The 115343-nt window shown below is 65.3% G+C and carries 103 protein-coding genes (2 of these 103 cut by a window edge); 62 read left to right on the top strand and 41 right to left on the bottom strand.

Translation table 11 applies throughout. From position 1 onward, the window contains the following. The 4 genes in view from RND78_RS01990 to RND78_RS01975 are tightly spaced (at most 55 nt apart) and all read right to left on the bottom strand, a layout consistent with a single transcriptional unit that may run on beyond the window. Positions 1–204: the 5' end (the start) of a gamma-glutamyl-gamma-aminobutyrate hydrolase family protein gene (locus RND78_RS01990; RefSeq protein ID WP_312725600.1), read on the bottom strand. Its footprint begins 543 nt before the window's first position; only the first 204 of its 747 coding nucleotides appear in the window; the start codon lies at positions 202–204; the stop codon falls past the left edge of the window. A 45-nt stretch (positions 205–249) separates the two neighbouring features. Further along, positions 250–1527, bottom strand: a complete 1278-nt coding sequence (locus RND78_RS01985; protein WP_312725599.1) for an FAD-binding oxidoreductase — start codon at positions 1525–1527, stop codon at positions 250–252. A 55-nt stretch (positions 1528–1582) separates the two neighbouring features. Next, positions 1583–3076, bottom strand: a complete 1494-nt coding sequence (locus tag RND78_RS01980; protein WP_312725598.1) for an aldehyde dehydrogenase — start codon at positions 3074–3076, stop codon at positions 1583–1585. An 11-nt stretch (positions 3077–3087) separates the two neighbouring features. Further along, positions 3088–4470: a glutamine synthetase family protein gene (locus tag RND78_RS01975; protein WP_312725597.1), complete on the bottom strand. Its 1383-nt coding sequence runs from the start codon at positions 4468–4470 to the stop codon at positions 3088–3090. Between the two features lie 203 nt (positions 4471–4673). Here RND78_RS01975 and RND78_RS01970 point away from each other — a divergent pair, with 203 nt between their 5' ends. The 7 genes from RND78_RS01970 to RND78_RS01940 all read left to right on the top strand — a co-directional run bounded on the left by RND78_RS01970 (position 4674) and on the right by RND78_RS01940 (position 10643). After that, on the top strand, positions 4674–5561 hold the full coding sequence (locus tag RND78_RS01970; protein WP_312725596.1) for a LysR family transcriptional regulator: 888 nt from the start codon (positions 4674–4676) through the stop codon (positions 5559–5561). A gap of 142 nt (positions 5562–5703) precedes the next feature. Beyond that, on the top strand, positions 5704–6966 hold the full coding sequence (locus tag RND78_RS01965) for a serine hydrolase (protein ID WP_312725595.1): 1263 nt from the start codon (positions 5704–5706) through the stop codon (positions 6964–6966). A 216-nt stretch (positions 6967–7182) separates the two neighbouring features. Continuing rightward, the gene (locus RND78_RS01960; RefSeq protein WP_312725593.1) at positions 7183–7350 is read left to right on the top strand and encodes a hypothetical protein; all 168 of its coding nucleotides are present in this window, start codon (positions 7183–7185) and stop codon (positions 7348–7350) included. Positions 7351–7473: 123 nt separating this feature from the next. Beyond that, on the top strand, positions 7474–8655 hold the full coding sequence (locus RND78_RS01955; RefSeq protein ID WP_312725592.1) for an MFS transporter: 1182 nt from the start codon (positions 7474–7476) through the stop codon (positions 8653–8655). Between the two features lie 168 nt (positions 8656–8823). Further along, positions 8824–9108, top strand: a complete 285-nt coding sequence (locus RND78_RS01950) for a hypothetical protein (protein ID WP_312725590.1) — start codon at positions 8824–8826, stop codon at positions 9106–9108. Positions 9109–9449: 341 nt separating this feature from the next. Further along, entirely contained in the window at positions 9450–9743 is a 294-nt protein-coding gene (locus tag RND78_RS01945) for a hypothetical protein (RefSeq protein WP_312725589.1), read from the top strand. 156 nt (positions 9744–9899) lie between these two features. Next, positions 9900–10643, top strand: a complete 744-nt coding sequence (locus tag RND78_RS01940) for a BPL-N domain-containing protein (protein WP_312725588.1) — start codon at positions 9900–9902, stop codon at positions 10641–10643. A 296-nt stretch (positions 10644–10939) separates the two neighbouring features. Here RND78_RS01940 and RND78_RS01935 read toward each other — a convergent pair whose 3' ends face one another. Beyond that, entirely contained in the window at positions 10940–13984 is a 3045-nt protein-coding gene (locus RND78_RS01935; RefSeq protein ID WP_409457008.1) for an autotransporter domain-containing protein, read from the bottom strand. A 325-nt stretch (positions 13985–14309) separates the two neighbouring features. On the opposite strand from RND78_RS01935, the gene RND78_RS01930 reads away from it, so the two are divergent. From RND78_RS01930 to RND78_RS01920, 3 genes are all read left to right on the top strand, one after another. Then, a complete protein-coding gene (locus tag RND78_RS01930) occupies positions 14310–14726 on the top strand; it encodes an NUDIX domain-containing protein (RefSeq protein ID WP_312725585.1) in 417 nt (138 codons plus the stop codon). A gap of 199 nt (positions 14727–14925) precedes the next feature. Beyond that, a complete protein-coding gene (locus RND78_RS01925) occupies positions 14926–15735 on the top strand; it encodes a restriction endonuclease (protein ID WP_312725584.1) in 810 nt (269 codons plus the stop codon). Between the two features lie 309 nt (positions 15736–16044). Continuing rightward, positions 16045–18060 (top strand): U32 family peptidase, encoded by a 2016-nt coding sequence (locus RND78_RS01920; protein WP_312725583.1) that lies wholly within the window; start codon positions 16045–16047, stop codon positions 18058–18060. Between the two features lie 49 nt (positions 18061–18109). Here RND78_RS01920 and RND78_RS01915 read toward each other — a convergent pair whose 3' ends face one another. From RND78_RS01915 to RND78_RS01900, 4 genes are all read right to left on the bottom strand, one after another. Then, positions 18110–18907 carry a LuxR C-terminal-related transcriptional regulator gene (locus RND78_RS01915; RefSeq protein WP_312725581.1) on the bottom strand — a complete coding sequence of 266 codons (798 nt, stop codon included), beginning with the start codon at positions 18905–18907 and terminating at the stop codon, positions 18110–18112. A 223-nt stretch (positions 18908–19130) separates the two neighbouring features. After that, complete coding sequence (locus tag RND78_RS01910) at positions 19131–20378, bottom strand: D-arabinono-1,4-lactone oxidase (protein ID WP_312725579.1); 1248 nt, start codon at positions 20376–20378, stop codon at positions 19131–19133. Positions 20379–20480: 102 nt separating this feature from the next. After that, on the bottom strand, positions 20481–21887 hold the full coding sequence (locus RND78_RS01905) for a cytosine permease (RefSeq protein ID WP_312725577.1): 1407 nt from the start codon (positions 21885–21887) through the stop codon (positions 20481–20483). 121 nt (positions 21888–22008) lie between these two features. Next, positions 22009–22773: an SDR family NAD(P)-dependent oxidoreductase gene (locus RND78_RS01900; RefSeq protein WP_312725576.1), complete on the bottom strand. Its 765-nt coding sequence runs from the start codon at positions 22771–22773 to the stop codon at positions 22009–22011. A gap of 442 nt (positions 22774–23215) precedes the next feature. On the opposite strand from RND78_RS01900, the gene RND78_RS01895 reads away from it, so the two are divergent. Both RND78_RS01895 and RND78_RS01890 read left to right on the top strand, forming a co-directional pair. After that, positions 23216–23848, top strand: coding sequence for a pyridoxamine 5'-phosphate oxidase family protein (locus RND78_RS01895; protein ID WP_312725574.1), 633 nt, complete (start codon positions 23216–23218; stop codon positions 23846–23848). A gap of 64 nt (positions 23849–23912) precedes the next feature. Beyond that, positions 23913–24476 carry a DUF1993 domain-containing protein gene (locus RND78_RS01890; RefSeq protein ID WP_312725572.1) on the top strand — a complete coding sequence of 188 codons (564 nt, stop codon included), beginning with the start codon at positions 23913–23915 and terminating at the stop codon, positions 24474–24476. A 147-nt stretch (positions 24477–24623) separates the two neighbouring features. Here RND78_RS01890 and RND78_RS01885 read toward each other — a convergent pair whose 3' ends face one another. Continuing rightward, the gene (locus RND78_RS01885) at positions 24624–25220 is read right to left on the bottom strand and encodes an NUDIX domain-containing protein (protein ID WP_312725571.1); all 597 of its coding nucleotides are present in this window, start codon (positions 25218–25220) and stop codon (positions 24624–24626) included. A gap of 106 nt (positions 25221–25326) precedes the next feature. Here RND78_RS01885 and RND78_RS01880 point away from each other — a divergent pair, with 106 nt between their 5' ends. Together RND78_RS01880 and RND78_RS01875 are read left to right on the top strand one after the other, a co-directional pair. Further along, the gene (locus RND78_RS01880) at positions 25327–26079 is read left to right on the top strand and encodes a DeoR/GlpR family DNA-binding transcription regulator (RefSeq protein ID WP_312725570.1); all 753 of its coding nucleotides are present in this window, start codon (positions 25327–25329) and stop codon (positions 26077–26079) included. 169 nt (positions 26080–26248) lie between these two features. Beyond that, the gene (locus tag RND78_RS01875; protein WP_312725569.1) at positions 26249–26731 is read left to right on the top strand and encodes a hypothetical protein; all 483 of its coding nucleotides are present in this window, start codon (positions 26249–26251) and stop codon (positions 26729–26731) included. A gap of 24 nt (positions 26732–26755) precedes the next feature. Here the strand turns inward: RND78_RS01875 and RND78_RS01870 are convergent, their stop codons facing one another. Together RND78_RS01870 and RND78_RS01865 are read right to left on the bottom strand one after the other, a co-directional pair. Beyond that, positions 26756–27367: an NIPSNAP family protein gene (locus RND78_RS01870; RefSeq protein ID WP_312725567.1), complete on the bottom strand. Its 612-nt coding sequence runs from the start codon at positions 27365–27367 to the stop codon at positions 26756–26758. Positions 27368–27438: 71 nt separating this feature from the next. Further along, positions 27439–28800 (bottom strand): MmgE/PrpD family protein, encoded by a 1362-nt coding sequence (locus RND78_RS01865; protein ID WP_312725565.1) that lies wholly within the window; start codon positions 28798–28800, stop codon positions 27439–27441. A gap of 216 nt (positions 28801–29016) precedes the next feature. Here RND78_RS01865 and RND78_RS01860 point away from each other — a divergent pair, with 216 nt between their 5' ends. The 16 genes from RND78_RS01860 (at position 29017) to RND78_RS01785 (ending at position 46523) form a co-directional block, all read left to right on the top strand. Continuing rightward, positions 29017–29937: a LysR family transcriptional regulator gene (locus RND78_RS01860; protein WP_312725563.1), complete on the top strand. Its 921-nt coding sequence runs from the start codon at positions 29017–29019 to the stop codon at positions 29935–29937. 653 nt (positions 29938–30590) lie between these two features. Continuing rightward, the gene (locus RND78_RS01855; protein ID WP_312725561.1) at positions 30591–32249 is read left to right on the top strand and encodes a methyl-accepting chemotaxis protein; all 1659 of its coding nucleotides are present in this window, start codon (positions 30591–30593) and stop codon (positions 32247–32249) included. Then, a complete protein-coding gene (locus RND78_RS01850) occupies positions 32249–32719 on the top strand; it encodes a chemotaxis protein CheW (RefSeq protein WP_312725559.1) in 471 nt (156 codons plus the stop codon). Before RND78_RS01855 ends, RND78_RS01850 begins: the two co-directional genes overlap by 1 nt. A 209-nt stretch (positions 32720–32928) precedes the next feature. Continuing rightward, positions 32929–33870, top strand: a complete 942-nt coding sequence (locus RND78_RS01845; RefSeq protein WP_312725557.1) for a LysR family transcriptional regulator — start codon at positions 32929–32931, stop codon at positions 33868–33870. Positions 33871–33975: 105 nt separating this feature from the next. Next, positions 33976–35430, top strand: coding sequence for an FAD-dependent tricarballylate dehydrogenase TcuA (gene tcuA, locus RND78_RS01840; RefSeq protein WP_312725555.1), 1455 nt, complete (start codon positions 33976–33978; stop codon positions 35428–35430). Beyond that, positions 35417–36592: a tricarballylate utilization 4Fe-4S protein TcuB gene (gene tcuB / locus RND78_RS01835; RefSeq protein ID WP_312725553.1), complete on the top strand. Its 1176-nt coding sequence runs from the start codon at positions 35417–35419 to the stop codon at positions 36590–36592. The genes tcuA and tcuB overlap by 14 nt, the downstream gene beginning before the upstream one ends. A 42-nt stretch (positions 36593–36634) precedes the next feature. Continuing rightward, complete coding sequence (locus RND78_RS01830) at positions 36635–37939, top strand: MFS transporter (RefSeq protein WP_312725552.1); 1305 nt, start codon at positions 36635–36637, stop codon at positions 37937–37939. A 149-nt stretch (positions 37940–38088) separates the two neighbouring features. Next, on the top strand, positions 38089–38973 hold the full coding sequence (locus RND78_RS01825; protein WP_312725549.1) for a MurR/RpiR family transcriptional regulator: 885 nt from the start codon (positions 38089–38091) through the stop codon (positions 38971–38973). 201 nt (positions 38974–39174) lie between these two features. Continuing rightward, positions 39175–40023: a transporter substrate-binding domain-containing protein gene (locus tag RND78_RS01820; RefSeq protein ID WP_312725547.1), complete on the top strand. Its 849-nt coding sequence runs from the start codon at positions 39175–39177 to the stop codon at positions 40021–40023. Between the two features lie 8 nt (positions 40024–40031). Next, positions 40032–40649, top strand: coding sequence for an urea carboxylase-associated family protein (locus RND78_RS01815; RefSeq protein WP_312725546.1), 618 nt, complete (start codon positions 40032–40034; stop codon positions 40647–40649). 9 nt (positions 40650–40658) lie between these two features. Continuing rightward, positions 40659–41300, top strand: a complete 642-nt coding sequence (locus RND78_RS01810) for an urea carboxylase-associated family protein (RefSeq protein ID WP_312725545.1) — start codon at positions 40659–40661, stop codon at positions 41298–41300. Positions 41301–41303: 3 nt separating this feature from the next. Beyond that, positions 41304–41957 (top strand): amino acid ABC transporter permease, encoded by a 654-nt coding sequence (locus tag RND78_RS01805; protein WP_312725544.1) that lies wholly within the window; start codon positions 41304–41306, stop codon positions 41955–41957. 1 nt (position 41958) lies between these two features. Continuing rightward, the gene (locus RND78_RS01800; RefSeq protein WP_312725542.1) at positions 41959–42618 is read left to right on the top strand and encodes an amino acid ABC transporter permease; all 660 of its coding nucleotides are present in this window, start codon (positions 41959–41961) and stop codon (positions 42616–42618) included. 19 nt (positions 42619–42637) lie between these two features. After that, complete coding sequence (locus RND78_RS01795) at positions 42638–43321, top strand: urea carboxylase-associated family protein (protein ID WP_312725539.1); 684 nt, start codon at positions 42638–42640, stop codon at positions 43319–43321. 311 nt (positions 43322–43632) lie between these two features. Beyond that, the gene (locus RND78_RS01790; RefSeq protein ID WP_312725537.1) at positions 43633–44871 is read left to right on the top strand and encodes an OprD family porin; all 1239 of its coding nucleotides are present in this window, start codon (positions 43633–43635) and stop codon (positions 44869–44871) included. Positions 44872–44930: 59 nt separating this feature from the next. Further along, positions 44931–46523, top strand: coding sequence for an argininosuccinate lyase (locus RND78_RS01785; RefSeq protein WP_312725535.1), 1593 nt, complete (start codon positions 44931–44933; stop codon positions 46521–46523). 14 nt (positions 46524–46537) lie between these two features. On the opposite strand, the gene RND78_RS01780 is transcribed toward RND78_RS01785, so the two are convergent. Beyond that, positions 46538–47779, bottom strand: a complete 1242-nt coding sequence (locus RND78_RS01780; protein ID WP_312725533.1) for a cation:dicarboxylate symporter family transporter — start codon at positions 47777–47779, stop codon at positions 46538–46540. 110 nt (positions 47780–47889) lie between these two features. Between RND78_RS01780 and RND78_RS01775 the strand changes: the two genes are divergently transcribed. Then, positions 47890–48840 carry a LysR family transcriptional regulator gene (locus RND78_RS01775; RefSeq protein ID WP_312725530.1) on the top strand — a complete coding sequence of 317 codons (951 nt, stop codon included), beginning with the start codon at positions 47890–47892 and terminating at the stop codon, positions 48838–48840. Positions 48841–48872: 32 nt separating this feature from the next. Here RND78_RS01775 and RND78_RS01770 read toward each other — a convergent pair whose 3' ends face one another. Together RND78_RS01770 and rlmE are read right to left on the bottom strand one after the other, a co-directional pair. After that, positions 48873–50492, bottom strand: coding sequence for a methyl-accepting chemotaxis protein (locus RND78_RS01770; RefSeq protein ID WP_312725528.1), 1620 nt, complete (start codon positions 50490–50492; stop codon positions 48873–48875). A gap of 684 nt (positions 50493–51176) precedes the next feature. Further along, complete coding sequence (gene rlmE, locus RND78_RS01765; protein WP_059227726.1) at positions 51177–51797, bottom strand: 23S rRNA (uridine(2552)-2'-O)-methyltransferase RlmE; 621 nt, start codon at positions 51795–51797, stop codon at positions 51177–51179. 245 nt (positions 51798–52042) lie between these two features. On the opposite strand from rlmE, the gene RND78_RS01760 reads away from it, so the two are divergent. Next, positions 52043–53692, top strand: coding sequence for an NAD(P)/FAD-dependent oxidoreductase (locus RND78_RS01760; RefSeq protein WP_312725521.1), 1650 nt, complete (start codon positions 52043–52045; stop codon positions 53690–53692). Next, complete coding sequence (locus tag RND78_RS01755) at positions 53692–54420, top strand: RNA methyltransferase (RefSeq protein WP_312725519.1); 729 nt, start codon at positions 53692–53694, stop codon at positions 54418–54420. Before RND78_RS01760 ends, RND78_RS01755 begins: the two co-directional genes overlap by 1 nt. 492 nt (positions 54421–54912) lie before the next feature. Here RND78_RS01755 and RND78_RS01750 read toward each other — a convergent pair whose 3' ends face one another. Next, on the bottom strand, positions 54913–55812 hold the full coding sequence (locus tag RND78_RS01750) for a LysR family transcriptional regulator (protein WP_312725517.1): 900 nt from the start codon (positions 55810–55812) through the stop codon (positions 54913–54915). Positions 55813–55931: 119 nt separating this feature from the next. Here RND78_RS01750 and RND78_RS01745 point away from each other — a divergent pair, with 119 nt between their 5' ends. The 7 genes from RND78_RS01745 (at position 55932) to RND78_RS01715 (ending at position 61967) form a co-directional block, all read left to right on the top strand. Continuing rightward, positions 55932–57137, top strand: a complete 1206-nt coding sequence (locus RND78_RS01745) for an aminotransferase class I/II-fold pyridoxal phosphate-dependent enzyme (RefSeq protein ID WP_312725516.1) — start codon at positions 55932–55934, stop codon at positions 57135–57137. Positions 57138–57208: 71 nt separating this feature from the next. Then, positions 57209–58009, top strand: a complete 801-nt coding sequence (locus tag RND78_RS01740; RefSeq protein ID WP_312725515.1) for a transporter substrate-binding domain-containing protein — start codon at positions 57209–57211, stop codon at positions 58007–58009. 42 nt (positions 58010–58051) lie between these two features. After that, positions 58052–58753, top strand: a complete 702-nt coding sequence (locus tag RND78_RS01735) for an amino acid ABC transporter permease (protein ID WP_312725514.1) — start codon at positions 58052–58054, stop codon at positions 58751–58753. Positions 58754–58756: 3 nt separating this feature from the next. Beyond that, entirely contained in the window at positions 58757–59503 is a 747-nt protein-coding gene (locus RND78_RS01730) for an amino acid ABC transporter permease (RefSeq protein WP_312725512.1), read from the top strand. Further along, positions 59500–60228: an amino acid ABC transporter ATP-binding protein gene (locus RND78_RS01725; protein WP_312725509.1), complete on the top strand. Its 729-nt coding sequence runs from the start codon at positions 59500–59502 to the stop codon at positions 60226–60228. Before RND78_RS01730 ends, RND78_RS01725 begins: the two co-directional genes overlap by 4 nt. Continuing rightward, entirely contained in the window at positions 60228–61271 is a 1044-nt protein-coding gene (locus RND78_RS01720) for an amidohydrolase family protein (RefSeq protein WP_312725506.1), read from the top strand. The genes RND78_RS01725 and RND78_RS01720 overlap by 1 nt, the downstream gene beginning before the upstream one ends. Before the next feature lie 15 nt (positions 61272–61286). Beyond that, the gene (locus RND78_RS01715) at positions 61287–61967 is read left to right on the top strand and encodes an RraA family protein (protein ID WP_312725504.1); all 681 of its coding nucleotides are present in this window, start codon (positions 61287–61289) and stop codon (positions 61965–61967) included. Positions 61968–62154: 187 nt separating this feature from the next. On the opposite strand, the gene RND78_RS01710 is transcribed toward RND78_RS01715, so the two are convergent. Genes RND78_RS01710 through RND78_RS01700 form a run of 3 tightly spaced genes read right to left on the bottom strand, consistent with a single transcriptional unit; the run spans position 62155 to position 64233 of the window. Then, a complete protein-coding gene (locus RND78_RS01710) occupies positions 62155–62607 on the bottom strand; it encodes a DNA-binding protein (RefSeq protein WP_312725503.1) in 453 nt (150 codons plus the stop codon). A 16-nt stretch (positions 62608–62623) separates the two neighbouring features. Next, positions 62624–63397, bottom strand: coding sequence for an SDR family oxidoreductase (locus RND78_RS01705; RefSeq protein ID WP_312725501.1), 774 nt, complete (start codon positions 63395–63397; stop codon positions 62624–62626). Between the two features lie 11 nt (positions 63398–63408). Further along, complete coding sequence (locus tag RND78_RS01700; RefSeq protein WP_312725499.1) at positions 63409–64233, bottom strand: aldo/keto reductase; 825 nt, start codon at positions 64231–64233, stop codon at positions 63409–63411. A gap of 140 nt (positions 64234–64373) precedes the next feature. On the opposite strand from RND78_RS01700, the gene RND78_RS01695 reads away from it, so the two are divergent. Beyond that, positions 64374–65258, top strand: coding sequence for a LysR family transcriptional regulator (locus tag RND78_RS01695; protein ID WP_312725498.1), 885 nt, complete (start codon positions 64374–64376; stop codon positions 65256–65258). A gap of 582 nt (positions 65259–65840) precedes the next feature. Here RND78_RS01695 and RND78_RS01690 read toward each other — a convergent pair. Both RND78_RS01690 and RND78_RS01685 read right to left on the bottom strand, forming a co-directional pair. After that, a complete protein-coding gene (locus RND78_RS01690) occupies positions 65841–66059 on the bottom strand; it encodes a hypothetical protein (protein WP_312725496.1) in 219 nt (72 codons plus the stop codon). A gap of 281 nt (positions 66060–66340) precedes the next feature. Further along, on the bottom strand, positions 66341–66733 hold the full coding sequence (locus RND78_RS01685; protein ID WP_312725495.1) for a helix-turn-helix domain-containing protein: 393 nt from the start codon (positions 66731–66733) through the stop codon (positions 66341–66343). 103 nt (positions 66734–66836) lie between these two features. Between RND78_RS01685 and RND78_RS01680 the strand changes: the two genes are divergently transcribed. Together RND78_RS01680 and RND78_RS01675 are read left to right on the top strand one after the other, a co-directional pair. Beyond that, positions 66837–67562 (top strand): SDR family oxidoreductase, encoded by a 726-nt coding sequence (locus tag RND78_RS01680; protein ID WP_312725493.1) that lies wholly within the window; start codon positions 66837–66839, stop codon positions 67560–67562. Between the two features lie 240 nt (positions 67563–67802). After that, positions 67803–68057: a DUF2790 domain-containing protein gene (locus RND78_RS01675; protein WP_312725490.1), complete on the top strand. Its 255-nt coding sequence runs from the start codon at positions 67803–67805 to the stop codon at positions 68055–68057. A gap of 126 nt (positions 68058–68183) precedes the next feature. Here the strand turns inward: RND78_RS01675 and RND78_RS01670 are convergent, their stop codons facing one another. Further along, positions 68184–69602, bottom strand: a complete 1419-nt coding sequence (locus RND78_RS01670; RefSeq protein WP_312725487.1) for an amidase — start codon at positions 69600–69602, stop codon at positions 68184–68186. Positions 69603–69708: 106 nt separating this feature from the next. On the opposite strand from RND78_RS01670, the gene RND78_RS01665 reads away from it, so the two are divergent. From RND78_RS01665 to RND78_RS01655, 3 genes are all read left to right on the top strand, one after another. Further along, on the top strand, positions 69709–70281 hold the full coding sequence (locus RND78_RS01665; protein ID WP_312725486.1) for a TetR/AcrR family transcriptional regulator: 573 nt from the start codon (positions 69709–69711) through the stop codon (positions 70279–70281). Positions 70282–70434: 153 nt separating this feature from the next. Beyond that, positions 70435–71349, top strand: coding sequence for an EthD domain-containing protein (locus tag RND78_RS01660; protein ID WP_312725483.1), 915 nt, complete (start codon positions 70435–70437; stop codon positions 71347–71349). Between the two features lie 484 nt (positions 71350–71833). Beyond that, positions 71834–73057 (top strand): MFS transporter, encoded by a 1224-nt coding sequence (locus RND78_RS01655; protein ID WP_312725481.1) that lies wholly within the window; start codon positions 71834–71836, stop codon positions 73055–73057. A gap of 243 nt (positions 73058–73300) precedes the next feature. Here RND78_RS01655 and RND78_RS01650 read toward each other — a convergent pair whose 3' ends face one another. Continuing rightward, entirely contained in the window at positions 73301–73975 is a 675-nt protein-coding gene (locus tag RND78_RS01650) for an RraA family protein (RefSeq protein WP_312725478.1), read from the bottom strand. Positions 73976–74055: 80 nt separating this feature from the next. Then, entirely contained in the window at positions 74056–76134 is a 2079-nt protein-coding gene (locus tag RND78_RS01645) for an enolase C-terminal domain-like protein (protein ID WP_312725476.1), read from the bottom strand. Positions 76135–76236: 102 nt separating this feature from the next. Here RND78_RS01645 and RND78_RS01640 point away from each other — a divergent pair, with 102 nt between their 5' ends. Together RND78_RS01640 and RND78_RS01635 are read left to right on the top strand one after the other, a co-directional pair. Further along, complete coding sequence (locus tag RND78_RS01640) at positions 76237–77103, top strand: LysR family transcriptional regulator (RefSeq protein WP_312725474.1); 867 nt, start codon at positions 76237–76239, stop codon at positions 77101–77103. Between the two features lie 378 nt (positions 77104–77481). After that, positions 77482–78453, top strand: coding sequence for an endonuclease (locus RND78_RS01635; RefSeq protein WP_312725473.1), 972 nt, complete (start codon positions 77482–77484; stop codon positions 78451–78453). Between the two features lie 146 nt (positions 78454–78599). Here the strand turns inward: RND78_RS01635 and RND78_RS01630 are convergent, their stop codons facing one another. Beyond that, on the bottom strand, positions 78600–79832 hold the full coding sequence (locus RND78_RS01630) for a glutamate carboxypeptidase (RefSeq protein WP_312725471.1): 1233 nt from the start codon (positions 79830–79832) through the stop codon (positions 78600–78602). A gap of 179 nt (positions 79833–80011) precedes the next feature. Next, positions 80012–80461, bottom strand: coding sequence for a DMT family transporter (locus tag RND78_RS01625; RefSeq protein ID WP_312725469.1), 450 nt, complete (start codon positions 80459–80461; stop codon positions 80012–80014). Between the two features lie 512 nt (positions 80462–80973). Between RND78_RS01625 and RND78_RS01620 the strand changes: the two genes are divergently transcribed. After that, positions 80974–83442 carry a PAS domain S-box protein gene (locus RND78_RS01620; RefSeq protein WP_312725466.1) on the top strand — a complete coding sequence of 823 codons (2469 nt, stop codon included), beginning with the start codon at positions 80974–80976 and terminating at the stop codon, positions 83440–83442. Between the two features lie 24 nt (positions 83443–83466). On the opposite strand, the gene RND78_RS01615 is transcribed toward RND78_RS01620, so the two are convergent. Genes RND78_RS01615 through RND78_RS01585 form a run of 7 tightly spaced genes read right to left on the bottom strand, consistent with a single transcriptional unit; the run spans position 83467 to position 90902 of the window. Then, positions 83467–84870: an LLM class flavin-dependent oxidoreductase gene (locus RND78_RS01615; protein WP_312725464.1), complete on the bottom strand. Its 1404-nt coding sequence runs from the start codon at positions 84868–84870 to the stop codon at positions 83467–83469. Between the two features lie 8 nt (positions 84871–84878). Then, positions 84879–85832 (bottom strand): ABC transporter permease subunit, encoded by a 954-nt coding sequence (locus tag RND78_RS01610; protein ID WP_312725463.1) that lies wholly within the window; start codon positions 85830–85832, stop codon positions 84879–84881. Beyond that, positions 85829–86818, bottom strand: coding sequence for an ABC transporter permease (locus RND78_RS01605; RefSeq protein WP_312725461.1), 990 nt, complete (start codon positions 86816–86818; stop codon positions 85829–85831). Before RND78_RS01605 ends, RND78_RS01610 begins: the two co-directional genes overlap by 4 nt. Further along, entirely contained in the window at positions 86802–88340 is a 1539-nt protein-coding gene (locus tag RND78_RS01600; RefSeq protein WP_312725460.1) for a sugar ABC transporter ATP-binding protein, read from the bottom strand. The genes RND78_RS01605 and RND78_RS01600 overlap by 17 nt, the downstream gene beginning before the upstream one ends. Further along, positions 88337–89302, bottom strand: a complete 966-nt coding sequence (locus RND78_RS01595; protein WP_312725458.1) for a sugar ABC transporter substrate-binding protein — start codon at positions 89300–89302, stop codon at positions 88337–88339. Before RND78_RS01595 ends, RND78_RS01600 begins: the two co-directional genes overlap by 4 nt. 12 nt (positions 89303–89314) lie before the next feature. After that, entirely contained in the window at positions 89315–89671 is a 357-nt protein-coding gene (locus tag RND78_RS01590; protein ID WP_312725456.1) for a hypothetical protein, read from the bottom strand. A 4-nt stretch (positions 89672–89675) separates the two neighbouring features. Then, the gene (locus RND78_RS01585; RefSeq protein ID WP_312725455.1) at positions 89676–90902 is read right to left on the bottom strand and encodes an SfnB family sulfur acquisition oxidoreductase; all 1227 of its coding nucleotides are present in this window, start codon (positions 90900–90902) and stop codon (positions 89676–89678) included. Positions 90903–91302: 400 nt separating this feature from the next. Between RND78_RS01585 and RND78_RS01580 the strand changes: the two genes are divergently transcribed. Beyond that, positions 91303–92487, top strand: a complete 1185-nt coding sequence (locus RND78_RS01580; RefSeq protein ID WP_312725454.1) for an NAD(P)/FAD-dependent oxidoreductase — start codon at positions 91303–91305, stop codon at positions 92485–92487. 35 nt (positions 92488–92522) lie between these two features. On the opposite strand, the gene RND78_RS01575 is transcribed toward RND78_RS01580, so the two are convergent. Then, positions 92523–93524, bottom strand: a complete 1002-nt coding sequence (locus RND78_RS01575) for a membrane dipeptidase (RefSeq protein ID WP_312725788.1) — start codon at positions 93522–93524, stop codon at positions 92523–92525. 109 nt (positions 93525–93633) lie between these two features. Continuing rightward, entirely contained in the window at positions 93634–93894 is a 261-nt protein-coding gene (locus RND78_RS01570; RefSeq protein WP_312725453.1) for a hypothetical protein, read from the bottom strand. A gap of 260 nt (positions 93895–94154) precedes the next feature. Here RND78_RS01570 and cydP point away from each other — a divergent pair, with 260 nt between their 5' ends. The 9 genes from cydP to RND78_RS01525 all read left to right on the top strand — a co-directional run bounded on the left by cydP (position 94155) and on the right by RND78_RS01525 (position 102723). Continuing rightward, on the top strand, positions 94155–94298 hold the full coding sequence (gene cydP, locus RND78_RS01565) for a cytochrome oxidase putative small subunit CydP (protein WP_017641416.1): 144 nt from the start codon (positions 94155–94157) through the stop codon (positions 94296–94298). Between the two features lie 33 nt (positions 94299–94331). Then, positions 94332–95945, top strand: a complete 1614-nt coding sequence (locus RND78_RS01560; protein ID WP_312725452.1) for a cytochrome ubiquinol oxidase subunit I — start codon at positions 94332–94334, stop codon at positions 95943–95945. 10 nt (positions 95946–95955) lie between these two features. After that, on the top strand, positions 95956–97095 hold the full coding sequence (cydB, locus tag RND78_RS01555; protein WP_312725451.1) for a cytochrome d ubiquinol oxidase subunit II: 1140 nt from the start codon (positions 95956–95958) through the stop codon (positions 97093–97095). 25 nt (positions 97096–97120) lie between these two features. Further along, positions 97121–97237, top strand: a complete 117-nt coding sequence (gene cydX, locus RND78_RS01550) for a cytochrome bd-I oxidase subunit CydX (RefSeq protein ID WP_007158843.1) — start codon at positions 97121–97123, stop codon at positions 97235–97237. Further along, positions 97224–97520: a cyd operon YbgE family protein gene (locus RND78_RS01545; RefSeq protein ID WP_059226260.1), complete on the top strand. Its 297-nt coding sequence runs from the start codon at positions 97224–97226 to the stop codon at positions 97518–97520. The genes cydX and RND78_RS01545 overlap by 14 nt, the downstream gene beginning before the upstream one ends. 215 nt (positions 97521–97735) lie before the next feature. Then, a complete protein-coding gene (locus RND78_RS01540; protein ID WP_312725449.1) occupies positions 97736–99697 on the top strand; it encodes a methyl-accepting chemotaxis protein in 1962 nt (653 codons plus the stop codon). Between the two features lie 103 nt (positions 99698–99800). Then, on the top strand, positions 99801–100493 hold the full coding sequence (locus RND78_RS01535) for an NYN domain-containing protein (RefSeq protein ID WP_312725448.1): 693 nt from the start codon (positions 99801–99803) through the stop codon (positions 100491–100493). A gap of 275 nt (positions 100494–100768) precedes the next feature. Continuing rightward, positions 100769–101068 (top strand): hypothetical protein, encoded by a 300-nt coding sequence (locus RND78_RS01530; RefSeq protein ID WP_312725446.1) that lies wholly within the window; start codon positions 100769–100771, stop codon positions 101066–101068. Positions 101069–101277: 209 nt separating this feature from the next. Then, positions 101278–102723 carry an aldehyde dehydrogenase family protein gene (locus RND78_RS01525; RefSeq protein ID WP_312725444.1) on the top strand — a complete coding sequence of 482 codons (1446 nt, stop codon included), beginning with the start codon at positions 101278–101280 and terminating at the stop codon, positions 102721–102723. 48 nt (positions 102724–102771) lie between these two features. Here the strand turns inward: RND78_RS01525 and RND78_RS01520 are convergent, their stop codons facing one another. Next, on the bottom strand, positions 102772–104757 hold the full coding sequence (locus RND78_RS01520; protein ID WP_312725443.1) for a sigma 54-interacting transcriptional regulator: 1986 nt from the start codon (positions 104755–104757) through the stop codon (positions 102772–102774). A 181-nt stretch (positions 104758–104938) separates the two neighbouring features. Here RND78_RS01520 and RND78_RS01515 point away from each other — a divergent pair, with 181 nt between their 5' ends. The 3 genes from RND78_RS01515 to RND78_RS01505 are packed head-to-tail and all read left to right on the top strand — an operon-like array spanning position 104939 to position 107722. Further along, positions 104939–105955 (top strand): Gfo/Idh/MocA family oxidoreductase, encoded by a 1017-nt coding sequence (locus RND78_RS01515; RefSeq protein ID WP_312725442.1) that lies wholly within the window; start codon positions 104939–104941, stop codon positions 105953–105955. Positions 105956–105960: 5 nt separating this feature from the next. Next, positions 105961–106749: a TIM barrel protein gene (locus RND78_RS01510; protein WP_312725441.1), complete on the top strand. Its 789-nt coding sequence runs from the start codon at positions 105961–105963 to the stop codon at positions 106747–106749. Between the two features lie 46 nt (positions 106750–106795). Beyond that, complete coding sequence (locus tag RND78_RS01505; protein WP_312725439.1) at positions 106796–107722, top strand: sugar ABC transporter substrate-binding protein; 927 nt, start codon at positions 106796–106798, stop codon at positions 107720–107722. Between the two features lie 195 nt (positions 107723–107917). On the opposite strand, the gene RND78_RS01500 is transcribed toward RND78_RS01505, so the two are convergent. The 5 genes from RND78_RS01500 to RND78_RS01480 all read right to left on the bottom strand — a co-directional run. After that, positions 107918–108532 carry a TetR family transcriptional regulator gene (locus RND78_RS01500; protein WP_312725437.1) on the bottom strand — a complete coding sequence of 205 codons (615 nt, stop codon included), beginning with the start codon at positions 108530–108532 and terminating at the stop codon, positions 107918–107920. Between the two features lie 339 nt (positions 108533–108871). Further along, the gene (gene fabF / locus RND78_RS01495) at positions 108872–110158 is read right to left on the bottom strand and encodes a beta-ketoacyl-ACP synthase II (protein WP_312725436.1); all 1287 of its coding nucleotides are present in this window, start codon (positions 110156–110158) and stop codon (positions 108872–108874) included. Positions 110159–110335: 177 nt separating this feature from the next. After that, complete coding sequence (locus RND78_RS01490) at positions 110336–111796, bottom strand: DHA2 family efflux MFS transporter permease subunit (RefSeq protein WP_312725435.1); 1461 nt, start codon at positions 111794–111796, stop codon at positions 110336–110338. A 73-nt stretch (positions 111797–111869) separates the two neighbouring features. Then, positions 111870–112676: an oxidoreductase gene (locus RND78_RS01485; RefSeq protein ID WP_312725434.1), complete on the bottom strand. Its 807-nt coding sequence runs from the start codon at positions 112674–112676 to the stop codon at positions 111870–111872. A gap of 39 nt (positions 112677–112715) precedes the next feature. Further along, positions 112716–115343 carry the 3' portion of an efflux RND transporter permease subunit gene (locus RND78_RS01480; protein WP_312725432.1) on the bottom strand. 441 nt of this gene lie beyond the right edge of the window, so the window shows 2628 of its 3069 coding nt (coding positions 442–3069); its start codon lies beyond the right edge, outside the window — the gene reads right to left on this strand; its stop codon occupies positions 112716–112718.

Raw genomic sequence — 115343 nt, 5'->3', positions numbered from 1 at the left:
ATTGGACGGCGAGCCGGTGAACAGCAGGCCATCGAGGTGCTCCAGCAACGCCTGCGGATCGCTCGGCACGCTGCGCGCCGGCAGCACCACGGGCAAGCCGGCATGGGCGGCGGCCTCGACGTACTTGTCGCCGACGGTATGGGAATCGTATTTGCCGAGCATCTGCCGGCAAGCGGTCACGCCGATCAGGGGCTTAGGGGACATGGTCTTCCTCCAGAGGGTCGGCCCACACGCGGCGGGCGGACGCGGTCAGATACCCAGGCGATCACGCAACTGGTAGTAGGTCGCGCCGAGCGCGGTGAGGGGGACGCGCAGCAGCCGCCCGCCCGGGAAGGGATAGTGCGGCAGGCTGGCGAAGGCATCGAAGCGCTCGGCCTGGCCACGCAGGGCCTCGGCCAGCACCTTGCCCGCCAGGTGGGTGTAGGTGATGCCGTGGCCGCTGCAGCCCTGGGAGTAGTAGATGTTGTCGCCCAGGCGACCGACCTGCGGCAGGCGCGACAGGGTCAGCAGGAAGTTGCCGGTCCAGGAGAAGTCGATCTTCACGTCCTTGAGCTGCGGGAAGGTCTGCAGCATCTTCGGCCGGATGATGGCCTCGATGTCCGCCGGGTCGCGGGCACCGTAGACCACCCCACCGCCGTAGATCAGCCGCCGATCGGCGCTGAGGCGGAAGTAGTCGAGCAGGTAGTTGCAGTCCTCCACGCAGTAGTCCTGGGGCAGCAGGCTGCGCGCCAGCTCCTCCGACAACGGCTCGGTGGTGAGCACCTGGCTGCCGCAGGGCATGGACTTGGCCGCCAGTTCCGGCACCAGGCCACCCAGGTAGGCGTTGCCGGCGACCACGACGAAGCGCGCCTTCACCCGGCCATTGGCCGTGTGCACCACGGGATGCGCCCCGCGCTCGATACGAATCGCCGCACTCTGCTCGTGGATGCGACCGCCGAGGGAAGCGACCGCCGCCGCTTCGCCCAGGGCCAGGTTGAGCGAGTGGAAGTGCCCCCCGCTCAGGTCCAGCAGGCCACCGATGTAGCGCTCGCTGCCCACCACCGCGCGGATACCGCGCTCGTCGAGCAATTGCAGCTGGGTATGGCCGTAGCGCTCCCAGAGCCGTTGCTGGGCCTCCAGATGGCCCATCTGCTTGCCGGTCAAGGCCGCGAAGACGCCGCCATCCTTGAGGTCGCACTGGATGCTGTAGCGGGCGATGCAGTCACGGATGATGCGACCGCCCTCGAAGGCCATCTCGCCCAGCAACTGCGCCTGCCTGGCCGGCAGTTGCCGCTCGATGACGTCGATGTCGCGACTGTAGCTGTTGACGATCTGGCCACCGTTGCGCCCCGAGGCGCCGAAACCGATCCGCGCCGCTTCCAGCACCGTCACGCTGAAGCCGTGCTCCAGCAGGAACAACGCGGTGGACAGCCCGGTGTAGCCGGCACCGATGACGCAGACGTCACTCTCGACGCTACCTTGCAGCGCCGGGTATGAGGTGTGGAGATTGCGCGAGGCCGCGTAGTAGCTGCCGACATGTTGCTGCATGATGAAATTCCTCTACCTGCGATCCCGGCACTGGCGCCGGCAACGCTGCCCCGGATCAGAGCTTGATCCAGGTCGCCTTGAGTTCGGTGTACTTGTCGAAGGCATGAAGCGACTTGTCGCGCCCGTTGCCGGACTGCTTGAAGCCGCCGAAGGGCGCCGTCATGTCGCCGCCATCGTACTGGTTGACCCAGACGCTGCCGGCGCGCAAGGCCCGGGCCACGCGATGGGCACGGGACAGATCGCGGGTCCAGACCGCCGCCGCCAAGCCATAGGGCGTATCGTTGGCGATGCGCACGGCCTCCTCCTCGCTGTCGAATTCGATCACCGCCAATACCGGCCCGAAGATCTCCTCCCGGGCGATGCGCATGGCGTTGTCCACGCCGGCGAAGACAGTCGGGGTGACGTAGCTGCCACCGGTCTCGGCCAGGGCCCGTTCGCCCCCGCTCACCAGGCGCGCGCCCTCGGCGCGGCCCGCCTCGATGTAGCCGAGCACGGTACGCAGATGGCCTTCGTCCACCAGGGCGCCGACCCGGGTCGCGGGGTCCAGCGCATGGCCGGGCGTCCAGCCGCGCAGGGCCGCCACTACCAGCTCGAGAAAGCGTTCCTTGATCGAGTGCTCGACCAGCAACCGCGAGCCGGCGACGCAGACCTCACCCTGGTTGAAGGCGATGGCCGCCGCGGCCGCTTCGGCGGCGGCCGCCAGGTCCGGGGCGTCGGCGAAGACGATGTTGGGGCTCTTGCCGCCCGCCTCCAGCCAGACCCGCTTCATGTTGGATTCGCCGGCATGGATCAGCAGTTGCTTGGCGATGCGGGTGGAGCCGGTGAACACCAGGGTATCGACGTCCGGATGCAGCGCCAGCGCCTGGCCGACGGTATGGCCGTAACCGGGCAGCACGTTGAACACCCCGGCGGGAATGCCGGCCTGCAGCGCCAGGCCGGCGATGCGGATGGCGGTCAGCGGCGACTTCTCAGACGGCTTGAGGATCACCGAGTTGCCGGTGGCCAGAGCCGGACCGAGCTTCCAGCAGGCCATCAACAGCGGGAAATTCCAGGGCACGATGGCGGCCACCACGCCCACGGGTTCGCGCGTCACCAGGCCGAGCTGGTCGCGCGGCGTGGGGGCCACCTCGTCGTAGACCTTGTCGATGGCCTCGGCGCTCCAGCGGATGGCATTGGCCGCCCCGGGGACATCGATGCCCAGCGAGTCGCTGATCGGCTTGCCCATGTCCAGGGTTTCCAGCAAGGCCAGCTCTTCGGCGTTGGCCAGCAGCAAGTCGGCGAAGGCGATGAGCACCCGCTTGCGCTGCGCCGGCGCCAGGTGCGCCCAGTCGCCCCGCACGAAGCTGGCACGCGCGGCCTGTACCGCCACCTCGGCATCAGCAGCCATGCAACTGACCACCTTGGCCAGGTACCGGCCATCCACCGGACTCAGGTCGTCGAAGGTCTCGCCGTCCAGGGCGTCACGATAGCTACCGTCGATGAAGGCGCGGGCCTCCAGGGTCAAGCTCTGGTAGCGCTGCTCCCAGTCCTGTCGCGTCAACTGCTTCATGGACACACTCCTTAGACGGTATGCAGGTACCAGTTGTATTCGAGATCGGAGATGGTGGTTTCGAACTCCTCCAGCTCGGCTTCCTTGCAGGCGACGAAGATGTCGATGTATTCCGGACTGATGTACTGGTTCATCACCGGGCTATCGTCCAGCTCGCGCAGGGCGTCGCGCAGGTTGTTCGGCAGGCTCTGTTCCAGCTGTTCGTAGGAGTTGCCGCTGACCGGCGCACCGGGGTCCAGCTGCTGGGTCAGGCCGTGGTGGATGCCCGCGAGGATCGAGGCCAGCATCAGATAGGGATTGGCGTCGGCGCCGGCCACCCGGTGCTCGATGCGAATGGCCTCGCTGTTACCGGTCGGCACGCGCACCGCCACCGTGCGGTTGTCCAGGCCCCAGCTCGGCGCGTTCGGCACATAGAACTGGGCGCCGAAACGCCGGTAGGAGTTGACGTTCGGACAGAGGAAGGCCATCGACGCCGGCAGGGTTTCGAGGATACCCGCGATGGCGTGGCGCAGCGGCGCGTGCTGCTCCGGATCGTCGGTGGCGAAGATGTTCTGCCCGGTCTGTTTGTCCAGCAGCGAGATGTGCACGTGCAGGCCATTGCCGGCCTGACCGGGATAGGGCTTGGCCATGAAGGTGGAATCCATCTCATGGTCGTAGGCGATGTTCTTGATCAGCCGCTTGAGCAGCACCGCATAGTCGCAGGCCTTGATGGCGTCCTCGACGTGGTGCAGGTTGACCTCGAACTGCGCCGGCGCGCTCTCCTTGACGATGGCGTCGGCGGGCAACCCCTGCTCCTTGGCGCCTTCGAGCATGTCCTGCAGGCAGTCCACGTACTCGTCCAGGTCGTCGATCAGATAGACCTGGGTGGACACCGGGCGCTTGCCGGAGATGGGCGAACGCGGCGGCTGCGGGCGGCCGTTCACGTTCTCCTGGTCGATCAGATAGAACTCCAGTTCGAAGGCGGCGCAGATGGTCAGGCCCAGGTCGTCGAACTTCTTCACCACCCGCCGCAGCACCTCGCGCGGATCGGCGAAGAACGGCGAGCCGTCCAGCTCGTGCATGGTCATCAGCAGTTGCGCGGTCGGGCGCTTCTGCCACGGTTCGGGACTCAGGGTGCCGGGGATGGGAAAGCAGGTGCGGTCGGCATCGCCGATGTGTAGCCCCAGGCCGGTGCTCTCCACCGTGGAGCCGTTGATGTCCAGGGCGAACAGCGAGGCCGGCAGGTTGATACCGCGCTCGTAGACCTTGGACAGGCTGGCCCGCTCGACGCGCTTGCCCCGGACCACGCCGTTCATGTCGGTGATCAACAGATCGACGTACTGGATATCGGGGTGCTCCTTGAGAAAGCCGTTGGCTTCGGTGAGCTGGACGACACGGGGGGATAGCGAATTCATGGAGAGGCATCCTTGACGCTGCTCCGCTGTATCGGCGGGGCCGGGGCGGGTCGGCAGCGTTGCTGTGAGTGGTGGTTCCTAAGGACGCCGACCTCGCCTGGCGAAGCCCGCCCTTCCACCTGATTGCCTTGGATAGGCCTGCCCAGTATAAGTTGGCATACGCGCAACCAATATTGGCAAAACAGCAAAGAAAGAATGCACGAATGCAATATCAGATCAGCCACGCCGACCTCAAGCTGGTCCTGGCCCTGGTGCGTGGCAGGACCCTGGCCAGGGCCGCCGAGCAGTTGCAGGTGGATGTCTCCACGGTCTTTCGCGCCATCCGCAAGCTCGAAGCCAACCTGCACGTGGCTCTCTTCGACAAGAATCGCCGCGGCTATACCCCGACCCAGAGCGCCAAGGCCCTGGCCGAACAGGCCGAGCGTGCCGAACAGGCGCTGGAAGCGGCGCGGATCGCCCTCGCCCATGGCGAGAACGTCATCAGCGGCACCGTCCGCCTGACCTGTACCGATGCGGTCCTGCGCAGCCTGCTGCTGCCCGGTCTCGCCGAACTCATGCCGCGCTATCCCGCGGTAGCCCTGGAAGTCGCCACCTCCAACACCTTCGCCAGCCTGAGCCGGCGGGATGCGGACATCGCCATACGATTGTCGAATGCCCCGCCCGAGCACCTGGTCGGGCGCCGGCTCGGCCGCAGTTCCTATTTCGTCTGTGGCCAGGAGCGCTATCGCCCCGGCTACGCGCAAGCGGCCACCGAGTTGCCCTGGATCGCCCCCGATGACTCCCTGGCGGATCACGTCTCCGTCACCTGGCTCAGGCAGGCCTACCCCAGCCTCACCCCTCGCTACCGCTGCAGCAGCATGTCCTCGGTGGGCGGACTGGTGGGCGCCGGTCTCGGCGTGGCGGCGCTGCCCGACTTCATGATCAGCAGCCTGGAGGGCGTCGAGCGCCTGAGCGCGGCGCTGGATGGCTGCGAAACCGACATCTGGCTACTGACCCGCCCGGACAACCTGTCGCTGCGTTCCGTGCAGATCCTCTTCGACCAGCTGGCGGAGCTGCTCAGGGCGCGCATAGCGGATGTCGGTCAGGCGTGAGCCGTCCCTGCTGAGTCCTCGACGAGTCGCAGCGGTGCCGGCGGGTATTCTTATCGATAAAATATTTTATTGACTAAAATTTTTTACAGAGTTAAAAATTTCCCGTGCCTGTTGCTGCAGGTCCCTTTCCAGGAAAAAGCAAATGACCCAGATTCTCGACCGTTCCCTGGCTTCCCGATCCCTGGAAGTCAGAGAGCTGTACGACCAGCAAGAGCAAGAGCCCAGACTGATGCAGGGCTTTCCTGCGGAGCCGGAACGACGTGTGACCTGGGCCAACTGGATGTCGCCCCCCTTCAATCGCTGGGGTTTCCGCAACCTGGCACGCCTGCGTCCCACCATCGAGGTCGCCGCCGGGTCGCGGCCCGGCTTGGTGCTGGAACAGGCGCCGGTAGCGCTCGAAGAGCTGAGATTCGAGAGCATCTGTGGCCGTACCGTCAGCGCCCTCGACCACCTGCGCGCCAGCAAGACCGACGGCTTCCTGGTGTTGCACAGGGGGCACGTGGTGTACGAGCGCTACTTCAATGGCCAGGTCGCCAGTGACCGCCACATCATGTTCTCGGTCACCAAGTCCTTGATCGGCGTGCTCGGCGAGCAGCTGGTCCAGCAGGGCGTGCTCGATCCCCGGGCACAGACCCAGCACTACGTGCCGGAACTGGCCGGCAGCGCCTTTGGCGACGCCACCGTGCGCCAGCTGTTCGACATGGCCGTCGGCGTTCACTACAGCGAGGTCTACGACGACCCCACCTCGGAAAGCTCTCAGTACGGCTATGCCTGCGGATTCAAGCCGGCACCGACCGACTACGCCCAGTATGAATCGCTGTACCAGTACCTGCCGTCGCTGCGCAAACGCTGCGCGCACGGCGACCTGTTCCACTACGTGACGGCCACCACCGAGGTACTGGCCTGGGTGATGGAGCGCGCCAGCGGCGAGTCCTGCGCCGAGCGCTTGCAGGCGGTGTGGCAGCAATTGGGTTGCGAGCGCGACGGCTACTTCATGGCCGATCCCTGGGGCCGCAGTGTCGCCGGTGCGGGGTTCAACGCCACGCTGCGCGACATGGGTCGCTTCGGCCTGATGCTGGCCCATGGCGGTCAGGTCGAGGGCCGCCAGGTCATCGACAAGGCGGCGATCGAAGCCATCGCGGCCGGCGCGGACCCGGCCATCTACGGCGTCTGCAAGGACTTCTCCGAGTGGACGCCGGGCGCCTCCTACCGCAGCCAGTGGTACGTCTTCAACGATCACCGCCCGGCCATCATGGCCAGCGGCATCCATGGCCAGTACCTGTTCGTCGATGCCAAGGCCGACGTGGTGATCGTCAAGCAATCCTCACTGCCCACGGCGGTTACCGAGCTGGATATAGACACCGTGCGCCTGTTGCGGGCCATCACCGCCCACCTGCACGGCTGATCCGATAACTACAAGATTCAAGAGCGTCGGTGCGCCGGCGCTCCTGCCTGCTATGTCAGGTATTTCGGTAGGCGCTTTAGCCACCGTTCACTGCCCTGTAATAAAAAAAGCAAACAGGAGCTGCATATGTACATGTCCACGCGCGTTCCCGACGCGCTGCCCGCACCCGGGTGCCCGCTGGCGGGTCTTGGATTCGGGCGCGCGCGCCTCACAGGCATGTCCCGCCTGACGTTCGGCGCCGCCCGCCACGGCGAGAGCGCCGGCATCCGGCGTGGCCACCAGGCGTTGCCCCCCACGCTCGGCTTTTCCGTCGAGTCCCCGCCCAACGTGACCACCAGTCTGCTCGCCGGCGATTCGCCGGTCGGCCATCACCCGAGCAGGTGATCCCTGCCGTCGATCAGGCCGTCCCTCCTGGCTACGCATTCGCCTGATCGGCAGCCGTTTGTCGCCACTCATGAACCTCACTGAAGCGGTAGGCCCCCGTGGCCGAGCCGGCGGGTAACGACCATGAACATCGCCAATCAGAACCTAGTACGAGCCGCGTGCATCCTCATCGCCGCGGCCTCGATCCTCGTCATCGGCGTGCAACCGATCTTCATCGGACTGCTGACCGATCGCCTGGGCCTGACCCTGGCCCAGCAGAGCTGGACCATGTCCGCCGAAATGTGTGGCTCCATCGTCGGCATCCTGTTGTACCTGCCGATGATCCGCTATCTCGGTCCACGCGCCATTACCCTGAGCAGCGCCCTGTTACTGCTGTTCGCCAACGCCGCGACCGCCAGCGTCACCCAGCTCGGCCCGCTGCTGGTGCTGCGCGGCCTCTCCGGCCTCAGCTCGGGCATACTCTATTCCTACGCCATCTATTGGCTGGGCCGCATGAGCGGGCAGGATCGCTCCTTCGGCATCCTGTTGCTCGTGCAAAATGCCCTGTTCTCCAGTAACGCGGTGATTCTGCCGATGATGGCGGAGTGGCAGGGCTTCTCGGGGGCGATCTACTACCTGACGGCCTGGTTCGTGCTGGTGTGCTGCCTGTGCTTCTGCCTACCGGTCAAGCACCGCGAGGAACGCCAGCCCGTCGCCAACGAACCGCAGCCATCCGGGCTTTCCGGGCTCTCACTGGTCGGCGTCGGCTCGCTGCTCGGCATGCTGTTCATGCAACTGTCGATCTACTCGCTGTGGGGCTTCGTCGAAGGCATCGGCAGCGACGCGGGCGTGACACCGGTGAACATCGGCTGGGCGATCAGCATCGGGCTGCTCGGCGGGCTGCCCGGGGCAGCCCTACCCAGCGTGGCGGGTCGGCATCTGGGCCGCGCGCCGATGATCCTCACCGGTTCGCTGGCGGTGCTCGGTGCCATCTATATGCTGGCTACGCGCATCCACTCGGCCTCGGACCTGATGATCGCGGTATTCCTGATGAACTTCGGCTGGAACCTGGCCTTGTCCTACTACATGTCCGCGGTGGTGGCGAACGATCCAACCGGGCGCCTGACCAAGCTGGTCGGCATGGTGCAGGTCGCCTCGGCGGCCGCGGCCCCGACCTTGCTGAGCCTGCTCATCGAAGGCAACGACCGCCACAGCCTCTTCGTCCTATCCTCGGGCGCCATCCTGGTGGGCTGCGGACTGGTGCTCAGCATGCTGGCCTTCGAGCGACGCAAGCTGCCCGGCAAGCCCTTGGACTGTACGGCCTGAGCACGCAGGTCGCACCAGTAAGCCCGCGCAAGGACGACAGGCCTACCCTGCCCTCAGCCAAACCACTCGCTGCACATCGGCTCGCCATGACTGGCGGCCCGCTCCCGGTCTTGGCCGTCCTGCCCGCGGGCTGCTCCCCGGCCCCGCCCCAGGGGGCTACCCGCACCTGTGCCGGAGCGCTACCCCGTCGCTACGACCAGCCGATCTCAGCGCCGCGGCCAGCCGCGTCCGCGAGCGGACGCAGGGTGGCGCGGGCGCCTCGCCAACGGCCGGGAACAGTCCGGCCTGCAGCTCACTAACCGCTACGGCGTCGAACTCGGCGCCAGTGTCCAGCTGGATCTCCTTGGCCGCCTGCGTGATGCCGCCGCTCGCAGCCTCGAGCGGGCCAAGGGGCGCTACCTGCGGGGGCTGGACAACTACCTATCCCTGCTGGACAGCCAGCGCAGTCCCTAGGCAGCGGACAATGCCTTGATCGAAACCCGCCTGCTACTGATGGACTCCCGGGTGGAAGTGTCTCGAGACCTCGGCGGCGAGTGGCGTCCTGCATCTCAACAGGACGTTTCAGCTGCGACCTGGACATCCCGGAAGTCGTGAGGTGAATGGCTGCCGACGCTCGCTGATGGCGGCTCCCTCATCTGCGAGGAGCGGCCATCGAGAAGTCGATACCTGGCGCCGCTGATATCAGGGGTTTGAATTGCACTATTCGCACATAACAACTTTCAGCAATAAAAAGTCATATCAATAAAAAGCAGCGACTTCTTAACAAACATTTACACGTACTCATAGAGTTTTACATGCACAGCATCCTGAACGAATACCCTAGGAAGCTCAGACCGACTACGTCTGATTGCTCACCCAAAGAGGAGCTTGCCTTGAGGCTCGCCATCAAGCGCATCGGTCTTATCGTCATGTTATTAGGGATAGCGGCTTTATTCATCGGCTGGTTCATCGACCCCACCCTCTCCTTGAATGATGGCGTACGACTGATCTCGATACAGCAAGAGCTTCTGCAAACGGACCTCTTTCTGTGGGGCACCATATTGTTCGGCCTGGGATTGAATGGCTACTTGCTCCATACCGACCTTTAACACCGGGTAGTAAATCATCAGCGTTATCGCCTTAGCAGAAAACGGCATGCCAGGCTTCAGACACGCCGGCAAGGACGGGAAAGTCCGACCGCGCCCAATAGCAAGATAATTATCCCTCTCAATTCACTCGACATCTGCCTGTCACGGTATTCGTCCATGCGTTTTCCTGGAATCGCGCTGATCTTGATCGTTTCCCTGGCTGTGACGGTGATCCTCTCACTCGACATCGATAGGCCCGACATCATCCGTATCGCCGTCTATCGCGGCCCTGCCGCCTGTGAGGGCTGCGCCGAAGCGGTGAAAGAGGCCATAGAGCGCCTCGACCCTGCCTACCGGGTCGACTTCCTCGGCCCCCATGAACATCGCGATGTCTCCAGCTCGGCCCTTGCGCAGTACGACGCCTATGTCCAGCCCGGCGGCGGACAGGATATCCCGGCGGCGCTGAACAGCCTGGGCGAACAGAGAAGCGCGGCGATACGCGCCTACGTTGCCAAGGGCGGTCAGTATCTCGGCATTTGCATGGGCGCCTACCTGGCCGATGCGGCCAATCTCGGCCTGATCGATACGGAACTGGACTCCGAGGTAGGCCGCCCCGGCTTTCCCGTCACCACCATCGAGGACAGCTCGGTACCGGTGCGGTGGGGAGGCCTGGCGGACCGGGTGTTCTTTCAAGACGGCCCCTACTTTCCGCGCAGTACGGGCAATGGCTTTCGTCTGATAGCCAGCTATGGCAACGGTGACATCGCCGCTGCGCGCTATCGTTTCGGCGCTGGCGTCGTGGTCCTGAGCGGCCCCCATCCCGAAGCGGACGCCTCCTGGTTCCAGGACGCTGGAATCCCCGAGAACCTGCAACCGCGGCATGACCTGTTCAGGATCGTCTTCGAAGCCCTCGATTCCTAATCGGCCAGACCATCAGTGCCCGCCCCTGGCTCCGCCACGACAGCGGAGCCAGGAACGAACCGCCTTAGAGCCTGTTCATAATCTCGCGAGCTAGAGCCAAACGAGGCGCAACGACCATCGGGAGTAACAGCCAACGGCTGGCCCGAAGGGTGAGCGCTGGCGAATCAAATGGCTGAGGAAGCGGATCGGACCCGCGCTCGGGTTTACGAGTGGTAAATGAGCATTCCGACGGGGCTGGCCTTCCAGGCCATTCTCAACGCGGTTTGGCCGACGCGCAGCAGATTTTGAACAGGCTCTTAGAAACGCCAGCTCAGGCGGGCGTTAAGGTCCTGGTCCTTGCTGCGACCGCTCAGTTGGCCGTCGTAGCCCAGACCCAGCGACACCGTATCGGTCAGCGCCATGTCCAGCGCGCCCTGTACTACCGCCGCTTCCCGCGCGATGGGCGCGCCCACCAGCTTGAAGTCCGGTCCGCCGGCGAAGGCCGCCTGGTGCTCGGGGGTGGTGTCGCCGAAGGCATGCCGCCAGCCCAGGGTGGCACTGGGGATCACCTTCCAGTCACCCAGCGGCTTGCTCGCCAGGCGCAGGCCGAGGGTGCTGAAGGCCACGTCGGTGTTCTGCCGGGGATTGTCCAGGTCCAACGCCCCGCTACGCTCGTGGAAGCCATCGGTCTGCAGGTGCACATGGGCCAGGTTGGCGAAGGGCTCAAGGTTCAGGCTGCCCGCGTCGATCCGATAGGCCAGTTCGCCGAAGGCCTGGGTGGTGCCGGCGTCGTAGTCGGGCGCCAGGTGCTGATTGCTGCCGAGGATCGTGAGATCGCGGCGCGCCTCCACCGAATGCCAGCTATGGGCCAGGCCGAACTTGAGGCTCAGCGCATCCCATTGATTGCCGGCGTAGAGACCCAGGTGGTAGTCGGTGCTGGTGGCCGAGCCCGACTCGTCACGCAGGTCGAGATCGCTGTGGCCGAAGCCCACCAGGCCACCGACGCGCCAGCCGCTGTCCAGCGGGAGGTCGGCGCCGATCAGCAAGCCATGGCTGTGGCTGTCCAGGCTGCTGGCGTCATGGCTGCCATCGTTGCGGCCCCAGGCGCCGAGGGCCTGGGTCCAGACCAGGCCGCGCTCGGGGCTGCCAGCCAGGCCCTGGATGCCGGAACTGGACGGTGCTTCGTCCTGGGCGTCGTGCAGGCGCTCGGCCATGGCGTTGCGCACCAGGCGGCTGTCTTCCACCAGCGCGGTCTTGGTCGAGGCATGCAGTTCGTTGCCCAGGCTCTGGAAGGTGCTGCGGGCACCGGCGGCGTTGGTCGCGGCCACCTGGTTCCACAGCGCATTGCCGGCACCGGCGCTATCCAGACCTGCCGCGGCGGCGCGAGCGTTGCGGCCGTCGGCCAGGTCGGCGAAGGCCACGCCATTGCGCGGCAGGCTCAGGGTCGCCTGGTTGGCGCCGTAGCTCAGGGTCGGCGTGAGGAAGGCGAAGTCGGACTGGACCTGCCCGAAGCTGCCGCTCAGGCCGTTGCCCGCGCTCAGCAGTTGATAGCTGCCCAGCGGCTGCCAGTAGGGACTGGATACCAGCGCCAGGGTGGCGCCATTGACCGCGATGTTGCCGGTGGCGACCAGGCGGTCGGCACGGCCGGTGGCATCGGTCTCGACCTGATAGATCGAGCCCTGGTCGAGGATCGCGTTACCGTTGACGTTGAGCTGGCCCACCGAGTTGCCGGGCGCGAGGATACCGCCCTGGGCCACGCGCAGGCTGCCGAGGCTGCCGTTGCCGCCGAGGGTGGCACCCGAGTTGATGGTGACCGCCGAGTTGCCCAGGTTGCCGTTGATGGCCAGGCGGCCTTGGTCGACGCTGGTGCTGCCGGAGAAATCGCTGTTGCCGGTCAGACTCAGGGAGCCGACCCCGGCCTTAACCAGGCTGCCGCTGCCGTGCAGGTTGTTGGCCAGGCTGTCGTTGACCGACTGGTCCAGCACCAGGGTGGCGTTGTCGGTGATGTCGCCGCTGCCGAAGGCCTGGGCATAGCCGCGCAGGGTACCGCCGTTGATCACCGTCCCGCCGCTGTAGGTGTTGAAGCCGCTGAGGATGAGTTCGCCACTGCCGTTCTTGGTCAGGCTGCCGCTGCCACCGATGTCGTTGCGCCAGGCGTCACGCGCGTTGAAGCCACCTTGACTGGCATCCATGGTGACGCTGACGCTGCCGTTGAAGGCCGCGTAGCCATCGGCCGCGGCCATCAGGTTGAGGCGACCATAGCCGTTGGATTCGTCGATGACCACATAGCCGGAGGACAGCTCGGTACTGGCCAGCACATCGCGACGCTGGCTGGCGCTCAGGTAGGGGAAGCGCGTCTCCAGCAACACCTCGGCATTGACCGGCACCACCGGTGCCAGGTTGGTCGGACCGACGGGGGCGAAGCCGTAGGTCATGCGGGCGGTATACAGCGCCTTGTCCTGGGCGTGCTGGGACTGCCGGTCGGTGGCCGGATCGATCTTGTCCATGCAGTTGTTGATGTCGCCGCCGCACTGCTGGGCGAAATAGGCCTGGGCCTGGGCGAAGGCATCGCGGCGCAGCTGGGCATTGTTGACCAGGTTGTCGATGGCGAAATAGGTAGCGGTGATGCGGCCGCCGATCACGTCCAGCGGCGAATGCATGCCGGCGACGATACGGTTGTTGCCCAGCTCGGAGGCGCGGAAGAGTTCCTCGCCCAGGCGCTGGGGCACGGCGTAGCCGAAGCCCATGGCGGCCAGGTAGGCGGCGTTGGTGTGGCCGCTGGGAAAGCCACCGTCGCTCTGCGGCGTGGTGCTGAGCGCTGGACGCAACGACAGCGGCACGATGTCCACGCTGGCCTGCCGCCAGGGCCGCGGATACTGGTAGGCGTTCTTGGCCGGGGTGGTGGAGGCGTCGTTGCGGATCGCCTGGACCAACTGCACCACCTTGCCCAGCTGCGAGTTGGCGTCGCCGGCACCGTTGCCGTTGTCGTTGTACTTGGTGGTCTGGGTGGAGGCGTCGAACACCGGGATGGTGGTGAAGGCACCCGAGCCGGCCAGGTAGGCATTGGCCAGGGAGCCCAGGCCGCTGATCAGGCTGTAGCTCTGGTCGCGGCGATCGTCGTAATAGGCCGCTATTTCCTGGGCCTGGGTGCGGGTCTTCGACAGGTCGACCACGTACTGGATATTGCGCTGCAGGATGGGCGCCCCCAGCGCGGTAGGCGTGCCGGTGTTCCAGGTCGCGCCTGGCGTCCAGAGCTTGTTGTAGCCGGACAGTAGATCGACGCCATTGATGGCGTTGTTGCCCGAGCGGCTGGCGGCCTGCACCGACAACGCCAACAGCGATGCCGTGAACACGGCCGTGATTACCGCGGGTTTATTGCCTGAACGTTTCACCGACGCTTCCCCTTAGCTAGGTAGATACAACTTGTTACACGTTGCTACAGGGCGGCGAAGCTAGAGCGGTTGTGTGACGTTATGAGGTCGGTTGGATTGCACTTTCCGTAGCGCGAGGACTGGCTGCGGATGCGGGCACTGCTGGCGGCCCCAGGGCGACCAAATTCGCGGCACCGGAAACGCCCCCGCAGCAACCTTGCACCGGAAGGGAAGGTACACTGGCGATCCGCGTTGCCGGTCCCTCGCCCCCGTGACGCTGCGCCCCAAGCCCGCTATCCGACCCAAGAGTGCCAAAGTGACGACCGTCATCCACATCGCCGCCGCCCTCCTCCTGAATGAGCACCGGCAATTGCTGCTGGTGCGCAAGCGCGGCACCACCGCCTTCATGCAACCGGGAGGGAAGATAGATCGTGGTGAGCAACCGTTGGATGCCCTGGTACGGGAGCTGCACGAAGAATTGGGGCTGGTCGTGGCACAGGAGGCGGCGACCTTCCTAGGCCACTACCAGGCGCCGGCCGCCAACGAGCCGGGCTGCACCGTCGATTGCGCGCTCTATCGGGTCGAGATGCAGCCAGGAGATCGGGCAATTGTGGCGGCTGAGATCGAAGAGGCGTTGTGGGTTTCGGTCGCTGAGGCGGGCGCCATGGAGTTGGCGCCGCTGACGCGGGAGGTGGTATTGCCGTTGGTAGAGGAGTACTTCCTCTATAAATAGTTCTGTGGCCTGACAAGCGTCCAATGTGGTAAAGATCAAAGACCCACCACTCCGACACTCCAGTATGCAGTGCCAGAATTGTCTCTTGCAGCCACCAAATAAAGAGCTAGCAAGTCAACCAAAACTTTTCACCTCTCGCCTGGCTTAATTTTCAGCACACCGGCATCATTAAAAAATCCCTCAAACAGAATCGAAACGCATGAAAAAAAGTTTAGCTTGGTACAAATTCCAAGAAGAAATAAAAGAACATTTTATATCTATTGGAGCCGACGCCAAAACCAACATCACAATCCAAGGAATCAGAACATCTCATGACATTGATGTTTATGTTAAGAACAAATTCCTTGGGGAAAACATGATCTGGCTAGTCGAGGCAAAATACTGGAAGAGCAAAGTAAGCAAATCTCATGTCCTCGCATTTAGATCTATTATAGAAGACATTGGAGCAGACCGGGGATTTTTGGTTTCAAGCTCTGGATTCCAACGAGGAGCCATAGAAGCAGCTAAAAATACAAATGTAAAGCTGAAGAGCCTCTCAGAGATGAAAGCAGAAACAAGAGAATTCGTTGAAATCGAGGTAATAAAGACATACAAAAAAAGACTAAGACTAATTGAAGAGCGCTACTGGTCACACTCGAAAAGCACTCGGATTAAATATGGCCTACGCACTGACATACTGGACTATTCGCTAAGCTTTATTGGACAGCAAATGCTAGTAATAGCTCGGGACGCTTTAATGTCTGCAGAGCATCGAGAGTATCCGATAGACCTTGAAACCCATCTGAAAGAGCAGCAAGGAGATTCAAAAGCACATAACTTTCAACAGCTATGCAACTGGCTCAACTTAAACCTGAATCACTTTGAAGAAAAACTACTTACCGCCGAGTGGGAGATGTACAAAAATGGCGAATATCAACCTGACACCATCAGGACGCCTGACAGCGAACAGACTACCACTGAGAGGATGGCAAATATGTTCCGCCTTGGCCGTAAAAACTTAATAGATTAGCATGCCCCATAAAACCACTACCCTTCCAGCATGACCAAGCCATCAAATCCCCATACAAAATGAGAAACATATAATCCACCCAAGAAAAGCCGTAAAAAACAATAACCCGCATTCACAGGAGCATCGTCATGAACTGCAGCCCTAATAAAACCCTGCATAACAATACTTTTATGTACCCTATTGTATACCTAGACAACATCTAGCCCCTATCCGCAGCGTTTAACCACCCAGCCCCCACACGTGCCCTCCTCCCCCTCCCCCGCTACAATACCCATCTTGCCGTACCACGCCTGATCGAGAAGAACCGCCATGTCCCTGCCTAAGCACCATCTGGAATTGCTCAGCCCTGCCCGCGATGTCGGGATCGCGCGGGAAGCCATCCTGCATGGGGCGGATGCCGTCTACATCGGCGGGCCGAGCTTCGGGGCGCGGCATAACGCCTGCAACGAGGTCAGCGAGATCGCCGAGCTGGTAACCTTCGCTCGCCGCTACCATGCGCGGGTGTTCACCACGCTCAACACCATCCTGCATGACGACGAGCTGGAGCCGGCGCGCAGGCTGATCCATCAGCTGTACGACGCCGGCGTGGATGCGCTGATCGTGCAGGACCTGGGCGTGCTGGAGCTGGATATCCCGCCGATCGAGCTGCACGCCAGTACCCAGACCGACATCCGTACCCTGGGCCGGGCCAAGTTTCTCGACCAGGCCGGCTTTTCCCAGCTGGTGCTGGCCCGCGAGCTGAACCTCAAGGAGATCGCGGCCATTGCCGCGGAAACCGAGGCGGCCATCGAATTCTTCATCCATGGCGCCCTCTGCGTGGCCTTCTCCGGCCAGTGCAACATCTCCCATGCCCAGACCGGTCGTAGCGCCAACCGTGGCGACTGCTCCCAGGCCTGCCGCCTGCCCTACACCCTCAAGGACGAAAAAGGCGGGGTGATCGCCTACGAGAAGCACCTGCTGTCGATGAAGGACAACAACCAGAGCGCCAACCTGCGCGCCCTGGTCGAGGCTGGGGTGCGCTCCTTCAAGATCGAGGGGCGCTACAAGGACATGGGGTATGTGAAGAACATCACCGCCTACTACCGCCAGCTGCTCGACGAGATCCTTGAAGACCGCACCGACCTGGCCCGCGCGTCCAGCGGGCGCACCGCGCATTTCTTCGTGCCCGATCCGGACAAGACCTTTCACCGCGGCAGCACCGACTACTTCGTCACCGAGCGCAAGGTGGACATCGGCGCCTTCGACTCGCCGACCTTCACCGGGTTGCCGGTGGGTCAGGTGGAGAAGGTCAACAAGCGCGACTTCATCGCCGTCACCGAGGAACCGCTGTCCAACGGCGACGGCCTCAATGTGCTGGTCAAGCGCGAGGTGGTGGGCTTCCGCGCCAATGTCGCCGAGCTCAAAGGTGAATTCGAGGAAGACGGCGCGAAGCGCTACCGCTATCGCGTCGAGCCCAACGAGATGCCCGAGGGGCTGTTCCGCCTGCGGCCGAACCATCCGCTGTCGCGCAACCTAGACCACAACTGGCAGCAGGCCCTGCTCAAGACCAGCGCCGAGCGGCGTATCGGGGTGCGCTGGCAGGCCGAGCTGCGCGAAGAGCGCCTGCGACTGACCGCCATCAGCGAGGAAGGCGTGAGCGTCGCCGTTGCCCTGGACGGTCCCTTCGGTGTGGCCAACAAGCCGGAGCAGGCCCTGGAAGGTCTGCGCGATCTGCTGACCCAGCTGGGCACCACCGAATACCACGCCCTGGACGTGACCCTGGACGCACCCCAGGCCTTCTTCGTGCCCAATTCGCAACTCAAGGCGCTGCGTCGCGAGGCCATCGAACAGCTGACCGCCGCCCGCGTCGCTGCTCATCCGCGTGGCCGCCGCAAGGCCGAGACCAATCCGCCGCCGGTGTATCCCGAGTCGCACATGTCGTTCCTCTACAACGTCTACAACCAGAAGGCGCGTGACTTCTACCATCGCCACGGCGTGCAATTGATCGACGCCGCCTACGAAGCCCACGAAGAACTGGGCGAGGTGCCGGTGATGATCACCAAGCACTGCCTGCGCTTCTCCTTCAACCTCTGCCCCAAGCAGGCCAAGGGCGTCACCGGCGTGCGCACCAAGGTCGCACCCATGCAGCTGGTGCATGGCGACGAGGTGCTGACCCTGAAGTTCGACTGCAAGCCCTGCGAGATGCACGTGGTGGGCAAGATGAAGGGCCATATCCTCGACCTGCCGCTACCGGGCAGCCAGGCTGCGGCCAAGGCGCTCGCCAGCATCAGCCCGGAAGACCTGCTCAAGACCATCCGCAACAAGCCGACCGGCTATAGCCACTGACAGCCGGAGTGCCTTCGTCTGTCTATCGCGGAGGCGATGACAGGCGGGCCTAGCGCCCGGCCTGGGCGATGTAGCCGATGAACAGCCGGAACAGCTCGGCATGGCTGGAAATCTCCAGCCGCTGGTAGAGGTTGTGCTTGTGCACCTTCACCGTGCCTTCGGAGATGCCGAGCCGGCGCGCGATGGAAGCGTTGCTGTGGCCTTGCAGCAGCAACTTGGCGATATAGCGCTGGGCCTCGGTCAGCTGTCCCAAGGCGCCAACGAAGGCGCTTTCCAGCTGGCTGTCCACGCCTGCGGACTCCAGCTGGCGCGGCAAGTGGCGACCGTGCTGCTCCAGGGCGGCGCTGACCAGGGGCGTCAACCGGTCCAGGTAGGCGACCTCGTGTTCGTCGAAGGCCCCATGCTCCTGCGCCTTCATCAGGCTGAACACCAGGGCGGTGCGCGCCTGCAGATGGACGATGTAGCCGATCTCGTCGATCTGGGTGCCATGGGTGGACGAGACGCAGGGGTGCAGGTCGGGTGAGATGGCGAAGCCGGACGAGAAGAAACTGTCCGGGGCCAGCTCGCTCATGCGCCACAGGCCGCCGGGATGGCGGTTCATGCTGGCGACGTAGAAGGGATCGAGCAGGTAGCCGCCGCGGCTGTAGGCGTCCAGGGTGCGGGCAGCGACCTGCCCCCGATAGCCATCGTGCAGCAGCTCGGCGGGCTGATCGAAGCGGAAGAGGTAAAGGCAGCTCATGTCGAAGCTGACCTGATCGCTCAGCAGGCTACACAGGGACGGCCCCAGGGCGGCGCTGCCGACGGCGGCGATCAGCCGGGCCACGGCATCGACGTCTTGCGTATTCATCACGGCACTCCATGTGCGAGAGCGCCTGGGGGAAGTGCGCTCTCGTGCCGCTCACGGGGACTCGCGCAGAGTCGAGTCCTGGCGAGCAGGCTTGGCTAGAGCCCTGCAACATACCAAAAGCATGCAAGCCCAGCCGTCTCTGAACATGGCCTCCACCGATCCTCCTGCGTACTGGAAACGGCAGGGCCCCTCCTCCTGGTGCGGCTGGAGAGGCACGAGTTCGTCAGTCGAACAGGGCCCGCAGGTGGTCGTTCAGGAAGTAGCCGTGCGGGTCTATCTCACGACGCAGTTGGCGAAAGGCCTCGGCCTTGGGAAACCAACGATCCACGTCGTCGCGCTGGGTGAAATGCAGCTTGCCCCAGTGCGGACGCGAGCCGTACTGCCGCAGGATGGCATCGACGTCCTTGAGGAACGGCCAGTAGTCCACGCCATTAGGGCCGCCGGAACAGGAGATGGTGACGCTGTCCTGCTCGTGGAAGGGGCTGATCCAGGCGGGATCACCCCGGGTGAAGCGATACTCGACGGGATAGAGGCAGTCGGGATGCTTGGTGAGCACCAGGTCGCGGATCTCCCGTAGCGCCTGTTTGCCGAATTGCGCCGGGACGGCATATTCGAGTTCATGGAAGTTGGCCACGTAGTGGATGGCGAACACGTCCGAGCTGTAGGCGATCTTCTCGTGCTCGCCTTCGTAGCAGGTGCGCTCGTCGGTCATGTCCATGACCTTGACTTCACAGACGTCGAAATCCTTGCGGCTGCGCGAGACCTTCGTGGTATCCGGCAGGCAGTACAGGTGGCGACTTGCCGCGGTGGGACACCAGAAGAAGCTGAAATGGCGATGGGTGGCCGCCAGTTCGTCATGACGCTCCATCAGCGACTCGAAGTCCTCGCGCCACACCCGATCATGCAGCCAGTAGGCGTCGCTCACCTGCAGCGTCATCTCCGAGATGACCCCGAACAGCCCGATGTTCACCTGGGTCGCATGGAGCAGATCCCGGTTCTCCGTATCGGACACCTCCATCACCGAGCCATCGGAGCGCACGATCTTCATGCCGACCACCTGCGACGAGAGATTGCCCAGTGTCGTACCCGTGCCATGGGTGCCGGTGGCGAGCGCTCCGGCGATGGCCTGGGAGTCGATGTCGCCCTGGTTGGTCAGCGAATAGCCCGCTTCCTTCAGGAAGCGCGTGAGGGCATTGAGCGTGGTGCCAGCCTTGACCGAGACCCGCTTGCGTCGCTCGTCGACGCCGGTGATCCCCTGGTAGTCCTGCAAAGACAGCAGCAGGCCGCTGGTCGCCACCACCGGGGTGAAGGAATGCCCCGATCCGGCGCAGCGGACGGACTTGCCCTGGCGGGTCGCCGCCTGGACCAGTGCCGAGATTTCCTCTGCGCTCCTGGGCGAGGCCAGGTGGGCCGCCATGAACGACTGATTGCCCACCCAGTTGCGCCAGTGCCCGCCGCGTGGAAGCTCCATCTGTGTTCTCCTCGACTCGCAGAACGGAATGACCGTTATCGACTATCCACCGAAGGCAATCCAGCGTGCGCCGAGAGCTGGCGCGCGCTGGCTTCGACGTGTTCAGGCACGTTCGAGATGAGTGACGGAATTGGCGAGTGGCTGGACGCTTTCGAAGGGCGTCAGGTGCAGTTGCTTGTGCCGATTGGCGAGGTAGTACAGCACTCCGGGCACGACCAGGGCGGGTAGCCAGGAGATATCCGTGCCGACCAGGGCGGCGATCGGTCCCTTGTAGAACGACAGCTCCATGAAGGGAATCTGCACCACCACGGCGAAGGCGTAGATCGACAGGGTGTTCCAGTTCACCTTGCCGTAGATGCCGTTGACGTCGTACATGGCCGCCACGCTGTAGCGCCCCTTGCGAATCCAGTAGTAGTCCGCGAGGTTGATGGCGCTCCAGGGCACCAGCACATAGACCTGGCCGATCAGGATGTCGCTGAAGTAGGCGCTGAAGTTGTATTGGGCGGCGATGGCGATCCAGGTCACGATGGCGGCGACGATGGCCATGATGACGAACTTGGTCGGCAGGCTGATCCGCACCTTGCCGTTGAAGCCGGTGAAGATAGTGGTGGTGGACATGTAGGAGCTGTACAGATTCATCACGTTCCATTCCAGCACCCCGACGATGATCACGCCGTACACCAGCGTCTCGTAGCCCGGGAAGAGCCTGGCGATGGCGCTGCCGGGATCGGTGGTCACGTCCATGGCGGAAGCCGCCATGAGGGCGCCGAGCAGCATCAGCAGCGTCGAGCCGACCACGATGCCCAGGTAGCTGTACCAGAAGGTCGAGCGCGTGGAGATGCTGCTGGGCAGATAGCGTGAGTAGTCGGCGACGTAGGGGCCGAAGCCCAGCGTCCAGGAGGCGGCCTGGGTCACCACCAGGCAGAAGACGGCGAACTTGAAGGTGCTCGCCGAGACGTCCCAGGCTCCGGCCGGCAAGCCGTGCTGCAGGACGGCATAGGCCGCCAGCGCGAAGACGAGGCTGGAGAGCGCACTCATCCAGGCGCCGATGCGATGGATCAGCTCGTAGCCCACGAAACCGACGACCAGGGTGAGCACGCCGAACAGAATGATGGCGTGGTTATCCGAAACCGGCACCACCGCCTTGATCGAATCGCGCATCACCACGCCGTTGGCCGCGGTGAAGAGGATGTAGGCCAGCACCACGATGGCCAGCGGCACGCCGGCGCCGATCACCCCGAACTGCGCCCGGCTCTGGATCATCTGCGGAATGCCCAGGTGCGGCCCCTGGGCGGAATGCGCCGCCATGAACACGGAGCCGATCAGGTTGCCCAGGATCAGCCCGATGAAGGTCCAGCCCAGGTTCAGCCCGGCCACCACCCCCAAGGCCCCGATGACCAGGGTGGTGACCTGCATGTTGGCGCTGCACCAGATGGTGAAGAGCCGTTTGGGCGATCCATAACGCTCGTGCTCGGGAATGAACTCGACGCTGCGATTCTCGATTTCCATGTGTTGCTCCTTCTCGCCAAGGTGTTCTAGGTTTTTTGGTTGGCAGTGTCAGGTGCTGGGGAGCCGCGCCTTGTTATGAGCGGGTGCGCGGGCTCGCTGCGGTCGGCGTCCGAACGGATGCTCAGGCCGCGGTATAGGCGTTATCGACGAACAGATGGGTACCGTTGACGAAGCTGGAATCGTCGCTGGCCAGGAACAGCGCGGCCGCCGCCACTTCCGCTGGATCGCACAGGCGCCCCTGCATCCCCGCCAGGGTCGCGTCGGACACCTCGGTACCATGCTCGCGCAACAGGTCGAGTTCACGGCGACCATGGGCGGTACCGATGAAGCCGGGACAGATGGCGTTGCTGCGGATGTTGCGGTCACGAAACTCCACCGACAGGGCCCGGGCGAACATGTGGCAGGCCCCCTTGGTGGTGCAATAGAGCACCTCCATCGGCGTGCCGACCACCCCGGAGATCGAAGAGGTGCAGATCACACTGCCACCGCCGGCAGCGATCATGCCCGGCAGGACCGCACGCGACACCAGGAACATGCTCTTGACGTTGATCGCCATCAAGCGGTCCCAGTCGTCCTCCCCCGTTTCCAGGAAGGGGCCCACATGGATGGTGCCGGCATGGTTCATCAGCACGGTGATCGCACCGAAGCGCTGCTCCACCTGGGTGACGGCGACCTGTACCTGGTCGGCCTTGGAAACGTCGGCGGCGATGAAACAGGCGCTGCCCCCTGCGCTGCGGATACGCTCGGCCACAGCCGCGCCGTCGCTACTCGGCAGATCGAGAATGGCGACCTTGGCACCTTCGCGAGCGAACAGTTCGGACGTGGAGAGGCCGCAGCCTCCTGCGCCACCCGTGATCAAAGCGACTTTTCCTGCAAGACGTCCCATGAGTGCTTTCCCGCTAGTCCAAGGCTGAGCCAATGCAGCAGACGCTAGGGGCAGTCATCGGGAGCGTCCATATGCCGGGGGATATACGCCCGACCAACCTGCTGATCCAAAAGGAAATATTTATGAAATCGGACGTTGGGCAGGGATGGCTGGTGATCGATCCGAGCGACGGATCTTGGCCTTCTTGCTGCTCGCGACCCTCAAGGCGGCGCTCTCTGGACTACTGGCGCCCCTGGCTCGTCATTCCATCCGTCGGCCAGCTGTCCAGCGCGCAATGAACCGGGTCGGGGGTTCGCTGATGATAGGGTCGGGCGTCTTGGCTGCGGGTCGGCGCCGCTCCGCCTGAGGTAACCTTTTGGGCTGCGTGCCACGCGGGACCCAGGTCTTCGCCGGCCAAGGCAGGCCCTGACGCGCAGCCCTTCCATCGGTCACGGAGAAACACATGGAGCAGGACCACGACAAGCAGGACTACCTCACCACGCCCGAGGCGCTGGAAAGCCTGTATGGGTCGGTCGCCACGCCCTCGGTGCTCAAGGAAGTCGATCACATCCATCCGGTCTACCGACCCTTCATCGAGGCTGCGTCCTTCGTGATCCTGGCCTCCGCGGGGCCGCAAGGGCTGGATGCGTCGCCGCGCGGCGACGCGCCGGGCTTCGTCCAGGTCCACGACAGCAAGACGCTGCACCTGCCCGACCGCCGCGGCAACAACCGCCTGGATACGCTCCGCAATGTCCTTCAGGACCCGCGGGTGGCCCTGCTCTTCATCATTCCCGGTATCGGCGAGACATTGCGCATCTCGGGTACTGCCCGGATCTCGGTCGATCCGGCTCTGCTGGCCCGGTTCGAAGTCGCCGGGCAGCGTCCAAGGACCGTGCTGGAGGTCACCGTCAGCCGCGTTTACTTCCAGTGCAGCCGGGCGGTCATCCGGGCGGGACTGTGGGATGCCTCGAGGCACCTGGCGCGTAGCGCGCTCCCGACTCCCGGCCAGATCTTCAAGCATCTCTGTCCGGCAGCGGTAGATGGCGAGGCGTACGACCAGGCCTTGCCGCAACGTCTCGCCAATACGCTTTACTAGCGGGGCCTGCCCATTCAAATCCACCTGCAGACGCCCCTAGGCCTCCGCCAGCAAGGACCTCACCATGACCCTCACGGATATCCTCGTCCCTACCTACACGAACATGCTGGGAGCCTTGTCGGCCTGGCTCACCAAGGCCGAGACCCAGCGTACCGACGGCGCGGCCGAGGCGCTGCTGGTGGCGCGCCTGGCACCCGACATGTTCCCCCTCGCTACCCAGGTCCGCTTTGCCTGCGTCCAGGCCCAGGAAGGGGTGTTCCGTCTGCAGGGCCAGGCCTTTCCCGCCGCCTTGACCACGCTGCTCAACGAGGGCCGCCATGCCGCCGAGCAGCCCGGCACGCTCGCCCAGGCCCAGGCCAGGATCGGCGAAACGCTCGAAGTGGTACGGACCCTGGCGGCCGCAGGATCGCCTGTCGCGGAAGGAACACCCCTTACCCATGAGCTGCCGCAGGGTATGGTGTTCGACTTCTCGGCGGAGCAGTACGTGCGCGACTGGGCGCTGCCGCAGTTCTACTTCCACCTGATGACGGCCTACTCCATCCTGCGAGCGCAAGGCGTGGAGCTGGGCAAGGCCGACTATGTCGCCCAGGTGCTGCCTTTCCTGCGCAAGGGTGGGACAGCCGAATAGGGACAGGTCGGTTTCGAACCAGTTGGTGTGTTCACTACCCTGCGAGCAGCATGAACGACCGGCACCCCCGCGCTGCGATCGCGCACCTCCGACTGAGCGCCGAATCCACGCAGACCAGGCGTCAAGTAAGGCGCCGAGTGTCGTGGATCAGCGCGCAGCGAAGCGCGGCAGCAGCTTCAAGGCCGCGTACTGCAACAGCATGATGGTCTTGCCGTCGCGAATAGCTCCGGATTCGATCATGGCGAGAGCCTCATCCACATCGAGTTCGAGTACGGCGATGTCTTCGCCTTCCTCGATGTTGCCACCCCCGGCGGCTTTCCGATCTGCCGGCGCATATTCACCGACGAAGAAGTGCAATCGCTCCGTCACCGAGCCAGGACTCATGAAGGCGTCGAACACCTGCCGGACCTCGCGCACCTGGAAACCCGTTTCTTCCTCGACCTCGGCACGGATGCGCGCCTCCGGCTCGGCCGCATCCAACAGGCCCGCCGGAGCCTCTATCAGCAGGTCGTCGTGACCGTTGACGAAGGCGGGATAGCGCAGTTGCCGGGTGAGGACCACCGTGCGCCGCTGGGGATCGTAGAGCAGGATGGTGGCGCCATTGCCGCGGTCGTAGGTCTCCCTCGACTGCCGCTGCCAGCTGCCGTCGCTGCGCAGGAAGGCGAAGGTGGTCTTCTTCAGGACGAACCAGTCGTCCGAGAGAATGGTTACCTCTTCGACACGGATGCGGGGGGCAATGCTCATGCTGGGTCCTCGTGAGCGAGCGGCGACGTTTACCGCCTTCTGGGTTCAGGCGTAGAATTCGTGCAATTTCATGCAACGTCAAGAATTTTCGTGCAAGGACTCCAGCATGCTCACACGTGAACGCAAGGCACTCATCCTGCAGGTGCTGCGCCAGGAAGGACGGCTGGTTGCCAAGACGTTCAGTCAGCGCCTGGGGCTATCGGAGGACACGATCCGCCGCGATCTGCGCGAGCTGGCGGCCGAAGGGCTGTTGCAACGCGTCCATGGCGGGGCCTTGCCGGCTTCCGCCGCGGTGGCGGATTTCGCCAAGCGCGAAGAGGCCTCCGCGGCCAGCAAGGTGCTGCTCGGTCGTGCCGGTGCCCGGCTGATCCAGCCAGGGCAGATCGTCTTTATCGATGGCGGCACGACCAATGTCCAACTCGCCCGGCAGCTGCCGCAGGATCTCGCGATCACCGTCGTGACCCATAGTCCGAGCATCGCCGTGGAACTGGTACGCCATCCGCTGATCAGCGTCGAAATCATCGGAGGCAGGTTGTTCAAGCATTCCATCGTCGCCCTGGGCGCAGCCTGTGCCGAGGCCATTGCCCGGGTGAGCGTCGATAGCTATTTCATGGGCGTGACCGGCCTACATCCGGATACCGGAGCGACCACCGGCAACGCCGAAGAGGCCGCGATCAAGCGAATCATCAGTCGCCAGGCGGCAGAGACCATCGTCCTGGCTACCCGCGAGAAGATCGGCGCCGCCTCACCCTATGGGATCATTCCGCTCGCCGACATCGGCACCCTGGTGACAGACGCGGCGCCCGGCGATGAGTTACTCGAACCGCTGCGTGCTGAGCGTTCCGTGATCCACGCCTGATGCCTGCGCTTTACCCCAGCTCACGAACATGGCGACTGGCCGGCGCCGAAACAGCCTCCCGCGACCGGCCCGGCCGGTTGCGGTGACTGCTCCGAAAAGCTTCGCACAGCGGATCGACCACCTGGCCCCCCCGCTACCCTGCGCCGTCATGCGCTCTGGGTGCAGCCCGGTGGCAGCCAGGACGTCCCCGCCGCACGGGCGCCCGGGCGCGGTCCGGAGCACCGCCCTGCGCGACTACGTCGCCCAAGGCGGTCGCTATCTGGAACTGGGCCTGGGCGCCTACCTGGCCGATGCGGACAACCTCGGTTTGATCCCCGAGGAGCTGGACTTGGAAGGGGGCCGACCCGGCTTTCCCGTCACCACCATCGACGACAGTGTGGTCGCCGTTCGCTGGACAGGTCGCCACGACCACGTCTTCTACCCTGGCGGTCCCCATCCGCCGCCCGGTCGCGCGCCTGGCTTTCACGCGCTGGCGACCTACGCCAATGGCGACATCGCCGCGGCACGCTACGCCTTCGGCCTGGGGATGGTGGCCCTCAGCGGACCGCACCCGGAAGCCGATACGACGTGGTTCGAACAGGCCGGTATCCCGCCGGAAAGACGGCCCCAGACCGCCCTCTTCCGCACCCTCATCGATGCGACCCTGCGCTGAGACCGGCCACGTCGCGGCTCTTGGTCAACGCATGGGCGACTGCTCACCGGCCAGGGCGATCATGGACATCGCCCGGTCGATCTGCTCGGGAGCGCCCTTGGGCGGCCACAGCCCTGCCGCATAGTGCTCCGCCCGCAAATCGAAGCGCTGCTGAATGGACTCGAACCCCCAGATGTGGGTGATGCGCGGCGGTCCGTCGAGGGCGATCATATTGATCACCAGATGCTCGGTGTAGGCCTTGGCCGGCGCCAACGCAGCCCGCCACGCGGCGAGCGTGGGCGGCAGGCCACCGGGTTTCAGCCAGTAGGTGCGGAATTCGTAGAGACCGCCATAGGCACGGGGTTCGATGTCCGGCAGGAAGTCGAACCCCTGGTAGCTCTCCTGTTGCACGGACCGCACCAGGCCAGCGCCGTTGAAGGGATTGGCGCTCTGGTTGTAGCGTTGGCGCTCCGCGGCCAACGCCTCGTAAGAGGCGAAGCTCCGCAGGATCAGGACGGCACCGAGTTCACCGATTTCGGAATGCCAGAGGCCCAGGATGCGCCCGCCGCTCGCGCCCGCCATCCAGGTCGTGGCGGCGGCCGAGATCCTGGACAGCTCCAGCAGTGGACCGGACAGTTTGGTCAGCTCATAGAGCATGGCGATGTCTCCTCGTACGAACCAGGGCTCGACCCTGGCATGGCGTCATGGCGTAACCTAGCGGTACTCCTTTAGACGGGACTGCGCCTGGCGGCCCGGGCGATCTGGCTCGCATCCGCCAGTTGCTCCACCTTCCAACAGGCGTCCATGAGCGCCTGGGTCTGCGGCCTGGGCAGGATGCCGTCGGCCAGATCGCTGAACTTGGCCTCCAGTTGCTCGTCGGTCATGGGTACTTCGACGCTGCCGATGGCGTGTTGGATGTACTGGTGAAGCTGGCGACCGTCGTTCAATACGATGGTCATGTCCACCTGCTGTGGCTTGATCTCAGGGTCGACGGTGGCTATTACCCTAGACCTCAGGGCAACCACCGCAGGATCCTGGACGGCCTGATCGCTGTATTGGCGCTCTCCCGCCGCGCCCTGGATCAGGGCGATGGCGACGGAATGGTAGATGCTGAACTTGCCCTCCAGCCCGGTCTGCGGGGTCTGCTTGCCGGTCAGCTCCAGCACCAGTGGATGGACGCGCAAGCGGACTTCCGCGATCTGCTCGGGTGTGAGCTGATACCTGTTGCGCAACTGGATGGCCGCATCCAACGCCGGATGGATGACGATGCCGCAGGCGAACGGCTTGTAGGTATTGAGTGCCGCTTCGTAGCGAGTGCCCAGGCCCTCGGTGATCTCGGCGAAGTCCTGCTTGGTGCTGATGGTATGCGCCCAACCGCGCTTCGCTTCGAGCATTCCCGGCGAACTGGTGAAGTCCTGGGCGGCCAATAGCGCGGCGAAGAGGCCGTTGCTGGCGGCCCGGCCAGGATTGAAGCTCTTGTTCATGGAGCCGAAGGATTCGCGCAGGCCAACCGGCTGCGACGCGGCCAAGCCCAACGCCCAGACCATCTGCTGCTCGCTCAGGCCCAGCAACTTACCCGCGGCAGCCGCCGCACCGAAGACGCCGGCCGTACCGGTGATGTGCCAACCCACGTCGTAGTGATTCGGATAGACCGCATTGCCGATGCGGCACTCGGTCTCGACACCCAGTACCAGCGCATTCAGAAACTCCCGCCCTGCCACCGGCCGGTACTCGGACAGCGCCAGAATGGCCGATACCACCGGCCCGGCAGGATGGATGATGGTCTTCAGGTGGGTGTCGTCATAATCGAAGATATGGCTGGCCACCCCATTGAGAAAGGCGGCATTCATGATGTCCAGCCGCTCGGTCCGCCCCAGCAGGCTGGCCTGTTCGGGGCCCGAGAAGGGCTCGAGTGCGCGGAGCGCACGCGTGACCGTCTCATGCTGCGAGCCACCGACGGCGACGCCCACCCAGTTGAGCAGGGTGCGTACGCCTTCCTTGCGCACGGCCGGCGGCAGATCCTCGTAGCGTGCCTCGACGAGATAGCTGGCCAGGATGCGGGTGGTGCCTTTGCTCTCTGCCGACGTCATGGTTGCCTTACCTGCGGCGCTGACCGCGGTTGCCCCTACCCAGCGCGGTGATGCGGCAGCTGCCGAAGCGAGAGCGCCAATTTTCAGCAGACTGCGGCGGTTCATGGGAATCATGCAAAGCTCCGAATTGTTGATCTTGAAGGGAGAAATGCGCGCCCATGGAGCATGGACCACTAGACGGCTAAACTTAACTGCATTTATCGGATGGCCTCATGCATGAAAAACATGAATGTCGAGATGGGCGATCTACGCGCCTTCGTTGCAGTGGCCGATCTCGGTAGCTTCGCTGCCGCCGCCCGGGAGTTGTACCTGTCTCAGCCGGCCCTTTCCCGACGCATCCTCAAGCTGGAAAACAGCCTCGGCGTGCGGCTACTCAACCGGACCACGAGGCGCATCGAACTCAGTGCCCCCGGTCGCGCCTTTCTGGGGCGCGCGCGCCAGGTACTGAACGACTTCGACGAATCCCTGCTCGACGTGACCGACGCCGTCAATCGGCTGACCGGAGAGGTCACCCTCGCCTGCGTACCCACGGTGATCAACCACCTGCCAGAGGTGCTCAAGCAGTATCAGCGGCAGTATCCAGGCATCCTGGTGCGCGTGCTGGACGAAGGGGCCAGCGATGTACTGACTCGGGTGACCCGTGGCGAAGCGGATTTCGGGATCAACTACCTGGGGGCGCAGGAAGGCAATCTCGTGTTCGAGCCCCTGCACGAGGATGACTTCGTGCTGGTCTGTCTCAAGAGTCACCCCTTGGCCACCCGCGCATCGGTGCGCTGGGCGGAATTGGGTAGCCATGACTACATCGCGGTCAACAAGGCCAGCGGTAATCGCATGCTGCTGGATCTGGCCCTGGCCAGGATTCCTGATCTACCCAAGCCGGTCCTGGAAGCGCGGCATGTAAGGACCGTCATCGATCTGGTGGCAGCCGGCCTGGGTGTCGCCACGGTGCCGCGTCTGGCCATTCCGGCCAGCGCGCTCGATGCCTACCTCGTGGCCGTGCCTTTGCGCGAGCCTGCGATCACCCGCTCGCTAGGCCTTATCACTCGGCATGGCCAGCTCCTCAGCCCTGCCGCGCAGCGCCTGTGCGACCTGCTCAGGCAACGGGGTTTGGATACCGAGCGCCTTTCCGCCCAATGAGGTAGCGATCATAGGCGTCGAGATCGAAGTAACGGCGCTGATGTTTCAACGATGCTCATCGAACGTGTGCAGACACCGCTAGCGAGAAGATCCTAATTATTCAATCAGCAGCAACTTTCCGGATGTAATTGGCAGCGAATTCGTCTCTGTCACTTCGGTCTTTCGTATCGGATCTAGCCAGGATAGAGCGCTCTAGCACGGCCATTCAGCGCCGGTTCGTCGCGGCATCAACGGATCTGCCCTCCAGGGAACTTCATCCGCAACTCGGTCGAAGCCTAGCTATAGCGACAGCCGTCCCTGCTTCATGCGCTGTTCAGTAGCGCTCAATATCACAGGATATGAATCGACAGCTTCCCCTGGGCGATCAAGCCGACTTCCCCGCCTGAAGGCCCCGCCCTCCCTGACTTTCAGGGATGAGGCCAGCGCACACCCGGCAAGCCTTCTCGCGTCTCTGGCGGGTCTTCGCCGTACGCGCAAAAATATTTATTGGAATAATCCAGCGCAACTTCGATAAGTATCTGCCATTCATCCCCATGGCCTAAGGCCACTATAAATTTGAGAGACCGCGATCCGAAAGACTGACTATTGACGCCACTATCCCGTCGTCGACCTTGGCTCGCCGTTGTCGCCAGCCATTTCAGCAGGAGCTCAAGATGTTCAAGAATTTCCGGATCGGCACTCGCCTCATCGTCTCTTTCATCGCTGTCGCGGCCATCAGCCTGGTCGTCGGGGTGGTTGGCCTGAACAACAGCGGCCAGATCAACGACCTGGCGACCCAGCTCTATGAGCGCGAGTTGCTTGGGCTGTCCTATATCAAGGAGGCCAACCTCAACCTCGTCTTCATCGGCCGCGCCCGCAGCAACTACCTGCTGGCGACCTCCGAGGAAGATCGCAGCCACGCCCAGGCGGAAGTCAAGCTGGGCCTCGCCAACGTCCGGGAAAACCTGGCCAAGGCTCGCCCGCTGTTCGCCAGCGAAGCCTCGGCGACCAGTTTCCGCCAGATCGACGAGCTGCTCACCAGCTATACCTCCCAATTGGACAAGGCCATGGCGATCGCCCATGACAGAGCCCTGCGCGAGGCCGATCCCGAGCTGGACAGCCAGCTGGTCAGCGTTCGCCGCTATGGTGACCAGGTGGGTACGCTGATGACCGAGCTGTCCAAGCGCAAGGAACAGAACGCCAGCGACGCCAACGATCTCACCGATCAGCTCTATGCGCGCAGCCGGGTGATGCTGATCGGCATCATCGCCATCGGCGTGGCGTTCGGTGTGCTGCTCGGCTTCCTGATGAGTCGCAGCATCACCCGGCCGCTGCGCGCTGCCGTTGATGTTGCCGATCGCCTCGCCGCCGGTGACCTGACCCAGCGTATCCAGGCCGAAGGCCGCGACGAGACCGCCGCGCTGCTGCGCGCCATGGATGGCATGAGCCAACGCCTGGCGCAGATCATCAGTGACGTGCGCAGCGCCTCCGATGGCCTGGCCAGCGCGTCCGAAGAAATCTCGGCCACTGCCCAGAGCATCAGCCAGGCGAGCACCGAGCAGGCGGCCTCCGTGGAAGAGACCAGCGCCAGCGTCGAGCAGATGTCGGCCTCCATCGCCCAGAACACCGAGAACGCCAAGGTCACCGACGGCATGGCCGGCAAGGCCAACCGCGAGGCGAACGAGGGTGGCCAGGCGGTACGCGACACCCTGGTCGCCATGAAGACCATCGCCGCCAAGATCGGCATCATCGATGACATCGCCTACCAGACCAACCTGCTGGCCCTCAATGCCGCCATCGAGGCCGCCCGCGCGGGCGAACACGGCAAGGGCTTCGCCGTGGTGGCATCCGAGGTCCGCAAGCTGGCCGAGCGCAGCCAGGTGGCCGCCCAGGAAATCAGCAATGTGGCCCAGGGCAGCGTGGCCCTGGCCGAGCGGGCCGGATCGCTGCTGGATGCGATGGTGCCCTCCATCAGCAAGACGTCCGATCTGGTGCAGGAAATCACCTCCGCGTCGGAAGAGCAGAGCTCCGGCGTGGAGCAGATCAACAGCGCCATGCTGCAGCTCAGCCAGGTGACCCAGCAGAACGCCTCGGCCTCCGAGGAGCTGGCTGGTACCGCCGAAGAGATGAGCAGCCAGGCCGAGCAGCTCCAGCAACTGATGGAGTTCTTCACGCTCAGCAGCGCCCCGGCCGCACCGCGGACGGCAACGCCCGCGGCCGGTCGGTCGGGCTCCGGGCTGGCCGAGCGCGCCTCGGCGCTGATCGACGGCACCCGCCGCGCGCCCCTGGGTGGCGTACCCGCCGGCTTCGCTCGCTTCGAGGAGCACGCCTGATGCTGGCCCGCCAGTTCCTCACCGTTCAGCTCGCCGGCGAACGCTATGGCATGCCAACCTGTGGCGTGCGGGAGATCATCGAGTACGGCGCGGTGACCAGCGTGCCCCTGCTGCCACCGGCGTTGCGTGGCGTCATCAATCTGCGTGGCGCCGCCGTGCCGGTGCTGGACCTGGGCGTCCAGCTGCGCAACCAGCTGACCCAGACCTGTCGCCGCAGCTGCATCGTGGTGCTGGAAAGCCGGATCGAAGGCGTCACCGAGGTGTTCGGGGTGGTGGTGGATGCGGTGTGCGAGGTGCTGGAGATCGCCGACGAGGACATCGAGCCAGCGCCGCGCTTCGGTGCCTCGATCCGTACCGACTTCATCCACGGCATGGCCAGGCAGGGGCCGACGTTCGTCATCCTGCTCGACATGGATCGGGTCCTTGGCGAGGACGATCGCGCCTTGCTCGCCGCTGCGAACGCTGCCTGAGCGCCAGCGCTCCGCCCCTCAATCTGGCCATCCGGTGCTCACCCGACCTGACACGGGGGGCACCTGGGTGAAACCGCGGCAACGTAAAAACTTCCGTATCCTTGGGTCGGCATCTGCGATCCTTACGGGCCTGCCACCATCCTTTTCCAGCCAGTGGTCAGGGCTTGCGGCGGGCAGGCTTCAACGGCCGAGAGGGTTGTGAACCTTTTATGGAACTACGTCAGCTGCGCTACTTCGCCAAGGTCGTCGAGATGGGGAGTCTTGGGCGTGCCGCACTCGAACTAGGGATCGGTGCTTCGGCACTGAGTCAACAGCTCACGCGGCTCGAGCAGGAGCTCAGCATCCGATTGCTCAACCGGACCTCGCTGGGCGCCTCGCCCACACCGGCCGGCATGGCCTTTCTGCATCATGCTCAACTCACCCTGCGTCAGGCCGACTACGCCGTGCAAGCCGCCCAGCGCGACCGCCTGAGAGGTTATGTCAGCGTCGGCCTTCCGCCGACCGTGGCCAGCGTTCTGGCACTGCCCTTGATCGAGGCCCTGCGGAGACGCTATCCGGACATACAGCTGCATTTGGTGGAGATGCTGTCTGGCTATCTGGGTGCCCAGCTCAATGCCCGCCAGCTGGATCTCGCCGTGGTGTTCCAGCCGGATCCTGGCCGCCGCTGGACACTGCACCCGCTGCTCGACGAAGCCCTCATCCTGCTGCATGCGCCAGGACTGACCGGGGTGCCGGCGGGCGACAGCCTATCGCTGGCCGCCCTGGGGCGGCTGCCCCTGGTACTGCCCAGCATGCAACACGGCCTGCGCAGCGGCCTGGCGGCGGCCATCGACACCCTTGGACTGGATATCAACGTGGTCATGGAAGTCGATGGTCTAGCGACCCTGATGAAAGTGGTTCGCCAGGGACTCGCCGCGACCATCCAGCCGGGTTCCGCAGCGGCCCACGCCTACGCCGAGGGCTTGGGCGCCATCCCCCTGCTCGATCATCCGCTGCAGCGTCGCAACCTGCTCGCCAGTCTGGCGGACGACGAGCTTTCCCCGGCCGCCCTGGCAACGCGGGTGGTGATCCTGGAGGTGGTACGCCGGCTGGTCGGCGAAGGCCGCTGGCCGGGCGCCACCCTGCTGGATGCCGGCGCTCCTCCCCTTTAGCAAAACTAAAGCCCTCCCCCCGGGCGGCCCCTGTCGGTCGTGCGCTGCTCTTGGCTAAGGTCCGTGGCAAACAAGGCCACCTTGGCCAGCCAATGAGGATTCACGATGATCGACGTTCTGGTGGTCGGGGGTGGCAACGCCGCCCTTTGCGCTGCGCTGATGGCACGGGAGGCGGGGGCGAGCGTCCTGGTACTGGAGGGCTCGCCCCAGGTCTGGCGCGGCGGCAACTCCCAGCACACCCGCAATCTACGCTGCATGCACGAGGCACCGCAGGACGTACTGGTAGAGGCCTATCCAGAGGAGGAGTTCTGGCAGGACCTGCTCAAGGTCACCGGCGGCCTCACCAACGAAGACCTGGCCAGGCTGGTGATCCGTGCCTCCGCCACCTGCCGCGACTGGATGCGCAGCCACGGCGTGTACTTCCAGCCACCGCTCTCCGGCGCCCTCCACGTCGCGCGCACCAATGCCTTTTTCATGGGCGGCGGCAAGGCGTTGATGAACGCCTACTACCGCAGCGCCGCCCGAATCGGGGTCGGCATCCGCTACGATGCGCCGGTCTCCCATGTCGAATTGCAGGACGGCCGTTTCGTCGCCGCCCATCTGCCGGCGCGCGACGTGGATGGGGTGGCCCTGCCCGCCGAGCGCATCGAGGCACGCACCTGCGTGCTGGCCGCTGGCGGTTTCGAATCCAACCGCGACTGGCTGCGGGAAGCCTGGGGCCAGAACGAGCGCGGCGAATGGCCGGCCGATAACTTCCTGATCCGCGGCACGCGCTTCAACCAGGGCGTGCTACTCAAGCAGTTGCTGGCCGAGGGTGCCGACGCCATCGGCGATCCCACCCAGGCGCACATGGTCGCCATCGATGCCCGCGCGCCGCTGTATGACGGTGGTATCTGCACCCGCATCGACTGCGTATCCCTCGGGGTCGTGGTGAATCGCGATGGCGAGCGCTTCTATGACGAGGGCGAGGACTTCTGGCCCAAGCGCTATGCCATCTGGGGCCGCCTGGTGGCGGGCCAGCCGGGACAGATCGCCTACTCCATCATCGATCGCAAGGCCATCGGCCGCTTCATGCCGCCCGTCTTTCCCGGCACCTTGGCCGGCACCCTGGAGGAGCTCGCCGCGAAACTCGAGGTACCGGTCGAGCGCTTTCTCGCCACCGTCTCCGCCTATAACGACGCCTGCCAGCCGGGCAGCTTCGACCATACCCAGCTGGACGACTGCCATACCCAGGGCATCAGCCCCGCCAAGACCCACTGGGCCCGCCCTTTGGACACGCCGCCCTATTACGCCTATGCCCTGCGCCCGGGCGTGACCTTCACCTATCTGGGGCTCAGGACCGATGCCACCGCCGCGGTGCATTTCGGCGGCAGGCCAAGCCCCAATCTTTTCGTGGCCGGCGAGATGATGGCCGGCAACGTGTTGGGCAAGGGCTACACCGCAGGTGTCGGCATGAGCATCGGCACGGCCTTCGGTCGCATCGCGGGCGCGCGGGCAGCCGCGGCCGCGGGCCACCTTTGTGCCTTCGTAGCACGGGGATACGACCATGCAGCCGCTTGATACCCGCCCCCTGCAAGAGCAGGCACCCCGGCTCATCGAGCTGCTCACGCTCGAAGAAAGCGAAGTCGATCGTCAGCTGCGCATCTGCAACGCCTGCCGCTACTGCGAAGGCTTCTGCGCGGTCTTTCCCGCCATGACGCGGCGCCTGGAATTCGCTCCCGCCGACGTCCACTACCTGGCCAATCTTTGCCACAACTGCGGCGCCTGCCTGCACGCCTGCCAGTACGCGCCCCCGCACGAATTCGCCGTGAACATTCCCCAGGCCATGGCCAAGGTTCGCGGCCAGACGTACGCGCAATATGCCTGGCCAGCCGCCTTCGGCCGGCTCTACCAACGCAACGGCCTGACCCTGGCCCTGGCGACTACCGGCGGGCTGGCCCTCTTTCTCCTGCTTGCCCTGGCAGTGCGGGGCACCCTGTTTCCCGGGCCTCTCGCGGGCAACTTCTATGCGATCTTCCCGCACAATCTGCTGGCCTCGATGTTCGGCGGGGTATTCGCGCTGGTGGTGCTGGCCCTGGCCATCGGCGTTGGACGCTTCTGGCGCGGTATCAGTCCGCCTGCGACCACCGCCGACCCGGTGTCTCCCCTGGCGGCCGGTGCCGAGGCAGCCGATGCCGTGCTACGGCTGAAGTACCTTGATGGTGGCCACGGCGAGGGCTGCAACAACGAAAGCGACCGCTTCACCCTGTGGCGGCGGCGCTTCCACCACTTGACGTTCTATGGCTTCCTGCTGTGCTTCGCCGCCACCTCGGTAGCCACCCTCTACCACTACCTGCTGGCCTGGGAAGCGCCCTATCCGCTGCTCAGCGCGCCCGTCCTGCTCGGTACCGCCGGAGGCGTCGGTCTCGTCGTGGGTCCGGCGGGTTTGCTATGGCTCGGTCTGCGTCGGGACCCACGGCAGGGCGATGTCACCCAACGACCGATGGATCGCGCCTTCATCCTGCTGCTCCTGCTGGTCAGCCTGACCGGTCTGGCCCTGCTGGCGGGACGGGACACCGGCGCCATGGCCGCCCTGCTGGCCATCCACCTCGGCGCCGTCATGGCGTTCTTCCTCACCATGCCCTACGGCAAGTTCGCCCACGGCATCTTCCGCAGCGCGGCATTGCTCAAGCATGCCATCGAAAGACGTCAGCCCGACCGCCTGCGCCTCGGTGCCGACTGAATCGCTCGCCCTCACCACAAGAACAATGATGGAGCACGAAAGATGTCCTCAGACAGTACCCGCACCCCCTCGAAGATAGGCGCCATCCTGCGCGTCACCAGCGGTAATTTCCTGGAGCAGTTCGACTTCTTCCTCTTCGGCTTCTATGCCACCTACATCGCCCGGGTGTTCTTCCCGTCCGACAGCGAGTTCGCCTCGCTGATGATGACCTTCGCCGTGTTCGGCTCGGGTTTCCTGATGCGCCCGCTGGGCGCCATCGTGCTGGGCGCCTACATCGACCAGGTCGGCCGACGGCGTGGGCTGATCGTGACCCTGGCCATCATGGCCAGCGGTACGGTACTCATCGCCCTGGTCCCGGGTTATGCCCAGATCGGCTTGTGGGCACCGGCCCTGGTGCTGCTCGGCCGGCTCCTGCAGGGCTTCTCGGCCGGCGCCGAGCTCGGCGGCGTCTCGGTCTACCTCTCGGAGATCGCCACGCCTGGGCGGCGAGGCTTCTATACCAGTTGGCAATCCGCCAGCCAGCAAGTCGCCATCGTGGTCGCCGCCGGGCTGGGCTATGCACTCAATGCGACCCTCAGCGCCGAGCAACTGACCGATTGGGGCTGGCGCCTGCCCTTCGTGGTCGGCTGCCTGATCGTCCCCTTCATCTTCTTCATTCGTCGCTCGCTGGCGGAAACCGAGGAATTCAAGAAACGTCGCCATCACCCCAGCGCCGCCGAGGTGTTTCGCTCGATGAAACAGAACTGGGTCCTGGTCGTGGCTGGCGGCCTGCTGGCCTCCATGACCACCACCACCTTCTATCTCATCACCGTCTACACCCCCACCTTCGGTCGCACCGTGCTGCACCTGAGCGCCAGCGACAGCCTGATCGTCACCCTGCTGGTCGGGGTCTCCAACTTCATCTGGCTGCCCATCGGTGGCAGCGTTTCCGATCGCATCGGTCGTCGGCCACTGCTGCTGGGTATCGCCAGCCTGGCGCTGCTCACGGCCTACCCGGCGATGGCCTGGCTAGCCGCCGCGCCCAGCTTCGAGCGGATGCTGGCGGTACTGCTCTACTTCTCCCTGTTCTTCGGCTGCTACAACGGCGCCATGGTGGCGGCCCTCACCGAAGTCATGCCGGCCGAGGTGCGCGTCGCCGGCTTCTCGCTGTCCTTCAGCCTCGCCACGGCGCTGTTCGGGGGCTTCACCCCGGCGGTCTCGACCTTCCTGGTCAACGCCACCGGCGACAAGGCCTCGCCGGCCTTCTGGCTGATGTTCGCCGCCCTGTGCGGGCTGGGCGCTACGCTGGTGCTCTACCGGCGACGCCACCCCCGGGAAGCGCTCGAAGAGACCCCGGCGCTACGCTGAGCCTCGTCACCGCCCCGGTGCGCCCGCGGTCCGGCTCCGCTCCGTGCCAGGTCAACGCCTGGCCGTCATGCCCTTGACCCGGGAGGGCTACGCTCACCGCGGGCTTCCCGCTAGACTGCCGGGAACGCCCCGCGGACCCGAACTCTTCGATGCCTCTCTCCGACACGCCCCAGCCAATGACCTCGACTTCGCTGGAAAGTCGGATCAAGGCACGCTACGACCAGATGTCCGCCGTCGAGCGGAAGCTGTCCGACGTGATCCTCGCCGCTCCCGGGCATCTCGCCATGCAGACCGCGACGGAACTGGCGACCAGCGCCGGGGTGTCCAAGGCCACCGCCACCCGCTTCTTCCGCTCCCTGGGCTACGTCTCCTACGAGGAGGCACGCCGCCAGGTCCGGGAGCTGCGCGGCGGCGGCTCGCCGCTGTATCTGCAGGACCGCGGCGCGGCAGCGAACACGGCGGCCGACCTGCTCGCGCAGCACCTCGAACGCGAGGTCGCCAATATCCGCCAGACCTACCAGTCGCTGCACCAGGCCGAAGTCTTCGAGGCGGTGAAGGCCATCGCCGGGGCACGCCGGGTGGTGGTCATCGGTTTTCGCCACGGCCAGACCATCGCCCAGATGTTTCGAACCCATCTGATCCAGGTACGGGGGGACGTCGTCCTGCTGCCCTCGCCGGGCGACAGCCTGGCGGAATACCTCGCCGCGCTCGGCAAGGACGATGTCGCCATCTGCATCGGCATCCGGCGGCGGATGCCCTCGCTCGAGAAGGCTATGGGCGTCATGAGCGAAAGCGGGGTACGCCTGCTCTACCTCGCCGACGTCCTGGCGGGCAGTCCGGCCCGGCTGGCCACCTGGGTGATCCGCTGCCACACCGAAAGCACCCTGATGTTCGATAGCAATGCCAGCGTCTCCGCCGTCACCAATCTTCTCTGCTCCTTGGTCGGCAGGGAGTTGTCAGGTGGCAAGGCGTCACACCTCGAACGGGTCGAGCGCCTGCACCAGGCGCTGGATGAGCTGGATGTCGGTCACTGATGCACCAACGGGATACAGCCTGCACCAGGGTGAAGCAGCCGTAGTGAAAGGCGTCGAAGCCAAAGAAACTTATGTTTCAGAAAAACTAATAAAGAAACACTTGTTTCTTCAATGACTTGCCTCGGTCTGCCGCTCCGGCGACCTGGAATGGCATGCTTTCTGCGATGGCAGCCTGGTCCTTCCCCACGACCCAGGCGCCCCATGAAAACCTTTCGCTGCCCTTCCGCTCTGACCTTCTCGGCCCTGCTGCTCGGGCTCGGCCTGCTGGGTTCCGCCAGTGCCGACACCCTCGACGACGTGAAGGCCAAGGGCAAACTGGTGGTGGCCATCGACCCCACCTTCGCCCCCTACGAATACACCGACGAAAGCGGTGCGATCGTGGGCTACACCCCGGAAATCATGAAACGGGTGGCAGCCAAGCTCGGCGTCGAGCTCGACTACCAGAAGATGGCCTTCAGCGGCATCATCCCTTCGCTGATCGCCGGCTCGGTGGATGCCGAAGGCTCCTCGCTGAACGTCACGGCGGAGCGGGCCGCCAAGGTGCTCTTCACCGTGCCCTTCGGCAAGAGCGTCAACGCCGTGCTGACCCGAGCCGATGACACCCGGCTCAAGGGCGGCCCGCTCACCGTCGAGTCGCTGGCCGGCCTGACCGGAGCCGTCAAGTCCACCACCGCCCCCGAACAGTTGCTCAAGCAGTTCAACAGCGAATTGAAGGCGAAGAATCTCGCGCCGATCAAGCTGGTCAGCGTCGACAGCGTGGACCAGACCCTGGCGGCGCTCATGACGCGCCGCGCCGACTTCGTCTTCGACGACATCACCGTCCTGGGCGGGCTCGCCAGGCAGCTGCCGGGCAAGGTGAAGCAGGCCGGCGAGCTGGGCGACAGCCAGTGGATCGCCTGGGCCACGCGCAAGAACGACGAGCGCCTGAACCAGGTGATCAGCGACGAGATCCTCGCCCTCAAGCAATCCGGCGAACTGAAGACCCTGCAGCAACGCTATCTCGGGGTGAGCTTCGACCTGCCTTCCCGCGACTTCATCCCCAGCAAGTGAGTCTCTCCATGTCTTGCAACGTCCATCAGGTGCACGTGCCGGCCGGACACGGCCGGACCTTCGAAGTCCGTGCCGGCCAATACCTCACCATCATCGACACTGAAGGCCAGCAGGCGGCGGATTTCGTCGCCGTGGTCCTGGGTGACACCCGGGAACAGCTGTCGCCGGTCCACACTCGCCGGGCGCTGAACTCGCTGTTCTTCACGGTCGGCGACCATCTCTACGCCAACACTGGCGAGCCCCTGCTCGAAGTCATCGCCGACAGCATCGGCGTCCACGATGCCAACGTGCCCGCCTGCGATCCGACGCGCTTCAGCATCGATTTCGGCGTGGACGGCCATCGCAACTGCCTGGACAACCTGCACGAAGGCCTGGCGGAGTACGGCGTCCTGGCCGTGAACGTGCCGGAACCCTTCAACCTGTTCCAGAACGGCCCGGTGACCGCGGACGGCCGCATGCAGGTGACCGACCCGCAAAGCCAGGCCGGTGATCATGTGGTGTTCAAGGTGCTCAAGGACCTGGTGTGCGCCGTTTCGTCCTGCCCGCAGGACATCATCCCCGGCAATGGCCTGCACGTGACCCCCATCGATATCCGGGTCACCGACACCCTTCCCACGCCAGTCTGAGGACCGACCATGCTGCTGATGAAAGAACCCCAGGGCGATCGTGCGCCCCTCCCACCCCAGCGCGTCGACGTCGCGGCCGGCAGCGCAGGCTCCATCGCCGTGAAGCGCGGCCAGCTGCTGCGGATCGAGGCGCTGGAAGACGGCGCCGTCGCCAGCCTGTTCGGCTTCAGCGAAGCGGACCCGCAGGTGCATCTCTCTGTCCATCACACCCGGGTGTTCAGCAATTCCTATGTACTCGGCTCGGGCATGCGCCTGGTGAACAACCGACGCCGGCCCGTGATGGTGCTCGGCAAGGACAGCCTGGGCACCCACGATCTCCTGCTGCCGGCGTCCACCAGCGCCTTCCTGAGTAGCAAGGGCTACACGGGGACCGGCTGCGTCGAGGCGCTGCAGGCCGAGTTGGAGCGCCTGGGTCGGCAGCAGCCCAAGCTACCGGATCCGATCAACCTGTTCATGCACGTAGTGCTGGAGCGTGACGGCAGCATCCGTCCGCAACCGAACAGGACCAAGGCCGGCGACCGGATCACCTGCCGGGTGGTACAGGACATGCTATTCGTGGTCTCCACCTGCTGCACGGGCATTCCCGGCAACGATCAGGTCGCCGCCGTCGCCCTGTCGGTCGCGGAAAGCCTGAGCGATTTTCCGGAATAGCCCGTGCTGGAACAGCTGCTCAAGACCCTGCCGGAGCTTGGCCCGGGACTCCTGGTCACGCTGGAATTGACGCTCGCGGCCGCGGTGCTGAGCTTCGTCATGGGCCATGTCATCTGGTGGCTGCGGCAGCGCCGCGCCTGGCTGCCCAGTCGCCTGGGGCACCTGTACGTCAGCCTGATGCGCGGTACGCCCTCCATCGTCCAGCTGTTCCTGGTGTTCTTCTCGCTGCCGCTGCTGGGGCTGGGTGGCAAGCCGCTGCTGGCCGCGATCCTGGCGATCGGGTTGAACAGCGCGGCCTATACCGCGGAAATCCTACGGGCCAGCTATCGCACCCTCTCCAAGGGGCAGAGCGAAGCCTCCCTGGCGCTGGGCATGTCCCGCTTCCAATGCTGGCGCCATGTGCTGGCCCCCCAGGCCTTGCGCGCCAGCCTGCCCGCGCTGGTCAACGAATTCACGCTGATCGTCAAGACGACGCCGCTGGCCTCCGTCATCGCGGTCACGGAGCTGACCTATGCCGGACAGCTCATCATCGCCCGTACCTACGAAGCCACGCCGGTGATGCTGCCGATCGTCGCCGGCTACCTGCTGATCTGCTGGCCGATCCTGCTGCTGGCACGGCGCCTGGAGCTGCGCTTCAACCCGGCGAGGAGTCACTGAGATGGATCTGGGCATTCTCGCGAGGTACCTGCCCCAACTGCTCGAGGGGCTGCTCTACACCCTACAGCTGTCACTGATCAGCGCCCTACCCGCACTGGCCTTCGCGTCCCTGCTGGCCTGGATCGGCTTGCGCAGCCGCAGCCCGCTGCTCAGGGTCCTGGCGCGCGGCTACACCAACTTCATCCTTGGGCTACCCCTGCTGGTGCTGATCTACGTGCTGTTCTTCATCCTGCCGGAATACGGGCTCACGCTGTCGTCGCCGGTGGTAGGCGTCACGGCCCTGACCCTCTACTACGGCCCCTATCTGGCGCAGGTGCTGCGCGCCGCCTTCGCGGCCATTCCCGGAGGCCAGTTCGAAGCCTGCAGCGCCCTGGGGATGTCGCCCTGGCAGAGCTTTCGCCATGTGGCCCTGCGTCAGGCCCTGCCGGTCGCCATTCCACCCGCGACGGGACTCTTCATCGGCCTGCTGAAGGATTCCGCGCTGCTCTCGGTGGTGTCCGTGGAGGAGTTCATGTACGCGGCCAAGCAGGCCATTTCGGAAAGCTACGCTCCGCTGGAAATCTACCTGGCGGTAGCCCTGAGCTACTGGCTGGTCACGCTCGTCATCGATGCCGCTGCGGGCGCCTGGGAGCGCCGCCTCACTCGCCATCGCCATCTCTAGTCATTCTCGAGGATCGTCCATGTCTCATCCGTCCAGTTCCATCGTCGTTCCCGCCGGTCACGGCAAGGCGGTCCGGCTCCGCGCCGGCCAGAGCGTCCAGGTCATCAACACCCACGGCACCCAGGTGGTCGACTGCTGGGCCTGGAATGCCTACGACCTCAATGAATACATGTGCATGGAGGCCACGCGGGTCTACACCCAGCACCTCAATCCGGTAGTGGGCGACAGCTTCGTCACCAGTGAGCGCCATCCGATCCTGACCCTGGTCGAAGACACCTCCCCAGGGGTTCACGACACCTTCATGGCGGCCTGCGACCGGCGGCGCTACGAGTTGCTCGGCTGTACCCACTACCACAGGAACTGCGCCGATAATCTGTTCGAGGGCATGCTGGAACTGGGCGTCACCCCGCCACGACGCAACCTGGCCTCGTTCAATATCTTCATGAACATCAGGGTGCGGCCGGACAATATCCACCTGGATACCCTGCCCACCGTCACCCGGCCGGGTGATTTCATCACCCTGCGCGCGGAAATGGATTGCTTCGTCGCCTTCTCGGCCTGCCCGCAGGACATCGTTAGCATCCAGGGGGACGGCGACAACACGCCCAAGGACGCCGAACTGCGCATCCGCGACGAGGCCTATGACCAGGTCCCGGTTCGCGGGCCGTGGATTCCTGCGCACCTGGTGAAGACGGCGCCCTGACGCCGCGGCCCGCCGGAAAGCACCTCGCCACCCGTCGGCGGCGAGGTACAGCGCTTGAGCTGCATAGGCCTCAGCACGCCGCCCAGCGATGCCAAACCCGCTCGGCTGCATGACCCTTCATGAAAAGCTAAATTTCCTGATCCCTAAGCCTTCAGCCAGGAACAGGGATATCCTGATACCTAAAATGTATCGAATACGAACTTTACATATATTTTTAATCTTTCGATAAAGCTCTTAAGGTTCCTCCCGTGAACTCGCAAGGCTTCACGCAGACACGCGACCAATAACAATAACGCGTCAAGGAACCTCCCATGCGCCCAGCTCCCCTCGCCTTCGGGGTCGGCACCGCCGCCCTCGCCTCCTTCCTTCCCATCGACGCCTTCGCCGACTTTCTCGCGGACAGCAAGGCCGAACTGGAACTCCGCAACTTCTATTTCAACAGTGACTATCGCCAGTCCGGCGCCCGGCAGTCCAAGCGCGAGGAATGGGCCCAGGGCTTCATTCTCGATTACCAGTCCGGCTTCAGCGAAGGACCGGTCGGCTTCGGGGTCGATGCCCTCGGCATGCTGGGCCTGAAGCTGGACTCCGGACCGGACCGCCAGAACACCGGCCTGCTCCCGGTCGGCGACGATCGAGCGCCCGATGAGTACAGCAAGCTCGGCCTGACCGGAAAGGTTCGGGTATCCAAGAGCACGCTCAAGGTGGGCACCCTTATCCCGCGGATGCAGACGGTCCGCAGTAGCGACTCCCGCCTGCTGCCGCAGACCTTCCAGGGTGTCCAGTTGCTGTCCAAGGAAATCGAGGGGCTGACCTTCAACGCCGGACGCCTCGCCCAGAATCGCGTCCGTAACGACAGCGCGAACGAGGACATGACGGCAACCGGCAGCGGGCTTACCGGTGGCCGCACCAGCGACAGGTTCGACTTCGCCGGGGCGAGCTACCGCTGGAGCAAGGCGCTCACTACCCTCTACGACTACGGCCGCCTCGACCAGAACTACGAACAGCATATGTTCAACGTCCTGCACGTCCTGCCGGTCGGCAAGCACCAGTCGCTGGAAACCGATCTGCGCTACGCACGCTCGCGCAAGGCTGGTTCCAGCAACGTCGACAACGATGCCTACGGCGCCAAGTTCACCTACAACCTCGGCCACCACGCCTTCGGCGTGGCTTACCAGCAGATGGACGGCGAGACCGGCTTTCCCCATCTCAACGGCACGGATTCGTACCTGGTCAACTACGTGATGCTGTCGCCGGACTTCGCCAATCCCGGCGAGCGCTCCTGGCAGGTGCGCTACGACTACGATTTCGCCGCCCTCGGCCTGCCGGGACTCGCCTTCATGACGCGCTATCTGAAGGGCGACCACTTCGAGGGGCCGGGCGGTGTCGCGGGCCGGGAGTGGGAGCGGGACACGGAACTGGAATACAGCTTCCAGACCGGCGCGCTGAAGAACTTCAAGGTGCGCTGGCGCAACGGCACCTACCGCAGCCGCAATGACACGGCCCTCGATCAGAACCGGCTGATCCTCAGCTACACCCTGCTCCTGCTCTGAACCTGTCGCCGGTGCACCTCCGCGCCGGCCCCGATGCAGCCTCGAAAGGACCTTCATCCATGCCCGCTACCCTGCGTTTACTGCCGCTCGCCCTGCTGATCGGCCTGGCCACCGGCGACCTGGCCATGGCTGCCAACACCGCCGACGCCCCCTGCAAGACCACCGCCGAATGCCAGGCACAGGTCGCCAAGATCGGCGGCACCGTCGAGCACAGCGGTGCCCGCGCCGGCGGTGTCGAAGACCAGTTCGACTGGTTGAATCGCATCAACAAGGCATCCATCGTGATGCTCACCGAGGAAGGCATCGTCGCCCCGGACATGGGGCGCAAGATCGCCGGCGGTGTCGAGTACGCCATCGACCAGGGCCGCCAGCCGGACGGCAAGCGGCCCAGCGACATCCTCCAGGTGGAACGCATCATGACCGACAAGATCGGCCCGGAGGCCTCGCTGATCCACTCGGGCCGCAGTCGCCAGGACATCTACGCCACCTATCGACTGGCATCCCTGCGCGGCCAGGTGCTGGCCTATGCCGACGCCATGGACGCCACCCGTCAGCGACTCCTGAAGCTGGCAGCCGCCAATGTGGATACCCTGGTGCCCGCCTATACCAACGGCGTCCAGGCGATGCCGATCTCCTACGCCCACTACCTGCTCGCCTACGCCGACTCCTTCGCCCGTGACGCCCAGCGCATCGCCCAGCTCTATCAGCGTCTCAACCTCAGCCCCATGGGGACTGCGGTGCTGGCCAATTCCGCCTATCCGCTCAACCGCGAACGCCTCGCCACGCTGCTCGGCTTCGATGGCGTGCGCCAGAATTCGCTGGATTCCAGCCAGGTCTCCACCTACGACATCCCCATCGAGGCCGCCGACATCGCCGCCTCCTCGGCGATCAGGCTCGGCGCGATGATTGGCGACATCCATACCCAGTACCACCAGATCCGCCCCTGGCTGCTGCTGGACGTAGGCTCCACCTACACCAGCAGCGCCATGCCGCAGAAGCGCAACCCCGGACTGCTGATGCGCACCCGCGAAGCCGCCTCCGATACCATCGGCCTGGCGCAGACCATCACCCTGCGCGCGCACAACGTGACCACCGGCATGACGGACTACAAGTTCGCCTTCGACGACCTCGACTTCTACGGTTCGGCCATCGACATGTTCACCAGCATGGACCGTGTCCTCGATGCCCTGACGGTCAACCCGCAGCGCGCCCTGGAAGAGCTGGAGAACGAATGGACCACCTCGATGGAGCTGGCCGACACCCTGGAGCGTGCCCATCACGTGCCCTTCCGCATCGGTCACAGCTTCGCCTCGCTGATCGTCACCGAGGCCCGCAACGAAGGCTTCACGCCCAAGACCTTTCCCTTCGCCAAGGCCCAGCAGCTCTACACCCAGGCCGCCGAGAAGTACCAGTGGAAGGAGACCAGGTTGCCGCTGCAGGAAGGTGAGTTCCGCACCGCCCTCTCGCCGACCAACATGGTCAAGACCCGGGTCGGCACCGGCGGCCCGCAACCCGCCGAGGTACAGCGCCTGCTCGGCGAGGCCAAGCAGGCGCTGCAGGCCGACGTGGACTGGACCAAGGCAAGGCGCCAGCGCCTGGCCGAAGCCGATACCGCGCTCGACCAGGCCTTCGGCAAGCTGCTGAAGAACTGAGCGGCCAGCGCCGCTCAGGAGGCGAGCGCCGCCGCCAGGCGCGGTCGGTCCAGCGTCCCCTGCCAGCGCGCCAGCGCCAGGCAGGCGACGCTATTGCCCAGCACATTGGTCAGCGAGCGGCACTTCATCAGTCGCTCGACGCCCAGCAACAGGCCGACCGCCTCCACGGGAACGAAGGGCAGGATCGACAGGGTCGCTGCCAGGGTCAGGAACGCCGAGCCGGCGATACTGGTGGAGCCCAGGGTGGTGATCAGGGCAACCACGACGAAGACCGCCAGTTGCTCTGCCGTGAGCTCGACGCCGGCGAACTGCGTCAGGAACAGCATCGCTACCGCGACGTACAGATTCGAGCCGGCCAGGTTGAAGGTGTAGCCGGTGGTAAGCGATAGCCGTACCAGCTCCGTCGGGCAGCCGCCCTGCTCGAGACGGCCGATCAGCGCCGGCAGGGCGGCGACCGAGGACCCGGTGACCGCCACCAGCAACAGCTCGCGCCTCAGCCAGACGATCAGCCGCAGCAGGGAAAAGCCGCAGAGACGCGTGACCAGCGCCAGCACGCAGGAGACGAAGCAGAGCGCCGCCAGATAGACCGCGACCAGGAACTTCAGCAGCGGCCATAAGGAAGCGCCGCCGTAGCGGGAGACGGTGAATGCCATGGCGCCGAAGGCCGCGATGGGTGCCAGGCGGATGAACAGCCGCAGCAGCCGCAGCAGCAGTGCCAACCCCCGCTCGATACCGGCGAGGCACGGCGCTCCGCGCTCGCCCGACGCGCGCAAGGCGAGCCCCAGTAGGATGGCCAGGCAAAGCGTTGGCAGCACGGCGCTTCGGGTGAAGGCGTCCACCAGGGTGTCGGGAAGGGTGTCGATCAGCGCGAGCAGCGGCGTCGGCGCGGGCAGCAGAGGATCCACCGGCTCGGCGCCAGTCCAGTCAACCCGTACGGGCCCAGGCCAGGCAGAGGTGCCCGGGTGCATCACCAGACCGACGACCAGCCCAACCAGCAGGGACAGCAACGACATGAGCTGGAAATAGAGGATCATGCGTTTGACGATGGCACCGGCGCCGGTCCCCAACCGGGCGACAGCCGAGACGATGAGGGCGAACATGAGCCAGGGAATCACCCAACCGAGGGTGCGCAGAAACAGATCGCTCAGGGGCTTCATGGCACTCGCCAGCTCGGGGCGCCAGAGTCCGAGTAGCAGGCCGCACACCAGGGCCACGCCTATCTGAACACTGCCATTGCGAGCGAGCCGCGCGATCATCCGGACTCCTGCCGATTATTGTTATCGTGTGGGTGGCGATCCCGGCACGGCGTCAGCCCATCCTAACCGACCAGCTCCTCCCGCTGGCAGCCAAGAAATCGAGCGAGCGAATGGAACTGCGGCATCTGCGTTACTTCGTCACGGTAGCCGAAGAGCAGCACTTCACCCGGGCCGCTGCGCGCCTGAACATGCAGCAGCCGCCGCTCAGTCAGCAGATCCGCGCCCTGGAGGACGAACTGGGCTTCGCCCTCTTCCTCCGTCATCCCAAGGGCGTCGCCCTGACCGCCGGGGGCGCCGCCTTCCTGCTCGAGGCCCGGGACATCCTGGCACGGGTCGGCCAGGGCGCGCATCGGGCCGCCCGCGTCGCCCGGGGCATCGACGGTACGCTGGCGCTCGGCTTCACCAGCTCGGCAGCCGCCCACACTCTGATACCCGGCATCATCCGCGCCTACCGGGACAGCTATCCCGACGTGGAAATCGCCATCGCCGAAGACCATGCCCAAGGCCTCACCCAGCGGGTCGCCGAGGGGCGGCTGGACGTCGGTATCCTGCGTGCCCCGGTCGGCGCACCCGAAGGTGTCGCCTATCATCGGCTGCTCAACGAACCCATGGTGCTGGCCTTGCCGAGCAACCATCCGCTGATCGCCGACGCCAGCGATGAGGCGCTGGAACAGCTGAGGCAACGGGGACTGCCGCTGGCCGCCCTGGCCAGCGACAATTTCATCCTGGTGCGCAAACCAGGCGCGCCGGGCATGTACGCCAAGCTGCTGGACGCCTGTCGCCATGCCGGCTTCGAGCCAAGGGTAGCCTTCGAGGTCGACCGCATGCTCACCAACCTGAGCTTGGTAGCCGCCGGTGCAGGCCTCTCCGCGGTACCCGCCTCCATGGCCGAGATCCACCGAGCCAGTATCTTCTACTGCCCCATACGCGGGGCCCGTCCACGCCTGGCAGCCCCGATCACCCTGGCCTGCCGTGCCTTCAATCCCTCGCCCGCCCTGCAGAATTTCATCGCCCTGGCCAGGGAGCGGGCGGGCCGGCCTCGGCGCTCGAGCCGGCGATAGGCTCTCCAATTCTCCTTTTGATCGCTGCAGAGCTAAAGGCTGAAGCGCGCCACCTGGCGCTCCAGCCCACGCGCCAGATCGGCGAGGGACTCGCTGGTGTGCAGGATGCTCTGCACCTCTGCCCGGTCGCGCTCTGACATCTGGGCGGTTTTTTCTACACTTCGCGCCACGTCCTGGCTGGCGGCATTCTGCTCACGCAGGGCGAACGAAATCTGGTCCACCACCTGGACGACCTTGGTAGATCCGTCCCGAATGCCGATGATGGCGTCCCCTGCCTGAGCGGCTTGGTCGACCCCACGCTCCACCTCGCTGACCCCTACCTGCATGTTGCTCACGGTCTGGCGGACGCCCTCCTGAATCTTTTCGATCATCCCCGCAATTTCCTGAGTGGAATTAGCGGTACGTTGGGCAAGCAGGCGGACCTCATCGGCCACCACGGCGAAGCCGCGGCCTTGCTCTCCAGCCCGGGCCGCTTCGATGGCAGCATTGAGTGCGAGCAGATTCGTCTGGTCCGCAATCCCTTGGATCACGCTGACGATCGAGGAAATATGATCGGAGTGCTGCCCCAATTCGCTTATCTGTTCCGCGGACTTCTGTACGGTCTGGGCAATGCTGTTCATGCTGTATACCGTCGCCTGTATGACCTCTCCGCCTTCACTGGACTGTTGGCCCGACTGAGCACTGAGGCGATGGGCTTCCTCGGCGCTTTCCGTGACGTGACTGATGCTGACCGACAGTTCCTCGATGGTGGCGGCCATGGAGGACGCGGAGCTCGACTGCTCGGTCGCTGCCCCCGCAAGTTGCTGGGACGCCCCATTGATCTGGGTAACGGCCTGCCCCAACTGGTGTGCGGCCACCCCTATCTGTTGCACCATGTCCCTCAGGCTGCCCTGCATACGAGCCAATGCCCTAGGCAGCTCGTCATTGCTATTGGTGTCTATCGCCGTGTTGAGTCGGCCCTCGGCCACCGCGTTAGCGGCGTCGATGGCCACTTGCAAGCGGCCACGGGTCCCGCGCCCCAGCGAAAGCGAGATGATCAGCGCCAAGATGGCCGCTACGACACCACCCCCGCAGAGGATCTGCACCAGGTGCCTGTTGGCGGCCTCCAGGGCTTGATCGCGGACTCCCAGCAAGGTGGTTTCAGTATCAGCCATCTGCGCGACCAGCTTACGCAGCCCATCCATCTTGACCTTGTCCCGTGCTTCGGCAACGCGGGCGACCAGGGAGAGATCCGGTGCACCCTGCGCCTGTGCCTGGCGTTGGGCGAGGATCGGCTGGATGTCCTCTTGCTCCCAACGGGCTTCCAGCGCCCTTAGCTCAGCGATGCGCTGCTGCTGCTCCCGGTTATCCGCCGTCAGGTCGGCGAGGCGTTGTACATGCGCACCGAAGTCCCGGACGCCATTCTTGAGAGGCTCGAGAAATTCCTCGCGACCGGTTATGACATAGCCGCGCATGCCGGTCTCGATATCCACCAGTTTCTGGAGGGTGAGATCCAACTCTCGCAGCACGTCGTAGGTATGGACGTTCCAGCGCGTGGACTCCTGCATCCGGGCGAAGCCCACATAGCTGATTCCTATGAGAGCGGTAATGATGACGACCATGGCCAGAAAGCCACCATGGATCCTTTGCGAAATACTCAAGCGAGCGAACATGGCAGCACCCGGACGGTTATTGTCACAATATTTGTTACGATTTATACGTCATCGTATCGCCTGACCAAAACTTGAATCGCCTGGCGTGAATCGTTCTTCCAGGTCGTTTTTTGGCAGGGGTTGGTAATGCCACCTGGGATGCAGCGTGTGACGGCTTTCGCGTTGGCGACGAAGACGAAGCGTTAGGTATGCCTCTGGCGCCATGGAATATTCGGAGTTGAGAGTGCCGGCCTCTCGGGTAGGCGGCAGCTGCACTGCCCTACCATGACTCGCCGAGGGGTGGACGGGCACTCGTATCCGGCGTTCCCGTTAGCCGCTGTCGTCGTCCCGTTCAGGTCGCCGCTCTGCGATCAGGTCACACGGCCTGCGCGCGCTCTACCAGGCGGAAACAGTGGCAGGACACGCTGCTTCAGCCTGCGCACGAATAACCGCCTTCGCCTTATCGACAAAGCCAACGCGCGGCCCGTGGTAGTGGGCGTCGCGCGCGGTGATGCGTCCGCTTTCGACTTTCAACTCAGCGAAGAAACGACAGGTTCAAACGATATCCCTGTCGGCCCAACGGGCATGAGATTCGACCGCGAGGCGATCTCCCCCAGATTACCTCTGGCCAGACCAATGCTCAGCCGGTACAGGAAGATCTGCCCTGTCCCAGCTCTGTCGACGCCCCCCGACGATGGAGGCTGCTCAGCCCTTGAAACCCTTGCCCACCAGATAGACTTCACGCGAGCGGGGGCGCGAGGCTTCGGGCTTGCGGATCGAGACCTTCTCGAAGGAGGTACGCACGTCTTTCAGGAAGACATCGGAGCCTTCGCCCTGGAACACCTTGACCACGTAGTTGCCGCCGGGCTTGAGCACCTGGCGCACCATGTCGAGGGTCAGTTCCACCAGGTACATGGCGGCGGCCTGGTCGGCGGCCGCGACACCGCTGATGTTGGGGGCGATGTCGGAGACGATCAGATCGGGCTTGCGGCCATCGAGTACGCCGAGGATCTTCTGGAAGACGGCATCGTCGGTGAAGTCGCCCTGGACGAAGTCGACGTTGTCCAGCGCGCCCATGGGCAGGATGTCGGTCGCCACCACGCGCCCCTGCTCGCCGACGATGCCGCCGGCCACCTGCGACCAGCCACCGGGGGCCGAGCCCAGGTCCATGACCAGCATGCCGGGGCGGATCAGCTTGTCCTTTTCGTTGAGCTCGATCAACTTGTAGCTGGAGCGCGAGCGCAGGCCGTCTTTCTGAGCGCGTTTGACGAAGGGATCGTTGACGTGTTCATCCAGCCAGCGACGGCTGCTTTTGGATCTTTTCATGTTGGAGCTACCACGGGAAAGCGGGTGAGGAGCGGACGCACGCCAAGCCTGGCCGGCCGCGAAGTGGCGGCGATTATAAGCCGATAACGTCGCGGGACGAATCAGGGATCGCCAGGCCGACCGCTGGCCGGCCCGCCCGAGCATCCATCGTCCCGGCCTGACAGCGCCGGGACCGGCGGGTACAATCGCCGCCCTACCCCTCCTCGTCCCTTCCTTTGCCGGAGTCACCGGCCAGGATTCTTGCCATGATTCGCATCAACGAACTGTCCCTGCCACTCGACCACACCCCCGCCGAGCTGCGCCAGGCCATCCTGGATCGCCTGAAGCTGCGCGACGCCGATCTGCTGAACTTCACCGTGTTCAAGCGCAGCTACGATGCGCGCAAGAAGAACAGCGTCATCCTGTTCATCTACATCATCGATCTGGAGGTCCGCGACGAGGCGGCGGTGCTGGCGCGCTTCGCCAACGACCTGCAGGTACGTCCGGCGCCGGATACCGGCTACTACCCGGTTGGCCAGGCGCCGGCGACGCTGACCGAGCGCCCCCTGGTGGTGGGTTTCGGTCCCTGCGGCCTGTTCGCCGCCCTGCTGCTGGCCCAGATGGGCTTCAAGCCCATCGTGCTGGAGCGCGGCAAGGATGTCCGTAGCCGCACCAAGGACACCTGGGCGCTGTGGCGCAAGAAGGTGCTGACGCCCGAGTCCAACGTGCAATTCGGCGAAGGCGGGGCCGGATTGTTTTCCGACGGCAAGCTCTACAGCCAGATCAAGGACCCGAAGTTCTACGCGCGCAAGGTGATGCATGAATTCGTCCGCGCCGGCGCGCCGGAAGAGATCCTCTACGTCAGCAAGCCGCACATCGGCACCTTCCGCCTGACCGGCGTGGTGGCGGCCATGCGTGAGGAAATCATCGCGCTGGGTGGCGAGGTCCACTTCGAGAGCAAGGTGACCGACCTGCTGATCGACGACGGCCAGCTCGAGGGCGTGGTGCTCGCCAATGGCGACACCCTGCACAGCCGCCACGTGGTGCTCGCGCTGGGCCATAGCTCCCGCGATACCTTCCGCATGCTGCAGCGCCAGGGCGTGTTCATCGAGGCCAAGCCCTTCGCCATCGGCTTCCGCATCGAACACCCCCAGGGCATGATCGACGAGGCCCGCCTGGGCAAATACGCCGGCCACCCGGAACTCGGCGCCGCCGACTACAAGGTGGTCCATCACGCCAAGAATGGCCGCGCCGTGTACAGCTTCTGCATGTGCCCGGGCGGTACCGTGGTGGCCGCCACCTCCGAGCCGGGTCGGGTCGTCACCAACGGCATGAGCCAGTACTCGCGCAACGAGCGCAACGCCAACTCCGGCATCGTGGTGGGCATCAATCCCGAGCAGGACTTCCCCGGTGATCCGCTGGCCGGTGTCGAGTTGCAGGAACGCCTGGAATCGCGCGCCTTCGAACTGGGGGGTAGCGACTACTGCGCGCCCGGCCAGCTGGTCGGCGATTTCATTCGCGGCGTGCCCTCCACCGCCTTCGGTGAGGTCGAGCCCTCCTACAAGCCCGGCGTGCGCCTGGGCGACCTGGCGCCGTCGCTGCCCACCTACGCCATCGAGGCCATCCGCGAGGCGCTGCCCGCCTTCGGCAAGCAGATCCGTGGCTTCGACCGCCATGACGCCATCCTGACCGGCATCGAGACCCGCACCTCTTCGCCGGTGCGCATCACCCGTGATAACGACAGCCTGCAGAGCCTGAACCTGCGCGGCCTCTACCCGGCCGGTGAAGGCGCCGGTTATGCCGGCGGCATCCTCTCCGCCGGCGTGGATGGCATCAAGGTGGCCGAGGCCCTGGCCAGGTCGATGCTCGCCGATGCCGACGCGCTGCACGCCCCGCTCGACCGGGCCGCTGGCTGATGAAGCTCGACGACATCAAGAAACTCCACCAGAAGAAGTACCGCGCCGAATTCGGTCACTTCCTGGTGGAGGGCGAGCACCTGGCGCTGGAGCTGCAAAAGGCCGCGCTGAGTAATCCCCGGTTACTGCGGGCCGAACTCTATGTGACGAGCGCCTACGAGCACTGGCAGAGTCCGTTCCGGACCCACTTGGTCAGCGAGCGGCAGATGGCGCAAATCGCCGATACCAAGACGCCCCAGGGCATCATCGCCGTGGTGCCCATGCCTACGCCCGAGCAGGCCGTAGCCGCGACCGATGGCGAGCGCGCCCTCTACCTGCACGAGATCCAGGACCCCGGCAACCTGGGCACCATCCTGCGCACCCTGGCCTGGTTCGGCCGCTTCCGCTGCCTGCTCAGTCCGGGCAGCGTCGACCCCTACAACCCCAAGGTCGTCCGCGCCAGCATGGGCGCCATCTTCCACACCCCGCTGGAACTCGACGTCGAACTCGCCGGCCTGCCCGAGCGTTTCCCGCGCATCGCCTGCCTGGACATGCAGGGCGCGCCGATCCAGTCGGCCGGGTTCCAGACCTTCGACTGCTATCTGTTCGGCAACGAAGCCCGCGGCGTACCCCGGGAGCAGCTCACCGCGCTGAACGCCCAGCCCTTCACCATCAGCGGTTCAGGTGCCATCGAATCCCTGAACCTGGCGGCCACGGTGAACCTGTGCGTCTATGAGTTGAGTCGATAGGCTCAGGACCTTCAGCCCAGGTCGGTCAGTCCGGATCGCCGGTCACGCTGTGAGGCCTTGAACCCAGGGTCATGGGGCGCGGCCGGACCTGAGCCCTTCCCAAAAGGTTGGCGCGGAGGCCACCACAGGCTTGGGCCGTTCCAGCGCCGGCGGCAGTATCGATGCCGCCGGCCAAGAGCCCCTCGGCGCGATCGAGTGGTATCGATCGCCCATCCGCTCCTCCCGGCGAGCGCCATCCGAGAGGCGTCGCGAGACGTGCCCAGCCTCGGCGACGTTGGCCAGCGAAAGCCTGCCCGCTGCGGCACCTGTTGCACGACCCGGGGATGCGCTAGCGTAAGCTCTGTACGAAAAATGCCTGCGCTCGGTGATGCTTCGTTGAAAAAGGCTTCGGAATGCTCATTTACCACTCGTAAGCCCGAGCGCGGGTCCGATCCGCTTCCTCAGCCTTTTTCGCCTCGCCTAACCGTCGCTCGGCGACTTTTCGTACAAAACCTAATGCATGATGAACTTGCCGAAGTCACAGGTTCCCAACGCGATCTCCATGATCCCGCCGAGGAAGGGGTCCGTCTCCGCTGGGCGGTAGATCACCTGGTATTGCAAGGGCGGCAAGGCCGGAGTCACGTCCAGGGCTACCAGTTGGCCGCCATCGATCATTCGTTGCAGTGAACGACGCGGCAGGTAGGAAGTGGCGAGACCGCTGACCGCCAAACCGATTTGCGCCAACAGGTTGTTGCAGAAGATCGCCCGGCTCACGTCCAGGCCTTGTTCGCGAAACCACTGCCCGTATGCCCGCCCCATGCCCGACTGCCCGCTTTGCAGTGCCAGCGTACGCTCCGCCAGCGCGGATACTGGCAGCTGCCGCAGGTTCCCCGCCTGGCCCGGCGCGCACAGCCAGGCGTTTTCCACCGCAGCGAGCGGCTCGCTGGCGAACCGGTGATTGGAGAAAATGTCCGGGACGATGATCAGGTCGATGGAGTTGCTCTCGAGGCGCGAGTACAGCACGGTGCTGATATCCACTTCCGGAAGGATCTCCACCTTCGGGTAGCGCTCGCGAATGCCGTGCACCAGATCTGGCAGCCAGGTAAGCGCCGTCAACTCGGTCACTCCGAGGCGTAGTTTGCGCTGCAGCGTCGCGGGGCTTTCGAGCGTCTGGAGCAATACATCGCGCTGCGCGAGCAAGGGCTCGGCCAGGCGTGAAAGCTGCTCGCCCAGCGGCGTGAGGAGTGCGCGCCGACCGCTGCGGTCGAACAGCGCCTGCCCGTAGCGGCCTTCCAGGTCCTGGATGCGCTTAGATACGGCCGACTGGGTGGTGTTGAGATGATCCGCGGCAGCATCGAAGCTCCCCAGTCGGGCCACCCAGTACACCGCCTCGACCTGCTTGATCGTGATCACCAGGGTCTCCCTGCACATGCGTAAATACGATGAATTCCCCGGACAAAATATCGTTATTTATTCGATACCTCCATCGGTAACGTCGGTGACACCTCTCTTCACCCCGTTAAGGCCCTGTCATGACGTATCCCCTGTCCACTCGCCTCGACCGTTTCAGTCCCTCTGCCAGTGTGGCGGCAAAGGAGCGCGTGACGGCGCTGCAGGCGCAGGGCGTGAAGGTGCTGGACTTCACCGCGGGCGAGCCAGACCTGGATAGCCCTGCCCTGGTCATCGAAGCCGCTCACGACGCCGCCCTGGCCGGGCACACTCGCTATACGGCCACGTCCGGCACGCCTGGGCTCAAGCTGGCCGTTCAGCGTAAATTCCTTCGAGAGAATGGCCTGGACTTCGCGCTGAACGAAATCATCGTCGGCGCTGGCGCCAAGCAGCTGATCTACACCGCTTTCAGTTGCACCGTGGACGAGGGCGATGAGGTGATCATCCCTGCGCCTTACTGGGTGTCCTATCCGGACGTGGTGAAACTCAACGGCGGCGTGCCGGTGATCGTCGCCTGCCCGGACGAACAGGGCTTCAAGATCACCGCGGCGCAATTGGAAGCGGCCATCACCCCCAGGACCAAATGGCTGGTGCTCAACACCCCGAACAACCCGAGCGGCGCCATCTACAGTCAGGCGGAGCTACAGGCTCTGTGCGAGGTGCTCCTGCGCTATCCGCAGGTATGGCTGATGACCGACGAGATCTACGAGCATTTCAACTATCAGGGCCAGGCCCTGGCCGCGCCGGCCTTGCTGGCACCGGCGCTGAAGGCGCGGACGCTAGTGATCAACGGGGTGTCCAAGGCCTATGCCATGACCGGCTGGCGCATCGGTTTCGCGGGCGGTCCGGCAGCTCTGGTGAAGGCCATGGACAAGTTGATGTCGCAAAGCGTAGGAGGCACCTCAGGGATCAACCAGGCAGCGGCCATCGCGGCGTTGAACGATGGCGCAGCCTTCGTCGAGCGGGCCGCAGCGCTGTTCGCCGGACGCCGAGCGCTGATCATGGAGCGCCTGAACGCCATACCCGGCCTTCACTGCCGACCGATCGAAGGTGCTTTCTATGCCTATCCCAACTGCGCCGGCCTGTTGGGCAAGCGCACCCCGGATGGCAAGGTGCTGAGTACCGACCTGGACGTGCGCACCTATCTGCTCGAGGCAGCCCAGGTGGCCGTGTTGCACGGTGCGGCCTATGGCCTGTCACCTTACCTGCGGCTGTCGTTCGCCACCTCCACCGAGGTGATCGAAGACGGCTGTCAACGCATCAAGGCGGCTTGCGCAGCCCTGGTCTGATGCTTCACCGACTAGAACAACAACTCTTGCGCGTCACCCTTCTGCCCTCACCATGTAATAGAGAACTGACTATGAAACGGGCAATTTTCGCTGTAGTAGGCCTGCTGGCCTGTTCCTCGGCCATGGCCGACGCGCTGCAAGACATAAAGGCGCGCGGTACCCTTCGCTGCGCGACCCTCACGGACAGCGTACCGCTCGGCTACCAGGACCCGGCGACGCGGGAGATCGTCGGTCTGGACGTGGACGTGTGCAAGGCCCTGGCCCAGCACCTGGGGGTCAAGCCCGAGCTACAGGGCATCGCGGTCAGCGCACGCATCCCCACGCTGGTATCCGGCCGAGCCGACGTGGTCGCCGCCGCCCTGGGCTACACCAAGGACCGCGCCGGGCAGATCAACTTCTCTGCCGCCTACTACCAGACGCCGATCAAGATCCTGGTGAAGGACCCGAAGCTGAAGACCTTTGATGACCTCAAGGGTAAACGCATCAGCGCGATCAAAAGCTCCACGCCGGAACTCTATGCGCGTCAGCAACTGCCAGACTCCACGGTCGTTGCCTTCGAAGACGCCCCTTCGGCCTTCCTTGCCCTGCAGCAAGGCAAGACCCAGGGCATGGCCATGACCGAGCCCGCCGCGATTCGCTTCCATGCGCGTGCCCAGAACATGCATTTCCTCGACCAGGCGCTGCACTTCGAACCCAACTGCCTGGGTATCAAGAAAGGGGAAGACGCCCTGACCCAGGCCGTGGACAAGGCCCTGCAGGACATGGAAACCACCGGCGAGCTGCAGGCGCTCTGGGACAAATGGTACGGCCCGGGTACCGAATTCCAGTTGGTGCGTGAGAAGAAGCTGCCCCCCCTCTCCGACTTCCAGTGACAGGCTCAGGGTCGCCGACAGGCGACCCTATTGGAGGCTTCCGTGCACCTTTTCGATGGCTTCGCTTCCCTGTTGCAGGGTGATTACCTGCACCTTTTCCTCGGCGGTATCGCCGTCACCCTGCAGCTGTTCCTGACCTGTGCGGTGCTGGGCTTCGGTCTGGCCTGCGTGCTGATGGGCATCCGCCTCCTGCCAACGCGGGTCGCCGGCTGGCTGGTTGACGCCTTCGTCGAATATCACCGCAATGTCCCCAGCCTGGTGCAGCTGTTCGTGTGGTACTTCGGCGTGCCTCAGTTGCTGCCCGTGGCCACCCAGGACTGGGTCAATGCCCAGGGCGGTGAGATGGTGTTCGCCGTTATCGCCCTCACGCTCAATGCGGCCGCCTACACCAGTGAAGACCTGCGCAGCGGGTTTCGCGCGCTACCCGCTGGCCAGCGCGAGGCGGCTACCGCGTTGGGCATGAACTACCTGCAGATCTTGCGCAAGGTACTGATCCCGCAGGCGGTACGCGCCGCGGCGCCGTCCCTCGTGAACCAGGCGCTGGCCCTGTTCAAGTCCACCGCGCTGGCCATGGCCATCGGCACCGGCGAGATGATGTACGTCACGCGCCAGATCGAGGGCGAAACCTACATGACCTTCCAGACCTTCGCGGTGGCCAGCCTCTTCTACCTGCTCGGCTCCTGGACCCTGATGCTGGTGGGTGGATTGTGGCAACGCCGCATCACCCTGCGCATGGCGAGGTAACTCATGCTCGATATCCTTCACGACTACGGGGTGATGCTACTGGTCGGCCAATACCCTCATGGGCCGTTGGGTGGCCTGGCGCTTACCCTGGTACTGGCGCTCACCAGCCTGGTGCTGGCCTTCCCCATCGCGGTAGGGATCGGGCTGGCCCGCACCTCCAACCTGGCCTTCGTCCGTAAGCTCGCCGCGGGCTACACCCTCCTGGTGCGCTCGATCCCGCTGCTGCTACTGATCTTCTGGGCCTACTTCGTGATTCCGCTCATCACGGGAGTGAACATCTCCGGCACCCTGACCATGGTCGTGGCCTTGGTGGTGTACGAGGGTGCCTTTCTGGGCGAGGTGGTTCGCGCCGGCATCGACGCCGTACCGCGAGGCCAGATGGAGGCCGCTCGCGCCATCGGCATGAGCTACGGCCAGGCAATGCGCAAGGTGGTACTGCCCCAGGCGCTGTTCAACATGCTGCCGAGCATAGTCAACCAGTTCATTCTGATCACCAAGAACACCTCCCTCGCCTACCTGATAGGTACCCAAGAGCTGACCTTCGCCGCCTACCAGGTGAACAACCAGCTGCTGACTCAGCCGTTCCAGGTGTACCTGTTGCTGGCCGGGTTCTACTTCGTCCTGTGCTTCTCGCTCAGTCGCCTGGCCAGGTGGCTCGAGGTGGCCATCGGACGACAGCGTGCCGGTATCCGTTCCACTGCCACCGGCGCCGCCGAGGGCCACACCTTGTTGCTGGGGCAAAGCAAATGATCGCGTTCAAGGGCGTTAACAAATGGTACGGCGCCTATCGGGCGCTGCACGACGTCAACGAAACCGTCGCCGCCGGTGAAGTGGTCGTGGTGTGCGGGCCTTCCGGCTCGGGCAAGTCGACGCTCATCCGTACCGTCAACCGCCTGGAGGAGATCCAGGCGGGACAGATAGAGGTGAACGGCCATGACATGCATGGCCGGGGCAATGACCTCAATGCGCTACGCAGCCGGATCGGCTTCGTTTTTCAGAGCTTCAACCTCTTCCCTCACCTGTCCGTGCTCGACAACGTGATGATCGGCCCGCTCACGGTGCTCAAGCAGGACAGGGTCCAGAGCGCGCAGAAGGCCCGGGACCTGCTCATGAAGGTGGGCCTGGCACACAAGGCGGACGCCATGCCGGCGCAACTGTCGGGAGGCCAGCAGCAGCGGGTGGCCATCGCCCGGGCGCTGGCGATGGAGCCGCCGGTGATGCTCTTCGACGAACCTACCAGCGCCTTGGACCCAGAGATGGTGGGTGAGGTGTTGCAGGTAATGAAAGCCCTGGCAGCTGATGGCATGACCATGATCTGCGTGACCCATGAGATGGGTTTCGCCCGGGACGTGGCCGATCGCATCTGGTTCATGGATGCCGGGCAAGTGCTCGAACGAGCGGTACCCGAGACCTTCTTCAGCGCCCCGGAACACCCACGCGCTGCCAAGTTCATCGCCGACATCCGGGCCCACTGATGAACGCCACGCGCCCTGCTTCACCCCACATAGCGCCGCGCCCCGACTGGCTGGCCCAGGCGAAGGAGCCTGCGCTGGACCCGACGCTGGCGATCATCGATGCGCACCATCACCTGTGGGACCGGAGCGGCCAACGCTACCTGTCCGACGAGTACCAGGCCGACATCGATCAGGCCGGGCACAAGGTGGTCGCCACCGTGTACGTGCAGTGCCGTTCGATGTTCGATATGGCCCGTCCCGTGGCTTTTCAAAGCGTGGGGGAAGTGCAGTTCGCAACCGGTATCGCCGAGCGCAGCGCCAGCGGGCCGCCTGGTGCCACTCGCCTGAATGCCGCCATCGTCGCCGGTGCCGACCTACGCCTGGGAGACGCCGTGCTGCCGGTTCTGGAAGACATGCGCGAACGGTCCGGCGACCGTCTGCGGGGCATCCGCAACACGACAGCCTGGCATCCCGATCCGCGCCTGGTGACCAATCCGGTCCCGCCCCCCGCCGGAGTGCTCCTCGAGCCGACCTTTCTCCGCGGAGCCAGCTGCCTGGAACGGTACGGCCTCGTGCTGGATGTCTGGGCTTACCACACCCAACTCGACGAGGTGATCGCCCTGGCCGAGCGCCTGCCCAATCAAGGGATCGTGCTGGACCACGTGGGCGGGCCACTGGGCGCGGGCCCCTATCGAGGGCGGCGCGACGAGGTCTATGCGCACTGGAAGGCGGCGATGATTCGCCTGGCGCGCTGCCCGAACGTCAGCGTCAAGCTGGGCGGCCTGGGCATGGGCGTCTCGGGTTTCGACCTGCATCGGCGACCCCTGCCGCCAACCTCCCTGCAGCTGGCCGAGCTGTGGCGACCCTACATCCTGCACTGCATCGAACACTTCGGTGTGCAGCGCTGCCTGTTCGAAAGCAACTTCCCGGTCGACAAGGGAATGTATGGCTACGGCGTGCTGTGGAACGCCTTCAAGCGTTTGACGGAGGACTTCAGCGCCGCGGAACGCGCGAGCCTGTTCCGCCAGACTGCCGCCACGCTCTACCGCATTGCGCCCCACTGAACGAGAAAACCGACCATGACCGTAGGCTTCAGAATCTTGCGACGTACCCGCCAGGCGAGTGCCGAACACATCGCTCGCTTTCGTACCCTGCCGGTGGCCAACATCAGCGACTCGATGAGCCGTATGACCGCTGCCGGCACCACCCTGCGCCCCATGCACCGCGGTGGCGTGCTGGCCGGACCGGCACTCACGGTCAAATGCCGCCCGGGAGACAACCTGATGCTGCACCATGCCCTCGACCTCGCCCAACCGGGCGACGTCCTCGTCGTGGATGCCGGCGGAGACCTGACCAACGCCCTGATCGGCGAGCTGATGACCTGCTATGCAGAGCAGAAGGGCCTGGGCGGCTTCGTGATAAACGGGGCGATCCGGGACTCACGCGCGATTGCCGAGCATGACCTGCCGGTGTACGCCGCCGGCATTACCCACCGCGGTCCCTACAAGGACGGGCCTGGGGAAATCAACGTCCCGGTGGCGATCGCCGGCATGGTGATCGAGCCGGGCGACCTGATCATAGGCGACGAAGACGGCCTGCTGTGCGTGCCCTTCGCCGAGCTGGACGAGGTCTATGCCAAGGCCAAGGCGAAATCCGAGGCCGAACATGCCCAGCTGCAGGCCATCGCGGAAGGCCGTAGCGACAGGCGCTGGGTGCTCGAAGCCCTGCAGGCACGTCACTGCGCCTTCCCACCTACCTGAGAGCTGCCGATCGGTACCTGCCGGCCGTGCGTGGCCTGACCGGGGTCCGCCTGGAAGGACGTAGGCCTCGGTCTCGTTCCAACCCGGCGCAACGCTCAGCACGCGAACGTCCTTCGGGTTCACCTCCCTTGAATCCCGGAAAGGATGCCGAAGAGCGGCGACCGGTAGCGGCCGCTCTTCGCGCCGCCTAGCTCTCTACCCCAGGCGCGTCCAACTGCAGCACATTGGCGCCAACGACAGGATCGAGTCGTCGCTCCAGCCGGCGATCATGCACCTGCACGGTGATCTCGAACGAGCCACGGCCAACCCGCAGGCCCAGCACGTGCCCGCCCACGACGGCGAAGTCGCGATCACCGCCGCTGGCATGGGCATGCACGGACGGCGCGCCGTCCTTCCAGGCCAGGGTGCCATTCAGGCCGGTGATCTCGAGTTGCTGAAATTCACGGGCATCATAGTCACCTTTCGTGAAGTCGAAAAAGCCGAGGCGCGCCGTCGCGACGAAGCCGAATCCGCTTAACGTCGCCGACGGAATCGACTCCTCCCGCATCAGCGCCTCGAGCGAGGCCAGCACCTCGTCGCCCTGCCGCAATACCAGCAGGAACCCACTGGGCGTCGAAACATACCGACGGGGTTCGGTCATAGGGGCCTCCAAGGTCTCAGGCGATCGTAGGGGTCACACCGCCATCGACGCGCAACGCGGCGCCGTTGGTGGCGGCCGACAGGGGGCTGGCGACGTAGGCGACCAGGGCGGCGATCTCCTCGGGCTCGATCATCCGCTGCAGCAGCGACGTCGGGCGCTCCTTGGCGAAGAAGCTGCGCTCGATGTCTTCCGCCGGTGCCGTGGGATCGTCGGCGACGCTTTTCAGGAAATCGCCGATGCCGGCCGAGCGGGTCGGTCCGGGCAGCACCGAGTTCACCGTGACGCGCGTGCCCTTGCTCGCCGCGGCCAGGCCACGAGAGATGGCCAGTTGGGCGGTTTTCGTCATGCCGTAGTGGATCATGTCGGGCGGCACGACCAAGGCCGAGTCACTGGCCACGAAGATGATCCTTCCCCAGTCCCGCGCGACCATGCCGGGAAAGTAGGCCCGCGCCAGCCGTGCGCCCGACAGCACGTTCACCTCGAAGAAGCGCTGCCAGTCCGCATCGGTGATCTCGGCGAAGGGCTTCGATTCATAGATGCCGAGGTTGTTGACCAGGATGTCGACCGCCGGGACGGCGGCCACCAGGGTAGCGGCCCCTTGCGCCGTCGCGGGATCGGCCAGGACGGCCCGGGCACCGCTGGCGGCAGCCGCCGCGTCCAGCTTGGCCTGATCGCGACCGCAGATGACCACGTCCGCGCCTTCGGCGACCAGACGGCGGGCGATTTCCAGCCCTATCCCGGCCGTGGAGCCGGTGACGAGTGCGGTCTTGTTCTCCAGTTGCAGGTCCATGATCGACTCCTTCAAGCGTTCCAGTCGGGCGCCAGGCCCGGGGGGTTAACGAGGCGGCCATCGGCACGCGCCAGGCTGGCAATGGCCGCCATCTCCTGATCGTCCAGCTGGAAATCGAAGATCGCGGCGTTCTCGGCCACGCGCTCGACGTTGGCGGTCTTGCTGAGCGCCACCAGCCCCTGCTGGATCAGCCAGCGCAAGCCAACCTGGGCAGCGGTCTTGCCGTGGGCCCGGCCAATGTCCTGGATCAGGGGATCACGGGGTACCTGACCGTCCGCCATTCCGTAGTAGCCGGCGATGGCGACCTGCTGTTCCCTCGCCGCCGCGATCAGCGCACGCTGATCCAGGTAGGGGTGCACCTCGACCTGGTTGGTGAGGATGGGCGCCGCGCTGAGCCGTACCGACTCGGTCATTTGCGCGACATTCTGGTTGCTGACCCCGATGTGACGCGTCAGGCCGGCGGCCTGGACCTCGTTGAGCAAGGCGATCTGGTCCGCGATGGGGACCTGGGTCCCCGGCCAGTGCAGCAACAGCAGGTCGACCTGGCTGACCCTCAGCTTCTCCAGGCTTTCCTCGACCGAGGCGGCGAAGCGTTCGGGGTGGTAATGATCGATCCAGACCTTGGTGGTCAGGAACAGGTCGGTGCGCGCCGCGCCTGCGCGCTCCAGTGCCCGGCCGAGCGCTGCCTCGTTGGCATAGATCTGCGCGGTGTCGAAATGGCGAAAGCCGGCTTCGAAGGCGACGGGGATCACCCGCTCGACCTCGGCGTCGCTCATACGGAATACCCCGAAGCCGAGGGCCGGGATGCGAACTCCGTGTGATTCTAGATAAGTCATGTCCATCTCCTGAAAGGCGTTACGTCGCTGATCACGATGTCACCTCGCCGCTCCAGTGATAAGCCACTAGAGTTGCACATGAGTTTGGAAATGAATTCACAGCTGGACGGGGTCGAGCCTTGGATAATCGTGCGGGAGAGATGCAGATTTTCGTCGCGGTGGTCGACTCCGGAAGCTTCTCGGCGGCCGCTCGACTGCTGCACATGACGCCGTCGACGGTATCCAAGTTGATTGCGCGACTGGAACAACGCCTGGGGGTGCGCCTCGTCGAGCGATCCACGCGCCGCCTGTCCCTGACGACCGAAGGGCACCTCTATCACGAGCGTGCCAGGGCGATGCTCGCGGAGTTGGACGATCTCGAACTCACGCTCGGGCTCGGTAGCCGCGGCGTCAGCGGCACCATCAGAGTCAATGCCTCGGTCGCCTTCGGCAGCCTGGTGCTGGAGCCGTTGCTGCCCGCGTTCTGGGCGGCGCACCCCAACATCATCGTGGATCTGTCGCTGTCGGATGAGATGGTCGACCTGTACCTGGCCCGCACCGACGTCGTGTTTCGCGTGGGTGGCATCACGGACTCCGCGCTGATCGCCCGGCGCATCGGCACCGCCCGCCGCAAGATCGTCGCCTCGCCCGCTTACCTCGCGCGGGCCGGGACGCCACGCTGCGTCGAGGATCTGGAGGATCACAACTGCCTGGGCTTCAACTTCCAGCGCGCGCAGCCGGTCTGGCCGATGCGGACGGGCGGCCGGATCGTCGATCGGATGGTCACGGGCAAGCTGCTCGCCAACAATGGTGAAACCGTACGGCGCATGGCCGTGGCCGGTGTCGGCCTGGCGCGGATCGGCGACTACCACGCCCGGGAAGACCTGGAGGCCGGTCGGCTGGTGGAGGTGTTGGCCGACGTGGGGGTGGCCGACGAAGAGGAAATCGCCGCGCTGTATCTCGGCGGTCAGCATCAGCCAGCCCGCGTTCGCGCCTTCCTCGACTTCGTCGTACCGCCTCTGCAGCGTGCCATCGCCATGAGCTGAGGTCGCAGCCCCTGAGATCTGAGCCGCCATTCCATTCCGGCATAGCTGGTATCGCCGTGCCCTTCCTACTACCGCCATGGCGATCTGACGATCATGAGTCCTGTCCCCACTCATCTCAGAGGCACAACTCATGACCCTTCAAGCTCGTCTGGACGCCTTCAAGGCTGACTTCGTCGCTGGCAAGCCTCCTTATCAGGCGCCACCGCCCGTGCATGCCACCATGCAGCGCGCGACGGTCATAAGGGCATTCTCTGGTGAGCGGGTGTGGGAGGTATCCTGCCGCTCAGCAGAAGATGGCGGAACGCAAGGCCGGGACATAAGACTCATGCCCAGCCGGAATAGGCAGTCGATCGAAGCCCTTTTTAAAACGTGTCCTGGTGCGCTCGACCACCTGGGGCATTCACTTGGCAATCGGCCTGACACGTCCTCGTTACGCAGGCGGACTGGGTCGGGAAGACCGGGGAGCGATAGGGGCAGCGCCTATGGTGGGGTTACCGGCTTCGCCACTCAGGTAGAGGATCGATACCCGCTCACGGCAACATTGCCCGTTACGCCGGCTTACCGGCGCGCTGCAGCGGCGCGTCATTCATCGCCCGCCCCCTGCTGGCGTTGAAAGGCGCGCGCCCACTCGAGCAGGGCGTTTTCCTCATCGGTGCGATCATCCACGCCGCACTCTTCGAGTGCCAGGATTACCCTGCTCATGAAGCCTCGGTCTGCTCGCGCCCGATCCATGACCGTGGTCGCGCTCAACCCATCCACCTGCTTCAGCCGCCTGCCCAGCTCTTCATCTTCGATGCTCATGGCACCCGTACTCCAGCAGCGCCGCCAGCAGCCCACGGCTGGCGTAACGCCATCATTGAACAAGCCTGTCGCTGCCGCATCCGTTATCGTACGAGATGTCGATATCCATGCCCGAGTGGCGGCGAAGACGGCGCCTCGCCGGCCGGAGCCCGGCGATTCGCCAGAGGGTCGTCCGGCTGGCCGCCCGCACTACGCCCAGTCCCGCTGCACCCCCCGCCTGGTAACGGCGACCGCCCCTCTTCCAGCAACCGCGCCGTGCCCAGATCGAGTCGCCTGGCGTACTACCTCGCCGCTTCCTGCCCCTCCTCCGCGCTGGCGGCATCATAGGCACGCTGCGCCTCCGCCATTGCGGTGCCGTTGGCCAGGGCCCAGTGGTAAAGCGCGGCGAAGGGTTCGCGCAGCGAGCAGCCCAGCGGGGTGATGGTGTATTCCACGCCGATCGGCTGGGTCGGCAGGACCTTGCGGCTGATCAGGCCGTTGCGCTCCAGCCGCTTCAATGCCTCGGACAGGGATTTATGGGTGATGCCATGGAGACGACGCTTGAGGTCATTGAAGCGCGCTGGCTGGGTGCACAGCACGCTCAGGATCAGGACCGTCCACTTGTTGGCGATGTGGTCCAGGATCGGCCGGGTCGCGGTGACCTCGAGGGGTAGAGCGAGCGCTGCTTCGGACATGGGTTTCCGCCTGGATATCTAGGCACCATCAGGTGCGTTCTTGTGATCAGATATCCAGATGATACCGTGCTCCTGGTCATCCCTATCACTCTCGTGAGGACTTATGAGCACTCTTTCCGGAAAGATCGCGGTCGTGGTCGGTGGTCACGGTGGCATTGGCGGTGCCATCGCCGAGCGCTTTGCAACGGAAGGCGCCACCGTGTACGCCACCAGCCGGCGCGCGCAGGAGGGCGAAATCGAGCTGGGCGCCGGTCGGCTGCACGAGCGGCGCGTCGATGCCGCCGATCCATCGGCGCTCAGCGCCTTCTTCGAGACGGTGCGTCGCGAAGCCGGCCGCGTGGACGTGCTCGCGGTCAACGCCGGCCTCTCCGAGTTCGCCACGCTCGATGCCATCAGCGAAGACCATTTCGACCGGACCTTCGACCTCAATGTGCGCACGCTGCTGTTCGCCACCCAGGCCGCGACCGCGCTCATGCCGGCCGGTGGCGCCATCGTACTGGTGGGATCGATCGCCGCCACCATCGGCACCAAGGGCTATGGCGTCTATGGCGCGACCAAGGCCGCCGTGCGCTCCTTCGCGCGGACCTGGGCCAATGAGCTGGCCCCGCGCAACATCCGCGTCAACGTGGTGGCGCCGGGACCGACCGATACCGCCATGATGGCGGCGGCGTCCGCGGAGATTCGCGAAACGCTGACGACGCTGATCCCGCTCGGCCGGATGGCGCGCGCCGACGAAGTGGCCGCGGCCGCGCTGTTTCTCGTGAGCGACCAAAGCAGCTTCATCACCGGGGCCGAGCTGCCGGTCGACGGCGGCATGGCGCAGGTCTGAGCGGCACCCGCTGCGTGAACACATGAGGCTCTCGGGGAATGGCCTGAATGGATACGCCCGCCATCGCCTCGCCAGCCCATATGCCTCTCTCTAGGGGTGGCGGCCGCAGCGCGGACGCCCCTCTCGCTGTCACGAAAGCCTCAGTGACGGATTTGTAATCCGCCGGTCAGCCGGCGGTCCCCCCTGCCCTCCTACAGTGGCCCGGTCAGCAACAGCTGCACCCACTCAAGAGGACTCATCATGAAAATGCTCCTTCTCGGTATCTTCGGCCTGCTCATCACCGGGTCCGCCCTGGCCGACACCAGCAGTTCCGCCACGATCCACGACAAGCCCGGCTTCTTCGTCCACCTCGACATCGACAAGGTGGTGAGCCAGACCGACCTCACCAGCCAGTGCGGCATCGTCCCGGCTCGCCTTGATTACCTGGATCACGCCGGCCAGGAGCACGTGATGGACTATCTCGTGCACGGCTATGGTTGCCAGAACGACAACTGAAGCCATCCCCAGTCCAGTGTCGAAGGAGCGACACCCGCACGGAATCCTTCCGTTGCGGGTGTCCTGCCGGTTGGCGGCAGCTCGGCAACGCCAGCGTCGCTCGCCCGACTGTCCATTCCGCTACCCCTACGGGCGACCGAGCGCGGGATGCAGTCCCTTGACCTGGCTGACCCCCTCCAACAGTGTCGCCACCTGCAGGACGGTGGCCTCGTCGTGCCAGGCGCCGACCACCTGGACATTGATCGGCAGTCCTTCGCTGCTGGTGCCGAAGCGCATCGACAGGCCGGGCAGGCCGGCGACGTTCAACGGCACGGTGGCGCCCTGGAGATAGGTCGCATCCACCGTCTGGCCATCGATGACGAAGCTCTCGACACCGTGCTTGTGCGCGGGGATCGGCAATACGTGGGTAATCAGGGCGTCGTACTGGGAAAAGTACTCTGCGTAGCCGTCACGAATACGCTCAGCCGCTTGTTCGGCCTCGATGAAGTCACCTATCGAGGTGTCGGGCAACGACAGCATCGTCTTGGCCATCTTGTAAAGCTCATCCTCCCGCCGACCCGCCGTGGCCTGGGCGAAGGCTGGCTTCATTTCCATGACGTGCAGGCGGTTGAAGACATCCAGGGCGAAGTCCCTTTCCAGGGCGGGAATGCCCACCGGCTCGACCGCGACGCCCAGATCCGCCAGCGCCTGGGCTGCCGCCTTGACGGTCGCCGCCACCTGGGGATCGACCGGTCCGAAGCCCGGGCCGACCATCCAGCCCACCCGCAGCGGACGCGTCAGCTTTGCGGAAAGGTTGCCGAGGTCGCGCGCCGCGAGGGTAGCAAAGGCGTCCCGACCATCCGGGCCGGCCAACTGCGCGAACGCCAGGGCGATGTCCCGGACCGAACGGGCCATGGGCCCGACGTGCCAGAAGCGACGCGGTGCCCGCGGCCAGATGCCGGTCATGGGTACCCGGCCATGGGTCGCCTTCATGGAGGTGATCCCGGTCTGGGCCGCGGGTCCTCTCACCGAAATGGCCAGATCGGTTCCCAGCCCCAGGGGCGACATGCCCGCAGCGATGGCGGCCGACTCGCCCCCGCTGGAACCGCCCGGCGTGCGCTCCAGATCCCAGGGATTGTTGGAACGGCCGCTGAGCAGATTGTCGCTCTCGATCCAGTAGGAGAACTCGGGGAGGTTGGTCTTTGCCAGCAGGATCGCCCCGGCTCGCTTCAGGCGCGCCACACTGGTGGCGTCTTGTTCGGGCGTGCGGCCGCGGAAGATCGGTGAGCCGCGTTGGGTCATGACGCCGGCCGTGTCGATGGAATCCTTGGCCGTGAACGGCACCCCGTGCAACGGCCCGAGTTCCTCCCCTGCCAACACCGCCGCCTCGGCAGCCTTGGCGGCGCTGAGGGCATCCTCGGCCAGGGTGACGATGGCATTCACCTGCCCATCCACGGCCTCGATGCGTTCGAGGTGGGCCTTGACCACCTCTACCGGGGAGACGTCCCTGCTCCGGATCAGCGCGGCAAGAGCGGAAGCGTCCTGGAAGATCAATTCGTTACTCATGGAATCACCTCGTTGGAAAGTCACTGGATTTGACTAACTAACGTTAGGTAGATTCAAAGCTAGGTGGTATAGTTCGTCCTGTCAACAGGCTTTTTTGGAGGTACGGATGAGGGCTCAGGCTGGCGGTAACTCGAGCGAAAGGATCCTGGAGGTCGCTACCCGGATCGCCCAGGCCCACGGCTACAGCGGTTTGAACATGCGCGACCTGGCGGAACAGGTCGGTGTGAAAGCGGCCAGTCTCTACCACCACTTCGCCGGCAAGACCGAGCTCGCCGCGGCGGTGGCCAGGCGCTATTGGGAGAATTCGGAAGCCTGCCTCGAAGAGCTGACGGCGGCGTTTCCAGACCCACACGAGCGGCTACGGCAGTACCCCCAGACGTTCCGCATCTCCCTGGAAAGCGACAATCGCATCTGCCTGAGCAGCTTCATGGGCGCCGAGTACGATGATCTGCCCGCCCCGGTGATGCAGGAGGTGCAGAAATTCGCCGAGATCAACATCGACTGGCTGGCACAGACCGTGGCGGAGGCCGGAATCGGCAAGGCCGAAGAGGCCCGGGCCAGGGCCCAGGCGATCTACGCGGCTATCGCAGGTGCCCAGTTGCTGGCACGTAGCCGCGCGGATCTCGGCCTGTTCGACCAAGCGATCGGCAGCTACCAGGCCGCCGGCCTGCTGCCATAGAGAACAGGAACGCGCCTTGGGTGGTGGCGACCTGCTCGCGCCTTGAACGGGCACGTACGAACGTCTGTTCGGGGGCCGGCAACAGGCCTGGAGCTTATCGCTGGAATTCGGGGTCCACTTTTTTCCTAGCCCCTGCCTCCAGGAACGTGCCCCATGATCACCATCAACAGCTACACCACGGTCAGACGCCGTGAGCGAGTACCTCACGAGGTGTTCGCGCACTACTGGCGCGATGTCCACGGCCCGCTCTGTGCCCGCCTGCCAGGCCTTGGCCACTACGTGCAGTACCATTTCGACCGAGACCAAGACGCCCACCTGTGGCCGCTGGACCACGGTATCCGGGACATTCCCCACTACGAACTGGATGGCATGGTGGAGATCGGATTCACTGATGAGGAGAGTCAGCGCACCTTTCAGGCCGCCAGCCCCGTGCTGTTCAGTGACGAGCAGAACATGTTCGCCGAGACGCTCGCCTATGATCTGCCCCAGGGCTCACAGGCGTTCAAGAACACGCTGGCGGACGAGCACCACAACGGCCCCGACCAGCTGGATCGCCTCCAGCTGCATCTACACCCCCGCCAAGACCTGGAAGCCCTGAACGACTATCTGGCGAACCAGCTAGGCCCCTGGCTGGCGGCGCAACCGGCCGTCCTGAAAGTTCGGGTGCATCCGTGCGTTCCTTTCGTCAATGACGATCAACATCCGCCGTCACCAGACGTGGCTCATAGGGCAGATGCCATCCGTGCGGCCCTGTCGATGCTGGAGATCGTGTTCGCCTCGCCACTGGAGCGCCGACGCTTCTTCGCCAGTGAGGCCTTTCGCACCAACCTTGCCGAACAGGCGCAGCATATAGCTTTCATCAAAGCCTTCGCCGTGTCTGGGGTATACACCTACGTTCATGCCGGCGAGCTCACCACCGCGGGCCTAAGAGGCAGTCGCGCAGCCGAACTGATCGAACGACTCGGGGCGGTCAACCAGACGCAACCTGAAGTCATGCATCTGCTTCGCCACGGATCGTTACCGCAGGAAGATGCCCACCCCGCGGCAGGGACCACGGGACAGGGTTGAAGACGCCCTGTCCTACGTCAGGCGCTTTGGTCTTCCACCTCACTCTCGACGACGCCCTCGCCTGCCAGCCCGGATGCCCGAGCTGGCCGAAATATCGCGGAGCTTTCCCGAGTGAATGGAATTCAATGCCGTTTATCTGGCAACGCACCTGGCAGATTGGCTATTGCCAGGACGTGCGACCATTGCAAACACATAAACGAAATGACATTCTAAAATAAAGACCTATCCACTGGATGGCCGCCTCCGGCAATTTCAAGAACGCCTGCCTGATGACGGTCGGATTCTGGGCACTGAACACGGGGCCGTACTGCCCGGGCGGATTGGGTAGCGTGCTCCCACGGGCCATCCGCCTGCCATGCGCCGCTGAGCTGCTCGGAGCGGCCGTCTCCACCCTAGGCATCGCCAAGGCCTGCCTGTTGCAACGGTACCGAACGTGAAATACCGGCCCAGCTGCGTCCTGCCGAGTTAACCCAGAGACAGTCCCTTGGCAAAACCCGCAAATTCTTCACGTTGGCCCGCCGCTGTGCGGGCGCTCGCCCATCGTGACTTCCAGATCTATTTTGCCTGCCAGGGCGTGTCGACCCTGGGCAAATGGGTGCAACAGGTGGCGCTGTCCTGGATGGCCTATCACGTCACCGCTTCTGCAACCCTGCTGGGCGTGATCACCTTTCTCACCCTCGCCCCGCAATTGCTCGTAGGTCCGATCGCCGGCGCCTGGATCGACCGCCACGACAAACGCCGCTGCCTGATCGCGGCGCAGTCGCTGTTGGCCATTCAATCGCTGTTGCTCGCGCTCTTGAGCTGGCAGGGCTGGATCGACGCGCCGATTCTGATTGCCATGGCCCTGCTTCTGGGCTTGCTGAATGCCCTGGAAACACCGCTCAGGCAGGCACTCATCGGTAGCTTCGTAGCCGACGCCAGCGATTTGCCCAACGCCCTTGCGCTCAATGCCATGTTGATCAACGCTGCGCGTTTCATCGGCCCTCCGTTGGCCGGTGCCCTGATCGCCGCGAGTAGCGAAGCGCTTTGCTTCTTGATAACGGCGATTGCCTTCGCCACCTTGTTGCTGGGCCTGACGAAGGTACAGGGCAGCGCGACCGACAAAGCCAGCGGCTCGACCAGTGAGATGTTTCGCGAAGGCTTGCGCTACGTGTTCAGCACCCTCTCGGTCCGGCGTTTGATGTTCGGGGTGATCGCCGTGAACCTGCTCGCCTCCAACTACAGCGTCCTGCTGCCGGTACTGGCCAAGACGCTCTACCTCGGCGACGCCCGGATGCTGGGTTGGCTATGGGGTGCGGCGGGCGCCGGCGCCTTCGTTGCCACGATAATGCTCGCCCTCGTCGGCGTCTTGCACCGCCTGCGGCGCCTGATCTTCATCGCCGAATTGTGCTGCGCCCTGGCGCTTTGCCTGCTGGCGTTCAAGCTGCCGCTTCCGTTCGCGTTGCTGTTGCTCGCCCTGCTGGGCTTTGGCATCACCGCCAACAACGTCAGCACCAACATGCTGTTGCAAAGCGACGCGCCGGCGGCGCTGCGCGGCCGCGTGATCGCCCTGTACATCGCCATGCGCTTCGGCTTCGAGGCAGTGGGTGGCCTGCTCGCGGGCCTGCTGGCCAGCGCGATTGGCGCCACTCTCACGCTCGGCATCGCCGGTCTGCTGTTGCTGACGTTCCGCGCGGTGGAGAGCCATCTCAATTCGGCAAAGGAATGAACTGAGGATTCGAAGGTGTGGGCTGTCGCGCTAGACCTCATTCAGGGCGTCGACCCGAAGTGGCAAGAAAGTGATAGCCGCCTTCCCAGGGGGACAGCCAGGATGCGCGACGCCTGCACCTCTCGATGGCGGCAGCCGTACCCACCGCACTCGTTGCCTCACCAGGCGACGGCTTCCATCGTCCGTTGCTGACGCACCAATGAAAAAGGCAGCACGCGGCTGCCTTCTTCTCATCGACCACGACTAGGGTAATGCACAGCCCTTCTGCTTGAGGGCGGCCAAGACCCAACTGCGGTCGTTGGTGCCTTCGGCAATCTGCTGCATCTGCTTCTCTTCTGCGGCATGCTTGGCCACTGCTGGGTCGTAGACGTCGGCCACCTGGTCGTAAGGTACGCAAAGCAGACCGTCATCATCGCCGATGATCAGATCGCCCGGCTCTATGACCATGCCGTCGATGGCGATGGGGACGTTGATCTCCCCCGGGCCATCCTTGTAAGGGCCGCGGTGCGAGACACCGGCGGCGAACAGCGGAAAGTTTCCTGCGCCAATGCTGGAAACATCGCGAATGGCGCCATCGACCACGATACCGGCAACACCGCGCTTGACCGCGTAGGACACCATGATTTCACCCAGCTGGGCATTGGTCAGGTCACCGCCGGCATCCACCACGATAACGTCGCCTGGCTCGGCGATGTTCAAGGCGTAGTGGAGCATGAGGTTGTCGCCCGGACGCGTCTTCACGGTGAGTGCCGGGCCGGCCAGTACGCCCTGGCGATGCATGGGACGAAGGCGCGAACCGCCAGCGGTCATCCGATTCATGGAGTCGCTGACATTGGCGACCGGCACTTCACGGTAGCGCGCTACCCAGTCGGCAGCGACCTTGCGTTGCGCTTTTAATACTCTGAATCCAATGGTCATGGGGGCATTTCTCTTATGGACATTGTTGGTGCCGCCGAGGCGGGTCTTAGATTCTTTGCTTGAATATCGTGCTTAAAGCATCAACTGGGAATTGGAGTCAGGGGATCTTGCCCGGCAAGTACGTTATGGATGTTATCCAGGGCAAGACGAAGCATGGCGTGCCTGGTTTCTTCCGTGGCAGAGCCCACATGCGGGGTAAGAATCACATTATCCAGCGCGGCCAATCTGGACTCGATCAGTGGCTCTTTCTCGAATACATCCAGTGCAGCACCTCGTATCAAGCGATTTTCCAGCGCCTTGATAAGGTCGGTTTCATTTACCACAGAGCCTCGCGAAACGTTGACCAACACACCCTTGGTGCCAAGGCAGGACAGGACTGCGCCGTTAATGAGGTGGCGTGTCCTCTCACCCCCGGGGCAGCACAGGATAAGAATGTCGGCGAACGTTGCGAGCGCCTCTAGATCACTCATGAAGGTGTAGGGTGAATGTTCTATCTCTTCCCCACAGTAGGCGATATCGACGTCGAAGGCCGCCAAGCGGCGCGCTATTCCTTGACCAATACGGCCAAGCCCTACGATGCCGACCTTTTTTCCAGCCAGACTCAACGTCAAGGGAAAAAGTTGGTTTTCCCAGGCTCCATCCCTGACGAATCGGTCGGCGGACGGTATACGCCGCAGCAGCGATAGCAGTAGTCCGATTGCCAGCTCACACACCGCCGCATCCAGGACACCCGGTGTATGGGTCACGATCACGCCGGTGCTGCGTGCCGCGTCGAGCGGGATACCATCAAACCCCACTCCCGAGGTCGAAATTATTTTAAGTTTCGGCAGTCGGCTTATTAACCCAGCGGGTAGTTGATAACTGCTGCGCGTCAGTACTGCCTCGATCCTTTCGGATAGCGCGGGATTTCGCTGCAGATCCTCCTCGCTATATCGCTGCAGCTCCGCATCGATGACGTGCTGTTGAGCGATGGGAAATTCGCCGACCTGTAGTACGTTTGGTAGGGACATGATGTTCTCCCAGCCTTGGATCTTATCGAGAGACCGTAGTCCAGCGGCCGTACTTGGAAACCTGGGCTTCATCGAAGTTAAAGCCCAATCCAGGCGTCTGATGCAGCACGACGTGGCCTTTCTCTTGGTCATTTGCCGATCCAGCAGTCGCCGGAAATTCAGCACCTGGTCATCCCAGAAAAATTCGACGTACCGGGCGTTCTGGGTAGCGGCGACCAGTGGCGCATGCACGTCATGGAACCAGTGGGGGCACATCTGGATGCCGTAGCCGGCGGCCATCGCCGCGATTCTCCGCCATTCGGTGATTCCACCGCAGACGGCGGCGTCGGTTTGCAGGATGGATGCGCCGCCCATGTCCAGCAGCTGCTTGTGGTACCAGCGGCCGTAGCCAATTTCCGCCGTCGCGACGGGAATGCGAGTCAGCTTTGCCAGGCGAGCATGGCTCTCGATGTCATCCGGACTGAAGGGCTCTTCGATGAAGTAGGGATCGTACTGCTCAAAGCGGCGCAGGTACTGCATGGCCTGAACGGTATCGATCCAGCCGTTGTTGCAGTCCAGCATCAATTCGACGTCGGAGCCAATAGCCTCGCGAGCCGCCTTGACCCGTGCCTCTTCGCCCGCCGGGCTCCAGCGACCCGTCTTCATTTTCACGGCGCTGAAGCCCTGCTCCACATAGCTTGCCATCTCTTCGCCAACATGGTCGGCGGTCTTGCCGTCCACGTAGTAGCCACCGCTGGCGTAGGCAGGTACGGTTTCCAACTCGACTGCGCCTAGGTACTTGTGCAGAGGCAGCTTGGCAGTCCGGGCGTTCAGGTCCCAGAGCGCTATGTCCAAGGCGCTGAGGGCACGCATCACTGTGCCCATGCGCCCCTGGAGCAGGGCTTCCTGGTACATCTCCTTCCACAGGCCTTCGACAGCCAGGGAGTCGCGGCCGATGATCACCGGTGCCAGCAACTGTTCCACTGCCACGCGGAAAAGCTCGCCGGCGGCATTGCCCACGTAGCAGAAGCCGATGCCTTCCACGCCATCGCTGCTACGGACTTTGACCAGGCCATAGTGACGATCGACCACAGTGCGGTTGGCTAGGTAAGTGACCTTGTCGAGGGGGATGCGAGCGACACAGATGTCGATGGATTGGATGGTGGCCACGGTTTTTCCTCAGGTGTTGGGCTTCTGTCCAAAGACTTTGCCCGCCTGGAGGAATCCAAAAAATATGCTGTTAACGCATTCAGATGACGTAAAGTACGTCGAATGGACACGCGCTTTCTCAACAGCTTCGTCACCGTGGTGGAAAGTGGCTCGATTGCCGGTGCCGCTCGCCGGCTGAACCTGGCCCCCACTACCATCACTCAGCAAATGAAGACGCTGGAAGCCGACATTGGCTGTGAACTGCTCATGCGAGTCGGGCGTACGGTGAAGCCAACGGTCGTGGGAGCGCGCATCGTCGAGCAGGCACGCGAGGTCCTTCGCGGCGTCCGGGATTTGCGCTCCGCTGCCTCCGCTACGGCGTTGCCCGCGGGGCCGCTGCTGCTAGGCGCTACGCCGACCGCACTGATGGGGTTGCTTCCCACTATCCTGCGCCGATGGCTGAGTGCCTATCCTGAAACGCAGATATTCATCGAGCCCGGGACCTCTGCCACGCTGCTGCAACGAGTGATGTCCGGTCAGCTGGATGCGGCCATCCTGGTCCATCCCACCTTTCCCCTGGATAAGACCTGTGTCTGGCAGCCGCTCAGGGAAGAGCCACTTATCCTGCTTACGCCGTCCGAGATGAAGGTTCACGACGTCCTGCATACGGCGGCACGGGAGCCCTTCATCCAATACGACAGGAACGTGGTCGCCGGCAGAATGGCCGACGAATACCTGCGCCGCCACGACATCCAGCCGAGGGTACGTTTCGAGCTGGATGGCATCGAACACATCGCTCAATTGGTAGCCGAGGGGTTTGGCGTTTCCCTCCTTCCCGACTGGCCGGTGATGGGGCCACCCGATAACCGCACGAAGCGCTGGACGCTGCCAGCTCCCTGCCCTTCGCGGATGGTGGGCTTGATTTGGCTACGACAATCGACTCGGTCACCACTGGCCAGGGCGCTTTACGAATTGACCCAGTCCGTATGACCCGCAAGGCACGAACGTACGCCCTATCGTCATTGGATCCTTGGCACAGCGGGCGGGGGGCAACATCGACAGGTCCGCGAACTTGTCGTTTGGGGACCGACATGGAAGGACAACGGTTGTAGCGGAATGTGATCGATCGAAGCTGATGGCTCAGTCCAACAGCACGGTCATAGCGGTCCCACCTGCTGGCGCGAAGCCGCGCGGATATCGGCCTGTTCGACCAGTTGATCGGGCGCCACCAGAGAAATGCAGCGCCCACGGCTGGCCTTGCTTGTCACGGGCTCTCGACCTCGGGCCAGGGCGGCAGTCCTGCGTTAGCGGCCAGTCGCTCTGGAAAAAGCTATACAATTCGGCGCCCTTTCTGACCTGTGAAGATTCATGCGCCTGCTGCTGTCGCTTTTCCTCGCCACACTGCTCATCACCTCCGCTCACGCAACGGCCCCCGATACCTTCGTAGACGCCAAGGTAATCGCCAGACAAAAAGTCTATTTCGACCAGAACACCAGCGCCCAGGGCGACCTTTACTGCGGTTGCCGATGGGAGTGGGTCGGCAAGTCCGGAGGACGGATCGATGCGCCCTCCTGTGGCTTTCAGGCGCGCAAGCAGGAAACCCGCGGCGAACGCACGGAGTGGGAACACATCGTCCCCGCCTGGACCTTCGGCCATCAGCGCCAGTGCTGGCAGAACGGCGGACGCGAACACTGCGTCGCAGACGACCCCGTGTTCCGCGCCATGGAGGCCGACCTCTTCAACCTCTACCCCGCCGTCGGCGAGGTGAATGGCGACCGCGCGAACTTCAACTATGGCATGGCGCAGGCCGTGCAACCGCAGTACGGTCGCTGCCCGACGAAGGTGGACTTCCAGGAACGCGTCGCCGAGCCGCGGGATGACGTCAAGGGCCTGGTCGCCCGCGTCACCTTCTACATGTTCGACCGCTACGCCCTGAACATGTCGCGTCAGCAGCAGCAACTGCTGATGGCCTGGGATCAGCAGCATCCGGTGACCGCCTGGGAGCGTCAGCGGGATCAACGGATCGCCGCGGTGATGGGCCATGCCAATCCGTTCGTGTCCGGTGAGCGACACTGGACCCTCGGCTACAAACCCGCCGGGGACGGGGTAGTCAGCGCCTTGCCGGCACCCACGTCTGCACCCGTTCCCCCGGCCGACACCACGGACCCTCTGCCTACCCGGTCGGGATCGATCATCGGCAACCGTAACAGCCATGTCTATCACCTGGCCGTAGGCTGCCCGAGCTATGCCAAGGTGTCGCCCAAGAACCAGGTTCGCTTCGCCTCCGAAGCCCAGGCGCAGGCGGCAGGTTTCACCAAGGCGGGCAATTGCTCGCCTTGAGGCCTGGGCGCCCTCACCCGGAGGCAGGTTGCCCCTGCGGTACCTGAGCACCTGTGCGCAACGAAACCCTCACCTACGGCTGCAGCCTGCCATGGGTGCGGGAGAGCCGGCATCCGGCGGACGGCCGCCCGCCTGGAGCAAGCCCTTCATTTGCCTTGCGACAGCTCCACCAGCATCCGCGTGAGCAGGTAGATACGCGGCGCCACGCTGTCCAGCTCGATGTACTCCTCGGGCGTGTGGAGCTTGCCGCCGACGATGCCGAAGCCATCCAGGGTAGGCACGCCAGCGCCAGCCGCGATACTGGCATCCGCCGCGCCGCCGCTGCCTTCCACGGTCAGCGTGCGGCCCAGCTCGCCGTAGATGCCCTGGGCCATGGCCAGCAGCCGATCGCTCGCCGGGGTCTGCGGCATCGGCGGCAGGCCGCGCTCCAGGCGAGTGGTTACCTCGGTATCGGGAACCTGCCTGTTGGCGGCGATCCGTGCCAGGTCCTGTTCCACCCGGTCGAACTCCTCCGGCAGCGCGGCGCGCACATCGGCCTTGGCGACGGCATGGTCGGGGATCACGTTGATACGGTCACCCGCCTCGATCACGGTGAAGTTGACCGAGGTTTTCTTCTCCGCGTCGCCCAAGTTGCCCAGCTGCAGTACCTGGTGCGCCACCTCGGTGGCGGCGTTGCGCCCCAGTTCCGGCGAAACGCCGGCGTGGGACGCCTTGCCCTTGACCTCCACCACGGCCGTGGCGCTGCCCTTGCGCCACACCACCAGGCCATCGGCCGGGCGGCCCGGCTCCAGGTTGAGCACCACATCGTGCTGTTTGGCGGTGCTGGCGATCAGCTCGGTGGCGGCCGGGGAGCCGGTTTCCTCGCTGGCGTCCAGTAGCAGGGTGATCTGTCCATAGTCCTTGAAGTCGAGGGTCTTGAGGATCTCCAGCGCCGCCAGGGCGACTACGATGCCGCCCTTGTCGTCGGACACGCCCGGACCATAGGCGCGCTGTTCGTCGGTGCGGTATGGCCGCGCCTTGGCCGTCCCTTCCTTGAACACCGTGTCCAGGTGCGCCAACAGCAGGATCCTGGCCTTGCCGGTGCCCTTCAGCGTCGCCACCAGGTGCTGACTCCGGTCCGGCGCGGTGTTCGGTACCTGCTGGAGGGTGGCACCGAGCTTCTTCAACTCGGCACCGACGAGGTTGCCGACTTCGGTCAAACCCGGTGCGTAGCCGGAACCCGAGTCGATGTTCACCAGTTGCTCCAGCAGCTTGAGGGCCGGTGTCCTGGCCTGCTCCGCAGCGGACTTGACGCGCTCGTCGAGCGCGGCGCTGGCGGGTAAGGCGATACAGCCGGCGAGAACGGCGGCGAGGGTGGAACGGAAGAACGAAGCGGACATCGGGCTTTCCTTGTTGGTCTGTTTTAATTAGTCAGACAACTGTAGTCACAACAGGGACGCAGGGGGAACTCGGGCCGCACCGTGGCGCCCTGAGCCGCAGCAGCGAAGCCAGGACAGGCAATGCCTGCTGCCTTCCTGGCGGAAGGGCAAGCAGGCGGAGGACGAACAGCCGTGGCTGTTCAGAAACGAGCGATCAGGACGACCCCGGCGATCATGAATACCGCACCCAGCAGGCGCCAACCGTTGACTGCGTGCTGCTCCATGGAAAACAGGCCGAAATGATCGATGGCCAGGCTAGCGATGAGGTTGGCGGTGATGGTGACCCCATTCACCGGAGCCGCGCCAAGCCGCTGGATGAAGAGGAGACCGGCGAAGACCGCGACGGCACCGGCGATCCCCCCCAGAGGCGCCCACCAGGGCATGTCGCCGATCTGATTGACCGACGGGAGCGGTTTGGGCATGCAGATGAACAGCCCCACCGCTACGAAGGTGACCATCACGAACGACACGGAAGTGGCCAGCCAGGGATTGACCAAGGCCTTGTTGAGCGAGCCGTTAATGGCCGCGCCCGCGGCCTGCAGGAACCCAGCAACGACGATGAGGAGGTAAGCCCAATTCGCGGTATTCATAGGAGTCGTCTCGGAGCGGAGCGTGGGGAAAGACGCGGGGCCGGCTCACCGACCAGGCGAAGCCTAGTTACGACCGGAAGCCCAGCCCAAAAGTGCCGCCGAAACGCCCTGCGCAGGCTCTGCACCGGGGTGCTCGACGCGGTGGGCAGCCAGCGGTTCCGCGCGCAGATACCGACCCTGCCGTTCGTCGCCTGCGCCAGCCACCCTTCTCTCCGCTCACGGCCTGATCACGGCCTGCCCTGGTCGAGGCCCAGCGGTTTCGCCCGAGGAACGAGTAGTGGTGCCCGCAGGGAGCAGCCTGGCGCGCCCTGCTGCCAAGAGGACGAAAGAGGCTGTGCTGTGCGCAAGTTATCCGTTATCGCAACAACACGATCGACCGCTGCGCTTGGGCGACCGCTATACTGGCCGAGCACGGCCTGTGACGACTGCCTCGAGCATCCCGTAGCGAAGGCGTCAGCCAGTCGCTCGCTAATTCCCCTTCTGCCCGGCCCGGGCGACGTACGAGCGGTCCGATGAGCACCACGCCCCCAACTTCCAGCCTTTCCTCTAGTCTCGCGCAAGACGTCGACCTCGTGGCAGAGATCGCCGCGATTCCGCGCATCCTGGACACGGTGTGCCGGCTGACGGGCATGGGCTTCGCCGCGGTGACGCGGGTGACCGATGATCGCTGGATCGCCTGCTGCACCCTCGATCTCATCGGCTTCGGCCTCGGGCCCGGCGACGAGCTGGCGGTCGAATCGACGATCTGCGACGAGATCCGCGACCACCGGCAGCCGGTGGTGATCGACGATGTGGCGCAGGACAACCACTACCGCCATCACCACACCCCCCGGCAGTACGGTTTGCGCAGCTACATCTCCGTACCCATCGTGCTGGAAGATGGCAGCTTCTTCGGCACTCTTTGCGCGATAGATCCGCGGCCCGCCCATCCCAGTCGCCCGGAAGTGCTGGCGACCTTCGAGCTGTTCGCCGGCATGATCGCCCTGGAAATCGCGGCGCAGCGCCGCTTCCAGGCGGCACGCAACGTCCTGCACAGCGAGGCCTTCTCGCGCAGCCTGCTCAAGGCCAGTCTGGATTGCGTCAAGGTGCTGTCCGCCGAAGGCCATATCGAATTCATGAATGGCCAGGGGCTGGAGATGAATCAGTTGCAGTCCCTGGATCAGATCATGGGGCGCGAACTTGCCGCGCTATGGCCGGAACAGGAACAACCCAAGATCCGCCAGGCTATCGAGCAGGCACGCCAGGGTCGGACCACCCGCGTGGAGGGCTTCTGCCCGACGGCGCGGGGCGAACCGCGCTGGTGGGAGGTGTCCTGCTCGCCGTTCGAGGTCGCCGGCAGCGACCACCCGAAGATCATCTGCATCTCGCGCGACATCAGCAGTCGCGTGCTGGCGGGCCAGGCGCAGCAGGCGCGAGCCGAAGCCATCGCCGCGCTCAACGATGACCTGGAGCGCCAGGTTTCGGCGCGCACGGCCGAACGCGACCAGATCTGGCAATGTTCGAGCGATCCGCTCTGCGTGGCCAGTCTCGACGGTTTTTTCGTCAGCCTCAACCCGGCCTGGGTACAGACGCTCGGCTGGACGCTGGAGGAGCTCAAGGCCGAGCCCTTCGTGTCCTTCGTCCATCCTGACGACCTGGCCGCCACGCGCCAGGCCTTCGGTGCCCTGCGGCAGGGCAAGCCAGTGAGCAACTTCGAGAACCGCTACCGTCACCGCGATGGCTCCTATCGCTGGTTGTCCTGGAATGCCGTGTACAACGACGGGCTGATCTATGCCACGGTCCGCGACGTCTCTGAGCAACGGCAGAACGCCCTGGACCTGGCCAATGCCGAGGATGCCCTGCGCCAGTCCCAGAAGATGGAGGCCATCGGCCAGCTCACCGGCGGGGTGGCCCACGACTTCAATAACCTGCTGACAGTGATCAAGTCGTCCTGCGATCTGCTCAAGCGTCCGAACCTGAGCGAAGAACGGCGCGACCGCTACATCAACGCCATTTCCACGACCATCGACCGCGCAGCGAAGCTGACGGGACAGCTGCTGGCCTTCGCCCGGCGCCAAGCCCTCACGCCGGAGGTTTTCTCGGCGAGCGCCAACGTACGCGCCCTGCACGACATGCTGGGGACGCTGCTGGGCTCGCGCATCCAGATCGAGGTGGACTTGCCGGAGACGCCCTGCCTGGTCTACGCAGATCCCGGCCAGTTCGACACTGCCCTGGTGAACATGGCGGTCAACGCCCGCGATGCCATGGACGGTGCCGGTCGTCTGACCCTCGCCATCGAAACCGTCGCCGCCATTCCGGAAAGCCCGTCGCAGGCAGGCAGCGACCTGCCGGCGGTGGTCCTGTCGATCACCGACACCGGCAGCGGCATCGCCCGGGAGCACCTCGGCCAGATCTTCGAACCCTTCTTCACCACCAAGAGAGTCGGCCAGGGTACCGGGCTCGGCCTGAGCCAGGTTTTCGGCTTCATCAAGCAATCCGGCGGCGAGATCCGCGTGACCAGCGAGGTCGGGCGTGGCACCACCTTCCGCCTCTACCTGCCGCTGGTGACTGGCGAGGCAGGCCCGGTGATCACCAGCACACCGCCGGCAGTCGCCGATGGCCACGGTATCGCGGTGCTGGTGGTCGAGGACAACCTCGACGTGGGCACCTTCGCCGTCGCTTCCCTGCAGGATCTCGGCTATCGCCCTGAGCTGGTGTCGAGCGCGGAACTCGCCCTGGCACTGCTCGCCGAGCGGCCAGGACACTACGACGTGGTGTTCTCCGACGTGGTCATGCCCGGCCTGAGCGGCCTGGAACTCGCCATCGAGATCAGACGCCTGTATCGCAGCCTGCCGGTGCTACTGACCTCCGGCTACAGCCATATCCTGGCCACCAACGGTGCCCAGGGTTTCGAGCTGATCCACAAGCCCTACTCGGTGGAAGAATTGTCGCGGCGCCTGCAGGAAATCCTGGAAGAGGCGGCGACGCACCTGGTGAGCTGAGTCGGACGCGTCGACCACCTGGCGCTAGGCCGGCTGGAGCACCGCGAGCCTGTCCCGCTGCCGTGCCAGGTTTCGATAGCCCGCGGCTGGGTGTGCACTGGGCAGCCGCGGGCTGGCACCGCCGAGTTTTTCGCGCAGGGTCCCTGCCTGGTAGGCGCGCTTGTAGACGCCGCGCCGTTGCAGCTCCGGCACCAGCAGCTCCACCACGTCGGCGAAGGTCTCGTGGGTCACGGCATAGGCCAGGTTGAAGCCATCCACGTCGGTTTCCTCGACCCAGCTCTGCAACTCGTCCGCCACCGTCGCGGCGCTGCCCACCAGCAGCGGACCGAAGCCGCCGATGCCGACCCAGTCGGCCAGCTCCTGCACCGTCCACTGTTTGCTGGGATCGGCGGTGGAAAAGGCTTCCACCGCCGACTGGATGGCATTGGTATGCAGATGCTTGAGTACCTGGTCGGGGCGGTAGGCGGCGAAGTCGATGCCGGTCCAGCCGGAGATCAGCGTCAGGGCGCCTTCGTAGCTCACGTAGCCTTTGTAGTCCTGCCACTTGGCCTGGGCCTGGGCATCGGTCGCGCCAACGATGACCGTCTGCAAATTGAAGATGAGCACCTGGCGCGGATCGCGACCGGCCTCGGCGGCTCGCCGGCGGATATCGGCCACGGTTTTCTTGAGCACCGTCTTGGACGGTGCGGCGACGAAGATGCACTCGGCGTGCTCGGCGGCGAATTGGCGGCCGCGACTGCTGGCGCCGGCCTGGTAGAGCACCGGGGTGCGTTGGGGCGAGGGTTCGCAGAGGTGATAGCCCGGCACCTGGAAATGCCGGCCGTGGTGGCCGATGGGATGCACCTTGGCCGGGTCGGTGAAGCGCCCGGAGGCGCGGTCGCGCACCACCGCGCCCTCCTCCCAACTGCCTTCCAGCAGCTTGTAGACGACCTGCAGGTATTCCTCGGCGTAGTCGTAGCGGGCATCGTGGTCGGCCTGGGCGGACTGGCCGAGATTGCGCGCGCCGCTTTCCAGGTAGGAGGTGACGATGTTCCAGCCGATGCGCCCCTTGGTCAGGTGATCCAGGGTGGAGAGCCGGCGGGCGAAGGGATAGGGATGCTCGAAACTCAGGGAAGCGGTCAGGCCGAAACCCAGGTGGCGGGTCACCGCCGCCATGGGGGTGATCAGCGCCAGGGGATCGTTGACCGGCACCTGGGTGGCCTCGCGCAGGGTAGCCTCGGGGCCGCCACCGTAGACGTCGTAGAGACCGAGGACGTCGGCGATGAACAGGCCATCGAACAGGCCGCGTTCGAGCAATTGCGCGAGGTCGGTCCAGTATTCGAGGTCCTTGTATTCCCAGGAGCGGTCGCGCGGGTGGCGCCAGAGTCCGGGGGATTGATGGGCCACGCAATTCATGTCGAAGGCGTTGAGGCGGATTTCACGGGACATGGGGGCTCCTAGTGGGCGGCGTCGTGGCGCCGGGCGAGTTGATTGAGGGTCAGCACCAAGAGGATCAGCAGGCCGGTGGCCACCTGTTGCCAGTAGAAATTCCAGCCCACCAGCAGCAGGCCGTTGGCGAGCACCGCCAGCAACAGCACGCCCAGCAGGGTGCCGAGCACATTGGGCCGGCCATGGCGATTAAGACTGGCGCCGATGAACACGGCGCCGATGCCATTGATGAGGTAGGCATTGCCCGAGAGCGGCACATAGGCATCGATGCGCAGCGCCAGCAGCATTCCCGCCACCGCGGCGGCCAGGGCGGTAGCCAAGCAGGTCCAGAGCGCCAGGCGCCGCAGCGCCAGCCCCGAATAACGCGCCACCAACGGCTGGCTGCCCAGCGCCAGCAAGGCGCGCCCTAGGCGTCCGCGAGTCAGTACCAGGCCATAGAGCACCGCCAGCAGCAACACGGTCCAGACCGCCGCCGGCAACCCGAACCAGCTGCTCGCGGCCGGCCTGAACTCGGGTTTCAGATACAGCGGCAGGCCGCCCTCGGACAGCAGCTGTTGCAGGCTGGTGCCGATGAACAGCAGCCCCAGGCTGGCGAGGAAAGGCGATAGCCCCACGCCGGCCACCAGCAGGGCATTGGCCAGGCCGACCAGCAGCCCGAGTCCCAGGCCACCGGCGAGCGCCACGGCCAGCGGCCAGCCGGCATTGAGCAAGGCGATGCAGCCAAAGGCCGCCAGGTCCAGGGCGATGCCCACCGAGAGATCGATGCCGCCCGCGGCGATGGCGTAGGTCAGCCCCAGGGCCACCAGCGCCGGCACCAGGCCATTATTCAACAGCAGGCTGAGCAGGTTGCCCTGGCTGAGAAAGCCAGGCGCGGCCAAGGCGAAGACCACCACCAGCGTCAGGAACAGCAACGGTAGCGCCAGGCGCAGGCTGGGACGACCGAGGGAGAGGGTCGCGCTCATAGGTTGCCCTCCTTGCGTAGACTGGCCGCTGCCACCACCAGCAGGATCAGCGTGCCCTGCACGCCATTGACCAGGAAGCTGCTCACCCCGAGCAACTGGAAGCCATTGCCGAGCATGCCCACCAGCAATGCGGCCAACAGGGTGCCGCCGACGCTCGGCTGGGAGCGCCAGGAAAACACCGTACCGAGAAAGGCGATGGCCACCACCGGCAGCAGCAACTCGCCCGACCCGGGCGTACTGCCGCTGAACCAGGCCACCGACAGCAACGCCGCCAGGCCCGCGCAACCGCCCGCCAGCAGATAGCTGGAAAACACCAGCGTCCGTACCGGCAGGCCGGCGGCCCGCGCCGCTTCAGGATGATCACCTACCGCCGCCAACCGCAGGCCATAGCGCGTGCGCTGCAGCAGCAGGGCCAGCACCAGGGCGGTTACCAGCAGCACCCAGCCCGCCGCCGGGATGCCCAGCAGGCTGCCCATCCCGAGCAGATCCAGCCAGGGCGCGCTGGCCGGTAGCACGGTGTTTTCGCTCAGGACCAGCTCCAGGCCGGCCACCACATTGAGGCTGGCCAGGGTCGTGAGCAGCGGCGGCAGGCCCAGCAGGGTCACCGCCAGGCCGTTGACCGCCCCGACCAACAGGCCGCAGGCCAGGGTCAGGCCGATGGCCAGCGGCGCGCCGTACCCCGCGTTGACCAGGGTCGCCTGGACCGCCGCGCAGAGTCCGAGATTGGCCGCCAGCGACAGATCCAGGCCACCGGCCAGGACGTTGCCGCCCCCGCCGATGATCACCAGGGTGAGGCCCAGCGCCAGAATGCCCGGGATGGCGGCCTGGGCGAGGATGTTGGCGAGATTGCCGGCGCCCAGGAACCCCGGCGCCCGCCAGGCGAACAGGGCGGCGATCAACACGAAGGCCAGCAGCGCGCCGTGGCGCCAGAGATCCAGCCGTCCGCCCAGGGTGGGCAACGCAAGACGTTCAGGAAGCGAGGCCAAGATCCGCCCTCCCCGTCGCGTCCGCAGCCGGTGCCACCGCCCCAGTGGCAGTGGCCAGCAGTTCCTCGGCGCTCAGCTCCCTGGCCGGGCGCGCCGGCAGCAGCCGTCCGCGATGCATCACATGGATGCGGTCACAGAGGTTGAGCAGCTCGGGCAAGTCCACCGACAGGATCAACACCCCGGCGCCCTGCTCCACCAACCGGGCGACCTGGCGATAGAGTTCGGCCCGCGCGGCGAGGTCGATGCCCACGCTGGGTTCGTCCAGCAGATAGAGCCGTGCATCGCGGGCCAGCCACTTACCGAGCGCGACCTTCTGCTGGTTGCCGCCACTGAGGTGGCGCACCGGCGTCTCCAGGTCCGGGGTGCGGATGTCCAGCGCCTGGCGTAGCCGTAATGCGGTCTGGCGCTCCGCGCCTGGCCGGCGGAGACCGAGCCAGCTGAAACGCTCCAGGGCGGCCAGGGTGAGATTCTCGGTCACGGTGAGATCCAGGGCCACGCCCTGCTGCCGGCGATTCTCCGGCAACAGCGCCAGACCCGCCCGCACCGCGGCCCGCGGATGGGCGAACCGCTGCGGACGTCCCTCCAGCAGCAACTCGCCCTCGACTACCGGCAGCAGGCCGAACAGCGTCTTCAACAACTCCTTGGCGCCCGAGCCCACCAGGCCGGCCACGCCGACCACCTCGCCGCGGCGTACCTGCAGGTCGACTTCGGCGAAAGCCCCCGGTCGACCAAGACGGCGCGTCTCCAGCAGCACCTCGCCAGGCTGCGCCTGCGCCTTGGGATAGGCCTCGCCGAGTTCGCGATTGATCATCAGCCGCGCCATGGCGGCAGCCGGCGTGACGCGGGGTTCGACCTCCGCCACCACCTGGCCGCCACGCAGCACCGTGGCCCTGTCACAGAGACGCTCGACCTCCTGCAAATAGTGGGACACATAGAGCAAGGCCAGGCCCTGGTCGCGCAACTCGCGCAGCAGCCTGAGCAGGCGCTCCACCTCGCCATGGGCCAGGGCTACCGTGGGTTCGTCGAGCACCAGCACCTTGGGGGTGCCCAGCAGCGCCCGGCTGATCTGCAGCAATTGCTGTTCAGCGCTGCTCAGTTCCGCCACCCGGGTCCGCGCGCGGCATTGCAGGCCGAAGCGCTCGGCCAGTAGCTGCTCCGCCGCCCGCTCCTGCCCGCGGCGATCCAGCAGCGGGCCGCGGCGCCGCTCCTGGCCGAAGAACAAGGCCTCGGCCAGGGTGAAGTTGGGCGGCAACAGCCGCTCCTGGTGGATGATGGACACCCCGCGGCGGGCCAACTCGCGCGGACCCGCGCCGAGCAGCGACTGGCCGTCCAGGCGCAGCTCGCCGGCGTCGGGGGTCACCAGGCCGCCGAGCACCTTGATCAGGGTGGACTTGCCGGCACCGTTCTCGCCGATCAGGCCGTGGATCTCGCCGCCCCTCAGGGTCAGGTCGACGCCTGCCAGCGCCTGGGTCGCCCCGTAGCGCTTGGCGACGCCGCGCAGTTCGAGCACCGCCGTGCTCACTGATCACCCCGCAGCGCCGCGACCTGGTCCAGGTTCGCCTTGGTGGTGAGCAGGGTCGGCACATGGGTTTCCTTGGGCAGATCACGCGCGCCGGCCAGGTAGCGGGCGGCGTTCTGCACCGCCGTGCGCCCCATCAATGCCGGTTGCTGGGCGACTACCGCGCCCACCGGGCTGTCGTCACGCTTGAGCAGTTCCAGCACCTCGGGGGTGCCGTCGACGCCATAGGTCTTGATCTCGGTCCGTCCGGCCTCGATCAGCGCCTGGCTGGCGCCGAGCTGGGGAATGTCCCAGGCCGACCAGATGGCGGCGATCTGCCCCTTGGGATACTTGTTGAGCAGCGCCGCGATCTGGCCGCGGGCGTCCTGCACGGTATTGGGGATCACATCGCGCAACTCGGGCTGGATGATCTTCAGCCCCGGATGGGCCTCCAGCACCTTGCGCAGCTCGGCGTAGCGGATAGCGCACACCGGTACGCCCTGGAAGCCGTTGAACACCAGGATGTTGCCCTGGCCGCCGGTGTCCCTGGCCAGTTGCTCGGCGAGTTCACGGCCGGCCGCGGCATTGTCGGAGGTGGTGTTGTTGAGGCTGTACTGGGACGGTGCATCGATGGTGAACAGCGGGATACCAGCCGCCTCGATGCGCTTCAGCCAGGGATCTATCACGCTCAGGGTGCCGAGGGTCTGGATCACCGCGTCCGGCTTCTGGGTCACCAGCGTCTGCAGCTGGGTGACCAAGTTCTTGTCGTTACGACCGGCGTCCAGAGTGATGGGGGTGCCGCCCAGCCGCTTGACCTCCTCTACCTGCGCCTGGAAGGCCTTGAGATCGAAGTAGTGGCTGGTGCCGGTCATGCTGATGGCGATGCGCTTGCCGGCGAGCGAGGGGATCTCGTCCGCAGACGCGAGGGCGCTGGTGGCCAGCAGCGGCAACAGCAGGAGGGCACGGAACAGGGTACGCAGTGACATGGCAATCCTTTTCTAGTCGGTGATCGTCAGGTGGTGTTCGCCCAGCAGGCGCTTGAGGTCCCGGGGTGCCGGGCCGGCTGAGCGGTGCACGACGGTTGCTGCCAGCCATTCCCGTTGCAGGTCGGCGGCGAGCTGGCGGGCACTGTCGGCGGCCAGGCGCACCTGGATCTGCCGTACCGGTTCGTCCTCGGCAGGGCTGGTACGCTGCAGGGCGCGCGCCGCGGCCAGGCGCACCTGAAGATCGCCGACCGCGGCGATCACCAGCGGGTCCTGGGCACGCGCGTCCTTTGGCAGTTCGTCGCGCAGCTGCTGGAGAATCTGTTCGGCGAAGGCCAGTTCTTCGCGGGTGGCAAGGGCGAGATCGGTCATGGCATCAGTTCCAGGCGTGACGGGGCGGCTCGACACCGTTGAGGAGGTAGTTGCCGATCAGGTGGTATTTCCAGCGCACCGGATCGTGCAGCGTATGGGTGCGGGCATTGCGCCAGTGACGATCATGGCCGAAGCGTTCGGCGACGCTGCGGGCGCCACCCAGCTCGCACAGGCGATTGGCGGCCGCCAGGGCGATCTCGGTCGAGGCCACCTTGGCCTGCCCCACCACCACCGACGCCTCGGCGACGCTGGTGGCCGAGGGCGCAGCCAGGGCCCGGTCCACAGCGACGCCCGCCTCTTCCAGCAACGCCTCGGCGGCGGCCAGGCGCCAGCTGAGGTCACCGACCAGCGCCTGGCCGAGCGGGTCCTGCCAGCCGTAGTCGAGACCGCTGTCGGTCCAGGGGCGTGACTGCCGAGCCGCTGCCAAGGTCGCGGCGAAGGCGCCCCGGGCAATGCCGACATCCACCGCCGCCTGGATGATCTGGGACACCGGGCCATCCGCCGTGGGCCGCTCGAAAGCTTTCCAGGCCGGCAGTACCGCGCTGCGCGGGACGCTCACGCCCTTGAGCAGCACGCGCCCACTGGCGGTGGTGCGCTGGCCGAAGCCGTCCCAATCGTCGATCACCGTCAGGCCGCCCGCATCGCGGGGCACCAGCGCGAGATGGGCCAGGCCCTCTTCGTCCAGTGCCACCGTGGGCACCACATGGGCGAACAGGGCGCCGGTGCAATAGGCCTTCTCGCCATCGATCCAGGCCGTGTCACCGGTGAAGCGGATGCGCGTCTCGAACTGGGTGACGGTCTTGCTACGCGCCTCGGAAAAGGCGTTGCCGAAGCGATAACCCTGGAGCACCAGCCCCAGGTAATGCCGCTGCTGCTCGGGATCGCCGGTCAGCAACAGGTTGTTGACCACCCCCAGATGATTCTGCGGCAGTTGCCCCATGGAGGGATCGGCGGCGGAAATACGGGCGATGACCTCCGCCACCGTGCCGAAGCCGACACCCGCGCCACCGAAGGCCCGTGGCACGGTGATGGCCCACAGCCCGCTGGCCGAAAAGCGTTCGAGTTCGGCCCAGGGCAGCCGCCGCTCCTGATCGCGGCTGCGCGCTTCGCGGGCGAAGTCCTCGGCAAGCGCGGCAGCGGCGTCGAGTGCCTCGGCGGCATCGCGCAGGACGGTGGCAGGACGTTCGGGTACGGCGCGGGGGATGGCATTGAGTGAGGTGACGACGGCCATGCAAGGACTCCCTTGAGGAAACCCTTCCGCCGTTGCATGGCCTATGCCACCAAAAGAATCCTTTTATAACAGTGTATTAGGAAATTCTTGGGAGCAGCGCGTGCTGCTCAGGCAACACTTTGCCAGCCTCGTGTTGCGCAATGAACAGCCCTCGTCGGCCCAGAGAAAGGCCCTGGGCTTGCACTCGCCCTCGCCCAGACTCGATGAGGATCTCGCTCGGCATGGCGACAGAGCTATCGGTAAGATGAACCGGCATCCTTGACTGAACGACCACCCTGATCCATGCCGTTGCCGTCCCACGCGCTGCCGACTCGCGGCCAAGAAGTAGGACGCTATTCCCTCGACCTATCGGGTAACATGCGCCGCCGCAGGCCAGACGTCAGTAGGCAAGGAGTTCAGTGTGTTCGAGACCCAGGTCATCATCATCGGTGCCGGCGCCGCAGGTTTGATGTGCGCGTTGAGCGCCGCCGCGCGGGGGCGCCGGGTGCTGGTGCTCGACCACGCCAACAAGGCCGGCAAGAAGATCCTCATGTCCGGTGGTGGCCGCTGCAACTTCACCAACCTCTATTGCGAGCCGGCCAACTTCCTCTCGCAGAATGCGCACTTCTGCAAATCGGCCCTGGCGCGCTTCACCCAGTGGGACTTCATCGCCCTGGTGGCCAAGCACGGGGTGCCCTATCACGAGAAGAAGCTCGGTCAGCTGTTCTGCGACAACAAGGCCAGCGACATCCTCGCCCTGCTGCTGGACGAGTGCGCCCAAGGCGGCGTCGACCTCCGCCTGAACACCTCGGTGGCGGAGATCGCCCGCCTCGAGCAGAGTTATCAGTTGCAGACCAGCCTGGGGCCGGTGCGCGGTGAATCCCTGGTGATCGCCACCGGAGGCCTGTCCATCCCGACCCTCGGCGCCACCGGCTTCGGTTATCAGATCGCGCGGCAGTTCGGCCATAACATCCTGCCCACCCGCGCCGGCCTGGTGCCCTTCACCGTCACCGATCCGCAGTTGAAGGACTTCTGCAGCGCCCTGTCCGGTACCGCCGTGGAAGACTGCCGGATCACCTGCAACGGCCAGAGCTTCGTCGAGAACCTGCTGTTCACCCACCGCGGCCTCAGCGGCCCGGCGATCCTGCAGATCTCCTCCTACTGGCAACCCGGTGACACCCTCAGCATCGACCTGCTGCCCCACCTCGACCTGCCGCTGTGGCTCGCCGAGCAGCGCCAGGCGCGCCCCAACAGCGAACTCAGGACGCTGCTGGGCGAACTGTTCACCAAGAAGATGGCCAACCTGCTCGCCGACAGCTGGTTCCCGTCCAAGCCCCTGAAGCAGTACGGCCCGGACGAACTCAAGGCCATCGCCGCACGCCTGCACGACTGGCAGTTGGTGCCGGCGGGCACCGAGGGCTATCGCACAGCCGAGGTCACCCTGGGTGGCGTCGATACTCGCGAGGTCTCGTCCAAGACCCTGGAGTCGCTGAAGTCACCGGGCCTGTACTTCATCGGCGAGGTGCTGGACGTCACCGGGCACCTCGGCGGCTTCAACTTCCAGTGGGCCTGGGCCTCGGGCTTCGCGGCGGCGCAGTACGTCTAGGCCAACGGACCTGGGACAGCGCCTTGCACCTGGACTCAGGTAGCCGCAGATGGCCAGTTCTGGCTCGCGATGCGCAGGAAATTCCCGCCCAGAATGGCGTCGATGTCATCGGCGGTGTAGCCCCGACCAGCCAGTTGGCGTACCAGTTCAGGTAGCGCCTCGGGTTGCAGCTGGGTATGACCGTGGGGCTGTCCATAATGGCGTGCGGGCCACCAGTCTTCAGCGTCGACGCCAGCGGGAAGGTCATGGTCGCCCGGGCACAGTTCGGTATCCAAACCGATGCCGATATGCCGGGTCCCGACCCGCTCCGCCAGGTAGTCGATCTGGCGGACATAGCTGGCCACCGAGGCCACGGGATCACCCAGAAAGATGCTCAGCCCGGTCAGGCCGATCACCCCATCCTGGTCGGCACAGGCGAGGATCTGCCGATCGCTGATCGTCCGGGGATGATCGTGGAGCGCCTTGATGTTGGTGTGGGAAAAGACCACCGATCGCGTCGAGACCGCCATGATCTCCAGGCTGGCACGCTCGCTTGCGTGGGCGCAGTCGAGGGTGATGCCCGCCGCATTGCCGGCCGCCACCACCGCGCGACCCAGCGTCGTCAGACCGCCGCCTGCGCCATGGCAACCCCCGGCGCAGGCGTTATCGCGGTTGTAGGCGAGCAGCATCTGGCGCACCCCGAGGGAGGCATACAACCCGACCATCGCCGGGTCGTCGAGCAGCATGGTCGAGCCTTCGAGATCGAAGGAAACCGCCAGCTTGCCTTGCTCGCGCGCACGTTGCAGGTCGGCCACCTCGCCGACGAGACAGAAGTGCGCGTCATGCCGGGCCAGCCAGGCGTGAAAGCCGGCGAGGGTTCGCAGCACCGTCGCGAAAGGCGTCATGTCCATGCCGACGTTGAGCGACACGTGATGGAAGCCGGCCTCGCGATAGCGACTCAAGCCGGACATATCCTGCCCCGGCACCAGCGGCAGGCAGGCATGCGCCTCCCGGCGTAGCGGCTTGAGTGCTGCTTCTCCGGCTGCAACCGTCTGCATCTTCGTCACCCCTCCACGCGTCTCGAGGGGTTCAACATAGCATGTGCAGACTTGGCCCAAAGATCCGCCCAGCCCGGGCGGTTGGTTGCCCAGGCTGGCTGGCCTGGGCCTAGCCGAAGCTGACACCCCGCAACAGGGCCGGATCGACCGCCCGCGCCTGATAGCGCACCGCGGCCTGGCCATAGGCCTGGGGATCGAGCACCTGATCCCAGCGCGCCGGTGCCTGCTGCTGAACCGCCACGACTTCGGCTTGCGCCGGCTTGGGCTGCAGCGCGGCCTGGGCGCGTCTTTCGTTGATCTCGGCGGCCATGGCGGTATAGCTGGCGGTGCTGAGCAGGGCGAGTGCGGCCATCTTGTTGAAGACGTTCATGGTGGATTCTCCTGTCTTGAACACGGGGGCTGGCGTCGCCGCGGCAAGCGGTTCGGCGTCAGTCACGGTTCCACCTTGCGCCTTGGCGTCTTAACACCGTCTTAACCCCGCTGAACCCGACCTGAACGACTGCGACAACCTGCCCCAGGTGCTGGCCACTGGCCAATTGATCTGGATCAGTTTTGCCCAGGGCCAGCAGGCGCATCCTGCCTGCAGCCGCCACTCCGTCCTGGAGGGGCGCCACGGCTCGCGAGGTCGCCATGAACGGACGCCTGGTCAAGGAACTGCTGGTCATCCTGCTGATCAAGCTGGCGCTGCTGATGGTGATCAAGAGCCTCTGGTTCAGCGCCCCCACGGTTCCGCCCGACGCCACCCAGGCGGTCAGCGCCCACCTGCTGGACTAGTACCCCTTCCTATTAGTTGAGGAGATTGCCGGGATGATCTCGGAATCCGTCGTGGACCTGTCACGCCTGCAATTCGGCATGACCGCGCTGTATCACTTCATCTTCGTGCCCCTGACCCTGGGGCTGGTGGTGATCCTGGGGATCATGGAGTCGGTCTATGTGATGACCGGCAAACAGGTCTACAAGGACATGACCCAGTTCTGGGGCAAGCTGTTCGGCATCAACTTCGCCTTGGGCGTCACCACCGGCCTGACCATGGAGTTCCAGTTCGGCACCAATTGGGCCTACTACTCCCACTATGTCGGCGACATCTTCGGCGCGCCCCTGGCCATCGAGGGCCTGATGGCCTTCTTTCTGGAGTCCACCCTGATCGGGCTGTTCTTCTTTGGCTGGGAGCGCCTGTCCAAGGGCCAGCACCTGCTGGTGACCTGGCTGGTGGCCCTGGGCTCGAATCTATCGGCGCTGTGGATCCTGGTGGCCAACGGCTGGATGCAGAACCCGGTGGGCGCCGAATTCAACTACGTCACCATGCGCATGGAGCTGGTCGACTTCGGCGCCCTGCTGCTCAATCCCGTGGCCCAGGTGAAGTTCGTCCATACCGTGGCCTCGGGCTACGTCACCGGCGCCATCTTCGTCCTCGCCATCTCCAGCTACTACCTGCTCAAGGGTCGCGACGTCGGCTTCGCCCGGCGCTCCTTCGCCGTGGCCGCCGCCTTCGGCACCGCCGCGGTGATCTCGGTGATCGTGCTGGGCGATGAATCCGGCTATCGCGTGGGTGAGGTGCAGAAGGTCAAGCTGGCCGCCATCGAAGCCGAATGGAACACCGAGGCAGCCCCGGCCTCCTTCACCCTGTTCGGCATCCCCAACCAGCAGGAGATGCGCACCGATTATGCGGTGAAGATTCCCTACCTGATGGGCCTGATCGCCACCCGCTCCACCTCCGAGCCGGTCACCGGCATCAAGGACCTGGTCAGCCAGTACGAAGAGCGCGTGCGCAATGGCGCCCAGGCCTATGCCCTGCTGGAACGGCTGCGCGCCGGCGACGACTCCGCCGCCACCCGCGCCGCCTTCGACCAACGCAAGCACGACCTCGGCTACGGCCTGCTGCTGAAGAAGTACGTCAACGATCCCACCACGGCCACCCCCGAGCAGGTGCGCCAGGCCGCGCGGGACACCATTCCCGGCGTCGCCAGCCTGTTCTGGACCTTCCGCATCATGGTCGCCTGCGGTGTGCTGATGCTGGCGCTGTTCCTCTGCGCCTTCTGGGCCTCGACCCGGCGCAACGAGCTGCAGAAGCCCTGGCTGCTGAAATGGGCGCTGCTGAGCCTGCCGCTACCCTGGATCGCCACCCAGACCGGCTGGTGGGTCGCCGAGCACGGCCGCCAGCCCTGGACCATCAGCGAGGTACTGCCCACCCACCTGTCAGCCTCCAGCCTGGCCGTGGGCGACCTGCTGGGTTCCATCGGCGCCCTGGTGACCTTCTACACCCTGCTCTTGATCGTGGAGCTGTACCTGATGATCCGCTTCGCCCGCCTCGGCCCCAGCAGCCTGCACAGTGGCCGCTACTGCCACGAACGCACTGCCCAGGTCGGCGACGGCCTGCGCCAGGCCACCGTGGCCACACCCACCACGCCGGCCAACGTCTGAGGAGACTGCCATGTTCGACTATGAAGTGCTCAAGCTCACCTGGTGGGTGCTGATCGGCGTGCTGCTGATCGGCTTCGCCCTCACCGATGGGTTCGACCTGGGCGCCATGATCCTGATGCCCCTGATCGGCAAGACCGACAAGGAACGCCGCGCCGCCATCAACAGCATCGCGCCGCACTGGGACGGCAACCAGGTGTGGTTCATCACCGCCGGCGGCGCCCTCTTCGCCGCCTGGCCGATGGTCTATGCCACCGCCTTCTCCGGGCTCTACTGGGCGCTGTTGCTGGTGCTCTTCGCCCTGTTCCTGCGACCGGTGGGCTTCGACTACCGCAGCAAGCTGGAAGACGTCCGCTGGCGCAGCGCCTGGGACTGGAGCCTGTTCACCGGTAGCCTGGTGCCGGCCCTGGTGTTCGGCGTGGCCTTCGGCAATCTCTTCGCAGGCCTGCCCTTCCAGCTCGACGACACCCTGAGATCCAGCTACCACGGCAGCTTCTTTGCCCTGCTCAACCCCTTCGCCCTGCTCTGCGGCGGGGTCAGCCTGGCCATGCTCTGCGCCCATGGCGGCAGCTGGCTGATGCTGCGCACCCACCAGGCCCTGGGCGAGCGTGCCCGCCGCGCCACCGGCCTGTGCGCCCTGCTGCATCTCGTCACCTTCGGCCTGGCCGGCGTCTGGCTGGTCTCCAGCTTCGACGGCTACCTGCTGGTCAGCCAGGGCGATCCGGGCAGCGCCCTGAATCCGTTGCACAAGGTGGTGACCCTCGGCAATCCGGGCTGGCTGGCCAATTACCATGCCCAGCCGCTGACCCTGCTCGCGCCGGTGCTGGCCGCCCTCGGCAGCATCCTGGCCCTGCTCGGCAGCAGCTGGCGCCAGGCAGGCCTGGCCTTCACCGGTACGGCCCTGGCCATCGTCGGCACGCTCGCCACCGCCGGCTGCGCGCTGTTTCCCTTCGTGCTGCCGTCGAGCCTGGACCCGGCCTCGAGTCTGACCATTTGGGACGCCGTCTCCAGCCAGCGCACCCTGGGCATCATGTTCGTCGCCGCAGCGATCTTCGTGCCGCTGATCCTGGCCTACACCCTGTGGAGCTACGCACGGATGTGGGGCAAGGTCGACGACCGTTTCATCGACGCCAATCCCCACGGCCTCTACTGACCAGCCCCTCTCAAGGAGACCTGCCATGTGGTACTTCACCTGGATCCTCGGCGTCCTGCTCGCCGCGAGCTTCGGCATCATCAACGCTCTCTGGCTGGAAAGCACCCGGGAGCTGGACGTCCATGACGATGCCGAATGCTGAAGCCCTGCCCCGCGTCCACCCGCTAGGGCGGGCGCTGTCCCTGCTGCTGGCAGCGCCTCTGGCGCTGCTGCTCTTGATCCATCCCGGGCTGATGCTCGACGCCAGCGGCCACTACAGCCATCCGCTGCTGATGGCGGTGATGCTCGGCGTCTCGGCCGGCCTGGTGCATGGCGTCGGCTTCATGCCGCGACTGTGGCTCTGGCGCCTGCTGTTCGGCCCGGTGCTGGGCTGGCCGCTGCTGGTGCTCGGCTATGCCCTGCTCTTCCAGGCGCAACTGGGCTGATTGACGTCTGACGATAGCGCCCGGCCTTCCCGGGCGCCGCCTTCATCACCCGGCGTACCGCCTGGCCGCACGCCGCGTGCCGCTCCACTCCCGCCGATGAATAATCTGACTATCAAGGTTCGTCTGCAGGTGCCGACATAACCGAAATCGATCCTGCCCGCGCCGGCTCCCCGCTTGCCGCCGGCGTACCCCTGAACGCCTCAGAGAAGTCCACGATGCTCAGGAATGCCCCCTTAAGTACCAAGCTCCTGCTAATCCTGCTCCTGCCCCTGGCTGGCTTCCTGGTGGTCTCGGGCCTCTACACCGCCGACCGCTACGAAACCTTCAAGGACATGGAGCACACCGTGACCGCCAGTGCCACGGCCCAGCGCATCAGCGCCGTGGTCACCAGCCTGCAGCGTGAACGCGGCGCCAGCGGCGTGTTCCTCGGCAGCGGCGGCAAGGCGATGCAGGACAAGCTCAAGACCTTCCGCCAGGACAGCGACCAGGCCCTGGCCGCCCTGCGCGCCCTGGCCACCAGCGACGACACCGAACTCCAGACCGCCCTGGGTGCCACGGACGGCCTGCGCGAACTGCGCAGCAAGGTGGATGGCCTGAGCCTCAACAGCACCCAGTCCGGCACCGCCTACACCGACCTGATCAAGACCCTGATCGGCTACACCCACGCCCTCGAAGCCGGGGTGAACGATCCGGCCATCCTGCGCGCCCTGGGTGCCCTCAATCTGTTCGTCGAGATGAAGGAACGCGCCGGTCGCGAGCGGGTGCTGCTCGGCCTGGCCTTCAACCAGAATCGCTTCGATGCCGGCCTGCTGTCGCGCTTCGCCCGCAACCTGGGCGAATTCTCCGCCTACGCCGACGCCTTCCAGCGCAAGGCCACGCCCGACTTCATCCGCGAGTTCGAGGACACCTTCAAGCAGCCCAGCGCCCTGGAAGTCAGTCGGCTGCAACAGCTGGCCTTCACCGTCCCGCTGGGCGACCCCCTCGGCATCAAGCCGGAAGACTGGTTCAACCTCGCCACCCAGCGCATCGACCTGATGGGCAAGGTGGAGGCCGACCTGGGCACCAGCGTCGGCGCCCTCGCCGAGCAGGCCCGCGCCCGCGCCAGCCACCATCTCTGGACCACGTTGGGCCTGGTGCTGGGGGTGCTGTTGGCCGTCTCGGTGCTGGCCTGGGTGATCATCCGCAACATCAAGCAGGCCGTGGAGCAGGTCAACGGCACCCTGACCCGCCTGGCCACCCGCGACCTCACCGCTCGTTGCGCCTACCAGGGTCGGGACGAATTCGGCACCATCACCAATAACCTCAACCTGATGAGCCAGGAGCTCGGCCAGGTGATCCAGGAGATCGGCGCCGCTACCGTGCAGGTCGCCACCGCCGCGGAAGAGGCCTCCGCAGTGGCCATCCAGACCAGCCAGAACGTCGCCCAGCAGCGCCTGGGTACCGACCAGGTGGCCACCGCCATCGCCGAGATGAGCGCCACGGTCAAGGACGTCGCCCGCAGCACCACGGAAGCCGCCGAGGGCTCGCGCCAGGTGGAAGGCAACACCAGCCAGGGTCGCCGCGAACTGCAGGCCACCATCGGCCTGGTGCAGGGGCTGTCGGTGCAAGCCGAGCGGACCTCCGAGATCATCGCCGAACTCAAGCAGGAAAGTGATGCCATCTCCTCGGTACTGGACGTCATCCGCGGTATCGCCGAGCAAACCAACCTGCTGGCGCTCAACGCCGCCATCGAAGCCGCCCGGGCGGGCGAAGCCGGTCGTGGCTTCGCCGTGGTAGCCGACGAGGTGCGCTCCCTGGCGCAGAAAACCCAGCAATCCACCGGCAGCATCCAGCAGATGATCGCCCATCTGCAGAGCGGCTCCGATCGCGCCACCCAGGCCATGCAGGAAACCCTGAACCAGGTCCAGGCCGGCGCCAGCAACGTGGTGCGCGCGGGCGAGCTGCTCGGTGAGATCGCCGAGGGCGTGACCCTGATCAACGACCGCAACATCCAGGTGGCCTCGGCCGCCGAGCAGCAGAGCCAGGTCGCCGAAGAGATCAGCCGCAATGTCAACGACATCAACGACCTGGTGATCCAGGTCAGCGCCGGTGCGGAACAGACCGCCGTCACCAGCCGCGAGCTGGCCCGCCTGGCCGAGCAGCAGCAATCGCTGGTGGGGCGCTTCCGGGTCGCCTGATCGGGTCCGGCGCGGGCGCTTCCTGCGGAGCGCCCGCGCCGGGTGTCGCAACGGCCCGCCGAATGACTGCTGACCAGGCATTGCCGGCCGTCGATCTCAGGAAGTGCAGCGCGAAGACGCAATTGCGCTCACAATGTACGACTGCGCATCCCGCGTGCGGGTGTATGCCCATCAACGCTACAAGGCTCGGTCCCGCAATACGATGGCAATGACAAAGCAACAGGGTGTGGCCTGGTTCGTCGACGGTGCCTACGCCTTGAGCGCCTGGAACGGCTCCGTCTCCGGCGCCAAATTCGACTATCTCAAGCTGCGCCAATACATCGAAGAAGATGCGGGCGAACGCATCGGCGACGCCTACTACTTCAACTGTGACAGCGACCCGCCGACCATCGCCCAGACCGGCTTCAACAAGTTTCTCAGCTCGGCCCCACCCAAGGGTGCCGGGTTGCGGGTCAAGCTCTACTGGCTACAAAGCAAGGCCCACGAATGGCCCGCATCGGCGGGCGGGGGGCCAATTCTGCATCCCGTGACGGGCGAGCAGTACACGACGAAAAGTCAGAAAGGCGTCGATGTGGGCCTGGCCTTCAACCTGATGCGCTCCCACGCGAAGCGCGGCTGGAAGAAGCTGTACCTCGTCGCGGGCGATGGCGACTTCCATGAGGTCGTCCAGTATCTGGTGGAGAACGAGGGCGTCGAAGTCACCGTGATCGGCGCCCACTTTTCCATCAGTGGCGAGATTGCCCCCTATGTCCGGGTGGTGGAGTTCAAGGAGATCGAGGCGGCTATCGCCAGGTAGCCAGGGATGAGGTTCGCCAGCCGCGCGCCTGGATCAACGTTTGAAACCCGGACAGCACCTGGCCGAGCAGCAGCGGATGCTGGTGGGTGGTTTTGAGTGGCCTAGCGCCATCCAGTGCCGCGCCAGCGCCCGGCCTGCGTCACGATACAGCGAGGCCATGCCACCTGTAATGACAAGCCGTCCATCCCCCACTCGTAAGGCTGTGCTTGGATAGGCCCCGCGTTACCTTCAGTCTGGGAAGTAAGCCTTCCACCCTCTTGGACGGGACGACCGGTTTGACCGACATTGCCATTTCACTCGCTTTCGGTCTGCTGTGGATGGGAGCGCTCGTCGTTCTCGCCATTCTCAGCGCGATCCCCCGACTGTGGGGACCCTATCTGCTGGGGGTGGCGGGGTTCATCGCAGTGGACTGTGCGAGCCTGGAATTCAGCATGAGGCACGCCGATGGTCCAGGGAGCATGTTGATCCCCCTCTTCCATCTGCTGTGCGCGGGCATTGCCTGCATCGCCCATGGCGTTCGCTGGCTGTTCGAGCTCTGGCGTTGGCTGGAAAAAAGGAGTGGAAGCGGCGCCTGAAAGGGTCACCATTGGTGATCTGCCGCTGCTCGCCTGCGTTGGCACCCCACTGGCCGCGGTCGGCGTTCTCTGGGCCTATCTGGCTCGGCCGCAGCGCAAGAACGAGCCGCCTGCCCAGCCGCGGATGCTTGCGGCGTTCCGGCTGAGCGGGACGCATGCGCCCGACTCCACTACCCTTACCCAGCCTCTCGACTCCAGCGGACCGCCCCATGCCTGCCCCCCTGCTCGACCCTGCCCTACCCACCTTCGCTGACCCGGCGCCACGGCAGCTGTTCAGCGACCAGGCCGCACGGGCGCTGACCTTGCGCAGCTCGGCCGCCGAGGAGCGCCAAGTCCTGTTGGACAGCCTGCGCCGGGCCCTGGTGGCCAGGCGCGAGGCCCTCTACACCGCCTTCCGTACGGATTTCGGCAAGCCCCAGGTGGAGGTGGAGCTGTCCGAGATCATGCCGGTGCTGGAAGAGATCCAGCATGCACGCCGCCACCTGCGCCGCTGGATGAAGCCACGTCGGGTCAGCACGACCCTGACCTCGCTGGGCTGCCCGGCCGAGATCCACTGCCAGCCTCGCGGCCGCTGCCTGATCATCGGCCCCTGGAACTACCCGGTCTCGACGCTGCTCGGGCCCCTGGTATCGGCCCTGGCCGCGGGTAACACCGTGGTGCTCAAGCCGTCGGAATTCACCCCGGCGATCAACGCCGTGCTGCGGGAAATGCTCGCCGAGGCCTTCACCCCGGATACCGTGGCCCTCTGCGAGGGCGGCGTGGAGACCGCCCAGGCGCTGTTGGCGCTGCCCTTCGATCACTTCTTCTTCACCGGCTCACCGGCCGTGGGCCGCCTGGTGATGCAGGCCGCCGCGACCCATCTGGCCTCGGTGACCCTGGAACTCGGCGGCAAGTCGCCCGCCATCGTCGATGCCAGCGCCGATCTGGACGCCGCCGCCGAGCTGCTGCTCTGGGGTAAGTTCTTCAACGCCGGGCAATCCTGCGTCGCGCCTGATCACGTCTTCGTCCACCGCAGCCTGCTGGACGCCTTCAACGAGCGCTGCAGCGCCCTGCTGGCCCGCCGCTATGGTAGCGACCCGGCCGCCAGTCCAGATTTCGCTCGCCTCATCCACGAACGTCACGCCGCGCACCTGACCCTCCTGCTGCAACAGGCCCAGGCCGCCGGTGCCACCCTGATCCATGGGGGTGACCACGACGTCGCCCAGTGCTATCTGGCCCCCACCCTGCTGGATTGCTCGAACGTGAGCAGCGACCTGGACGAGTTGGAAATCTTCGGCCCGCTGCTGCCCGTCATCGCCTACGACGACCTGGACGAGGTCTTCGCGCGGATCGACGCCGGCCCCAAACCCCTGGCGCTCTACCTCTGGAGCCAGGATCGCGAGGTGCACCGGCGCGTCGCCGCCCGCACCAGCTCCGGCAGCCTGGGTATCAACCTCTGCATGCAGCAGTACACCCAGGTCAACCTGCCCTTCGGGGGCGTCAACCATTCCGGGCTGGGCAGCGCCCACGGCCTGGCCGGCTTCCACGCCTTCTCCCACGAACGCAGCGTGATGAAGGCGGGCCCCTTGCTGGCGATCCGGCTGCTGTTCCCGCCTTACTCGCCCGCCAAGCTGCGCCTGGCGCAATGGGTCTCGCGCCTGGTCGGGCGCGGCTAAGCGAAGCCAGGCGCCTGAGCATTCCGCCCGGCGCCTGGCACTGCCGCTTCAGCGTCCGGGACGGAACGCCGCCGGCTCCAGGCCGTAACGGCGCAGCTTGACGTACAGCCCGGCGCGGGAAATGCCCAGTCGGCTTGCGGTCTGCCGCAGGTTGCCGCGGGTCTGTTCCAGGGTCGCGCGGATCAGGTCGCGCTGACCGAGCTCCAGCGGCGTCAGGCGGTCGCCTTCCGCGACCTCGGGCGCGGCCGCGGCGAGCAGGCCGGGCGGCAGGTCCGTCGGCTGGATGAGCGTGCCCTGGGCCAGGTTCATCGCCCGCTCGATGACGTTCTCCAGTTCCCGCACATTGCCCGGCCAACCGTGGGCCACCAGCAAGGCCAGCGCCTCATCGGCGATGGCCAGCGGCGGTCGCTGCAGATGGCGCCCCAGCTTCTCGATCAGGCTCGCCACCAGCAGCGGGATGTCTTCGCGGCGCTCGCGCAGCGGCGGTACCTGCAGGGTGAGGACGTTGAGGCGATAGAAGACGTCTTCGCGGAAGCTGCCACCCGCCACCGCCTGGGCTAGGTCGCGATGGGTGGCAGCGATGACTCGGACATCCACCGCCTGGGCCTTCTTGGCACCGACCCGGGTCACCTCACCCTCCTGCAGCACCCGCAGCAGGCTCACCTGGGCCTCCAGGGGCATGTCGCCGATCTCGTCAAGGAACAGGGTGCCGCCGTCGGCCAGTTCGAACTTGCCCGCCGCACCGCCGCGGGCGGCGCCGGTGAAGGCGCCCTCGACATGGCCGAACAGCTCGCTCTGCACCAGATCGCGGGGGATGGCGCCGCAGTTGAGGGCGACGAAGGGGCCATTACGCCGGTCGCTGGCGTTGTGGATGGCCTGGGCGAACAGTTCCTTGCCTACCCCGCTTTCTCCCAGTACCAGCACCGTGGCTTCGCTGTGGCTGGCTGCCTGAGCCACGCGCAAGGCGTTCTGCAAGGCTGGCGAGCGACCCTGGATATCGTTGAAGCTGTAACGCGCCCGGGTGCCCAGCAACTGGCGGGTGATTTCGCGGATACGCCGGTTCTCCCGCAGCGACAGCACCCAGCCGCCCTGGGCAATGGGCGCGGCGGAGGCCAGGCACGGCAATCCGCTGCCATCCGGCAGCCGCAGGGTGAGATCGCGGTCCTGGCGCTCCCAGCGACGATCCAGCCAGAGGTCGAGGTCGATGTCCTGGCTGATGAAGCTGGCGAAGGGACGCCCCCGTTGTGTGTCGTCGAGCTGCAGTAGGCGGCGGGCATAGCCGTTGAGGCTACGGATACGGCGCTCGTCATCGAGCAGGATGACGCCTTCGTTGAGTACCTCCAACACCTGCTGCTGCTCGTCCAGCAGTGCGGTGAGCGCCAGCTGACGGGAGATCGCCTCCGCCGCCGCCTGCACCGTGCCCAGGGTGTGGCAGTGGAAGTTGCCCACCGCCGCGGTGAGCGTCAGGGCACCGAGCAGCCGGCCATGGGGATCGCGGACCGGCGCCGAGGCACAATGCATCCGCCGCTCCCGCAGCTCGCGCTTGAAATTTTCCCCCGCCAGGACGAACACCAGCCGTTGCTCGCGCAGGGCCAGCCCGGTGCAGTTGGTGCCCTGCACCGACTCCAACAGCCGACTGCCCAGCGGCGTGAGGTCGAGACCGCAGGCGGCCAGGGTCACGCCCTCGGCATCCGCCAGGTTGAGGTGGCCGCCCGGGTTGTAGCGCAGCAGCTCGGCCATGACCGGCGCGGCGATGTCCAGCAGCTCGCGCTGCCGTTCCAGCCGGCGGGCCAGATCCTGCGGCTCGACGAACTCGTAGTGGAATTCCTCCGCGACGATGCCCGCCGCGCAACTGCGCAGCCAGGACGCCCGGATCACCGGCCGCACCGGGACCAGTTCAGTGGCCCCCGCCAGGCAGTCCGTCCAGGCGGCATCCAGCTCGCGCTGGACACCTTCGGCGACCGACGGCCGCTGCAGCTCGCTGACGAATTGCAATTCCCGCGTCAGCTCGCTCGGGGCGACCTGCTCCTGCATCTTCGGCTCCTCGTCCAACCTTTGGACATGTCCAGCTGGACATGTCTTTTTTATAGACATAAGCCTGGGCTGACAAGCCCCGCAGCCCGCAGCCTGGCTGCATTCCGTTCTCTGGCATGCCGGTTGCTCCGCCCTCCCGGGCTCACCGCCCACGCGTACAACAATCATAAGAGGACGCCTCATGCCCCAGCAGAAGACCCCACTCTCCCTCGGCCTCATCGGCACCGGTCGCATGGGTACCTTCCATGCCACCGCCCTCGCCCAGCACCTGCATGGCGCGCGCCTGGTCGCCCTGGCCGACCCGGCACCCGGCGCCGCCGCCCGACTCGGCGAGACCCTGGACGTCGCCCATATCCACACCGATCCCCAGGCGTTGATCGAGGATCCCGCCGTGGAGGCCGTGGTCATCGTCGCCCCGGCCCGCAGCCATGCCGAGCTGGTGGTGGCCGCCGCCCGGGCCGGCAAGCCGGTGTTCTGCGAAAAGCCCATGGCCGTGACCCTGGAAGAGGCCGACCGGGCCATCGCCGCCTGCGCGAATGCCGGTGTGGCCCTGCAGGTGGGCTTCAACCGGCGTTTCGCCACCAGCTTTCGCACCGCCCGGGAGCTGATCGTTCAAGGCCGGATCGGCACGCCGCAACTGCTGCGCTCCCTCACCCGCGATCCGGCGCTGCACGATCCGGCGGCAGTGAAGCCCTGGACCATCTTCCTCGAAACCCTGATCCACGACTTCGACACCCTCAACTTCTTCAATCCGGGCGCCCGCGCCGTGCAGGTCTACGCGGTGGCCGACGCCCTGGTGCGCCCCGATTTCCGTGACCGCGGGCTGCTGGACACCGCCGTAGTGACCATCCGCTATGACAACGGCGCCATCGCCACCGCCGAGGCCAACTTCCAGGCGGTGTACGGCTACGACGTACGCGGCGAGGTATTCGGTAGCGCGGGGATGCTGACCGCCGGGGATGCCCGCACCAGCGAGCTGGTCTGCTACGGCGCCGAAGGCATCAGCCAGACCACCCAGCGCTCCGACGCCGAGTTGCTGCGCGACGCCTACCTGGCCGAGCTGCGCGCCTTCGTCGATGCCGTGCGCGAGGGCAGCCCGGTGCCGGTGGGCGGCCACGATGCCCGAGCGGCGCTGGCCATCGCCCTGGCCGCCATCGAATCGGTGCAGACCGGCCAACCGGTCGCCGTCGCGGAGTGAAGCCCATGACCTCATCGCCCTTCATCCTGGCCGTCAGCGCCGAAATGGTCTTTCTCGACCTGCCCTTCGTCGAGCGGGTCCGCCGCCTGCACACCCTGGGCTTCGCCGTGGAGATCTGGGACTGGACCCGCCACGACATCGACGCCCTGGCCGCCACCGGCGCGCGCTTCACCTCCATGACCGGCTATGTCTCCGGCGACCTGGTGAGCGCCGAAGGCCGTGCCGCCCTGCTCGCCAGTGCCCGGAAATCCCTGGCCGTGGCCGAGCGCCTGGGTTGCCCGGCGCTCAACCTGCACGGCACCGGCCTGGACCCGCGCGGCCTGCCGGTCAAGCCGCTGGCCGCGGTGAGCGGCCACCACTGGCTGGCGGCGCGTGACACCCTCGCCGAGATCGCCCGCCTGGGCGAGTCCGCGGGCCGGATCTTCCTGCTGGAGAATCTCAATACCGCCGTGGACCATCCCAGCGTGCCCTTCGCCCGCGCCGAAGACACCCTGGCCCTGATCGAGGCGGTCGCCAGCCCCCACCTGCGGCTCAACCTGGACCTCTACCACGCCCAGATCGGCGAAGGAAACCTGATCGAGCTGATCCGCCGGGCAGGTCCGGCCATCGGCGAGATCCAGGTCGCCGACGTCCCCGGACGCTGCGAGCCAGGGACCGGCGAGATCCACTACCCGGCCATCGCCCGCGCGCTCGCCGCGCTCGGCTATCGCGGCGTGGTCGGCCTCGAAGGCTGGGCGGCGGATGGCGATACCGAGCGCGCGCTGGAGCGTTTCAGAGCGGCCTTCACCCTGTAATCCCAGCCTCATCCTTCGAGTCGAATAACAACAAGAGGAACCAGACATGCTGTTTCGCAACCTGCTGTGCGCGGTCTTCGCCTTAGCCCTACCCTCCCTGGCCCTCGCCGACTACCGCATCGGCGTCAGCATCGCCAAGGTCGACGACAACTTCATGACCTACGTTCGCCGCAACCTCGAAGAGGCCGGCAAGACGGAAAAGATCAGCATGCAATTCGAGGACGCCCAGGGCGACGTCGTGCGCCAGCTGAACCAGGTGCAGAGCTTCCTGGCGCAGAACGTGGATGCCGTGATCGTGTTGCCGGTGGACACCGCTGCCACCGTGAACATCACTCGCGCCGCCACCACGGCCAAGATTCCGCTGGTGTACGTCAACCGGCGCCCGGACGATCCCAAGCTACCCGCCGGAGTGGTCGCCGTGGCCTCGGACGATCTGCAGGCCGGGCAGTTGCAGGGGCAGTTCATCGCCAAGCAGCTGAACGGCAAGGGCAGCATCGCCTTGATCATGGGCGAGCTGACCCAGAACGCCACCCGCGGCCGCTCCGAGGGGCTCAAGGAAGCGCTCAAGGCCTATCCCGGCATCAAGGTGGTCGCCCAGCAGAACGCCGACTGGGATCGCAGCAAGGGCATGGACCTGACCAGCAACTGGCTGACCGCCGGGACCCACTTCGACGCCATCGTCGCCAACAACGACGAGATGGCCATCGGCGCCGCCATGGCGCTGCAGCAGGCCGGCAAGACCAAGGGCGAGGTGCCGGTGGTGGGCGTGGATGGCCTGCCCGACGGCCAGGCAGCGATCAAGCGCGGACTGCTGGCCGCCTCGGTGTTCCAGGACCCGCGGGGCCAAGCCCGGCAGGCGATACAGTCCGCGCTCAGGATGATCCGCAAGGAACCGGTCCAGGCGGATGTCTGGGTGCCGTACGAGCTGATCACGCCCAGTAACCTGGCGGATTACACCGCTCGTTTCAAGTAGCGACTGGGAGCGCGCCGGCCTGAACGGGGTAGCGTCCCGAAAGTGTGCGGGTCGCTGCCGGAAAAGAGCGATCACCCTGCAGGAACGCCCCGCGAAGGCTGAAAACCAACTCCGGGGGCAGCTCAGTACCGCGTCCAGCGGTAGAACGGCTTCAGTGCCGGCCCCTTGCTCCGCTGGCGCGCCGCTCGCCCACCGTCAGGGCCAGTCCTTCACCAGCGACCTGAAGTAGAGGGTGAAGATCAGCCGTACATCCATGAGCGGCGCGAAGATGTCCTGGTCACGAAGGATGCCAGCCAGCGTGCCGCAAAACAGGCTATGCAGCTGTAGGCTGGCACTTCTCGGCGTCACCGCGGCCTGCAGGCGCTGCCGTTGGCCGTCGAAGAGGCGTTCGACGAGCGCTACGAATTCGCGGGTCAAGGCATTTTCCCGCTGTTCGACTTCCTGCAGTTCCAGCGTGAATTCGCAACGGTGCATCAGGATGGTCATGACTCGACGCTCCCGTCCCGGCTGAACGAATTTCTCCATGCACTCGACGCACAGTTCGTACAGCCTCATCAGGCAATCGCCCTCCCCATCCGCACTCAACTGCTGGGTGACTTCATCGAGCGGAATGCGGATGCGATTGAGCATCTCGTGGACCAGCTGCGCCTTGTCCCTGAAGTGCCAATACACCGCTCCTCGAGTGAACCCGCACTCTCTGGCGATCATTTCGAGGCTGGTGCGTGAAACACCATTGGTGAGAAACAACGCCTCGGCTGCATCCAGAATGGTTTGCCGGGTTTGCTCAGCGTCTTCCTTCGTACGGCGCATAGGTCTCTCGTTTAAACGGGATCTGTTTCGCCAGCTTAGCGTTTAGCCGGTCTTTTACAAACATTCTTGCATGTATGCATCCATAGGCCAGCGTCCGGTATTCCCGGACGATGGGTGCTCGTCAGTCCTGGGATCTGACGAGGTGCCAGCTGCCCGGTTGAATCTTGGGCAGCGGCTGGAGAAAAACAGGAAGAAAGCCTTCTCTTCCTGGTGGACTCATTTCTATCTGAAGACGACGCAGGGAAACGCCGCTCCTACCGCTACGCGAGTCCAAAAAATCGTGTGCAGCGCTTCCGGCGTGAGCCGCCAAGCTGCACGTGCTCCTGCGTTCAGCAACACTCAGGCCCCCAGCCAGCGCCTGAACAACACGCTGGCGTTCACCCCACCGAAGCCGAAGCCATTCGATAGCGCGTACTCAATCGGTAGTTGCCGTGCCTGCAGGGCGACAAGATTCAGGCCTTCGGCAGCCGGATCCGGATGGTGCAGATTCAGTGTCGGCGGCACGATCTGGTCGCGCAGCGCGAGCACGGTGAAGATCGCCTCGATGCCGCCTGCGGCGCCGAGCAGGTGTCCCGTGCTGGATTTGGTCGAGCTGATGGCCACCGGAGCGTTGTTGCCGAAGACCGCGCGGATGGCGGCCAGCTCGCCCTTGTCGCCCACCTGGGTGGAGGTGGCATGGGCATTGATGTGCTGAACCTGGGCGGCATCGATGCCGGCCTGGCGCAGGGCCTGCGCCATGGCGCGACGGGCACCGCTGCCGTCTTCCGGGCCGGCGGTGAGGTGATAGGCATCGGCACTGGTGCCATAACCCACCAGTTCGGCCAGCGGCGTGGCGCCCCGAGCCAGAGCATGCTCCAGGGTCTCGATCACCAGCAGCCCCGCCCCTTCGGCCATGACGAAGCCGTCGCGATCACTGTCGAAGGGACGCGAGGCCTCCTGCGGACGCTCGTTGAACCCGGTCGACAGGGCCCGGGCGACGGCGAAGCTGCCCAGGCTCACGCGGTTGATGGCCGCCTCGGCCCCGCCGCAGAGGGCGATGTCGGCCTCGCCACTGCGGATCAGCCGGGCGGCATCGCCGATGGCCTGGACACCGGCGGCGCAGGCCGTGATGGGCGCTCCCAGCGGACCGCGGAAACCGTACTGGATGGACACGTTACCGGCGGCCATGTTGGCCAGGAACGACGGCGCGGTGAATGGCGAGAGCCGGCGTGGGCCGCGGGCATCGGTAGTCCGCACCGCCTCGGCGATGGCGCCGAAACCACCCACCCCGGAGGCGATGATGGTCGCTGTCCGCTCGCGTTGCGCCTCGCTGGTCGGCTGCCAGCCGGCTTGGTCGAGCGCTTCCCGGGCCGCCACCAGGGCGAATTCGATGAAGCGATCCATCTTCTTCAGATCCTTGGCGGCGATGGCCACCAGGGGGTCGTAGCCCGCCTCCGGATCTTCGGCGAGGCTCGGTACCTGGCCGGCAATGAGACTGCCCACCCCGTCGCTGACCTCGGGTGGCAGCAGGCCCAGGCCCGAACGGCCGGCCAGCAGCCGTGCCCAGACCCTGTCGATGCCACATCCCAGCGGACTGACCGTGCCCATGCCGGTCACCACGATGCGTGTTCTGTCGTTGCCTTGCATTGCGCTACCTCTTCTCTCGATGGACGAGGCGCCCGCGGGCGACCTCGTGTCTTGTCCGCGCCCGATCAAGGCGCGTGCCAGCTTGGGGGCCCAAGGGACGGTCCTTGCAGCCGGGATATCGATCCTGTCTCGAACCCGTCTCGGAAAAGCCTGCCGAACGCCCTACTCACACGCGTCCTAACGCGCATCGGGAACACGGTAGGGAGGGACCGCAGACCGCGTGTCCACCGGCACGCACAGGCCCGCGGTAAGTAAGGCCAGGCCGATATGGCACAGGTAGACGGCATCGAAATCGGCGCGCTGCAAGCTGGGATGGCCGAGGAGCAGGACGGTCAGCGCAACCCCCATGACCGATCCGATCTGGCGTATGGCCTGGTTGACGGCACCCCCTACCGCGTAGTGGTCTACCGACAGGCGACTGACCGCCGCACCCGCCAACGAGGGCATCACCAGGCCGACGCCCACGCCACTGAGCAGCATGCCCGGCAGCCACTGTGTCAGGTAGGCGGGCTCGAGCCCTGGAACGAAGAGAAACCACAGTCCGCTCATGGCGTAGACCAGGCACCCGATCAGCAGCAGGGGACGGTGGCCATAGCGGCTCGCTACCCGGCCCGACAGCGCAGCGGTGGGTACCACCATCAGCGGGCCGGGCATCATGGCCAGACCGGCCAGGGGCAGCGGATACTTCCAGATCGCGCTCATGTAGAAGAAGAAGGCGAAGAAAATCATCGAAAACGCGATGCCGAAGCTCAGGGTCGCGAGATTGACGTAGCTGTAGGTGCGGTTGTGAAACAGGCGCAGATCGACCAGAGGAGCAACCGTAGAGCGCGCCCAGACCACGAATCCGATCAGGCATGCCAACCCGATGCCCAGTGCGCCCAGCAGCTCCCGCCGTGACCAGGCCGGAGACTCGGACTGCACGATGGATAACGCCAGGGCACCGATGCCGACCACCAGCAAGCCCATGCCCACCAGATCCAGCGGCCGCCCCTCGGTCTGTTGTTTCGTCTCCGCCAGCAGTTTCGTTCCCCGCCAGAGCGCGAAGAGGCCCAGGGGTACGTTCAGGTAGAACCCCCACTGCCAACCGAGCGAGGCGACGACGAAAGAGCCCAGGCTGGGACCGAAAGCCGCGGCCAGGCCCCCCACCGCGCCCCAAAGGCTTACCGCCACAGCGCGCCTTGTGATCGGAAAGGCGGCCAGCACCAGCGACAGCGACGCGGGCGTCAGCAAGGCAGCCCCGATGGCTTGCAGCACCCTTGCCGCCACCAGCCACTCCACGCTCCCTGACAAGCCGCAAGCGACGGACGCCCCCACGAACAGCCAGACCCCGATGAGAAATACCTTCTTGCGCCCATGCCTGTCCGCCAAGCCGCCGGCCGGGATGAGCATGGCCGCGTAGACGACCGTGTAGGCGTTGAGCACCCAGGAAAGGTCCGCCGGCGTCGCGCGCACGAACCCGGCCCGCAAGGCGCTGAACGCCGCGAACAGCAGGGTGCCATCCATGGCTACGAGGAATACCGCGATGGCGGCCACCCAGAACACCGGCCAGGGTGAAGGCATACCGGCCGCCACACCTGTCGATGCGTTTTCGCCGAGCGCGGGTGGCACGTCGGCACGGGTGCTGTCCAGGTGGGTCATGGGATGTCTTCGCTCATTGGACTCAAGGGCGTGTCTTGCAAGGCACGTGGGCCGCCGGTTGGCGCGGATCCGGTCAGGCCAGCCCGAAGGTCTTTCGCAGGCCCTTCTCGACGAGGCCGCCCGGCATGAAGCGGCGCAGCCTGACCAGGAGCGATGCCTCGCCTTTGGGGGTGTGTCGCATCTTCCAACCTCCCAGCGCCGCATCGACGATCGTCGTGGCCACGCCAGCGGGATCGGGCGCCTTCTCGATATTCTTCCGAATGGCCTGGGCGACCATGCCGAACTGTTGTTGGTACTCCCGGATCTTGACGGCGGTCTGAGGGGCGTTGAGATCCAGGTTGGTCTTGGTGAACGACGGCTCGACCAAGGCGACGCGAATCCCGAACTGGCGTACCTCGTGGTCCAGCGTTTCCGAGAGTCCCTCCACAGCATGCTTGGAGGCCGCATAGAGCGCCATGTAAGGCGCCGGCAGAAAGCCCAGCACCGAACTGACATTGACGATGCGGCCGGCGCCTTGCGCACGCATGTGCGGCAGCACCGCCTGGATCGTACGCAGGAGGCCGAAGACGTTGGTGTCGAACAGGCTCCGGGCTTCACCGACCGATGTCTCCTCCAGGGCGCCGAGCAAGGTCCCCCCCGCATTGTTGATCAGGACATCGATCCGTCCGGCCCGCGCGATGATGGCGGCGGTGCCACGGCGCACCGAGTCTTCCTCACGGACGTCCATTTCGACGAGCTCCACACCTGGAATAGCCTGAGCGCTCTGCTGGCTACGCACAGTGCCGAACACCCGGCATCCCCGTGTTGCCAGCCGGATGGCAGTGGCGCGTCCGATGCCAGACGACACACCGGTGATGACGACAACTTCTGCTTTCGACATGTCAGTGCCTTTTCGTGGAAGGAAGGGAGACGGAAACGATCAGCCGTGGGCAGGCGATGGCTTGATCCTGAACCAGATGGCGTACATGGCCGGCAGGAACACCAGGGTCAGCACGGTGCCGGCGAGGGTGCCGCCGATGAGGGTGTAGGCCAGGGTGCCCCAGAACACCGAATGGGTGAGCGGGATGAAGGCCAGGATCGCCGCCAGCGCGGTGAGGATCACCGGCCGTGCCCGCTGGACGGTGGCCTCGACCACCGCCTGGAAGGGTGGCAGGCCATCCTGCTCGTTCTGGTGGATCTGCCCGATCAGGATCAGGGTGTTGCGCATCAGGATGCCCGACAGCGCGATCAGCCCGACCAGGGCGTTGATACCGAAGGGTTGCTGGAACAGGAGCAGCGTCGGCACCACCCCGATCAGCCCCAGCGGACTGGTCAGGAAGACCATCACCATCGCCGACATGGAGCGGACCTGCAGGATGATGATCAGCAGCGTCAGGGCGATCATGATCGGGAAGATCGGCAGCATGGCGACGGACGCCTTGCCGGACTCCTCGATGGCGCCGGCCTGTACGATGCGGTAGCCCGCCGGCAAACGATCGATGATTGGCTGCAGTTGCTTGAGCACCGCAGTGGAAACGTCCGGTGGTTGCAGGTCTTCTGCGATGTCACCACGCACAGTGATGGTCGGCACCCGATCGCGGCGCCGCATGAGGGGCTCTTCCATCTGCGCCTCCACCGCGCCGACCTGGGATAGCGGAATGCGCTGGCCCTGGGCGCCGACCAGGGTGAGATCGCCCAGCCGCGCCGGATCGAGGCGAACGTCGCCCGCTGCCCGCGCGACCACCTGGACGGTACGGATGTCTTCGCGCACCGCCGTCACCGGAACGCCACTGAGCAGGAATTGCAGCTGCTGTGCCACGGCGCTGGAGGTCAGTCCCATCGCCTGCAGGCGATCCTGCTGTAAGTTGAAGTGCAGCACCGGCGTTCGCGTCCCCCAGTCGGTGTTGACGGTGCGCATCATCGGGCTGGCGCGCATCACCCCTTCCACCTCGCCGGCGATCCGACGCAGCACCTGCGGATCGGGACCGCTGACCCGGTAGGCGACCGGGAACGGCGAATAGGGTCCGAACACCAGCTGGGTAACCCGCAGCCGCGCCTCGGGCGCGAGCCCGGCGGCGATGGCCTGGCGCAGGCGCAGCTTGAGCCCTTCACGGGCCTGCGGGTCGTCGGTGCGGATGATGATCTTGGCGAAGGACGGGTCCGGCAACTCCGGGCTCATCGCCAGGAAGAAGCGTGGCGCGCCCTGCCCGATGTAGGAGGTCACGATGCGCGCATCCTCCTGCTGGGCGAGCCAGGCCTCGACCTTGGCGGTCGCCCGCTCGGTCTCGCTGATCGAGGTACCATAGGGCATCTGCACCTCCACCATCACTTCGGGACGATCGGAGATGGGGAAGAACTGCTTCTTGACCACGGCCATGCCGAGGATGGCGGCCACGAACAAACCGATCACCAGCACCGCGACCAGCCACTTGCGGGCGATCACCTGGCCGAGCACGCGGCGGAAGCGGTTGTAGCGCGGCGTGTCGTAGAGCGCGGTGTGCCCGCCTTCGACCATCTTGGTTTCCGGCAGCAGCTTGACGCCCAGGTAGGGCGTGAAGACCACCGCCACGATCCAGGAGGTGATCAAGGCAATGCCGACGATCCAGAACATGTTGCTGGTGTACTCGCCAGCGGTGGAGCGAGCGAAGCCATTGGGCATGAAGCCCACGGCCGTTACCAGGGTGCCGGCCAGCATGGGGGCGGCGGTGTGGCTCCAGGCATAGGCCGACGCCTTGACCCGGTCATAGCCCTCCTCCATCTTCACCACCATCATCTCGATGGCGATGATGGCGTCGTCCACCAGCAGGCCCAGGGCCAGGATCAGCGAGCCCAGGGTGATGCGGTCGAAGTTCTTGCCGGTGGCGGCCATGATCAGGAAGACAGCGGCCAGCGTCAGGGGCACCGCAGCGGCCACGACGATGCCCACCCGCCAGCCCATGCTGACGAAACACACCACCATGACCACCAGCAGGGCGACGAAGAACTTGACCATGAACTCGTCGACCGACGAGGCGATGTTGACCGCCTGGTCGGTCACCTTGGTCAGGCTCATGCCCAAGGGCATCTCGGCGTTGATGGCGCCGACTTCGCTTTCAAGTGACTTGCCGAGATCCAGGCCATTCCAGCCATCGCGCATGACGATGCCGAGCAGCAGGGCGGGCTCGCCGCCGCTACGGATGAGGAAGGTCGCCGGATCTTCATAGCCGCGTTTGACCGTGGCGATGTCCGCCAGCTTGAGGGTCCTGCCCTTGACGATCACCGGGGTGTCGCGAATGGCATCGAGTTGGTCGAAGGCGCCGTCGAGGCGGACGTAGACCTCCGGTCCGCGGGTTTCGATGGAGCCTGCGGGCGTCAGGACATTCTGGGCATTGAGCGCGGCGAAGATGTCTTGCGGTGCCACCCCCAGGGTCGCCAGGCGATCGTGGGAAAACTCCACATAGATACGCTCGGCCTGCTCACCCAGGATGTTGACCTTCTTCACCCCCGGTACATGCAGCAGGCGCTGGCGCAGCGTTTCCGCCTCGCGTGCCAGCAGACGCTGGGGCTCGCCCCGGGCCTTGAGGGCGAA

Origin of the sequence: Pseudomonas oryzihabitans (assembly GCF_032027545.1) — a bacterium.
Taxonomy (GTDB): domain Bacteria; phylum Pseudomonadota; class Gammaproteobacteria; order Pseudomonadales; family Pseudomonadaceae; genus Chryseomonas; species Chryseomonas oryzihabitans_F.
This window is presented reverse-complemented; position numbering and strand designations above follow the sequence as displayed.

Coding starts and splice junctions, on each gene's coding strand:
- RND78_RS01985 (WP_312725599.1), bottom strand. CDS start 1,527: ATGCAGCAACATGTCGGCAGCTACTACGCGGCCTCGCGCAATCTCCAC.
- RND78_RS01980 (WP_312725598.1), bottom strand. CDS start 3,076: ATGAAGCAGTTGACGCGACAGGACTGGGAGCAGCGCTACCAGAGCTTG.
- RND78_RS01975 (WP_312725597.1), bottom strand. CDS start 4,470: ATGAATTCGCTATCCCCCCGTGTCGTCCAGCTCACCGAAGCCAACGGC.
- RND78_RS01970 (WP_312725596.1), top strand. CDS start 4,674: ATGCAATATCAGATCAGCCACGCCGACCTCAAGCTGGTCCTGGCCCTG.
- RND78_RS01965 (WP_312725595.1), top strand. CDS start 5,704: ATGACCCAGATTCTCGACCGTTCCCTGGCTTCCCGATCCCTGGAAGTC.
- RND78_RS01960 (WP_312725593.1), top strand. CDS start 7,183: ATGTCCCGCCTGACGTTCGGCGCCGCCCGCCACGGCGAGAGCGCCGGC.
- RND78_RS01955 (WP_312725592.1), top strand. CDS start 7,474: ATGAACATCGCCAATCAGAACCTAGTACGAGCCGCGTGCATCCTCATC.
- RND78_RS01945 (WP_312725589.1), top strand. CDS start 9,450: ATGCACAGCATCCTGAACGAATACCCTAGGAAGCTCAGACCGACTACG.
- RND78_RS01940 (WP_312725588.1), top strand. CDS start 9,900: ATGCGTTTTCCTGGAATCGCGCTGATCTTGATCGTTTCCCTGGCTGTG.
- RND78_RS01925 (WP_312725584.1), top strand. CDS start 14,926: ATGAAAAAAAGTTTAGCTTGGTACAAATTCCAAGAAGAAATAAAAGAA.
- RND78_RS01920 (WP_312725583.1), top strand. CDS start 16,045: ATGTCCCTGCCTAAGCACCATCTGGAATTGCTCAGCCCTGCCCGCGAT.
- RND78_RS01915 (WP_312725581.1), bottom strand. CDS start 18,907: ATGAATACGCAAGACGTCGATGCCGTGGCCCGGCTGATCGCCGCCGTC.
- RND78_RS01910 (WP_312725579.1), bottom strand. CDS start 20,378: ATGGAGCTTCCACGCGGCGGGCACTGGCGCAACTGGGTGGGCAATCAG.
- RND78_RS01905 (WP_312725577.1), bottom strand. CDS start 21,887: ATGGAAATCGAGAATCGCAGCGTCGAGTTCATTCCCGAGCACGAGCGT.
- RND78_RS01900 (WP_312725576.1), bottom strand. CDS start 22,773: ATGGGACGTCTTGCAGGAAAAGTCGCTTTGATCACGGGTGGCGCAGGA.
- RND78_RS01895 (WP_312725574.1), top strand. CDS start 23,216: ATGGAGCAGGACCACGACAAGCAGGACTACCTCACCACGCCCGAGGCG.
- RND78_RS01890 (WP_312725572.1), top strand. CDS start 23,913: ATGACCCTCACGGATATCCTCGTCCCTACCTACACGAACATGCTGGGA.
- RND78_RS01885 (WP_312725571.1), bottom strand. CDS start 25,220: ATGAGCATTGCCCCCCGCATCCGTGTCGAAGAGGTAACCATTCTCTCG.
- RND78_RS01880 (WP_312725570.1), top strand. CDS start 25,327: ATGCTCACACGTGAACGCAAGGCACTCATCCTGCAGGTGCTGCGCCAG.
- RND78_RS01870 (WP_312725567.1), bottom strand. CDS start 27,367: ATGCTCTATGAGCTGACCAAACTGTCCGGTCCACTGCTGGAGCTGTCC.
- RND78_RS01865 (WP_312725565.1), bottom strand. CDS start 28,800: ATGACGTCGGCAGAGAGCAAAGGCACCACCCGCATCCTGGCCAGCTAT.
- RND78_RS01860 (WP_312725563.1), top strand. CDS start 29,017: ATGAAAAACATGAATGTCGAGATGGGCGATCTACGCGCCTTCGTTGCA.
- RND78_RS01855 (WP_312725561.1), top strand. CDS start 30,591: ATGTTCAAGAATTTCCGGATCGGCACTCGCCTCATCGTCTCTTTCATC.
- RND78_RS01850 (WP_312725559.1), top strand. CDS start 32,249: ATGCTGGCCCGCCAGTTCCTCACCGTTCAGCTCGCCGGCGAACGCTAT.
- RND78_RS01845 (WP_312725557.1), top strand. CDS start 32,929: ATGGAACTACGTCAGCTGCGCTACTTCGCCAAGGTCGTCGAGATGGGG.
- tcuA (WP_312725555.1), top strand. CDS start 33,976: ATGATCGACGTTCTGGTGGTCGGGGGTGGCAACGCCGCCCTTTGCGCT.
- tcuB (WP_312725553.1), top strand. CDS start 35,417: ATGCAGCCGCTTGATACCCGCCCCCTGCAAGAGCAGGCACCCCGGCTC.
- RND78_RS01830 (WP_312725552.1), top strand. CDS start 36,635: ATGTCCTCAGACAGTACCCGCACCCCCTCGAAGATAGGCGCCATCCTG.
- RND78_RS01825 (WP_312725549.1), top strand. CDS start 38,089: ATGCCTCTCTCCGACACGCCCCAGCCAATGACCTCGACTTCGCTGGAA.
- RND78_RS01820 (WP_312725547.1), top strand. CDS start 39,175: ATGAAAACCTTTCGCTGCCCTTCCGCTCTGACCTTCTCGGCCCTGCTG.
- RND78_RS01815 (WP_312725546.1), top strand. CDS start 40,032: ATGTCTTGCAACGTCCATCAGGTGCACGTGCCGGCCGGACACGGCCGG.
- RND78_RS01810 (WP_312725545.1), top strand. CDS start 40,659: ATGCTGCTGATGAAAGAACCCCAGGGCGATCGTGCGCCCCTCCCACCC.
- RND78_RS01800 (WP_312725542.1), top strand. CDS start 41,959: ATGGATCTGGGCATTCTCGCGAGGTACCTGCCCCAACTGCTCGAGGGG.
- RND78_RS01795 (WP_312725539.1), top strand. CDS start 42,638: ATGTCTCATCCGTCCAGTTCCATCGTCGTTCCCGCCGGTCACGGCAAG.
- RND78_RS01790 (WP_312725537.1), top strand. CDS start 43,633: ATGCGCCCAGCTCCCCTCGCCTTCGGGGTCGGCACCGCCGCCCTCGCC.
- RND78_RS01785 (WP_312725535.1), top strand. CDS start 44,931: ATGCCCGCTACCCTGCGTTTACTGCCGCTCGCCCTGCTGATCGGCCTG.
- RND78_RS01780 (WP_312725533.1), bottom strand. CDS start 47,779: ATGATCGCGCGGCTCGCTCGCAATGGCAGTGTTCAGATAGGCGTGGCC.
- RND78_RS01775 (WP_312725530.1), top strand. CDS start 47,890: ATGGAACTGCGGCATCTGCGTTACTTCGTCACGGTAGCCGAAGAGCAG.
- RND78_RS01770 (WP_312725528.1), bottom strand. CDS start 50,492: ATGTTCGCTCGCTTGAGTATTTCGCAAAGGATCCATGGTGGCTTTCTG.
- rlmE (WP_059227726.1), bottom strand. CDS start 51,797: ATGAAAAGATCCAAAAGCAGCCGTCGCTGGCTGGATGAACACGTCAAC.
- RND78_RS01760 (WP_312725521.1), top strand. CDS start 52,043: ATGATTCGCATCAACGAACTGTCCCTGCCACTCGACCACACCCCCGCC.
- RND78_RS01755 (WP_312725519.1), top strand. CDS start 53,692: ATGAAGCTCGACGACATCAAGAAACTCCACCAGAAGAAGTACCGCGCC.
- RND78_RS01745 (WP_312725516.1), top strand. CDS start 55,932: ATGACGTATCCCCTGTCCACTCGCCTCGACCGTTTCAGTCCCTCTGCC.
- RND78_RS01740 (WP_312725515.1), top strand. CDS start 57,209: ATGAAACGGGCAATTTTCGCTGTAGTAGGCCTGCTGGCCTGTTCCTCG.
- RND78_RS01730 (WP_312725512.1), top strand. CDS start 58,757: ATGCTCGATATCCTTCACGACTACGGGGTGATGCTACTGGTCGGCCAA.
- RND78_RS01725 (WP_312725509.1), top strand. CDS start 59,500: ATGATCGCGTTCAAGGGCGTTAACAAATGGTACGGCGCCTATCGGGCG.
- RND78_RS01720 (WP_312725506.1), top strand. CDS start 60,228: ATGAACGCCACGCGCCCTGCTTCACCCCACATAGCGCCGCGCCCCGAC.
- RND78_RS01715 (WP_312725504.1), top strand. CDS start 61,287: ATGACCGTAGGCTTCAGAATCTTGCGACGTACCCGCCAGGCGAGTGCC.
- RND78_RS01710 (WP_312725503.1), bottom strand. CDS start 62,607: ATGACCGAACCCCGTCGGTATGTTTCGACGCCCAGTGGGTTCCTGCTG.
- RND78_RS01705 (WP_312725501.1), bottom strand. CDS start 63,397: ATGGACCTGCAACTGGAGAACAAGACCGCACTCGTCACCGGCTCCACG.
- RND78_RS01700 (WP_312725499.1), bottom strand. CDS start 64,233: ATGACTTATCTAGAATCACACGGAGTTCGCATCCCGGCCCTCGGCTTC.
- RND78_RS01695 (WP_312725498.1), top strand. CDS start 64,374: ATGCAGATTTTCGTCGCGGTGGTCGACTCCGGAAGCTTCTCGGCGGCC.
- RND78_RS01690 (WP_312725496.1), bottom strand. CDS start 66,059: ATGAGCATCGAAGATGAAGAGCTGGGCAGGCGGCTGAAGCAGGTGGAT.
- RND78_RS01685 (WP_312725495.1), bottom strand. CDS start 66,733: ATGTCCGAAGCAGCGCTCGCTCTACCCCTCGAGGTCACCGCGACCCGG.
- RND78_RS01680 (WP_312725493.1), top strand. CDS start 66,837: ATGAGCACTCTTTCCGGAAAGATCGCGGTCGTGGTCGGTGGTCACGGT.
- RND78_RS01675 (WP_312725490.1), top strand. CDS start 67,803: ATGAAAATGCTCCTTCTCGGTATCTTCGGCCTGCTCATCACCGGGTCC.
- RND78_RS01670 (WP_312725487.1), bottom strand. CDS start 69,602: ATGAGTAACGAATTGATCTTCCAGGACGCTTCCGCTCTTGCCGCGCTG.
- RND78_RS01665 (WP_312725486.1), top strand. CDS start 69,709: ATGAGGGCTCAGGCTGGCGGTAACTCGAGCGAAAGGATCCTGGAGGTC.
- RND78_RS01660 (WP_312725483.1), top strand. CDS start 70,435: ATGATCACCATCAACAGCTACACCACGGTCAGACGCCGTGAGCGAGTA.
- RND78_RS01650 (WP_312725478.1), bottom strand. CDS start 73,975: ATGACCATTGGATTCAGAGTATTAAAAGCGCAACGCAAGGTCGCTGCC.
- RND78_RS01640 (WP_312725474.1), top strand. CDS start 76,237: ATGGACACGCGCTTTCTCAACAGCTTCGTCACCGTGGTGGAAAGTGGC.
- RND78_RS01635 (WP_312725473.1), top strand. CDS start 77,482: ATGCGCCTGCTGCTGTCGCTTTTCCTCGCCACACTGCTCATCACCTCC.
- RND78_RS01630 (WP_312725471.1), bottom strand. CDS start 79,832: ATGTCCGCTTCGTTCTTCCGTTCCACCCTCGCCGCCGTTCTCGCCGGC.
- RND78_RS01625 (WP_312725469.1), bottom strand. CDS start 80,461: ATGAATACCGCGAATTGGGCTTACCTCCTCATCGTCGTTGCTGGGTTC.
- RND78_RS01620 (WP_312725466.1), top strand. CDS start 80,974: ATGAGCACCACGCCCCCAACTTCCAGCCTTTCCTCTAGTCTCGCGCAA.
- RND78_RS01615 (WP_312725464.1), bottom strand. CDS start 84,870: ATGTCCCGTGAAATCCGCCTCAACGCCTTCGACATGAATTGCGTGGCC.
- RND78_RS01610 (WP_312725463.1), bottom strand. CDS start 85,832: ATGAGCGCGACCCTCTCCCTCGGTCGTCCCAGCCTGCGCCTGGCGCTA.
- RND78_RS01595 (WP_312725458.1), bottom strand. CDS start 89,302: ATGTCACTGCGTACCCTGTTCCGTGCCCTCCTGCTGTTGCCGCTGCTG.
- RND78_RS01590 (WP_312725456.1), bottom strand. CDS start 89,671: ATGACCGATCTCGCCCTTGCCACCCGCGAAGAACTGGCCTTCGCCGAA.
- RND78_RS01585 (WP_312725455.1), bottom strand. CDS start 90,902: ATGGCCGTCGTCACCTCACTCAATGCCATCCCCCGCGCCGTACCCGAA.
- RND78_RS01575 (WP_312725788.1), bottom strand. CDS start 93,524: ATGCAGACGGTTGCAGCCGGAGAAGCAGCACTCAAGCCGCTACGCCGG.
- RND78_RS01570 (WP_312725453.1), bottom strand. CDS start 93,894: ATGAACGTCTTCAACAAGATGGCCGCACTCGCCCTGCTCAGCACCGCC.
- cydP (WP_017641416.1), top strand. CDS start 94,155: ATGAACGGACGCCTGGTCAAGGAACTGCTGGTCATCCTGCTGATCAAG.
- RND78_RS01560 (WP_312725452.1), top strand. CDS start 94,332: ATGATCTCGGAATCCGTCGTGGACCTGTCACGCCTGCAATTCGGCATG.
- cydB (WP_312725451.1), top strand. CDS start 95,956: ATGTTCGACTATGAAGTGCTCAAGCTCACCTGGTGGGTGCTGATCGGC.
- cydX (WP_007158843.1), top strand. CDS start 97,121: ATGTGGTACTTCACCTGGATCCTCGGCGTCCTGCTCGCCGCGAGCTTC.
- RND78_RS01545 (WP_059226260.1), top strand. CDS start 97,224: ATGCCGAATGCTGAAGCCCTGCCCCGCGTCCACCCGCTAGGGCGGGCG.
- RND78_RS01540 (WP_312725449.1), top strand. CDS start 97,736: ATGCTCAGGAATGCCCCCTTAAGTACCAAGCTCCTGCTAATCCTGCTC.
- RND78_RS01525 (WP_312725444.1), top strand. CDS start 101,278: ATGCCTGCCCCCCTGCTCGACCCTGCCCTACCCACCTTCGCTGACCCG.
- RND78_RS01520 (WP_312725443.1), bottom strand. CDS start 104,757: ATGCAGGAGCAGGTCGCCCCGAGCGAGCTGACGCGGGAATTGCAATTC.
- RND78_RS01515 (WP_312725442.1), top strand. CDS start 104,939: ATGCCCCAGCAGAAGACCCCACTCTCCCTCGGCCTCATCGGCACCGGT.
- RND78_RS01510 (WP_312725441.1), top strand. CDS start 105,961: ATGACCTCATCGCCCTTCATCCTGGCCGTCAGCGCCGAAATGGTCTTT.
- RND78_RS01505 (WP_312725439.1), top strand. CDS start 106,796: ATGCTGTTTCGCAACCTGCTGTGCGCGGTCTTCGCCTTAGCCCTACCC.
- RND78_RS01500 (WP_312725437.1), bottom strand. CDS start 108,532: ATGCGCCGTACGAAGGAAGACGCTGAGCAAACCCGGCAAACCATTCTG.
- fabF (WP_312725436.1), bottom strand. CDS start 110,158: ATGCAAGGCAACGACAGAACACGCATCGTGGTGACCGGCATGGGCACG.
- RND78_RS01490 (WP_312725435.1), bottom strand. CDS start 111,796: ATGACCCACCTGGACAGCACCCGTGCCGACGTGCCACCCGCGCTCGGC.
- RND78_RS01485 (WP_312725434.1), bottom strand. CDS start 112,676: ATGTCGAAAGCAGAAGTTGTCGTCATCACCGGTGTGTCGTCTGGCATC.